This window comes from Adlercreutzia shanghongiae (assembly GCF_035830635.1).
In the GTDB taxonomy this organism is placed as follows: domain Bacteria; phylum Actinomycetota; class Coriobacteriia; order Coriobacteriales; family Eggerthellaceae; genus Adlercreutzia; species Adlercreutzia shanghongiae.
This window is the reverse complement of record NZ_JAYMFI010000001.1, coordinates 115,344-229,998: the sequence shown is the minus strand read 5'-3', so window position 1 is coordinate 229,998 and position 114,655 is coordinate 115,344. Positions and strand designations below refer to the sequence as shown.

The 114,655-nt window shown below is 63.4% G+C and carries 100 protein-coding genes and 2 tRNA genes (2 of these 102 only partly in view); 76 read left to right on the top strand and 26 right to left on the bottom strand.

The features are described 5' to 3' along the window. The 11 genes from nadE to VJ923_RS01000 form a co-directional block, all read left to right on the top strand. A protein-coding gene (nadE, locus tag VJ923_RS01050) for an NAD(+) synthase (RefSeq protein ID WP_326437618.1) crosses the window boundary here: on the top strand, positions 1-529 show its 3' portion. 290 nt of this gene lie to the left of the window's left edge; the window shows 529 of its 819 coding nt (coding positions 291-819); its start codon lies off the left edge, out of view; the stop codon is at positions 527-529. A 55-nt stretch (positions 530-584) separates the two neighbouring features. Then, positions 585-1,889, top strand: a complete 1,305-nt coding sequence (locus VJ923_RS01045) for a sensor histidine kinase (RefSeq protein ID WP_326437616.1) — start codon at positions 585-587, stop codon at positions 1,887-1,889. 30 nt (positions 1,890-1,919) lie between these two features. Then, positions 1,920-2,624, top strand: coding sequence for a response regulator transcription factor (locus VJ923_RS01040; protein WP_326437614.1), 705 nt, complete (start codon positions 1,920-1,922; stop codon positions 2,622-2,624). A 241-nt stretch (positions 2,625-2,865) separates the two neighbouring features. After that, positions 2,866-3,153 carry a co-chaperone GroES gene (locus VJ923_RS01035; protein WP_326437612.1) on the top strand — a complete coding sequence of 96 codons (288 nt, stop codon included), beginning with the start codon at positions 2,866-2,868 and terminating at the stop codon, positions 3,151-3,153. Positions 3,154-3,346: 193 nt separating this feature from the next. Beyond that, complete coding sequence (groL, locus tag VJ923_RS01030; RefSeq protein ID WP_326437610.1) at positions 3,347-4,978, top strand: chaperonin GroEL; 1,632 nt, start codon at positions 3,347-3,349, stop codon at positions 4,976-4,978. A 375-nt stretch (positions 4,979-5,353) separates the two neighbouring features. After that, positions 5,354-5,932 (top strand): xanthine phosphoribosyltransferase, encoded by a 579-nt coding sequence (locus tag VJ923_RS01025; RefSeq protein WP_326437608.1) that lies wholly within the window; start codon positions 5,354-5,356, stop codon positions 5,930-5,932. Next, the gene (locus VJ923_RS01020; protein ID WP_326437606.1) at positions 5,929-7,329 is read left to right on the top strand and encodes a uracil-xanthine permease family protein; all 1,401 of its coding nucleotides are present in this window, start codon (positions 5,929-5,931) and stop codon (positions 7,327-7,329) included. The genes VJ923_RS01025 and VJ923_RS01020 overlap by 4 nt, the downstream gene beginning before the upstream one ends. Positions 7,330-7,358: 29 nt before the next feature. Next, positions 7,359-8,309, top strand: coding sequence for a putative manganese transporter (locus VJ923_RS01015; protein ID WP_326437604.1), 951 nt, complete (start codon positions 7,359-7,361; stop codon positions 8,307-8,309). A 457-nt stretch (positions 8,310-8,766) separates the two neighbouring features. After that, positions 8,767-9,369 carry an HD family phosphohydrolase gene (locus VJ923_RS01010; RefSeq protein WP_326437602.1) on the top strand — a complete coding sequence of 201 codons (603 nt, stop codon included), beginning with the start codon at positions 8,767-8,769 and terminating at the stop codon, positions 9,367-9,369. A gap of 331 nt (positions 9,370-9,700) precedes the next feature. After that, on the top strand, positions 9,701-10,132 hold the full coding sequence (locus VJ923_RS01005) for a universal stress protein (RefSeq protein ID WP_326437600.1): 432 nt from the start codon (positions 9,701-9,703) through the stop codon (positions 10,130-10,132). Next, positions 10,132-11,565, top strand: a complete 1,434-nt coding sequence (locus VJ923_RS01000) for an MFS transporter (protein WP_326437598.1) — start codon at positions 10,132-10,134, stop codon at positions 11,563-11,565. Before VJ923_RS01005 ends, VJ923_RS01000 begins: the two co-directional genes overlap by 1 nt. A 170-nt stretch (positions 11,566-11,735) precedes the next feature. Here VJ923_RS01000 and VJ923_RS00995 read toward each other — a convergent pair. Next, positions 11,736-11,809, bottom strand: a tRNA-Gln gene (locus VJ923_RS00995). Positions 11,810-11,900: 91 nt separating this feature from the next. Further along, positions 11,901-11,976: transfer RNA gene (locus VJ923_RS00990), tRNA-Lys, on the bottom strand. Positions 11,977-12,223: 247 nt separating this feature from the next. Here VJ923_RS00990 and VJ923_RS00985 point away from each other — a divergent pair. Beyond that, complete coding sequence (locus VJ923_RS00985) at positions 12,224-13,519, top strand: hypothetical protein (protein ID WP_326437596.1); 1,296 nt, start codon at positions 12,224-12,226, stop codon at positions 13,517-13,519. Between the two features lie 120 nt (positions 13,520-13,639). Here the strand turns inward: VJ923_RS00985 and VJ923_RS00980 are convergent, their stop codons facing one another. Continuing rightward, the gene (locus VJ923_RS00980; protein ID WP_326437594.1) at positions 13,640-15,220 is read right to left on the bottom strand and encodes an FAD-dependent oxidoreductase; all 1,581 of its coding nucleotides are present in this window, start codon (positions 15,218-15,220) and stop codon (positions 13,640-13,642) included. Positions 15,221-15,436: 216 nt separating this feature from the next. On the opposite strand from VJ923_RS00980, the gene VJ923_RS00975 reads away from it, so the two are divergent. From VJ923_RS00975 to VJ923_RS00930, 10 genes are all read left to right on the top strand, one after another. Continuing rightward, a complete protein-coding gene (locus VJ923_RS00975; RefSeq protein ID WP_326437592.1) occupies positions 15,437-16,879 on the top strand; it encodes a helix-turn-helix transcriptional regulator in 1,443 nt (480 codons plus the stop codon). Positions 16,880-17,187: 308 nt separating this feature from the next. After that, on the top strand, positions 17,188-17,406 hold the full coding sequence (gene infA / locus VJ923_RS00970; RefSeq protein ID WP_016309306.1) for a translation initiation factor IF-1: 219 nt from the start codon (positions 17,188-17,190) through the stop codon (positions 17,404-17,406). 134 nt (positions 17,407-17,540) lie between these two features. Continuing rightward, complete coding sequence (gene rpmJ / locus VJ923_RS00965; RefSeq protein ID WP_016309305.1) at positions 17,541-17,654, top strand: 50S ribosomal protein L36; 114 nt, start codon at positions 17,541-17,543, stop codon at positions 17,652-17,654. A gap of 22 nt (positions 17,655-17,676) precedes the next feature. Then, positions 17,677-18,045 (top strand): 30S ribosomal protein S13, encoded by a 369-nt coding sequence (rpsM, locus tag VJ923_RS00960; protein WP_326437591.1) that lies wholly within the window; start codon positions 17,677-17,679, stop codon positions 18,043-18,045. Between the two features lie 15 nt (positions 18,046-18,060). Next, complete coding sequence (rpsK, locus tag VJ923_RS00955) at positions 18,061-18,456, top strand: 30S ribosomal protein S11 (protein ID WP_016309303.1); 396 nt, start codon at positions 18,061-18,063, stop codon at positions 18,454-18,456. A gap of 18 nt (positions 18,457-18,474) precedes the next feature. Continuing rightward, on the top strand, positions 18,475-19,071 hold the full coding sequence (rpsD, locus tag VJ923_RS00950; RefSeq protein ID WP_326437588.1) for a 30S ribosomal protein S4: 597 nt from the start codon (positions 18,475-18,477) through the stop codon (positions 19,069-19,071). A 29-nt stretch (positions 19,072-19,100) separates the two neighbouring features. Continuing rightward, entirely contained in the window at positions 19,101-20,051 is a 951-nt protein-coding gene (locus VJ923_RS00945) for a DNA-directed RNA polymerase subunit alpha (RefSeq protein WP_326437586.1), read from the top strand. A 13-nt stretch (positions 20,052-20,064) separates the two neighbouring features. Next, positions 20,065-20,724, top strand: coding sequence for a 50S ribosomal protein L17 (rplQ, locus tag VJ923_RS12300; RefSeq protein ID WP_326437584.1), 660 nt, complete (start codon positions 20,065-20,067; stop codon positions 20,722-20,724). Positions 20,725-21,156: 432 nt separating this feature from the next. After that, positions 21,157-21,369, top strand: coding sequence for a BAG1 BAG family molecular chaperone regulator 1 (locus VJ923_RS00935; RefSeq protein ID WP_326437582.1), 213 nt, complete (start codon positions 21,157-21,159; stop codon positions 21,367-21,369). 262 nt (positions 21,370-21,631) lie between these two features. After that, positions 21,632-22,363 (top strand): energy-coupling factor transporter transmembrane component T family protein, encoded by a 732-nt coding sequence (locus VJ923_RS00930; protein ID WP_326437580.1) that lies wholly within the window; start codon positions 21,632-21,634, stop codon positions 22,361-22,363. Here VJ923_RS00930 and VJ923_RS00925 read toward each other — a convergent pair. Together VJ923_RS00925 and VJ923_RS00920 are read right to left on the bottom strand one after the other, a co-directional pair. After that, entirely contained in the window at positions 22,301-23,248 is a 948-nt protein-coding gene (locus VJ923_RS00925; RefSeq protein WP_326437578.1) for a DMT family transporter, read from the bottom strand. The two genes, VJ923_RS00930 and VJ923_RS00925, sit on opposite strands and share 63 nt — an antisense overlap. Before the next feature lie 107 nt (positions 23,249-23,355). Beyond that, positions 23,356-24,885, bottom strand: a complete 1,530-nt coding sequence (locus VJ923_RS00920) for a helix-turn-helix transcriptional regulator (RefSeq protein ID WP_326437576.1) — start codon at positions 24,883-24,885, stop codon at positions 23,356-23,358. 277 nt (positions 24,886-25,162) lie between these two features. Between VJ923_RS00920 and VJ923_RS00915 the strand changes: the two genes are divergently transcribed. Together VJ923_RS00915 and eno are read left to right on the top strand one after the other, a co-directional pair. Continuing rightward, on the top strand, positions 25,163-26,857 hold the full coding sequence (locus VJ923_RS00915; protein ID WP_326437574.1) for an FAD-dependent oxidoreductase: 1,695 nt from the start codon (positions 25,163-25,165) through the stop codon (positions 26,855-26,857). A gap of 150 nt (positions 26,858-27,007) precedes the next feature. Continuing rightward, a complete protein-coding gene (eno, locus tag VJ923_RS00910; RefSeq protein WP_326437572.1) occupies positions 27,008-28,300 on the top strand; it encodes a phosphopyruvate hydratase in 1,293 nt (430 codons plus the stop codon). A 113-nt stretch (positions 28,301-28,413) separates the two neighbouring features. Here the strand turns inward: eno and VJ923_RS00905 are convergent, their stop codons facing one another. After that, a complete protein-coding gene (locus tag VJ923_RS00905; protein WP_326437570.1) occupies positions 28,414-29,124 on the bottom strand; it encodes a FadR/GntR family transcriptional regulator in 711 nt (236 codons plus the stop codon). A gap of 222 nt (positions 29,125-29,346) precedes the next feature. On the opposite strand from VJ923_RS00905, the gene VJ923_RS00900 reads away from it, so the two are divergent. Continuing rightward, positions 29,347-30,441 (top strand): DUF5692 family protein, encoded by a 1,095-nt coding sequence (locus tag VJ923_RS00900; RefSeq protein ID WP_326437568.1) that lies wholly within the window; start codon positions 29,347-29,349, stop codon positions 30,439-30,441. A 95-nt stretch (positions 30,442-30,536) separates the two neighbouring features. Here VJ923_RS00900 and VJ923_RS00895 read toward each other — a convergent pair whose 3' ends face one another. Then, positions 30,537-31,658, bottom strand: coding sequence for a putative NPN-dependent ornithine cyclodeaminase (locus VJ923_RS00895; RefSeq protein WP_326437566.1), 1,122 nt, complete (start codon positions 31,656-31,658; stop codon positions 30,537-30,539). Between the two features lie 151 nt (positions 31,659-31,809). Between VJ923_RS00895 and VJ923_RS00890 the strand changes: the two genes are divergently transcribed. The 4 genes from VJ923_RS00890 to VJ923_RS00875 all read left to right on the top strand — a co-directional run bounded on the left by VJ923_RS00890 (position 31,810) and on the right by VJ923_RS00875 (position 35,782). After that, positions 31,810-33,066, top strand: coding sequence for a molybdopterin molybdotransferase MoeA (locus tag VJ923_RS00890; RefSeq protein ID WP_326437564.1), 1,257 nt, complete (start codon positions 31,810-31,812; stop codon positions 33,064-33,066). Between the two features lie 8 nt (positions 33,067-33,074). Continuing rightward, a complete protein-coding gene (locus VJ923_RS00885) occupies positions 33,075-33,608 on the top strand; it encodes a MogA/MoaB family molybdenum cofactor biosynthesis protein (RefSeq protein WP_326437562.1) in 534 nt (177 codons plus the stop codon). Positions 33,609-33,707: 99 nt separating this feature from the next. Next, a complete protein-coding gene (gene alr / locus VJ923_RS00880) occupies positions 33,708-35,132 on the top strand; it encodes an alanine racemase (protein ID WP_326437560.1) in 1,425 nt (474 codons plus the stop codon). Between the two features lie 53 nt (positions 35,133-35,185). Next, complete coding sequence (locus tag VJ923_RS00875) at positions 35,186-35,782, top strand: uracil-DNA glycosylase (RefSeq protein WP_326437558.1); 597 nt, start codon at positions 35,186-35,188, stop codon at positions 35,780-35,782. Positions 35,783-35,818: 36 nt separating this feature from the next. On the opposite strand, the gene VJ923_RS00870 is transcribed toward VJ923_RS00875, so the two are convergent. Further along, positions 35,819-36,742 (bottom strand): magnesium transporter CorA family protein, encoded by a 924-nt coding sequence (locus VJ923_RS00870; RefSeq protein WP_326437556.1) that lies wholly within the window; start codon positions 36,740-36,742, stop codon positions 35,819-35,821. 108 nt (positions 36,743-36,850) lie between these two features. Here VJ923_RS00870 and VJ923_RS00865 point away from each other — a divergent pair, with 108 nt between their 5' ends. After that, positions 36,851-38,386, top strand: coding sequence for a bifunctional folylpolyglutamate synthase/dihydrofolate synthase (locus VJ923_RS00865; RefSeq protein WP_326437554.1), 1,536 nt, complete (start codon positions 36,851-36,853; stop codon positions 38,384-38,386). Between the two features lie 165 nt (positions 38,387-38,551). On the opposite strand, the gene VJ923_RS00860 is transcribed toward VJ923_RS00865, so the two are convergent. Both VJ923_RS00860 and nhaA read right to left on the bottom strand, forming a co-directional pair. Continuing rightward, positions 38,552-39,205 (bottom strand): hypothetical protein, encoded by a 654-nt coding sequence (locus VJ923_RS00860; RefSeq protein WP_326437552.1) that lies wholly within the window; start codon positions 39,203-39,205, stop codon positions 38,552-38,554. A 548-nt stretch (positions 39,206-39,753) separates the two neighbouring features. After that, on the bottom strand, positions 39,754-41,361 hold the full coding sequence (nhaA, locus tag VJ923_RS00855; protein ID WP_326437550.1) for a Na+/H+ antiporter NhaA: 1,608 nt from the start codon (positions 41,359-41,361) through the stop codon (positions 39,754-39,756). 242 nt (positions 41,362-41,603) lie between these two features. Here nhaA and hpf point away from each other — a divergent pair, with 242 nt between their 5' ends. The 4 genes from hpf (at position 41,604) to VJ923_RS00835 (ending at position 46,081) form a co-directional block, all read left to right on the top strand. Continuing rightward, positions 41,604-42,188 (top strand): ribosome hibernation-promoting factor, HPF/YfiA family, encoded by a 585-nt coding sequence (gene hpf, locus VJ923_RS00850; protein WP_326437548.1) that lies wholly within the window; start codon positions 41,604-41,606, stop codon positions 42,186-42,188. Positions 42,189-42,191: 3 nt separating this feature from the next. Further along, the gene (locus VJ923_RS00845) at positions 42,192-42,410 is read left to right on the top strand and encodes an acyl carrier protein (RefSeq protein WP_326437546.1); all 219 of its coding nucleotides are present in this window, start codon (positions 42,192-42,194) and stop codon (positions 42,408-42,410) included. Positions 42,411-43,004: 594 nt separating this feature from the next. Next, positions 43,005-43,355: a metal-sensing transcriptional repressor gene (locus VJ923_RS00840; RefSeq protein ID WP_326437544.1), complete on the top strand. Its 351-nt coding sequence runs from the start codon at positions 43,005-43,007 to the stop codon at positions 43,353-43,355. Positions 43,356-43,369: 14 nt separating this feature from the next. Then, on the top strand, positions 43,370-46,081 hold the full coding sequence (locus tag VJ923_RS00835) for a heavy metal translocating P-type ATPase (protein ID WP_326437542.1): 2,712 nt from the start codon (positions 43,370-43,372) through the stop codon (positions 46,079-46,081). 53 nt (positions 46,082-46,134) lie between these two features. Here the strand turns inward: VJ923_RS00835 and VJ923_RS00830 are convergent, their stop codons facing one another. After that, entirely contained in the window at positions 46,135-46,653 is a 519-nt protein-coding gene (locus tag VJ923_RS00830) for a DUF6125 family protein (protein WP_326437540.1), read from the bottom strand. A gap of 143 nt (positions 46,654-46,796) precedes the next feature. Between VJ923_RS00830 and glmU the strand changes: the two genes are divergently transcribed. The 6 genes from glmU to VJ923_RS00800 all read left to right on the top strand — a co-directional run bounded on the left by glmU (position 46,797) and on the right by VJ923_RS00800 (position 54,032). After that, positions 46,797-48,173 (top strand): bifunctional UDP-N-acetylglucosamine diphosphorylase/glucosamine-1-phosphate N-acetyltransferase GlmU, encoded by a 1,377-nt coding sequence (glmU, locus tag VJ923_RS00825; protein ID WP_326437538.1) that lies wholly within the window; start codon positions 46,797-46,799, stop codon positions 48,171-48,173. A gap of 91 nt (positions 48,174-48,264) precedes the next feature. Next, a complete protein-coding gene (locus tag VJ923_RS00820) occupies positions 48,265-49,230 on the top strand; it encodes a ribose-phosphate diphosphokinase (RefSeq protein WP_326437535.1) in 966 nt (321 codons plus the stop codon). 173 nt (positions 49,231-49,403) lie between these two features. After that, positions 49,404-49,961 carry an aminoacyl-tRNA hydrolase gene (gene pth / locus VJ923_RS00815; RefSeq protein ID WP_326437533.1) on the top strand — a complete coding sequence of 186 codons (558 nt, stop codon included), beginning with the start codon at positions 49,404-49,406 and terminating at the stop codon, positions 49,959-49,961. A gap of 139 nt (positions 49,962-50,100) precedes the next feature. Next, positions 50,101-51,492, top strand: a complete 1,392-nt coding sequence (locus VJ923_RS00810; protein ID WP_326437531.1) for an MFS transporter — start codon at positions 50,101-50,103, stop codon at positions 51,490-51,492. Positions 51,493-51,537: 45 nt separating this feature from the next. Further along, the gene (locus VJ923_RS00805; protein WP_326437529.1) at positions 51,538-53,415 is read left to right on the top strand and encodes an ABC-F family ATP-binding cassette domain-containing protein; all 1,878 of its coding nucleotides are present in this window, start codon (positions 51,538-51,540) and stop codon (positions 53,413-53,415) included. After that, positions 53,415-54,032, top strand: coding sequence for a YigZ family protein (locus VJ923_RS00800; RefSeq protein ID WP_326437527.1), 618 nt, complete (start codon positions 53,415-53,417; stop codon positions 54,030-54,032). The genes VJ923_RS00805 and VJ923_RS00800 overlap by 1 nt, the downstream gene beginning before the upstream one ends. A 74-nt stretch (positions 54,033-54,106) precedes the next feature. On the opposite strand, the gene VJ923_RS00795 is transcribed toward VJ923_RS00800, so the two are convergent. Next, positions 54,107-54,235: a hypothetical protein gene (locus VJ923_RS00795; RefSeq protein ID WP_326437525.1), complete on the bottom strand. Its 129-nt coding sequence runs from the start codon at positions 54,233-54,235 to the stop codon at positions 54,107-54,109. A gap of 114 nt (positions 54,236-54,349) precedes the next feature. Between VJ923_RS00795 and VJ923_RS00790 the strand changes: the two genes are divergently transcribed. The 14 genes from VJ923_RS00790 (at position 54,350) to VJ923_RS00725 (ending at position 72,239) form a co-directional block, all read left to right on the top strand. Continuing rightward, positions 54,350-54,775 carry a 6-pyruvoyl trahydropterin synthase family protein gene (locus tag VJ923_RS00790; protein WP_326437523.1) on the top strand — a complete coding sequence of 142 codons (426 nt, stop codon included), beginning with the start codon at positions 54,350-54,352 and terminating at the stop codon, positions 54,773-54,775. Between the two features lie 3 nt (positions 54,776-54,778). After that, positions 54,779-55,903, top strand: a complete 1,125-nt coding sequence (locus VJ923_RS00785) for a PDDEXK nuclease domain-containing protein (protein ID WP_326437521.1) — start codon at positions 54,779-54,781, stop codon at positions 55,901-55,903. Beyond that, complete coding sequence (locus VJ923_RS00780; protein WP_326437519.1) at positions 55,903-56,688, top strand: radical SAM protein; 786 nt, start codon at positions 55,903-55,905, stop codon at positions 56,686-56,688. The genes VJ923_RS00785 and VJ923_RS00780 overlap by 1 nt, the downstream gene beginning before the upstream one ends. 98 nt (positions 56,689-56,786) lie before the next feature. Further along, positions 56,787-57,485 (top strand): 7-cyano-7-deazaguanine synthase QueC, encoded by a 699-nt coding sequence (gene queC, locus VJ923_RS00775; protein ID WP_326437517.1) that lies wholly within the window; start codon positions 56,787-56,789, stop codon positions 57,483-57,485. A gap of 107 nt (positions 57,486-57,592) precedes the next feature. Next, positions 57,593-58,243 carry a preQ(1) synthase gene (gene queF / locus VJ923_RS00770; protein ID WP_455423870.1) on the top strand — a complete coding sequence of 217 codons (651 nt, stop codon included), beginning with the start codon at positions 57,593-57,595 and terminating at the stop codon, positions 58,241-58,243. Between the two features lie 136 nt (positions 58,244-58,379). After that, positions 58,380-59,375, top strand: a complete 996-nt coding sequence (locus VJ923_RS00765) for a 1-phosphofructokinase family hexose kinase (RefSeq protein ID WP_326437515.1) — start codon at positions 58,380-58,382, stop codon at positions 59,373-59,375. Continuing rightward, positions 59,372-61,393: a PTS fructose transporter subunit IIABC gene (locus VJ923_RS00760; protein ID WP_326437513.1), complete on the top strand. Its 2,022-nt coding sequence runs from the start codon at positions 59,372-59,374 to the stop codon at positions 61,391-61,393. Before VJ923_RS00765 ends, VJ923_RS00760 begins: the two co-directional genes overlap by 4 nt. Positions 61,394-61,501: 108 nt before the next feature. Next, positions 61,502-61,765: an HPr family phosphocarrier protein gene (locus tag VJ923_RS00755; RefSeq protein ID WP_326437511.1), complete on the top strand. Its 264-nt coding sequence runs from the start codon at positions 61,502-61,504 to the stop codon at positions 61,763-61,765. A 3-nt stretch (positions 61,766-61,768) separates the two neighbouring features. Beyond that, entirely contained in the window at positions 61,769-63,478 is a 1,710-nt protein-coding gene (ptsP, locus tag VJ923_RS00750) for a phosphoenolpyruvate--protein phosphotransferase (RefSeq protein ID WP_326437509.1), read from the top strand. Between the two features lie 441 nt (positions 63,479-63,919). After that, positions 63,920-67,267: a single-stranded-DNA-specific exonuclease RecJ gene (gene recJ, locus VJ923_RS00745; RefSeq protein ID WP_326437507.1), complete on the top strand. Its 3,348-nt coding sequence runs from the start codon at positions 63,920-63,922 to the stop codon at positions 67,265-67,267. Positions 67,268-67,364: 97 nt separating this feature from the next. Then, positions 67,365-69,704 carry a RelA/SpoT family protein gene (locus VJ923_RS00740; RefSeq protein WP_394355962.1) on the top strand — a complete coding sequence of 780 codons (2,340 nt, stop codon included), beginning with the start codon at positions 67,365-67,367 and terminating at the stop codon, positions 69,702-69,704. A 2-nt stretch (positions 69,705-69,706) separates the two neighbouring features. Continuing rightward, positions 69,707-70,381, top strand: a complete 675-nt coding sequence (locus VJ923_RS00735; RefSeq protein WP_326437503.1) for an MBL fold metallo-hydrolase — start codon at positions 69,707-69,709, stop codon at positions 70,379-70,381. 154 nt (positions 70,382-70,535) lie between these two features. Next, the gene (locus VJ923_RS00730) at positions 70,536-71,591 is read left to right on the top strand and encodes an inorganic phosphate transporter (protein WP_326437501.1); all 1,056 of its coding nucleotides are present in this window, start codon (positions 70,536-70,538) and stop codon (positions 71,589-71,591) included. An 18-nt stretch (positions 71,592-71,609) separates the two neighbouring features. Next, positions 71,610-72,239, top strand: coding sequence for a DUF47 domain-containing protein (locus VJ923_RS00725; RefSeq protein WP_326437499.1), 630 nt, complete (start codon positions 71,610-71,612; stop codon positions 72,237-72,239). 15 nt (positions 72,240-72,254) lie between these two features. Here the strand turns inward: VJ923_RS00725 and VJ923_RS00720 are convergent, their stop codons facing one another. Then, on the bottom strand, positions 72,255-73,397 hold the full coding sequence (locus VJ923_RS00720; protein WP_326437497.1) for a trimeric intracellular cation channel family protein: 1,143 nt from the start codon (positions 73,395-73,397) through the stop codon (positions 72,255-72,257). A 3-nt stretch (positions 73,398-73,400) separates the two neighbouring features. Beyond that, positions 73,401-74,390 (bottom strand): zinc dependent phospholipase C family protein, encoded by a 990-nt coding sequence (locus VJ923_RS00715; RefSeq protein WP_326437495.1) that lies wholly within the window; start codon positions 74,388-74,390, stop codon positions 73,401-73,403. Positions 74,391-74,678: 288 nt separating this feature from the next. On the opposite strand from VJ923_RS00715, the gene VJ923_RS00710 reads away from it, so the two are divergent. Together VJ923_RS00710 and VJ923_RS00705 are read left to right on the top strand one after the other, a co-directional pair. Then, positions 74,679-75,956, top strand: a complete 1,278-nt coding sequence (locus VJ923_RS00710; RefSeq protein WP_326437493.1) for an aspartate kinase — start codon at positions 74,679-74,681, stop codon at positions 75,954-75,956. Between the two features lie 198 nt (positions 75,957-76,154). Continuing rightward, a complete protein-coding gene (locus VJ923_RS00705; RefSeq protein ID WP_326437491.1) occupies positions 76,155-77,204 on the top strand; it encodes an aspartate-semialdehyde dehydrogenase in 1,050 nt (349 codons plus the stop codon). 125 nt (positions 77,205-77,329) lie between these two features. Here the strand turns inward: VJ923_RS00705 and VJ923_RS00700 are convergent, their stop codons facing one another. From VJ923_RS00700 to VJ923_RS00685, 4 genes are all read right to left on the bottom strand, one after another. Continuing rightward, a complete protein-coding gene (locus tag VJ923_RS00700) occupies positions 77,330-78,772 on the bottom strand; it encodes a glutamate decarboxylase (RefSeq protein ID WP_326437488.1) in 1,443 nt (480 codons plus the stop codon). A 194-nt stretch (positions 78,773-78,966) separates the two neighbouring features. After that, positions 78,967-80,532 (bottom strand): amino acid permease, encoded by a 1,566-nt coding sequence (locus tag VJ923_RS00695; protein WP_326437486.1) that lies wholly within the window; start codon positions 80,530-80,532, stop codon positions 78,967-78,969. A 199-nt stretch (positions 80,533-80,731) separates the two neighbouring features. Further along, positions 80,732-81,475 (bottom strand): TlyA family RNA methyltransferase, encoded by a 744-nt coding sequence (locus VJ923_RS00690; RefSeq protein ID WP_326437484.1) that lies wholly within the window; start codon positions 81,473-81,475, stop codon positions 80,732-80,734. Positions 81,476-81,482: 7 nt separating this feature from the next. After that, entirely contained in the window at positions 81,483-82,262 is a 780-nt protein-coding gene (locus VJ923_RS00685; protein WP_326437483.1) for a TatD family hydrolase, read from the bottom strand. 175 nt (positions 82,263-82,437) lie between these two features. On the opposite strand from VJ923_RS00685, the gene VJ923_RS00680 reads away from it, so the two are divergent. The 3 genes from VJ923_RS00680 to VJ923_RS00670 all read left to right on the top strand — a co-directional run bounded on the left by VJ923_RS00680 (position 82,438) and on the right by VJ923_RS00670 (position 84,653). Further along, positions 82,438-82,752, top strand: a complete 315-nt coding sequence (locus VJ923_RS00680) for a hypothetical protein (protein ID WP_326437481.1) — start codon at positions 82,438-82,440, stop codon at positions 82,750-82,752. Between the two features lie 843 nt (positions 82,753-83,595). Then, complete coding sequence (locus VJ923_RS00675) at positions 83,596-84,294, top strand: hypothetical protein (protein WP_326437479.1); 699 nt, start codon at positions 83,596-83,598, stop codon at positions 84,292-84,294. Next, a complete protein-coding gene (locus VJ923_RS00670; RefSeq protein ID WP_326437477.1) occupies positions 84,294-84,653 on the top strand; it encodes a YccF domain-containing protein in 360 nt (119 codons plus the stop codon). Before VJ923_RS00675 ends, VJ923_RS00670 begins: the two co-directional genes overlap by 1 nt. A gap of 47 nt (positions 84,654-84,700) precedes the next feature. On the opposite strand, the gene VJ923_RS00665 is transcribed toward VJ923_RS00670, so the two are convergent. Beyond that, positions 84,701-85,063 (bottom strand): hypothetical protein, encoded by a 363-nt coding sequence (locus VJ923_RS00665; protein WP_326437475.1) that lies wholly within the window; start codon positions 85,061-85,063, stop codon positions 84,701-84,703. A 352-nt stretch (positions 85,064-85,415) separates the two neighbouring features. Here VJ923_RS00665 and VJ923_RS00660 point away from each other — a divergent pair, with 352 nt between their 5' ends. Beyond that, positions 85,416-86,375 (top strand): transporter substrate-binding domain-containing protein, encoded by a 960-nt coding sequence (locus tag VJ923_RS00660; protein ID WP_326437473.1) that lies wholly within the window; start codon positions 85,416-85,418, stop codon positions 86,373-86,375. A 320-nt stretch (positions 86,376-86,695) separates the two neighbouring features. After that, positions 86,696-89,104 (top strand): ATP-dependent helicase, encoded by a 2,409-nt coding sequence (locus tag VJ923_RS00655; protein ID WP_326437471.1) that lies wholly within the window; start codon positions 86,696-86,698, stop codon positions 89,102-89,104. A 50-nt stretch (positions 89,105-89,154) separates the two neighbouring features. Here the strand turns inward: VJ923_RS00655 and sdaAA are convergent, their stop codons facing one another. Further along, complete coding sequence (sdaAA, locus tag VJ923_RS00650; protein ID WP_326437469.1) at positions 89,155-90,762, bottom strand: L-serine ammonia-lyase, iron-sulfur-dependent, subunit alpha; 1,608 nt, start codon at positions 90,760-90,762, stop codon at positions 89,155-89,157. Between the two features lie 181 nt (positions 90,763-90,943). Between sdaAA and VJ923_RS00645 the strand changes: the two genes are divergently transcribed. Further along, positions 90,944-91,912 (top strand): manganese-dependent inorganic pyrophosphatase, encoded by a 969-nt coding sequence (locus VJ923_RS00645; RefSeq protein ID WP_326437467.1) that lies wholly within the window; start codon positions 90,944-90,946, stop codon positions 91,910-91,912. Positions 91,913-92,120: 208 nt separating this feature from the next. After that, complete coding sequence (locus tag VJ923_RS00640; protein WP_326437465.1) at positions 92,121-93,341, top strand: M20/M25/M40 family metallo-hydrolase; 1,221 nt, start codon at positions 92,121-92,123, stop codon at positions 93,339-93,341. 195 nt (positions 93,342-93,536) lie between these two features. On the opposite strand, the gene VJ923_RS00635 is transcribed toward VJ923_RS00640, so the two are convergent. The 4 genes from VJ923_RS00635 to VJ923_RS00620 all read right to left on the bottom strand — a co-directional run bounded on the left by VJ923_RS00635 (position 93,537) and on the right by VJ923_RS00620 (position 97,935). Then, complete coding sequence (locus VJ923_RS00635) at positions 93,537-94,253, bottom strand: helix-turn-helix domain-containing protein (RefSeq protein WP_326437463.1); 717 nt, start codon at positions 94,251-94,253, stop codon at positions 93,537-93,539. A gap of 17 nt (positions 94,254-94,270) precedes the next feature. After that, entirely contained in the window at positions 94,271-95,413 is a 1,143-nt protein-coding gene (locus tag VJ923_RS00630; protein WP_326437461.1) for a U32 family peptidase, read from the bottom strand. Positions 95,414-95,497: 84 nt separating this feature from the next. Further along, complete coding sequence (locus VJ923_RS00625) at positions 95,498-97,162, bottom strand: FAD-dependent oxidoreductase (RefSeq protein WP_326437459.1); 1,665 nt, start codon at positions 97,160-97,162, stop codon at positions 95,498-95,500. 140 nt (positions 97,163-97,302) lie between these two features. Further along, positions 97,303-97,935 (bottom strand): hypothetical protein, encoded by a 633-nt coding sequence (locus VJ923_RS00620; RefSeq protein WP_326437457.1) that lies wholly within the window; start codon positions 97,933-97,935, stop codon positions 97,303-97,305. A gap of 272 nt (positions 97,936-98,207) precedes the next feature. Here VJ923_RS00620 and VJ923_RS00615 point away from each other — a divergent pair, with 272 nt between their 5' ends. The 9 genes from VJ923_RS00615 to VJ923_RS00575 all read left to right on the top strand — a co-directional run bounded on the left by VJ923_RS00615 (position 98,208) and on the right by VJ923_RS00575 (position 106,434). After that, positions 98,208-99,704, top strand: coding sequence for a helix-turn-helix transcriptional regulator (locus VJ923_RS00615; protein WP_326437455.1), 1,497 nt, complete (start codon positions 98,208-98,210; stop codon positions 99,702-99,704). Positions 99,705-100,026: 322 nt separating this feature from the next. After that, positions 100,027-100,398: a 30S ribosomal protein S12 gene (rpsL, locus tag VJ923_RS00610; protein WP_022740353.1), complete on the top strand. Its 372-nt coding sequence runs from the start codon at positions 100,027-100,029 to the stop codon at positions 100,396-100,398. A gap of 107 nt (positions 100,399-100,505) precedes the next feature. Continuing rightward, positions 100,506-100,976 (top strand): 30S ribosomal protein S7, encoded by a 471-nt coding sequence (gene rpsG, locus VJ923_RS00605; RefSeq protein WP_022740352.1) that lies wholly within the window; start codon positions 100,506-100,508, stop codon positions 100,974-100,976. 15 nt (positions 100,977-100,991) lie between these two features. Continuing rightward, entirely contained in the window at positions 100,992-103,109 is a 2,118-nt protein-coding gene (gene fusA, locus VJ923_RS00600; RefSeq protein WP_326437452.1) for an elongation factor G, read from the top strand. Between the two features lie 36 nt (positions 103,110-103,145). Then, positions 103,146-103,454, top strand: a complete 309-nt coding sequence (rpsJ, locus tag VJ923_RS00595) for a 30S ribosomal protein S10 (protein WP_016309237.1) — start codon at positions 103,146-103,148, stop codon at positions 103,452-103,454. A gap of 13 nt (positions 103,455-103,467) precedes the next feature. Next, positions 103,468-104,088 carry a 50S ribosomal protein L3 gene (gene rplC / locus VJ923_RS00590; RefSeq protein WP_326437450.1) on the top strand — a complete coding sequence of 207 codons (621 nt, stop codon included), beginning with the start codon at positions 103,468-103,470 and terminating at the stop codon, positions 104,086-104,088. A gap of 34 nt (positions 104,089-104,122) precedes the next feature. After that, positions 104,123-104,749 carry a 50S ribosomal protein L4 gene (gene rplD, locus VJ923_RS00585; protein ID WP_326437448.1) on the top strand — a complete coding sequence of 209 codons (627 nt, stop codon included), beginning with the start codon at positions 104,123-104,125 and terminating at the stop codon, positions 104,747-104,749. After that, complete coding sequence (gene rplW, locus VJ923_RS00580) at positions 104,749-105,036, top strand: 50S ribosomal protein L23 (RefSeq protein ID WP_326437446.1); 288 nt, start codon at positions 104,749-104,751, stop codon at positions 105,034-105,036. The genes rplD and rplW overlap by 1 nt, the downstream gene beginning before the upstream one ends. 168 nt (positions 105,037-105,204) lie before the next feature. Further along, complete coding sequence (locus VJ923_RS00575) at positions 105,205-106,434, top strand: ATP-binding protein (RefSeq protein WP_326437444.1); 1,230 nt, start codon at positions 105,205-105,207, stop codon at positions 106,432-106,434. A 120-nt stretch (positions 106,435-106,554) separates the two neighbouring features. Here VJ923_RS00575 and VJ923_RS00570 read toward each other — a convergent pair whose 3' ends face one another. Next, the gene (locus tag VJ923_RS00570; protein ID WP_326437442.1) at positions 106,555-107,043 is read right to left on the bottom strand and encodes a hypothetical protein; all 489 of its coding nucleotides are present in this window, start codon (positions 107,041-107,043) and stop codon (positions 106,555-106,557) included. Positions 107,044-107,063: 20 nt separating this feature from the next. Further along, positions 107,064-108,647 (bottom strand): molybdopterin-dependent oxidoreductase, encoded by a 1,584-nt coding sequence (locus VJ923_RS00565; protein ID WP_326437440.1) that lies wholly within the window; start codon positions 108,645-108,647, stop codon positions 107,064-107,066. A 316-nt stretch (positions 108,648-108,963) separates the two neighbouring features. On the opposite strand from VJ923_RS00565, the gene VJ923_RS00560 reads away from it, so the two are divergent. The 4 genes from VJ923_RS00560 to VJ923_RS00545 all read left to right on the top strand — a co-directional run. Then, positions 108,964-110,562: a helix-turn-helix transcriptional regulator gene (locus tag VJ923_RS00560; RefSeq protein WP_326437438.1), complete on the top strand. Its 1,599-nt coding sequence runs from the start codon at positions 108,964-108,966 to the stop codon at positions 110,560-110,562. A 14-nt stretch (positions 110,563-110,576) separates the two neighbouring features. Next, positions 110,577-111,191, top strand: a complete 615-nt coding sequence (locus VJ923_RS00555) for a molybdopterin-dependent oxidoreductase (protein ID WP_326437436.1) — start codon at positions 110,577-110,579, stop codon at positions 111,189-111,191. A 127-nt stretch (positions 111,192-111,318) separates the two neighbouring features. Continuing rightward, on the top strand, positions 111,319-112,020 hold the full coding sequence (locus VJ923_RS00550) for an ABC transporter ATP-binding protein (RefSeq protein ID WP_326437434.1): 702 nt from the start codon (positions 111,319-111,321) through the stop codon (positions 112,018-112,020). Continuing rightward, positions 112,014-114,655: the 5' portion of an FtsX-like permease family protein gene (locus VJ923_RS00545; RefSeq protein ID WP_326437432.1), read on the top strand. It continues 640 nt past the right edge of the window; 2,642 of the gene's 3,282 nt are visible here — the first part of the coding sequence; the start codon lies at positions 112,014-112,016; the stop codon falls past the right edge of the window. Before VJ923_RS00550 ends, VJ923_RS00545 begins: the two co-directional genes overlap by 7 nt.

The following is a 114,655-nucleotide window of genomic DNA, read 5'->3' as shown; positions in this document are numbered from 1 at the left end:
TGCCGTGCCCTGCGGAGGGGCGTTGTCGGGTCTTGCCGCCGAGAACACCCAGGCCCGCTGCCGCATGGTGTGCCTCATGGCGCTGTCGAACGCCCATGGCTGGCTCATGCTGAACACGGGGAACAAGTCCGAGGGCTGCATGGGCTATTCCACACTCTACGGCGATACGGCCGGGGCCTTCGCGCCTTTGGGAGGCATTTACAAGACCGACGTGTTCGCCTTGGCCCGTTGGCGCAACCGCCAAGCCGAGGAGCAGGGCGGCGCCGGCCCCATTCCCGAGAACGTGTTCGTGAAGCCGCCGAGCGCCGAGCTCGCGCCCGGTCAGGAGGACGAGAAGTCCCTCGGCGTTGATTACGCCACGCTCGACCGCATTCTGGTGGCCTTTGTGGAAAGAGGGGAAAGCGCCGAGGCCATCGCGGCTTCGGGAATCGACCGCGAGCTGGCCGACTACGTTATCGCTCGCACGGGCGCCAACGCCTTCAAGCGCGCCCTCGAGCCGCCCTATCCGGACGCGCCGTTCTACGGATAACAACCTCGCAACTACAGCGGGTGGTGTATGGCGGAGCGGACGGGAGTCGTTTACCATGAGCATCATGGATACGCTCTTTCGACAGACAGCTAGACTCTCGGCCACCGATTGGCTCATCGACGCCGTCATTGCGGCGGGCGCCTTTGGCTTTTGCTGCCTGCAGCTGACCTTGGCCGTGAACCTGATCATCCCCGACGAGTTCATGCGCCGGCTCATGGGCATCGAGGCCGTGGTGCCCTCGGTGCTCTCGCTTCTCGTCATCGCCGCCACCACGCTGCCCTTGGTTCTGCGCCGCAAGTTTCCCTGGGCGGTATTTGCGTGGTGCATGGTCAGCTGGGGCCTTCTTCAGTCGGAAATGAATGGCATCGCGCTTTCGGTGGCGGGTCCGCTGATCGCCCTGTTCACCCTGGCCTCGGTCCGCTCGCGCGGCGAGGCGGTGGTGGGCTGTGTCGTCGCCTGCCTTGTGTTCATGTTCGCCCCCGCCCCTCCGGAGCAGTCGCGCATTCTCACCCAGCTCACGCTGTTCCAGAATATGGCCTTGGTGCTGGCCGCGGCCTTTGCGGGCTACGCGCTGCACGAGCACCAAGAGCGCACGCGCGCCATCGAGGAGCGCGCTGTGGCCGCCGAGCGCAGCCGCGAGAGCGAGGCGCGGCGTCGAGTGGAAGCCGAGCGCGTGTCCATCGCTCGCGAGGTGCACGACATCACGGCGCACTCGCTCTCCGCGGTGAGCATTCAGGCCGCCGCCGCCGAGCGCCTGGTCGACCGCGACCCCGAAGCGGCTAAAGAGGCCATCGCCGAAGTGCGGCGCACGTCGAAGGCGGCCCTGGAGGAGATTCGCGCCATGATAGGCGTGCTGCGCACCGGCGAGGGGCCGGCGGAAACCGCACCCACCCAGGGCACCGACCGCATGGCCGACCTTCTGGCCTATCTGGAAGGGGCCGGCATCGAGGCGTCTCTCGACGAGGCGTCCTACAATCGCGCCGTCGTGCCGGCGTTCATCGACGTGGCCCTCTACGGCATCGCCCGGGAGGCGGCCACGAACATCGTGCGCCACGCCGACGCGCGCCACGCGGCCTTCGCGCTTTCTGCCACCGAAGAGGGTGGCGCCACCCTGGTGGTGGACGATGACGGCAAGGGCTTCGTTCCCGCCGGCGCGCCAGCGAGCACGAAGCCCTTGCCGCCCTCGTCCACCACCAGGGTGGCGCCCCCCTGGTGGTGGACGATGCCGGCAAGGGCTTCGTGCCCACCGGCGCGCCGGCGGGCCACCACGGGCTGCTCGGCATGCGCGAGCGCGCCCGTCTTCTGCACGGCACCTTCTCCGCTGCGAAAAGCCCGCTCGGTGGTTTCCGCATCTGCGTGAGCATCCCCCTGAACCAGAAAGAGGAGCCCCATGACTGAGGCTGAACCCATCCGCGTGCTCGTTGTCGACGACCAAGACCTCGTCCGGGGCGGCTTCAAGGCGATTCTCGGTACCTACGAGGGCGTCGAAATCGTCGGGGAGGCGCGCAACGGCGCCGAGGCGGTGCAAGAGGCCCAGCGCCTCAAGCCCGATGTGGTGCTCATGGACATTCGCATGCCCGAAATGAGCGGCATCGAGGCCACCCGTGCCATCACGGGCAACCCGCTGCTCGCGAAGACGCGCGTGCTCGTGCTCACCACCTTCGACATCGACGAATATGTCTATGACGCCCTGGGCGCTGGTGCGAGCGGATTTCTTCTGAAGGACGCCGATCCCGACGAGATTGTCGCCGCCATCCGCGTGGTGGCCGCGGGCGACGCGCTCATCCAGCCCTCGGTGATGCGCCGGCTCGTGGAGACCTTCGTGGCCGCCCGCCCGCGCGGCGGCTGGGGAAGTGCCGAGGTGGCAGATGCGCGTCGCGCGGCCCTTGCGAATCTCACCGATCGCGAGCGGGAGATTCTGATGCTCGTGGCCCGCGGCCTTTCCAACGATGGGATTGCCGAGGAGCTGTTCATCTCGCCGGCCACGGTGAAGACGCACCTGGCGCGCATCATGGCAAAGACCGATGCCCACGACCGCGCCCAGTTGGTGGTGTTCGCCTACGAGACGGGGCTCGTGAGCCCCGCAGGCAAATAGCTGCGCAACTGCACAATTTCAAAGTAGGAAAGTAATCCCTGATAAAGCCCATAATCGCAGGAAACTTCAGCGAGAAATACTCAAGTTTTTCCCGTGCGCCCCTTGTATTCCGTCCCGTTGCTGTTATGATGTCTTCCTGTTTAGCACTCGTTGTGAAAGAGTGCTAGCACTTACCCTCAACGAGTGGTTAAATTGGAAGCTGTGCATAGGCACAAGACAACCATTGAAAGGACGGCAAGCTATGAATTTGAAGCCTCTGGGCGACCGCGTCATCCTGAAGCAGGACGAGGCCGAGGTCACCACCGCGTCCGGCCTGTTTTTGGCCTCCGACGCCAAGGAAAAGCCCCAGACCGGCACCATCGTCGCCGTAGGCGAGGGCCGACTCGACAAGGACGGCAAGCTGCTCCCCATGCCCGTGAAAGTGGGCGACAAGGTCATCTACAGCAAGTTCGGCGGCACCGAGATCGCCCTGGATGGCGAGAACGTGCTCATCCTGCGCGCCGACGACATCTATGCGGTTGTTGAATAAGTAATTATTCGACAACCCGACGGCTTTCCGTGGCGGCCGCCTAGCCCTTCAGAACCTGCGGTCTTTCGCACACAGCGCGAAGGCTGCTTAGCTCAAGACCGCAGAACCTTCAGGGCAATGCGACTCACCACGAAAAGCCTGCTGTTTCCAGTGTTGTTTTTGAAAATAAGTATTCTGAAAGGAACGCGAACTTATGGCTAAGGAAATCAAGTTCGATACCGATGCTCGCTCCGGCCTGGCCGCGGGCGTGTCCAAGCTGGCTGACGCTGTGAAGGTGACGCTCGGCCCCAAGGGCCGCTACGTCGCCCTGGAGAAGTCCTACGGCGCCCCGCTCATCACCAACGACGGCGTGACCGTTGCCAAGGAAGTTGAGCTGGAGAACCCCGTTGAGAACATGGGCGCCCAGCTGGTGCGCGAGGTTGCCGTGAAGACCAACGACGTGGCCGGCGACGGTACCACTACCGCTACGCTTCTCGCCGACGTCATCGTCTCCGAAGGCCTGAAGAACGTCACCGCCGGCGCTGACGCTCTCGGCATCCGCCGCGGCATCGAGAAGGCCACCGACGCTATCGTCGAGTCCATCAAGGCTTCCGCCACCCCCGTGTCCACCAAGGAGCAGATCGCTAACGTCGGTCGCATCTCCGCGGGCGACATCGCCATTGGCGACAAGATCGCCGAGGCCATGGACGCTGTGGGCAAGGACGGCGCCATCTCCGTCGAGGAGTCCCAGACCTTCGGCATCGAGATGGACCTCGTCGAGGGCATGCAGTACGAGCGCGGCTACATCTCCCCCTACATGGCTACCGATATGGAGAAGATGGAAGCGGTGCTGAAGGACCCCTACGTGCTGCTCACCGACATGAAGATCAACTCCATCCAGGACATGGTTCCGCTGCTGGAGGAGATCATGCGCGCCCAGCGCCCGCTGTTCATCGTCGCTGAGGATGTCGAGGGCGAGGCGCTCTCCACCATCCTGCTGAACCGCCTGCGCGGCACCCTGAACGTGGTCGCCATCAAGGCCCCCGGCTTCGGCGACCGCCGCAAGCGCATTCTGGAGGACATCGCCGTGGTCACCGGCGCCCAGGTCATCGACAAGGACTTCGGCATGACCATGGCCGACGCCACCATGGAGATGCTCGGCACCGCTAAGACCGTCAAGGTCACCAAGGACACCGCCCTTATCGTGGATGGCGCTGGCAAGAAGGAAGACATCGAGAACCGCATCCAGATCATCCGCGCCGAGCTCGAGCGCGTCGACTCCGACTTCGACCGCGAGAAGGCCCAGGAGCGCTTGGCGAAGCTCTCCGGCGGCGTGGCCGTGCTGAAGGTCGGTGCTGCCACCGAGTCCGAGCTGAAGGAGAAGAAGTCCCGCATCGAGGACGCCCTGCAGGCGACCCGCGCGGCTGTGGAAGAGGGCATCGTCGCCGGCGGCGGCGTGGCTCTCGTGGACGCCATCGGCGCCCTGGATTCCGTCGAGGCTGCCGACAAGGACGAAGAGGTGGGCATCGACATCATTCGCAAGGCCATCGAGGCCCCGATGCGCGCCATCGCCCAGAACGCCGGCTTCGAGGGTTCCGTGGTGGTCGAGAAGGTGAAGAGCCTACCCGCGGGCGAGGGTCTGAACTGCGCCAACGGCGAGTACGGCAACATGATCGAGATGGGCGTGAACGACCCGGTGAAGGTTACCCGCACCGCTCTGCAGTCCGCTGCTTCCGTGGCCGCTCTCATCCTCATCACCGAGGCCACCATCAACGAGATCCCCAAGGAGGGTCCGGACCTGTCCGCCCTGGCCGGCGCCATGGGTGGCGGCGGCGGAATGTACTAGGCCCCAGGCAGGCGAATCTTGCGCACGGCCTAGCCGCACATCCAGCTAACTCGCAGAAGGGCGTTCCGCAGGGGGCGCCCTTCCTGTTGTGCGTGTGTCTGGCCCGATTCATGGAAATTGTGCTTTTTTGGAACGCATAATTTGGAAAATGTGCTTTTTTGTTTTTAGAAAACCCCTAGTTCGACCTGGTATAACGTAAGAAACACCAGGTCAAATCCCTGTTCGAAAAAGCACATTTTCCAAATTCTCGAGCTGTCGATTTGCCATCAGCCCTCTTTTCGTGGGCGTTTTCGGCGGCCATTCCCAAGGAGCCTGCAATCTCTTAAGATAAGTCGATACGCGAAAAGGACCCTTACGCCCCCAAGGAGGTTCGTTGTGAAGCTGTTGGAAGAACGCATTCGGCGCGATGGCGTGGTGAAGCCCGGCGGGGTGCTGAAGGTGGACGCGTTCTTGAACCACCAGATGGATATCGAGCTGTTCGCCGCCATGGCCGAGGAATGGAAGCGGCTGTTCGCGGACAGGCCCATCAACAAGATTCTCACCATCGAGGCCTCGGGCATCGGCATTGCCGCGGTGGTGGCGCACCATTTTGGCGTGCCCGTGGTGTTCGCGAAGAAGACCCAGTCCATTAATTTGGACGGCACTATGTACTCCACGCGCATCCAGTCGTTCACCCACAACCGCATCTACGACGTGATCGTGTCCACGCGCTTCCTTAGCCCCGATGACCACGTGCTCATCATTGACGACTTTCTCGCCAACGGCTGTGCCCTGCGCGGTCTGCTCGAGATTTGCGAGGCAGCGGGAGCTGCGGTGGAGGGCATCGGCATCGCCATCGAGAAGGGCTTCCAGCCCGGTGGCGACGAGCTGCGCGAGGCCGGTTACGACCTGCAGTCGCTCGCCATCGTGGAGGCCATGGATCCCGAAACCGGCGCTATCGAGTTTCGCTCATGAGCGAGAAGAAGCCTGTGGAAAGCGAGGGCGGCGTCGCCTTCGTGGATAAGAAAGTGAAGGCGCTGGCGACCCTGGACGGCGACATCGGCTGGCTTGCCGCCTTTCCCTATGGCCTGCAGCACGTGCTCGCCATGTTCGTGGCGAATCTTGCGCCTATCGCCATTATCGCCGCGGCGGCGGGGCTTCCCGAGGAGATGCGGGCGGTGCTCATCCAAAACGCCATGTTCATCGCCGGCATCGGCACCTTCGTGCAGCTGTTCCCGCTGTGGCGCGTGGGCAGCGGGCTGCCCATCGTCATGGGCATCAGCTTCACCTTCGTCTCGGTGGCCTGCACCGTGGCGGCCACCCAGGGCTACGGGGCGCTTATGGGGGCGGTCATTGTCGGCGGCCTCATCGAGGGTGTGCTCGGCCTCATCGCCCGCTATTGGCGGCGCATCATCACGCCTATTGTGGCGGCAGTGGTGGTAACGTCCATCGGGTTTTCGCTGCTCGGTGTGGGCGCGGCCTCCTTCGGCGGCGGCACCGGTGCCGAGGATTTCGGTAGCGCGACGAATCTTGTTTTGGGCACGGTATCGCTCGTCGCCTGCCTGGCGTTTCAGGGCCTCGCCAAGGGCGCAACCAAGCAGCTCTCCGTCCTCTTCGGCCTGATTGTGGGCTATTTGGTGGCCATTCCCCTCGGCAAGGTGGACTTTTCCGCCTTCGTGGGCGCACCGCTGGTCTCGCTGCCGGGCGTGATGCCCGTGACGCCGGAATTCAACCTGAGCGCCATTATCACCGTGACCCTCATCTTCCTCGTTTCCGCCACGGAAACGGTAGGGGATTGCTCGGCCCTTACTGCGGCGGCTCTGAAGCGGCATCCCACGGACAAAGAGCTTTCCGGCGCGGTGACCGCCGATGGCGTGGTGAGCTCGCTGGCCGGCGTGTTCGGCTGCTCGCCGGTAACCTCGTTCTCGCAGAACGTGGGCCTTATCGCCATGACGGGCGTAGTGAACCGCCGCGCCATCGCTACGGGCGCCTTCGTGCTCGTGCTGGCTGGGTTCGTGCCCATCGTCAGCCTCGTGTTCGCCTCGCTGCCCGAGGCGGTGCTTGGCGGCTGCACCATCATGATGTTCGGCAATATCATCCTGAGCGGCTTCCAGATGATTGCCGGCGCGGGCTTTTCCCAGCGCAATATCACCATCGCCGCGCTCTCGCTGGCGGTGGGCATCGGTTTCACCCAAATGAGCGACATTTTCGCCATCTTCCCCGAACTCGTGCAGAGCGTGTTTGCCGACAACTGCGTGGCCATGGTGTTCGTGGTGGCCATTTTGGCGAGCCTGCTTTTGCCCAAGGACCAAAAGGTCACGGGCCCGCTCGTCGTGGATGAGAGCAACGATTCGGTGGAAGCCGCTGATTAAGCGCTATTATCAGTGGCATGGAAGACGTCATGCACATAGCCGAGCACGTGTTGGAGCACTCCGTCTCCGATACGCTCTACCTCATTCCGTTTCTGTTCATTACCTACCTGGCCATGGAATGGCTCGAGCACAAGACCGGCGGCAAGACCCAGGAGGCCATCCGGCATGCCGGCGCGGGCGGGCCCATCGTGGGCGCGTTTCTGGGTGTGGTACCCCAGTGCGGCTTCTCGGCCGCTGCGGCCACGCTGTACGCCGGCCGCGTCATCACCCTGGGCACGCTCTTCGCCGTGTTCCTCTCCACCTCCGACGAGATGCTGCCGATCTTTCTGGCCGAGGCCGTGCCGGGCAACACCATCCTGTCCATCATGGGCGCGAAGGTGGTCATCGGCATGGTCATGGGCTTCATCGTGGACGCCTCGCTGCGCCTCGCTCGCCGCGACAAGGAGCGTCTGCGCATCCACGAGCTGTGCGAGCAGGACCAGTGCGGCTGCAACCACGACTGTCATGCCTGCGAGCAAGCTCCCGAGCGCGCCTACGAGCACCATGACGATGTGGAGCACACCCACAGCCACGGCCATGGGTGGAAGGGCATTCTGAAGAGCGCCACGAAGCACACCGTGCAGGTGACGCTGTTCATCTTCCTCATCACCATCGCGCTGAACGTGGTGCTGGAAACGGTGGGGGAGGACGCGCTCGCGCAGTTTCTCGGTGAGAACCCGAGCTTCTCCGTCTTAGCCACGGCACTCGTGGGGCTTATCCCGAACTGTGCGGCCAGCGTGGTCATCGCCCAGCTGTACGTGGAGGGGGTGCTCGGTGCCGGGGCCATGCTCGCGGGCCTGCTCGTGAGCGCCGGCGTGGGCCTGCTCGTGCTCGTGCGCGCCAACCGCCACTGGAAGCAGAACGTCGCCATCATCGCCGTGCTGTATGCTACGGGCGTGTTCTGGGGTCTTGTCTGCAACGGGCTTGGCGTGGTGTTCTAGGTTCGTCGGTCTCTTGCGCGGATATCGCGCCCGTTAGACGTCCGCCGGCGCAAAAGGCGGTCTGGAGTCGCGCTTTTTGGTCCGTCGGCGCTTTATCGTTTTCTCCGTACTGCCTGGCCGAGAGAGCTGTTTTTCTCTGCCATTTGCAAAAAAGACGGAATTGTTAGACATTTCGGCGGCGAGGATGCGGGCCGCCTTTCCTGCGTCGTTGTTTTGGCTGTGCAAAACACCAGTTCAAGTCAGTGCATTTTGAAGGCATCGAATTTCAGGGAAAGCCCATGTCCGCGCTGTTTCGCGGCTAATGTCTAACAATCCCGCTTTTTTCGCAAATCTTGAAGCAAAAGTTTGTTCGAGGGCCCAACGGAATTGCTTTTGTTTTGGAGCATGCCCCTAGCGTGCCGCGGGAAATTACCGCTATAGTGGTTTCAAGCGAAAAAAGAGATGAGAGGAGATGTTCATGGCAGCGCTTTCCGCCGGCATGACGCGCGATGCAGCCTACGAGCTGCTCGCCGCCCACAACAAGGACCCCTTCCACCTGGAGCACGGCGAGACGGCGGAGCAGACCATGCGCTACTTCGCCCGCGAGTACGATCCCGAGAACGAGGAGTTCTGGGGCATCGTGGGCCTTCTGCACGATCTAGATTGGGAAGAGCACGACGACGAGCCGGAGCTGCACACCATCTATGCCGCGCCGCTCATCGAGGAAGCCGGCGGCACGCCCGAGCTCATCCGCGCCATCCAGTCGCACACCTCCGACTTCAACCCCGAACTGCCCAAGCCCGAGCTGCAGATGGAGAAGATCCTCTTCGCCACTGAAGAGCTCACGGGACTCATCGGCGCGGCCATCGTCATGCGCCCGAGCAAGAGCGTCATGGACTTCAATGTAAAGTCGCTCAAGAAGAAGTACAAGGACAAGCGCTTCGCCGCCGGCGTGAGCCGCGAGGTCATCGCCTCGGGCGCCGAGATGCTCGGCTGGGAGCTGGACGAGCTCTTTGCCCGCACCATCGAGGCCATGCAGTCCTTCGCTCCCGACCGCGACACCTTCCAGCCGGAGGCGTAAGGGAGCGTAGCGAAGAAGGTTGCTGACTTTCACCTGTTGCCTCCAATAATGAGGAACAGGTGGTCGTCGCGGCAACGCCGGGCCGCCTAACAATACTTGCGTAATTGTGTTGAGGAGCCGCTTTCGCTGTAAGGCGGGGGCGGCTTTGCTCTTTCTGTCGCCGAGCGAGCTCTGGCGCCAGATCGATGGCCGCTATTGCAACGAGGCAGCAAAGGTGCGGAACGCTTTCCTACAGCCTGGCGAAAAATGGGCGACGTTCGTACATTGAGGTCTACAATGGAGGCGAACCTGATAGAAAGTCCGATAGGCTCCCCGACAGAAAGGTCGTTCCATGTGGTGCCATAAAGCCCTCGTCGCCTACGATGGATCTGCGCCGTCGCACAAGGCTTTGGAAGTGATGCGCGAGATCGCCCAGCAGAACCCGGCCCTGGAAATCGTGCTTGTGCACGTCATGCGCCTGTTCTCCACGGGAGCTGCGGCGGCCGGCGTCGACACGGTGATGGTGGAGGATGCCATGGCCGTGCGTCGGGAGCTCGAGGCCATTGCCGCGGAGTTGCCCAACCCCTGCGAGGTGAAGGTGCTCAAGGGCACGAGTCCGGCTGACCTTATCGTGAACTGCGCCAAGGAAGATGGCTGCGATCTCATTATCATGGGCAGCCGCGGCCAAGGCGGCGTGAAGGGCTTTCTGGGCTCGGTGAGCTATGCCGTGACCAAAGAGTCGCCCATGACCGTGCTCATTGCGAAAGAGGGCGAAGCTCGCTAATGGCTTCCTCAACCGCTGCCGCGCGCCCTGGAGTCGCCGCCGCGCCGACCCCCCTTTGGACGAAGAGCTTCATCGCCGGCACCTTGCTCAACTTCTTCATTGCCGCCAACTACTTCATGCTCATGGTGGTCATGACCGCCTACGCGCTTTCCGTCTACCAGGCTCCGCCGGCTGTGGCCGCTTTTTGCGCGAGCGCCTTCATCGTGGGCACGCTGTTCTCGCGCTTCGCCTCGGCTCCGCTCATGGAGCGCTTCGGGCGCCTGCCTGTGCTTGTCGTGGGCGCCGTGCTCGAGGTGGGGCTCACGGCATTGTACCTGTTGAATGAGCCGCTCATGGCGCTCATCGCCGTGCGTTTCGTTCACGGGTTCGCCTATGGCATGTGCTCCACCACCATTGCGACCGTGGTGACGAGTCTCATCCCCGCCGAGCGCAAAGGGGAGGGCATCGGGTACTTCATGCTGTCGGTCACCCTTGGCAGTGCCATCGGCCCCTTCGCTGGCATCTTCATCTCGAACAACTTCGGTTACGACGCGCTGTTTGCTTTGGCGAGCATCCTTGTGGCCTTGGCCGTGCCCTGTGCGCTGTTGCTGCGTCCCGCCGGAAAGACCCGGGTCAAAGGCGATGAGCGCAAAGCCCTTGCCGAGCAAGCCGCTGCGTCCGATGCTGCCGCGGGCGCGCTAGCGGAAGGGTCGGCCGAGGGCATGCGCGAAGAGGCGGAGGCCGAGGCCCTCGAGGAGGCGGCCCAGAGCGCTCCGGTCGCGGAATGCCCTGCGTGCGCCGGCGCCGACGCAAAGTGCCCGAGCTGCTCGCGCGTCCCCTCGACCCATTTGGAGGAGATGATCACCGGCAAGGTGGAGCATTCGCCGCTGGCTCGGTTCGTCGAGGCCGGCGTGCTCCCCATCTCCGTCGTCTGCGGGCTGCTCTTCTTCGGCTATTCGAGCCTGCTCACCTTCCTCACGCCCTATGCTAACAATCTTGGTCTGGGCCGGGCGGCCAGCGTGTTTTTCGTGGCCTATGCCTTGGCCATGTTCGCGACCCGTCCCTTTACCGGCCGCGCTTTCGATCGCAAAGGGCCTCATCCGGTGATGCTTCCGGCCTTCGTCTCTTTCGCGTTGGGCATGGTGCTCGTGGCCTTCATGGTCAACGATTGGATGCTGTTGGGCGCCGCCTGCCTGCTCGGCTTCGGCGTGGGAACGGTGCAGTCCTGCGGGCTCGCCATGGCCGTGCGCGTGACGAGCGACGCGCGCCTGTCGGTGGCCAACGCCACCTTCTACATGCTGCTGGACATTGGCGTAGGCATCGGCCCCATCCTGCTGGGACTCATCGTGCCGCTCATCGGCTACTCGGCCCTCTATCTTTGCATGGCCGCCGTCGGGGTGATGGCGCTTCTGCTGTTTCTTGTCGTCGCCCGCACCGAGAAGGGCGTTCGTTAGCTGGTCGTCTGCGCAAAAGGGCAAACGCGCTCGCGTATCGCGCTTGGCTGTGAAGCTCTGTCGTGCTGTTTCTTGGGGGGCGATCCAGAGAGCACGCTTTTTGAAACATAACCCCGGATCCATTTTAATTGAAAAAGAAAACCCGCCTAAGGGCGGGCCTGTGAGCGAAGTGGCTGGGGTACTAGGATTCGAACCTAGGTAGCTGGTACCAAAAACCAGAGTCCTGCCGTTGGACGATACCCCAGTGCAAATAAGACGCGAGAATCAAGCATTTCTCTTTCGGGAACCTGGGGGAAGAGCGCTTCCGCATTCCCGGCGAGGAGCAGCGCTTGAAGTGGTGGGCCCTGCGGGGATCGAACCCGCGACCTTGGGATTAAAAGTCCCCTGCTCTACCGACTGAGCTAAAGGCCCGCCTGTTCACGCAATCGCTTAGTTTAGCTGGCCTTGCCCGTTCGGTCAATGCTGCGTTCCGCTTGCGGCCTCTGCGTCCAGAAAAAGTGCTTTATGCGTCTGCGCTTTCGCTCCGGTTTGCCTCTGTTTTGCAGATTGGTTGCGAAGCGAGGTTGTTTCGAGCGCGTCGTTGGGCAACTGCTAAACTTAAGTGTGAACATCAGGTTTGGCGGGTGCGGCCCCGCCTTTGCGCACAAGGAGGGCACCCATGCTGCATGCCCACGACGAATCGGTCCGCTCCCGTCTTTTGGAAGGCGGTTTCGGCCTGGAAAAAGAGAGCCTGCGCATCGACGGCGGCGGCTTTCTCGCCCATACGCCCGCCGATTTCGCCGACGACGTGCACATCGTGCGCGACTTCTCCGAGAACCAGGTGGAAGTGAACACGCCGGTTCTGCGCACGCCGTCTGAGGCGGTGCAATCGCTGGAGCATTACAACGCCCTCGTGCAGCGCGCCATTGCCGCCCTGCCCGAGCGCGAGCTGCTCTGGCCCTTCTCGAACCCGCCTTACATTCTCGGTGAGAAGGACATCCCCATCGCCCAGTACTTCGGCGACGATGCGGGCAAGACCGAGTACCGCGAGTACCTCTCCGACCGCTACGGGCGCTACAAGATGGCGTTTTCGGGCATCCACATCAACTACTCCTTCGGGGAGGAGCTGCTGCGCGCCGACTATGCGCTCGCCTGCGCGGAGGACCCCGGCGCTTTCGACAGCTTCGAGGCCTACCGCGACCAGTTCTACGTGCGCTTGGCCGAAAACTGTGTTGCCTACAGCTGGATTCTCACCGCGGTTATGGCGGCCAGTCCGGTATGCGATTCCTCCTTCGTGGAGAAGGGTCGCATCGGCGGCGACTTGTTCCAGGGTTTGGCCACGGTGCGCTGCTCGGAGCTCGGCTACTGGAACTTCTTCGCGCCCATCCTGGACTACACCGATCCTGCCGCCTACGCCGAGTCCATCCAGCGCTACATTGACAACGGCATGATCCGCTACCCCTCCGAGCTGTACTACCCCATTCGCCTGAAGAACTTCGGCCCCTACAGCCTGGAGGGCCTGAAGGAGGGCATCAGCCACATTGAGCTGCGCATGGTGGACTTAAACCCCCTTGTGCGCGCCGGCATCGACGAGCGCGATGTGCTGTTCAGCCAGCTGTTCTTGGTGTGGGCCGCCTCGCTTGATCCGGCGAGCCTCACCGTGAAAGATCAGGTGCAGGCCGTGCAGAACTTCAAGAACGCCGCTCACTACGACCTGAAGACCGTGAAGATTGTCATGCCCGACGGCACCGCGCACTCTGTGGTGAAGTCCGCTAAGAAGATTATCGACCAGATGGAGGCGTTCTTCGACGACTTCGGCAGCTCGGTCCACGAGTGCCTTGCCTTCCAAAAGCAGAAGTTCGAAGATCCGCACACGCGCTACGCGTGGAAGATCCGCGAGGAATACGGCCAGGGCTTCGTCGCTCGCGGCCTCCAGCTCGCCCGCCAGCGCCAGCAGGAGTATCTGCAGGGATAGGGAAGAGTGAGCACGGTCTCGACCGTTGAAGAGCAAAACAAAAAGAGCGCGGGGGAGGGACCGCGCTCTTTTTGTAAAGTTGGGCCGCTAAAGAAGGGTTAGCGGGCTACGAGAAGTTTCCTAGGCGCTGCAGGCATCGATGGCCGCGCGGCCGGCGCAACGACCGGAGTTGATGTTGTTCGCCATGCAGGAGGCGGGCATCATAACCGTGTAGGTGTCGCCGTACAGATTGCATCCGTCGGTGCCCACGGCCCACAGGCCGGCAATGGGCTCGTCGTCGGCGTCGCACACTTCGAAGCTGCGGTTCGTCTTGATGCCGCCGATGGTTGAGAAGTAGAACAGCCCGTGCTCGAAGGCCCAGAAAGGACCGCTCTCCATGGCAACAAGAGCTTCAGGCTCTTTGCCGAAGTCGGTGTCGCGACCGGCCTGGCACAGCTCGTTGTAATGGGCGAGCTCGGAGGCAAGCTTGTCGCCCTCGACGCCGATTTGAGCGGCAAGCTCCTCGATGGTGTCGGCCTTGAAGACCCCGGCTCCCTCTTCGGAAAGAGCTGCGGCCGCGGCAGTGGAGAGGTTGTCCACGATGGGCGGCACATTGGCGTCGATGGCGGCCAGGATGGCGTCGTTGGCGATGGTAAACGAGGACTTCTGCTTCAGGATGCAGTTGCAGGCGAAGGCGTCATTGTGCACGATGGCGTTCTCGTTGGTGAAACGCTCTCCGTTCTGATTCACGTACATGACCGGACCGCCGTTGCGGATGGCGAGCGCTCCCAGGGCGGACTCGAAGTCGCAGCCGCGCGTGCCCGGTTCGCGCATCACGCAGCGGCGGTTGCGCTCATCGACGCCGCCGACGGCTACGGCCATGTCGAGACCGTCTCCCTCGTGGCACGGGAAGCCCTTGCGTGCGACGCGATCGGGGTTGATGCCCATCTCGCGCAGCTTGTCATCGTTGTCGGCGTAGCCGCCAGTGGCTAAGATGACGCCGCCCTTGGCGTTGATTTGCACGTAGGATCCGTCCTTGGCCTCGGCGACGATGCCGCACACGCGGCCGTTGTCCGTGACAAGCTCGCGTCCGCGGGTGCTGTAGAGAATCTCTACGCCTTGGGCCTCGGCCTTGGCGGTCATTGGCTCGATGTAGCCTGCGGCCGCACCGCCGGCATACCAGTGGAAGGCATCCAGCTTGCCCTGGCCACGGTAGTTGTCCACGCCGTCGAAGAGGACTCCGTTGGAGGCAAGCCAGTCCACGTTGTCGGCCGAAGCCTCCACGAGGTCCTTCCAAGCCAGCGCGTCAATCAGGTAGTTGAAGAAGTTGAACTCCTCGGCGATGACGTCCTCGAAGGTAAAGTTGATACCGAGTTCCTTTTGCAACGATGACCCGCAGGCGAAAATGCCCTCGGTTCCGTGGCCGTTGCCGCCGGTGTTCGTATTGGCCTCAATGAGAACAACATGGTGCCCTTCCTCCGAGGCGGAGACGGCGGCCGCCAAGCCGGACATGCCGCCGCCCACGACGACGATGTCGCAGTCTTTGGTCTCGGCGATGTCGTAGGCGGGCGCATTCGAGCTCTCGCTTGCTGCTCCGGTCTCAGCGAGATCGTTCTGAGCGCCGGTTTGCTGGGGTGCGCAGCCTGCCAGACCGCTTACGGCGGCGATACCGCCGAAGACGCCAGCGGCTTTGAAGAAGTTGCGTCGGGTGAAGTCAGTCATTGCAGTCCCTCCTATGGGTCTATTCCTCTGCTGAGGCTTCGGTGCGGCCTCGTGGGGACAACTTTAGGGCGCAGCGCCCGACCGGACATCGGGCGAACTGCTTTGAACGGGGTGTTTGCCCTCAAGCAAACTGCTTGAATTTAGCTCGAGCGCTCTGTGGGACGCACAATAGCCGCCTTTCGTGATAGAGTTTCACCAACAGATGGGAGGTTGCGCATGGTCGGTACCGTGGCTCGGTACGCGAGCGGTTTGCTGTGGGCGTGGGGCTACTTGGTCCATTTTGCCGCCCCGGGTTTTTTCGCCGAGTCTCACCTTGCCGGCGTCGGGTTTGTCGAAAACGTTTATCTGGCGTCGGCTTTGGTCGGTTATGCTCTCGCCGCCCTTGTGTCCGAAACGAAGGGAAGAGGTGCCTACCGTGCTTGTTCGTGGTTCGGGTGTGCAGCGATGGTCGCAGGGTCGGCCGTTCTCGTTCTCCAGGGGCTATGCGGCATTGGGGGCGTCCTTTTGCTGCAGAGCGGTAGCGTCCTGGCGGGGTTGGGGCTCGCGCTGAGCGCGACGATATGGGGCGCCTATTTGGCGAGTGTGGATGTAGACGCCCTTGAGAGAGTTGCGCTGAGCTGGTGTGTTTCCTTTGCGATGGTAGTGCTTGTGGTCTCTCTGGCTTCCCTGTTCAGCGATGTCGTTAAATTTGTGGTTTATGCTCTTGTTATCGTCTTGCCCGTGCTGTCCCAAGGCGGCCTGTTCTCTCTGCTGCGCGCTAATTCGCTGGATATGGCCTCTGTCGACGAAACCGGGGAAGGGGCGCGAGCCGATCGACGCTCGCTTGTCGAAGAGGGCGCCTCCCTGGCCAACCTCTTCTTCGCATTTCTCTCGTTGTCGTTTGTCTGGTCGGCAATCTCTTCGCTGGAGCGCATATCCTTTTCCGGTGCCATGGCCCTGTTCGCTGTGGCCGCATTGGTTCTTTGGGGCGTACTGGGGATTGCTCTGAGAAACACGCGGCGCTTCGGTCTTTCGACGCTGTATCGCTGGGCGCTTCCTTTCACCGTGATTAGTTTGGCGTGCGCATCGCTTGGGGCTGGCGTGGCCGTTTCGGTTGCCTTTGCCATGGTGTTTGTCGTGAACCTCGGGTTCGAAGTGACCACGAAGCTCTACTTCATCTATTTCGGTCGCAAATGGAAAGGACATGAGGCGCTGGCCTTCGCCTTCGGCATGGCGGCTATCAACGTGTCGGGGCTGGCCGGGTCGTTGCTCTGGGAGCATTTGCACCAACTTGTCGAAGCCGTGGGATTTCCCGTTGCAGTCCTTTTCGCCCTTATTCCCTTCGTCGTGGCGGTAAGCATGGCCCTCGGTTCTGCGCGTCCATCGCTTGCAGGCAATGCCCCTTCGGTTGCCGAGGAGGAGGGAAAAGAGCACGCTCCCGAGCCCGAACGAGACCCTGTTGCACCTTTTTGCGCGAGTCTTAGCGAAACCTACGGGCTTACGCCTCGCGAGGCGGAGGTCATTGCGCTTCTCGCTCAAGGCCACAGCCGTTCATATGTCCGCGAGACGCTTTACATATCCAAGGGAACCGTCGACACCCATGCGTTTCATGCCTATGCGAAAATGGGTATCAAGACAAAAGACGATCTCATCAAGCTCGTGCATAGTTTCGAGGGCTAGCTTTCGGATTGGGGCCGTCAGAATCGCCCCAGCAATCAGACGGCTTGCGCGCGACGATGGGGATGTGCTATCATTCCCACTTGCCGACAAGGCGGCGGCGCTTCTAGCAGCGCAAATACCTGGCGGCTCCGGCATGGTTTCCCGAGAGCTGCGCGGCTCGACCGCAGGCCTGACAAGCAGGTCACTTTTAAAGCCAAATCCGCTTTTTGGTTTTTTACGCCCTTGTGCAAATTTTTCCCCAAAACGCCTTGCATCTTTGGTACTATTTTGCGTTGCTGCTTTATCAGTCCGTTTTGGAGGAGCAACTTTTGGCTAAGGAAGACGTAATCGAACTCGAGGGCACGGTGCTCGAAGCCCTGCCCAACGCGATGTTCAAGGTGGAACTCGAGAATGGCCACACCATCCTCGCCCACATCTCCGGCAAGATGCGCATGCATTACATCAAGATCCTGCCCGGCGACCGCGTAACCGTGGAGCTGTCGGTATACGACTTGAACCGCGGGCGCATCACCTACCGCTTCAAGTAGATCCCCGACGGGCCTGAATAGGGCCGCGCCTTGCGCGAAGACCCGGATCCTTCGCGAAAGGTTCAGCTGAGAAAACAATCGCCAGCGGCTGGGCGTGCACGTATAGAACGATCCGCATACCGAAAGGAAACGACATGAAGGTACGTCCCTCGGTCAAGAAGATGTGCGACAAGTGCAAGATCATCCGACGCCATGGCAAGATCCTCGTGATTTGCGAGAATCCGCGCCATAAGCAGCGTCAGGGCTAGGAAGAAAGGACTCGATAAGAACATGGCACGTCTCGTTGGTGTCGATCTTCCCCGCAATAAGCGCATTGAGATCGCCTTGACCTACATTTACGGCATTGGCCTCACTACGGCCAAGCAGATCATCGCTGAGACCGGCGTTGATCCCGACGTTCGCGTGAAGGACCTCTCCGAAGAGGATCTCGCGAAGCTCCGCGACTACATTCAGCAGAACCTCAAGGTCGAAGGCGACCTGCATCGCGAGGTTTCTCAGAACGTGAAGCGCCTGATGGAGATCGGCTGCTATCGCGGTCTGCGTCATCGTCGCGGCCTGCCCGTTCGCGGCCAGCGCACGCACACGAATGCCCGTACCCGTAAGGGTCCGCGCAAGCAAATCGGCGGCAAGAAGAAGTAGTGAGGTAAGCAAACCGTGGCTAAGAAGCAAGTACGTACGCGCATCAAGCGCTCTGAGCGTAAGAACATTGCCGTGGGCGCCGCTCACATCAAGTCTACGTTCAACAACACCATTGTCTCCATCACCGATCCCCAGGGCAACGTGATCTCCTGGCAGTCCGCGGGCACCGTGGGCTTCAAGGGCTCCCGCAAGTCCACGCCGTTCGCCGCGCAGATGGCCGCCGAGGCCGCCGCGAAGACGGCTATGGAGCACGGCCTGAAGAAGGTTGCCGTCTACGTGAAGGGCCCGGGCTCCGGTCGCGAGACCGCCATCCGCTCCCTCCAGGCTGCCGGCCTCGAAGTGGCCAGCATCCAGGACTGCACCCCCATTCCGCACAATGGCTGCCGCCCCAAGAAGCGTCGCCGCGTGTAACTGAAAGGATCGTACATTATGGCAATCAACAGAACTCCGGTTCTTAAGCGCTGCCGTCAGCTGGGCATCGATCCTGTGGTGCTCGGTTACTCCAGCAAGAAGGAATCCATCCGCCAGCCGAAGCGTCGTCGCAAGGAGAGCGAGTACGCTATGCAGCTGCGCGAGAAGCAGAAGGCCAAGTTCATCTACGGTGTGCTCGAGAAGCAGTTCCGTGGGTACTTCAAGCGCGCCAAGTCCATGGAGGGTCAGACCGGTGAGAACCTGATGACCATCCTGGAGACCCGTCTCGACAACGTGGTCTTCCGCCTGGGCTTCGCCCGTACCCGCAAGGAAGCCCGTCAGATGGTGACCCACGGCCACATCTGCGTGAACGGCCGCCGCGTGGACATTCCGTCCTTCCGCGTGCGCGCCGGCGAGCTCGTCTCTGTGGCCCCCAAGGCCAAGGAGCTTCTCGTGGTGAAGAGCGCTCTGGTTTCCAACGAGCGCGTTCAGGTCCCGGCCTGGCTCGAGATCGATATCGAGAAGCTGCAGGGCAGCGTGCTGTCCCTCCCGACCCGCGACCAGATCGACCTGGACATCAACGAGCAGCTCATCGTCGAACTTTACTCGAAATAATCGCCGCTCTTTAAGGAGGCTATCCATACATGACAGAGTTCATGAGGCCTACCGTTACTACGGAGGAAGTCAACGACACTGTTGCCCGCTACATCGTCGAGCCGCTCGAGCGCGGCTACGGCAACACGCTCGGCAACTCCATGCGTCGCGTGCTGCTCTCCTCTCTGGACGGGGCTAAGGCCACCGCTATCCAGATTGAGGGCGTGCAGCACGAGTTCACCACCGCGGAAGGCGTCATCGAGGACATTACCGACATCGTGCTGAACGTGAAGGGCCTGGTGTTCTCCCAGGTCTCCGACGAGGCCGACGAGGCGACCGCCCATGTGTTCGCCGAGGGCCCCTGCACGGTGACCGGTGCCGACCTCGAGGTTCCGGGCCAGTTCAACCTGGTGAATCCGGAGCACGTTATCGCCACGGTGGCCGACGGCGGCCAGCTGGACATGACCATCCGCATCGGCGTCGGTCGCGGATACGTGTCCGCCGAGCGCAACAAGCGCACCGAGGACCCCATCGGCATCATCCATGTCGACTCGCTGTTCTCCCCCGTGCGCCGCTGCACGATGAACGTCACGGACACCCGCGTGGGCCAGCGCACCGACTACGACAAGCTGGTTCTGGAAGTTGAGACCGACGGCTCCATCGACCCCACCGAGGCGGTGTGCCGCGCGGCCAACATCATCAACCAGTACATGGGCGCGTTTTTGGCCCTGGCTTCCACGGGCGAGGAGGAAGAGGGCGAGGCTCCCTCCATCTTCGCGCCGGAGGGTCAGGAGTCCAACGCCGAGCTGGACAAGCAGATTGAGGATCTGGACCTTTCCGTCCGCTCCTACAACTGCCTGAAGCGCGCGGGCATCCACTCCGTGCGCCAGCTCGTCGAGTTCTCCGAGAACGACCTGCTGAACATTCGGAACTTTGGTGCGAAGTCCATCGAGGAAGTGAAGGACAAGCTCATTTCCATGGACCTCAATTTGAAGCTTTAGGAGACACAGAGATATGAGACACAACAAGAAGGGTCGCAAGCTCGGCACCGACTATAGCCACACTAAGGCTATGAAGCGCAGCTTGGTTTCCGCCCTGTTCCTGAACGACCGCATCAAGACGGTCGAGTCCCGTGCCAAGGAGATCCGTCCCGACGTGGACAAGGTGATCACCTGGGCCAAGCGCGGCGATCTGCATTCCCGCCGTCTGGCCATCGCCTACCTGAACGACAAGGAGCTCGTGCGCGAGATCTTCGAGAAGGTCGCCCAGGGCATGTTCCAGGACCGTCCCGGCGGCTACACCCGCATCATGAAGCTCGGGCCCCGCAAGGGCGACAACGCCCCCATGGTCATCATGGAGCTCGTGACCGAGCCCTGCGTGCCCAAGGCCGAGCGCCAGGCCGCTGCCGCTAAGAAGGCCTCTCCGAAGAAGGCTGCCCCCAAGAAGGTGACCAAGAAGGAGGAGGCCGAGGAGAAGTCCGAGGAGCTCGCCGAGAACCTTGGCTTCGAGGACGACGGCAAGATCGAGCAGATCGAGGCCGCAGACGCTGCCGAGAAGGCCGAGGATGTCGAGGAGGCTCGCGAGGAGGCCGAGAAGGCTGAGGAGAAGGCCGCCGAGGAGGCCGAGACCGTCGATGCCGAGAAGATCGAAGAGGAGAAGGCCGACGTCAAGTAGACGCCTTTCCCGATCGTTCGGATGCGCCCGACTGCGGCCAGCCGCATGAGCTGCAAACGGGATCATCGTTCTATACGAAAGCGACCATCTTCGGGTGGTCGCTTTTCTTTTGCGCAGCAAGGGGGTTCAATTGCTTGGGAAATGACGGGTAGCGTAGTCAGAGGGGGCGTTTCGCGCGGAATACTCTAAGTTTTCCCAGGTCAGTTTCTTCAAAGCCCTCCTGTCGCACGTCTTAAGCTACGCTACCCGTCATTTTCCAAGCAAAAAGCTTAGTGTCGGTAAGGCAACGCTCGTCCAACCTCTGAATTACTATCGACGTGCTCAGGTTTGCGCACGCGGCGCGGCTCATAGAATAGGCAGTGCAAGGGCACGGATACACGCTCTTACGAGACCAGTTCACGACGATTGTTGCGAAGCGAAAGGAGCCGTATCATGGCTGACAAGGATACGCTGATGAAGGAGTTCGTCGATAGCGAGGCCGCCAAGACCGAGGATGCCGTCAAGGATCTCGAGCGCATCGAGCAGGAAGTGGTGGCCGAGGCTACCATGTCCGCCGAGTTCGACGACGCGCTCGGTGACGAGCAGGCCGCGGCCGAGGCCGCCGAGACTGCGTTTGAGTTCGAAGAGGCCGAGACGAAGCTGTAAGGGCTTTCGCGAAGGGCAAACCCGTCATCGTCGAGGGCAATTCGCTAACTCGTTGACTCTCGGCGATGCTTTTCCAACAAGCTTGGGCGCCGCCTTAACCGGAGCCCGCGGGATGGCTTGGTGGACTCAAAGAGGGCACTTCTCTTGCAGGGCAGTGCCCTCCTTTGCGTTATTGCACAAAACAGGGCATGGCGTCTTGCCGCTGGCGTGCGTTTGGCAAGCGCGCCTCCCGCAGAAGGTAGGCGTGGGCCATAATGGACCCATGGTCGAGAATCGCCAAAGATACTCCCTTGCCGAGGGCATCCGCGCCGTCGATGGTCGCGTGAAAATCGCGCTGCTGGTAGCTTATTCGGTTGCGCTGCTGCTTGCGTCGTCATTTTGGGGGCTCGGCGTCGCAGCGGCAGTTCTTGTCGTGGTAATGCTCGCAGGCAAGCTGAGCGTTGGGCGCATCGCGCGCGATGCCTCTTTCGTCTATGTGATCTGCGCCTTTCTCCTGGTGTATCACGGCTCGACCCAAGGGTGGAGCTCGGGTGCGATGGTGGTGGCGCGCATCGTCCTGCTCGTATGGGCGAGTCTTGCGCTCATGGTGCTCTCGACGCCCACGGAGCTTACCGATGCGCTGAGAAAGGTGCTCGCGCCGTTGGGGCGGTGGGGGCTTCCTGTGCGCGATTTCACCACGGCCCTCTCCATTGCCCTGCGCTTCATTCCGCTGCTAGCCGAAGAGCTCGCGGCCGTACGTGCCGCCCAGGCGTCGCGCGGTGCCGCCTTCGAGGGCTCAGGAGTGTCGGTACGCCTGCGCGCCTACGGCGGAATGATGACCCCGGTGCTCGTGGGGCTTTTCCGCCGCGCTGACCGTCTGGCCCAGGCCATGGACGCCCGCTGCTTTGGGGCGACTGATGCGCCGACCTCATTGGCCGAGCGGGGTCTAACCTTACGCGACGGGGGCGTATTCCTCGTCGGCGTCATAGTCTGCTGCGCCTTCGCGCTGCTCTGACGTCTTGCGCGCGGGGGCGAGTTCGCTCAAGAGGATAGCGGCGAAAATGAGGGCGAAGCCGACGAGCATGCGTCCCGTGACCACCTCGCCGTACAAAAGCACGCTGGCCAGCACGCCGAAGACCGATTCCAGAGAGAGCAGAAGCGCGCCCTGGGCCGGTGCCACATGGGCGAGCCCCATGTTTTGAAAGAGGTAGCACAGCCCCGAGGCGAACACCACCAGGTAGAACAAGTTGAAGGCGAACTCAGGCGTGAGAGCGGAAAGGTTCGGCATTGGCTCGATGAGGCCGCCGACGAGCATGCCCAAAAGACCTCCGAAGAGGAATTGGTAAACCGTGAGCGCCAGCACGTTGAACTTCTTGGAGTAATGGGAAATGGCGATGATCTGTGCTGCAAAGAACACAGCGCACAGAAGCGTCATGACATCTCCGAACTCCATGGTAAGGGCGCTGGCGGTGAGGGACACCAGCCCGATGCCCGCGATGCAGAGAAATGCCGCCCCGATGTTGGCAACAGTCGGTCGCTTGCCCGCTGCCGCCCACAGCATAAAGGGCACGATGACGCAGTAGGTGGCCGTGAGAAAGGCGTTCTTGCCGGGCGTGGTGTCGGCCAGTCCGATGGTCTGCACCCAAAAGGCCAGAAACGTCACGGCCGCCAGCACGAGTCCCGCCTTCAAGCACGGCCCGTTCCACGTGCCCTTGAGCGAGCGGTGAAACACAACGGCCATGAGCAGGCCCGTAAGGAAGAAGCGCACGCCGATAAGCTGCGCGGGCGGCAGCACATCCACGGCATCCTTCATCACCACGAAGGCGATGCCCCAGATAACGGTGGCCGCCAGCAGCATGAGCTTGTAGACGAAGCCCGGTATGTTCCTCTTCTCAGTCACAGCCCGCCATTATAGGAAGATTTTCCCGCAGCTGCAAACCCCGCCCTGGCTCAAACGGCTCGGTGCTATCCTCGCTTTATGGAGGGGGTGGCCCTCGGCGCCGCAGGTTATTGTGCCGCCAATTCGTCGACCAAATCGATGAGCTCCTGCTGGGAATGCACGTCGAGCTTCGCGTAGATGTGCCGCACGTGGCTCTTTACGGTGTTGTGGGACACGGTGAGCCTCTTCTGAATGACGGGGCTTGTGCGGCCGCGGGCTAAAAGGGCAAGCACGTCGCTCTCGCGGCTGGTGAGGCCGAAGCGCTCGGCCACCGCCGTGCACCCCCGCTCGATGCGGGCGTCGTCGCTGGGGCTGTCGGGCTCGGGCGAGAGGGAAGGCTCCTCCTCACCAAGGCCGTGCTCGAGGCTTGGGGCGACTGCCGCGCTACTCGGATCGAAGGCCTCTGTCTCCGTGCTGCCTGCCGGAGCGTAGGCGGGCACGACGGTACTCACCGATGCGTCGAAGCTGCGATGGCGCAGGGCAACGAAGTTGTAGGCAACGAAGATGAAAGTGACGAGCAGAGTGGCAAGAGTCGTGGCCTCGGCGCCCTCGGCAGCGAGCTGATCCAAAACGAGCGGGCCGGCAGCGCCGATGACGATGCCGATCCAACTGGCGGCGAAGGCGAAGGCGGCGGCAGTGAGCGAGCCCAAGGGGTTGCGCGCGCCGATGGCGGCAATGAGCAGATAGATGAGCACGGCGAAGACGTCCGAGCCGCTGCGCAATAAGACGGCCGGCCCCATGGCAGCGAGGTTGATCCCGTCGGCGGGCAGGGTGCGCAAGGGGATGAGCAGAAGCCCGGCGAAGACGAGCAGGGCCGCCAGCATATGCAGGTTGTCGAGGCTGTCGGCCCGCGGTCGCTGCGCAAGAGCCAGTGCCAGCACGACGGCCACGGGAAGGAAGGAGACGGCCTCCCATGCCGGCGCGAGGCTGCCGCCGGTTTGGGCCATTTCGAAGCCGCAGGCAGCGTTGAAGATGATGAGCGTCACATACACGAAGCTAGAGAAGGGAAGAAACGAACTGGGGTTGGTGGCGTCGAGAACAGTGGGAGGCTCCTGGGCGCGCAAGGCGGCGAAGATGTCTCGAACCACAGGCGCGATGAGCCTGTAGGCCGCAGCGATGGCGCCGCAGTACAGCAGGGCGGCGATGAAGAGGGGGACGGGCGCACCCATCAGAGTGAGCAGCAGGCGGATGCCGTAGTTGGCAACGTAGGCGCTGCCCACAGCGATAAGGGCCTCGCGGCGCGAGAGCCGCGTGAGCGCCACGCCCAGCACAACCGAGAACCACACCATGCCGATGCCGCCGAAGGGGCTGCCGGCGACGACGAGGGGGACGTTTTCCGCGTAGATGCCTCCACACAGAAGGGCCATGCTCAGCAGCAGGAGGGCGAGCAGTCCAAGGGAGGCGATGCGCTCGCGAATGAGGGATGGTCTGACGAAGGCCGCGACGGCTACGGCGATGGCGAAGACGGCACCGCAGACTGTCGAGATGTCTCGGGCCCAGGGGCTTGCAAGTGCCACTTCGGGAAAGATGGCGGTATTGAGCATGGTGGAGGCGAGCAGTATGAGGGTCAGGGCGCCGCAGGTTCGCAGCATGGGCATGGGGCCTCCTTGGGACGGCCGACGGCACGCATCCGCTATTCGCCTGCGTGCCCGATGGAATCGTGCGGCATCCAGTATACCAATGAAGACGGGGCGAGACGTCGCCCCGAGAGGGTGAAGCTCGGGTGGTGAGATGGAAGAAAGGCCAGTTCATTCACTGAATTGAAAATCGGGTTCTCGGGGTGTCGCGCAAAGAGCCGAGAGTGCCCACAATACTGAGCCATCACAGGCCGCGCCGAACGGAGGGCGCGAGACCGCAGACCCAAGGAGGGACACTATGACTGAGAACACTACCAACGGCATCTCCCGTCGAGGCTTCCTCGGCCTGGGCGCGCTTGTGGCCGCGGGCGCCACCGCCGCTCTTTCCGGTTGCGCACCGAAGGGCTCGGGCGAGGCCATGGCCACCACAGGCGCCGAGGCTCCGGCAGCCGCCGACTGGCTCGGCGCCGCTCCGGAAATCGCCGACATCGCCCGCACCGAGGACACCGACTTTCTTATCGTGGGCGCCGGCACCGCCGGCATGACCGCGGCCCTTACCGCCCAGGAGGCCGGGCTCGATTTCATCATCTGCGAGAAGAACGGCACGGTGCAGGAGACCCGCGAGTACGTGGGTGCTGTGGACAGCGCCTACCAGAAGCAAATGGGCGTGGAGGTGGACAAGCCGAAGCTCTTGAACGAGTTGACGCGCTATGCCTCGGGCAAGTGCAACCAGGAGGTTATTCGCGTGTGGCTCGACGAGTCCGGCGAGTGCCTGGACTGGATGGATTCGAAGATGCAGGCCGCCGAGAAGCAGTGCGTGGTCGATCTTGTCAACGAGCATCCCACTGGCGGCACCGACTACTACCTGCCCACGCTGCAGCACGTGTGGCTGACCCCCTACACCCCGCCCATGCGCAACGACGTGTTCGCCTCGCTCATCGAGGAAGCGGGAAACCCCGTGCGCTTCGGCTGGGAGCTCGTGCGCCTCGTGGAGGCCGACGGTGTCGTGACCGGGGCCATCTTCAATACCGAAGAGGGCTATGTGCAGGTGAACGCGAAGGACACGCTCATCGCCACGGGCGGCTACCCGGCCAATCCCGTCATGATGTCCGCGCTCTCACCGGCCGCCCTTGCCTGCTGCACGGCCTCCAGCTTCGCCCCCAACGACACCGGTGACGGCATCAAGGCCGCCATCTGGGCCGGCGCGGTCAAGGAGCTCGAGGCCTCGCCCATGATCTTCGATCGCGGTGCGGTGGCTCCGGGCGTGGACTGCGGCTACACTTCCGAGGGGGAGGGCGCCATGCTTCCCGGCGGCATCTTCCAGGAGAACATCGGCAGCCAGCCCTTCATGAAGGTGAACCGCCACGGCAAGCGCTTTGTGAACGAGTCGATGCCCTACGACTTTATGTGCAATGCGGCCGCTCAGCAGCCCGGCGGCGTGTGGTGCCAGGTGTTCGACGCCAATGCGCCCGAGGATATCCTGCGCTTCGACACCATCGGATGCTCCGCCTTCGCCAAGCAGATGATGGCCGTCGGCATGCCCATCGACGAGTTCTGCGCTGTGGCCCTGGATGCCGGCTGCATGGTGAAGGCCGATACCATCGAGGGGCTGGCCGACGCCATGGGCTTTGCGGGTGCCGACAAGGAGGCCTTCCTCGAGCAGGTGGAGCGCTACAACGCCCAGTTCGATGCCCAGATCGATGACGACTTCGGCAAGGAGGCATTCCGTCTGTCCGCCCTGCGTACCGCGCCCTTCTACGGCTGCTGGTTCGGCGGCTCGCTGCTCACCACGCTGGACGGCATTCGCATCAACAAGCACTGCCAGGCGCTCAACGAGGCCGGCGAGGTTGTCGAGGGGCTTTACGTGGCCGGCGATGCCTCGGGCAGCTTCTTCTCCGGCAACTACCCCGAGTACATCGTGGGCGTGGCGAGCGGTCGCTCGTCCACCCAGGGCCGCCACGTGGCCCGCTACCTGGCCGGCGAGATCGCCTAAGGGCCTTTAGCTCACCCTCCCTCATGGGGCCGTGCCGCGCAGGCGCGGCCCTTTTGCGCTCCTGCGCGGAATGCGACGGCGTTGGTCGCTGCGTCGTGCTATGATGGTGAACGCTGATTGCATCATAACCAACCTTCAAGGAGGCATTTCATGAGCGTCATCATCGATGTGTACGGGCGCGAGATCTTAGATTCCCGCGGCAATCCCACCGTCGAAGTGGAAGTCGTGCTGGAGGATGGGTCCTTCGGCCGCGCGGCGGTTCCCTCGGGCGCTTCCACCGGCGCTTTTGAGGCCGTGGAACTGCGCGACTGCGATAAGAGCCGCTACCTGGGCAAGGGCACGTTGGATGCCGTGGCCCACGTGAACGGCGAGATCGCCGATGCGCTCATCGGCCTTGAGGCCGAGGACCAGCGCATGGTGGACGCCGCCATGATCGAGGCCGATGGCACCGACAACAAGGGCGCGTTCGGCGCCAACGCCATCCTGGGCGCCTCTTTGGCCGTGTCCAAGGCTGCTGCCGAGGCTGCGGGCCTTCCGCTGTACAAGTACGTGGGCGGCGTGAACGCGCATCTGCTGCCTACTCCCATGATGAACATCCTGAACGGCGGCGTGCATGCCGACAACAACGTGGACTTCCAGGAGTTCATGATTATGCCCGTGGGCGCCAAAACCTTCGCCGAGGCCCTGCGCTGGTGTGCGGAGATCTACCACACCCTGAAGAAGGTGCTCCACGACGCCGGTCTCGGCGGCGGCGTGGGCGACGAGGGCGGCTTTGCTCCCAACCTCAAGACCAACGAGGAGCCGCTGGCCTACATCGTTGAGGCCTGCGAGAAGGCCGGCTACAAACCCGGCACCGACATCCTCTTCGCTATGGATCCGGCGTCCACCGAGTTCTACAACGCCGAGACCGGCAAGTACGTGCTGGCCGGCGAGGGCCGCGAGCTCACGAGCGTCGAGATGGTGGACTACTGGGAGGCGCTCGTGAACAAGTACCCCATCGTTTCCATCGAGGACGGCATGGCCGAGGAGGATTGGGACGGCTGGAAGAAGCTGACCGACCGCATCGGCGACCGCGTCCAGCTGGTGGGCGACGATTTGTTCGTCACCAATTCCAAGCGTCTGGCCAAGGGCATCGAGCTGGGCTGCGCCAACGCCATCCTCATCAAGGTGAACCAGATCGGCTCGCTCACTGAGACGCTCGAGGCCATTGAGATGGCCAAGCAGGCCGGCTATGCCTGCGTCATGAGCCACCGCTCCGGCGAAACCGAGGACGTGACTATCGCCGATTTGTCCGTGGCCGTGAACACCGGCCAGATCAAGACCGGCGCCCCGGCCCGCAGCGACCGCGTGGCCAAGTACAACCAGCTCATCCGCATCGAGGAGCAGCTGGAGGACCAAGCCGTCTACGCAGGCCTGAAGGCGTTCTACAACATCAAGCGCTAAAACATCCTAAGCCAAAGCGCAAGCAAGGGCCGCTTCTTCGGAAGCGGCCCTTTTTGTATGATGCTCAACGTGAAGCCAAGCGTGCTTTGCGGCTAATGCGCGGCGGTAAGGCTCTAGTGCGTGCCGTAGAGCGGGCGGTTGCCGTCGATGGTTTCGAGGAGGCAGGTTTTCGTCCAAGCTACGGCGCCTTCGATGTCGCCTGCCTCGATGTACTCGAAGCGCTTCAAGCAGTGGTCTTTAAGCAGCTCGATACCGTAGCGCTTTCCGTATTCCGTCCACAACGAGACGATGGGACGCTTGAAGGAGTGGCTGAGCAAGGGGAGGATGGTGTTCCCGCTAAGGCAGTCGAGCTCGTGGCCGAATTCGAAGCGGCCCTCGGCGGTTTCCGCTGGCGTCTGGCAGGCCATGAGGCGGTCAAGACATTCGCGAAGCGTCGCTAAGCCCTCTTCGGTCATGACGGGAATTGCCTCGTGGAGGCAGAGAATCTCGAGGGCAAGCCTCAGCTCCAGAAGGGAGTGGATCTCGCGGCGCGGGAGCTGGCCTCCGTTGAAGTTCATGATTGAGATAAGGGTGCTGATGGAACCGGTGCGGCGGTAGTCGGCGACGAAGACGCCCTTGCGCGGGCGAATCTCAATGAATCCCTTGGATGCGAGCTCGGCGATGCCGGTGTTGATTACTGTGCGGCTCACGCCCATTTGCTCGGCCAGGTCGCGCTCTGGTGGCAGCTTCTGCCCAACGGCCAGCTCGCCCGAGAGAATCATTCCCTCAAGCTGAGAGACGAAAAGATCCTTGAGACTGGGTGATTTGATAGGCTCGAATTGCATAGTTCTCCTTTGCTGCTGTATGTCTGGTAATTGGTAATACCACAAACCAGAATTCCAAACAAGATAAATGACCATTTCAGTAAAGAAAATTCTCCCAGGATATTTACAGTAGTTTGGTAGTGTGGTATGTTCTGCATGTGGTCATACCACAAAAGGAAGAAGGCAGGGAAGCCGAGGAGAAACGGGAACGGCCCCTGCAGGCTCAACGAGGAAAGGAGAAGTATGCTGTTTCAGGTATACGGGGAGAACGCGATTTTCCAGTGGGGAGGTCTGATTGCTGTTCTGCTGGTCCTCATGCTGCTCAACTGGTGGTCCATTAAGAGCAAGCGCGGTGCTCTCGTCATGATCGTTGTGATTCCTGTCATTGTGACCATCTACTGCCTGGCTGTGGCCATCGGCGCGGGCAGCGGCGCGGAGTGGGCCCTGCAGAATCAGACGCATCTGTATATGAACGGCTGGTTCCACTACGCGAAGCTGTACGCTGCTTTGCTGTCCTGCATCAGCTTCATGCTCATTCGCTTCCAGTGGGGTATCGGTAAGAAGAAGTGGTTCATCTACACGGTTCCGGGCATTCTCATTCTGAACATCCTCATCGCCGTGGTGAGCGACTTCGAGCATGCCTTCGCCGCGTGGTACACCTGGGACCTCTCGAGCGAGGGTGTGTGGCTGTATGGCGGTTGGCATAACGTGATGAACGCCATTGCCGGCATTCTCTGCATCGCTGGTCTGACTGCTGTCATGCACATCTACGTGAGCAAGCCTTTGGGCGAGAGCGGCGGACGCGACGTTATCTGGGCCGATATGACCTGGATTTGGATTATTCCCTATGACCTGTGGAACTTCGCCTACACCTACAACAATCTTCCTACGCACTCCTGGTACTGCGGCGTGGCCCTGCTGCTGGCCCCTACGATTCTCGCCTTCGTGTGGAATCGTGGCTCCTGGCTTATCAACCGCGGTCACACGCTGACGTTCTGGTGCATGTTCGCCCAGGTGTTTCCGCTGTTTATGGAAAACGCGCCGTTTAGCGTACTGCCCACCATGTACGCTGATGGCATCATGACTAACGGCGCCGTGAACGTCATGCCCATGACTGTCGTCTCGGCCCTGGCCCTTATCGGCAACGCGGCGCTTGTCGTGGCTGCTGTTTATCGGTCCATCAAGCTGAAAAAGGGCTGGTGGGGTCATGAGATGTTCACCAACACCAAGGACTACCGCGAGGCCATGGAGCGAGCCGAGTTCCATGTTGGTTACCTCAATGGCCAGCCGGTGACGGCTGCGGAGATCGCGGAGGCGACGGAGGAGGGCCGTTCCTAGCCTTTGTCGATGACGCAGAAAAGGCGCGACAGCTCTGGTGGCTGCCGCGCCTTCTTTTTTGGTTGATGCTGCGAAGTTTCCCTCTGCTTGGAACGTTACCCTAAAACTCCCAGGCCCTTGCCTACATGGGCGATGAAGTCTTGGACGTTGGTGACGATGCCGCGGCTGGCGAGGCTTCCGCGATCTACCAGCTTGTTCACGGTGAACTCGGCGATATCCACGCAGTAGAAGTACACGGGGCGCACGGTGCCGTCCTCCAGCACGCGGTAGCTCGGGGTCATGTTGCCCGTGGCGATGGTGTGCAGCATGGTGGCCAGGCAGATGACCGTGGTGGCCTTGCGAATGTGGCTGCGCATGACGTCTTGGGCCGCATAGGCGTTGCCGAACACGCCGGGCAGGGGCCCGTCGTCGCGAATGGAACCGGCGAGCACGTAGGGTACGTGGTTCTTCTCGAGGGCGTGCATGATGCCGTCGTGCACGTGCTCCTCTTCGATGAACTTGTCGATGCTGCCCCAGTAGCGCACGCGATTGATGGTGTCCAGGTGGTGGTAGTGGCCGTTAGGGCGGTTCTCCTGGGTGTCGATGTCCTGGCCGAGCGCCGTGTGGAAGTAGGCGCCTTCCAAATCGTGGGTGGCTAAGGCGTTGCCGGCGAAGACCGCATCCACGTAGCCGGCGTCGATGATCTTCGCGAAGGCATCGCGGGAGTATCCGTTGAACGAGAAGGCTGGCCCCAGCACCCAAACAACGTAGCCGTGCTCGCGCTCATGCTCGAGCAGCTCGTAGAGCTCGTCGTAGTCGCGGGAGAACGCGGTCTCGCGAGAGCGGCCCAGGCGGAAGGCGAAGTTGTCGTGACCGCCGGGGTGAGGGGCGCCGGGTTCGGGCAGATCCAGCTCGCGGAAGCCCTCGGTGTAGACGAGGATGCCCTCTTCGCCGTGCTCTGTGCGTCCGCAGGCGATGAGATCGCCCTTCTTGATGTGGCGAAACTCGCGCACGAAAATCTCGCCGTCTTCCACCACGGCCACGCAATCCATACGGGAATCGCGAGCGAGCACCCACTGGCCGTTAAGCTTCAGGTATTCCGGATAGATGGACATGGCGTGGTAGCCCTCGGGCGCCACGAAATCCTTCGGTGCCGGCTCAAGGCGCGTATCCGGCGCCTCCCTCAAGTGCGCGGCATCGAAATCGGGCGGCGTGTAGGGGGTCACGGCGAAGCTCATGGGTGCCTTCTTTCCTTGGAAGATGATAGGGTCATTGTAGCGCGGAGGCGAACCCCGCTGTTCGGGCTTTTAAAGTATTCTTAGATGGCTATAATTAACAGAAGAAAATTTCGAACCAGGTGCGCAAGAGCCTGAAGGGGAAGGAACGTCTGTGAAAGAAATGATTCCGTTGGAGGAGGCCCGCGCGCTGGTGTGCGGGGCGGTGGGAAAGCTGCCCGTGGAAACGGTGCCGCTGCTCGAGGCCGTGGGGCGCGTCGTTGCCGCCGACCAGGTGAGCGATATCGACGTGTCGCCGTTCGCTCATTCGGCCATGGACGGGTTCGCCCTGTGCGCCGCCGAGCTTGCAGAGGTTACGGAAGAGGCTCCGGCCACGCTGCGCGTCATTGCCGAAATTGGTGCGGGAGACGTGTTCGAGGGCTCCATCGGCACAGGCGAGTGCGTGCGCATCATGACCGGCGCCTGCCTTCCCGATGATGCCGACGCGGTGGTGAAGTACGAGATTGTGGGTGTGGTGGAAGGCGACGGCAAGCCCGGCTCCATCGTGTCCTTCGCCGCCCCGGCCAAGGTGGGCGCCAATGTTCGTCCCGCTGGCGAAGAGGCGCGTGCCGGCGAGGTGGTCGTCGAGTCCGGCGATGTGCTCACGGCGGCCGGGGTGGGCTTTCTGGCCGGCTGCGGCGTGCTGGAGGTGCCGGTACACCGCCGCCCGCGCGTGGCCATCATCGCCACGGGCAGCGAGCTCGTGCCGCCGACCGAGGTGCCAGGTCCCGGCAAGATCCGCAACTCCAACAGCTACGCCATGGCCGCGGCCGCCCGCGAGGCCGGTGCCGAGGCCCACATGCTGCCCATCGTGAAGGACACCTTCGAGGCCTTGCGCGACGCCGTGGCCGAGGCGGCCCGCGCCTACGACTTCGTGATTACCACGGGAGGCGCCGCCAACGGCGACTTCGACTTCATCAAGCCGGTGGTGGCCGAGCTGGGCGAGCTCATGATGACCACGGTGAACATGCGCCCCGGCAAGGCCCAGACCTTCGGCATCGTGGAGGGCGTGCCCGTGTTCGGGCTGCCCGGCAACCCGGCGGCGGCCTATGTGGGCTTCCAGATGCTCATCCGCCCGGCGCTGCGCACCATGCAGGGGTACCGCTTCATGGACCACCCCGTGGTGAAAGCGCGCCTGACTGCCGACGAGAAGAACAAGGATCCGCGACGCATCTTCCTGCGCGCGAACCTTACCCGCGCGTCTGACGGAGCCTACGAGGTGACGCCGGCCAAGAACCAGAGCTCGGGCCTGTTCGGCCCCATTCAGAAGACCAACTGCATGGCCATCATGCCCGACGGCACCGAGCCTCAGCCGGCCGGCAGCGTCGTCGACTGCATTCTGCTGGACGTACCCGAAGAAGTTGCCCTGTAGGAGGAGCTATGACCATCAAGTTCGCCATCATCACCTGTTCCGACACGCGCACCCTGGAAACCGACGAGGCCGGCCAGAAGCTCGAGCAGCTCATCGCCGAGCAGGGCTGGGAGTGCCTTCGCCGCGTTGTGGAGAAAGACGAGCGCCCGTTCATCGCCGGGGCGCTCATCGATGCCTGCGACCATACCGACGCGGACATCGTGCTCACCTGCGGCGGCTCGGGCCTCTCGCTGCGCGACGTGACCCCCGAGGCCACCCGCGATGTGGCCGATCGCGAGGTGCCCGGCATTGCCGAGGCCATGCGCGCCCACAGCGTTGCCATCACGCCGTTTGCCATGCTCTCGCGCGCCATCTGCGCCCAGCGCGGACATACGCTTATCATCAATCTGCCCGGCTCCACCAAGGCGGCCACCGAGAACTGGGAGGGCATCGTGGCCGCCCTTCCGCACGCTGTGAAGATGATGGCCGGCGAGGGCCATGACACGCAGAAGGACCTCGCCCAGAAGCTCGCTGCGGCCGCAGCGCGGGGCGAGCTCGGATAACGCGCATTCCCGCAGCGGGTCTGCGGTATACTCTCACGGAACGTGTTTGCTGTTGCGGCCGCGCTCGATGGGGCGCGGCCGCTTTAATGAGGGAGCGTTATGGCTGATCTTCCCAACGGGTTCACGGGCTTCTCGCGCCGCGACCCGAACTTCGTGTCCGCAGGCGATGCTCTGCGCGGCTCCCGTTATGACGAGACGTCCTTCGTGGCCCGCAAGCAGGAGCGCTCGCTGGCCGAGGCCTGGTCGCCGACATCCGGCGCCGGTGCGGCGGCAGCTCCAGCGGTCACGCAGCTTTCCTCGGCTGCCAGCGAGGTGCTGCGTTTCGCCGAGAGCGGCACGCCGGCCGGCGAGGCTTTGCGCTTCGACCCCGACAAGCTCGCGCACATTCCCGAAGCGGACCGCCGCTGGTCCTGGGTGGAAATCGACCTGAACGCCATTCGCCACAACGCCTCGGCGGTGAAGCGCCGCCTGAATCCGGGCACGCGCCTTATGGCCGTGGTGAAGGCCGATGGCTACGGGCACGGCGCCGTGCAGTGCGCGAAGACGGCGCTGAACTCGGGGGCCGAGTATCTCGGCGTGGCCACGGTGGACGAGGCCATCGCCTTGCGCGAGGCCTACGTGAACGCGCCCATCCTGGTGCTGGGCGAGCCGCCGGCGTCGGCCATTCCGCTGTTGTTGGCCTACAAGATCATGCCCTCTATCTACACGCCCGAGTTCGCTATCCGCTACGGCGAGGCCGCCGATGCCTTCGGGCTGTCGGCTCCCTTCCATCTGAAGGTGAACACGGGTATGAACCGCATCGGCGTGCGCTACGACGAAGTGGTGGAATTCGCGCGGCAGATATCGTTCCACCGTGCGCTGGATTTGGTGGGCACGTTCACTCACTTCGCCACGGCCGACTGCCCCGGCACCATCGATTTCGAGCGCCAGGTCAAGCGCTTCTACGAGGCGGTGAACGCTCTGCGCGCCGCCGGCATCAATCCCGGCATCGTCCATGCGGCGAACTCGGCGGCGGCCATCCGCTACCCGGAGGTGCAGCTGGATATGGTGCGCCTCGGCATTTCGCTGTACGGCTTCTACCCGTGCCCCGAGGCTTACCCGATGATCGAGTTGAAGCCCGCCATGAGCGTGAAGGCCCGCATCACCGATGTGAAGACGCTGCCGGTGGGGGAGGGCGTAAGCTATGGCTTGCACTACCGCAGCCCCGGCGCCGTGAAGATCTGCACCCTTCCCATCGGCTACGCCGACGGGTTTCGCCGTGGCCTGTCGGGCCGCACCGACGTGCTGCTTGCCGGACGCCGCTTCCACCAGGTGGGCAACATCTGCATGGACCAGTGCATGTTCGAAGTGAACCTGCGCCAGCGCAACGATTTAGATCCCCAGATTGGCGACGAGGTCGTCGTTGTGGGCGAGCAGGGCGAGGCGGCCGTCACCATTGACCAGATGGCCGAAACGCTCGGCACCATCCAGCACGAGGTGGCCATCGGTTTCGGCTGCTCCCGGATGCCTCGAATTTATATATAAATCCGGACCCTCGCTGACTTCCTTGGGCGAACCTGTGAGAGAGGATTTGATTAATGGATATGACGAGCTCCCAGACGAACACCGCTCATCAGCGCCCCCATATTTCCCTGGAAGAGCTGCAAACCGAAGTGGCCGCTTGCCGCCGCTGCCCGTTGTGCGATGGCCGCACCCAAACGGTCTTCGGCGTCGGCAGCCCTGAAGCTCGGGTGCTCATCGTGGGCGAGGCCCCCGGCAAGAACGAGGACCTGCAGGGCGAGCCCTTCGTGGGCGCGGCGGGCAAGTACCTCAACGAGCTGTTGGCCATCGCGGGCCTCACGCGCGATGACGTGTACATCGCCAACGTGTTGAAGTGTCGCCCGCCTTCCAATCGCGATCCGCGTCCCGAGGAGATTCAGGCCTGCACGCCGTTTCTGCGCGAGCAGACGCGCACCATCAGCCCCGAGTTCATCGTCACGCTGGGCAACTTTTCCACGAAGTTCATCCTGAAGACCGACGTGGGCATCACGCGTTTGCACGGCACGCTGCAGACAGCCGGGCGCTTCAAGGTGTTCCCCATCTTTCACCCGGCGGCGGCCCTGTACGATGGCAGCAAGCGCGTGGCACTGGAGAACGATTTCGCCACCCTAGGCGAACTGCTGAAGCCCGAGTAGGGCAAGAGGCGGGCGCGCTTCCACGTGGCGCGCTGGCTAGAGCCACTTCTTCTTCTTGAAGAAGATGACCATCACCACGATCATGATGGCCGCCAGCCCGATAATCGTGAAGGCCATGTAGGGCCAATCGAGGCCGGGCAAAACGGCGAGGTTCATGCCGAACCAGCCGGTGACGAGCGTCAGCGGTGCGAACATGACCGTAACGATGGTGAGAATCTGCATGGTGGAGTTCTGCTTGAGGTCGATCTGGGTCTGGTGCAGCTCGTAAAGCTGCAGGCTGTACTCGCGCAGCATGCTGGCGCGGTCGGCCAGATGGTTGGCGTGGCTGACGATGTGCCCGAAGGTGCGGGCTTCTTCGCGGGACATGACCTTGTTTTCGTTGTCGGCGATGAGGTCGGCCATGACGCCGATCTGCTGATAGTAAGAGCCCATGCGCATGGCGGCGCGCCGGTAGCTCATGATGGTCTGCGACGAGATGTCCGCCTGGCGGGTGATCATGGCATCTTCGAGGGCTTCCATGGCATCCTCCATGGCCGAGAACCACGTGAAATCATCGGCGATGAGCGTCTTCATGAAAGCGTAGAGCGCATGCGAGGTGGTGGGCTTGGTGAGGATGCCCGTGGCCGCCACCTTGTTCAGGGTGTTTTGGGCGATGGTGCCGTCGTCGATGAAGATGAGGTGGTCGGCCTCCAGGTAAAAAGATAGGGTCTCGGGGTCGCCTGTGGGGTCGGCTTTGTCGGGCACCGAGAACGAGCCGATGACGAAGGCGGGATACAGCTCCACGAAGTTGGCCTCGGAAAGCTCCAGGGCCGCCAGCTCGGTGCGGGCTTCCTGGGAGATGCTGTCCAGTTGACTAAACTCGTCGGAGGTGAGAATCTGCACCAAGGGGGGCTTGCAGGCATCCGGAGCGCAGGGCACGTTCAGCGGGTTCGGTCGATTGAGATCGTAAATAACGGCCACGGCTCCTCCTCTCGCTGGCGCGACGATACCGCTAGTATAGAATGACGTGATTGATAAGCTTTCCGTTGGCTTCGTTTGTAAGAAAACGGTAGGCAGTGAAGGAGCATTGTGGAACGCGAGAACAACCTCTCTGGCGATATCGGTCCCGACGCAAGCGATGCGTTCGACCCGGTGGCGTGGATCAACACGCCGCGCTGGCAGGCCTCGCGCCTGGGGCTGGAGCGCGTGCGGGACTTGCTTGATCGTATGGGACGGCCGCAGGACGCGCTGCGGTTCATCCACGTCGCGGGCACCAACGGAAAAGGTTCCACCTGCGCCTATTTGGCAAGCATCCTGCAGACGGCGGGGTATAAGGTCGGCCTGTTCACGAGCCCGTTCATTGAGCGCTTCGAAGAGCGCATTCGCATGAACGGTGCCAACATTACGGATGAGGAGCTGTTGCGGGCAGTGGCGGCGGTGCGCCCTGCGGCCGAGGCAGTGGAGGCCGCATGCGGCGACCACCCGACCGAGTTCGAACTCATGGCCGCCGTGGCCTTCGAGCATTTTCGTGCCTGCGGGTGCGATATCGTCGTTTTGGAGGTGGGCCTGGGCGGGCGGCTGGATGCCACCAACGTCATCGACGCGCCCGAGGTGAGCGTGATTTGCCGCATCGGACTCGACCACACCGACCTTCTGGGCGACACCTTGGCTGCCGTGGCAGGGGAGAAAGCCGGCATCGTAAAGCACGGGGCGCCGGTGGTGAGCTGGCCTCAGGAGCCCGAGGCCATGGCGGTCATCGAGCGTATTGCCCGCGAGCGGGAATGTGTGCTGACAGCGCCCGATTTCTCCGAGCTTTCCGTTGCTCCTCTGGCCGGGGTGGCCCTGCGTCGCTTCAGCTGGAAGAGACGTGATTTTGAGACGCGGCTTTTGGCCAGCTACCAACCTTATAACGCTGCTGTGGCGCTGACGGCCATCGAAGTGCTGCGTGAGTGCGGGTGGAGCATCTCTGAAGACGCCGCCTTTGCCGGCATTGCGCAGGCGGCGTGGCCCGCACGCTTCGAGGTGGCGGGGACAGATCCGCTTACTATCATCGACGGCGGCCACAACCCCCAGGGCGCCGAGGCTTTGGCCGATTCCCTGGATGACCTGCTCGGCGACGCCGGGCGCAACACGGTGGATTTCGTCATGGGCGTGCTGGCCGACAAGGACTACCCGGCCATGATTCGCGCCGTCGCCCCCTGGGCGCGCAGCTTCCGCACCTACACGCCACCGACTCCCCGCGCGTTGGCTGCCGAGGACCTGGCTTCCTGTATCCGCGAGGTGCTTGCAGAATGGGGCGAATCGGCGGAGGTCGTTCCGTGCCCATCGGCTGCCGACGCCCTCGCATCCGCTCGCCAGGCCGCCACAGCATCCGATCGCGAGACCGCTGCCCCGTCGTCTGCTCCGGCGTTTGCCCACGAGACTGGCGCCCCTTCGTTTGCTCCGGCGTTTGCCCACGAGACTGGCGCCCCCGCGCTTTTTCGCGAAGCCGCACTTGAAATTGCCCGTGAGAGCGCTCCCTCTGGAACCGTCGTCGCGTTCGGCACCCTCTACGCCATCGCCGATCTGAAAAAGGCGCTTATTTGCAGGACGATGGCGCCCGAATGGCAAAAAAGTGCGATTTGAGGCGCATGGAGGCGCGATTCGTCCTGAAGATTGCGATTTCGGAGGGCTATTTGGCGCAATCTGCGACCAAAAGGGCAGTTGAGTGTGCTGAAGATGCTGGCGATGCGCCTCAAATCGAATAAAATTGCCACTCGAAGCCTTGTTCTCTGCAAGCGGAACTGCATCTCAGGCCCATCCCTCAAGAATGTCGCGCAGGTCGGCCTTGAGCCTTTCGTAATCTTTGACCGCAGGCCTCGTTCTGACGTGGAGCTTTTTCGCAAGGGTCTTGGCGATTCTGTCCATATCGACCACTGATTTCATTTCGTCGTTGGTGATAGTGATGATGTCGAAATTGAGGCTGGCTAATTCGTTGCGACGTCGAGAGTCGCGGGCGATCCGAGCGCTTCCCGTATGCCACTGGTCGCTATCGTACTCGATGCCGGTTTTGATGGCGGTCCATCCGAGATCAATGCGCACATGGCTTTTTCCGAGGGCGGTGCGCGCTTGCGTAGGAAGGTCGATTCTCTTATTGAGCGTGGGATGCGGTAGTCCGTACCCGCCCATTCTGCAGGGAAGCGTTAGCTTCATGGCCGTGGTAGCTTCGCGTGCGGATGCGGCATCGTCGAGCACGTGGCGAAGTGCCTGGCGGGCCCGCTTGATTCCGTGCATGCCTTCGCATCGATTGAGGTATCTCGCGAGCTTGGAAGTCGAGGAAAGAGAGGTGCGCTGATCTGGCCCGCTTAGATAGTAGGTGCCACAAAGTGCGTAACCGAAAGCGATGAGGTGAACGGGCGGCAGCGTCTTGGCGGCGCGCAAGAAAAGATATTCCGGTGACGCCACGAGCAAATTGTTCGATATCTTAAGAAATGACCCCGCTGGAAGGCGGCCCACGTGGCGGTGGCAGCGAATAGAGCGAGCTGTTCGGCTGCCCTGCGCTTGGGAAGTGAGGATGTGGAAGGGAGGACGCGAAAAGCTGCCGCAAAGGGATTCTGCATCTGAAGCTGACGGCGTCTGGTCAGGCGCAGAGAAAGCGCGCGTTCGCTGAGCGCCACGGATGAGGTGAGGCGCGTGACGGTAGAAGTCTCTGGCGGTGGCGTCTATGGCAAGCAGTTTCATAGGTGAAGAGTATGCTGAATGAAAGTGCAGGTCAAGAGGGAAATTTTACACTGAGATTGAATTGCGAATACGGGGAGATTGCGGGGAGAGCAGCGAGAGTCGTGCGGGAGAATCAGAGGCTGTTTTACTCGCCGAAGCGTGGATTTGCATAACGCACTCTAGGCTTTTGCGAGATGATGGGCGTCACGCTTTCTTGCTTGAGAACCTGCACGACGCATAGAAAAGGGCGCTCCGCAGAGCGCCCTTGGTAACATGCCTCAAGGTGATGTCGGTTACGGCCTCATGCCGGTGACGTCGTCGGCTTCGGCCGCTTCGGCGGAATCGCGGGCTTGCTTCTCGTGGATGACGAACTCCGCCACGCCGCCTTCGGAAATGAGCACATCGCGCACGTCGTCCACCAAATCATCGTCGCCCAAGCCGAGCACGACGTCGTCGGCGATGTCGGCGGCCTCCTCGCCGGCGGTGGGACGCACCATCTCGTCAAGAGAGGCGGACACATAAGCGATGCCCTGGCGCTCGGCGGCCTTCGCCTGCATGAACAGGAAGAGGAAGCCGATAACGCCCGCCAGAAGCGAGGCGGACAAAATGCCGATCTTCGCGTCCGCGATGAGCACTGCCTCGGGGAAGGCGAGGTTCGCCACGAAGATGGCCATGGTAAATCCCACGCCGCCCAGAATGCCCGCGCCGAGCATATGGATCCAGTTCACGTTTTCCGGCAGGCTGGCAATCTTGAATTTCACCGTAAGGAAACTGAACAGCATAATGCCGATGGGCTTGCCCAGAAGCAGTCCGAAGAACACGCCGAAGAATACCGGGCTCGTCACCATGGCGAGCACATCGCCGCCCAGGAAGCTCACGTCGGCGTTGGTGAGCGCGAACAGCGGCAGCACCGCAAAGTACACCCAGGGGTACAGCATGTGCTCGAGGCGCGTCGCGGGCGGCACCACCTGACGGGCAACCTGGGACAAGCGCGAGACCGTGGTCATGTAGTCCTTCTGCAGGGTGACCGGCTCGGTGGCGATATAGGCGTCGTTGGCCTCGCGCACGCGATCGCCCGACCACTGCATGAATCGCGAAAGGTCGACGCGCGAGCCTGTGGGAATGGTGAAGGCGAGCAGCACGCCGGCGATGGTGGAGTGCACGCCGGACATGAACACCGCGAACCACAGCAGGCAACCGACGAGCAGATAGGGCGCCAGCGCGTACACGTGGGCGCGGTTCAGCAGGATGAGCACCACGAGAATGACCGCGGCGACGCCCAGCCACGCAAGCGAGGGGCTCTGGCCGTAGAAGATGGCGATGACGAGGATGGCGATGATGTCGTCGGCCACGGCCAACGTGGAGAGGAACACGCGCACGCCGTTGGGCACCCGGTTGCCGAGCAGGGCCATGATGCCCAAGGCGAAGGCGATGTCGGTGGCCGTCGGCACGCCCCAGCCGTGAGACGTCTCGGGATTGGAGACGTTGAAGATGCAGTAGATGACGATGGGCGCGAGCACGCCGCCGCAGGCCGCGATGATGGGCAGGGCCGCCTGGCGGATGTTCGTCAGCTCACCGACGGTCATCTCGTATTTGATTTCCAAGCCGACCAAAAGGAAGAACACGGCCATGAAGATGTCGTTGATGATGTGGGCGAAGGACATCTCGCCGATCAAGCTGCCCACGCCGATGATGACGTGGGTGTGCCAGAACTCCTCGAAAGACTCGAAAGCCGGGGAGTTCGCGATGATGAGCGCCACCACCGCTGCCGCCAGCATGATGGCCGCCGCCTTGGTGGACGAGCTCGTAAACTGGATGACTTTCAGCCAGCGACGCTGGTGTCCCTGCACCTCGTCGATGAAAATGTGATGCGGGTCGGGATTCTTCTCCGTCGGTTCCACAGAATTCCTCGATTCTCTGATTCTCTGCGCGCCGAAGCGCGGCTCTGCTCAATGGCTCGTATGAAAACCGTTTTTATGCAACACCAAATTACCCCCTGAATATTAGCAGAATTGCGTTATCCTTGTTTCTCACGTTGCCGAGCGGACACTCGCCGCATCCCTCCTGTCGCAGGATGGGGCCATGCGAGGTCGCCGCTCGTCAATATGGTTTTGCAAGCAACGAGCTAAAAGAGGTGGATATCATGACGATCACCGTGTCCGGACGCAAAATGCCCGTCACCGACGCCCTTCGTCAGTACGCTGAGGAAAAGGTCGGCAACGCGATTAAGGCTGTGGACGCAGACACCGTCTCCACGGAAATTGTTCTGTATACCGAGAAGAACCCGGCCAATCCGCTGCCGGCCATCTGCGAGGTCACCGTTCGCGTGAAGGGGCATATCGTTCGCGTTGAGGAGAGCGAAGAGGACATGTATGCCGCTATCGACGTGGCCGCCGCCAAGGTTGCCCGCCAGCTGCGCAAGTACAAGACTCGCGTCCTCGATAAGCGCGTCCGCGCCACCGAGCGCATCGTCGACTACGCTCACGAGGATGCCCATGCCGAGACTGAGCTCGACCTCGATCGTCTCATGGACGAGCTGGCCGAGGACGAGATCGTCCGCACCAAGGAGATCGAGTTCACGCCGATGACCGAGGAAGAGGCGCTCGTGGAAATCGATTTGCTCGGCCACGACTTTTTCGCGTACACTGATCGTGACACCAACAAGGTGCATGTCCTGTATCGCCGCGACGACGGCGGTTACGGCCTGCTCAAGCAAAAGGAGGACTAGTCCATGGCCACCATCGACACCATCGCCACCGTTCTCGAGAGCAATCTCGACATCGATCCCGCTACCGTCACCCCCGAGGCTACCTTTGAGTCCCTGGGCATCGACTCGCTGGATATGGTGGAGCTCATCTGCGATTTGGAGGAGGCCTGCGAGGTTGACTTCGGCGAGCCCGAGGGCCTGACCACCGTCGGCGACCTGGTTGCTTACATCGATTCGCTGTAAGCCACGGCGACATACTTGAGCGCAACGCGCCCGCAGCTCCGGCTGCGGGCGTTTTTTATTTGGGCGGGCACTGGGAGGTTTGGGCTTGGGCGGTCGCATTGGCTTTGGGACGGGCGCTCTGCTCCTTTTCGAAGCGGCGGTGGCAGAAAATGTCGATTGGAGGCGCAGCGTGCGATGCGACCGGCTTATACCGGGGGTGTTCGGGCCGCAATTCGACGAGAACGGGCTTCGATATCTCGGCAATCGTCACTGACGATTAAGAAAAGCCCCTCTGGTTGCGCCCCGAAACGTCATTTTCTGCCATTGCGGACTACTTTTTATGCCAAAGGCCTGATGCTTGACAAAAAATACCCCCTGGGGGTATAAAGAACGAAACGCGCGTACAAGAAAGCGTGATTGGTCGAAGCGCCCTCGGAAATGCGGGCGAAGCAGCTCTGGAAACGCAGTTGAAATGCCCTCGGAAATGCGGGCGAAGCAGCTCTGGAAATGCGGGCGAAACGGCCATTGAAATGCGGTTGAAATGCCTTCGGAAATGCGGGCGAAACGCCTCGGGACATGAAGGCGGAAGCGCAAGCGGGTGAAACGGAGATGGACATGGAAACGGAAATAGAGCGCGCGGCCATCGCGAGGGCCTCTAAGAACGTGGTGGCTGCCGGATGCGCTTGCCGGCATAAGCACACGCCGCGTTCTGAGGAGCTGCAGGCTGATGTGGCGCGGCGGCTCAATCGGGCCATCGGGCAGCTGAACGGCGTGAAGGCCATGATCGAGGACAACCGCTACTGCGGCGATGTGCTCACTCAACTGGCCGCCGCCGAATCGGCCGTGCGCCGCGTCTCCGAAATGCTTCTGCAGGAGCACATGCGCACCTGCGTCGTGGAGGAGATTCGCGACGGCAACGATGACGTGGTCGATGAAGTGATGACGCTTATGCATCGCTTTCTGTAAAGATGGGAGCATCTATGGAAACCCAGCGTCTGGCCGTGGCGGTCATGCACTGCGAGAAGTGCGTGGCGAATGTGACGCGGCATTACGAAGACTTGTCGGGCGTGGCCTCGGTGGCCGTCGATTTGGAGGGTCAGCAAGTCGATGTGACCTTCGATCCGGCTCAAGTGGTCCTCGATGACCTTCTGCATGCTTTGGGCGACACCAACTTCAAGGTGGCCGTCATGCCGAATGAGGGTGAGCACCCCTTCGCCGCTGAGATTGCCGCTGATGCGGCGGAGAAAGCCAAGAAGGACGCAGAAAAGGCCCAGGTATGCGATGGCGGGATGAAGGAAGCGTCCTCTGATGCATCGCCCGACGAGGCTCTAGCTTCGGACAGCACTTCAGCGCCCAAGGCCGATTCCGCAGCCGATGAGCCCCGCAGCGCCTCCATCCGCTTGGCCATCGAGGGCATGCACTGCGCGAACTGCGCCGCCTCTATTGAGAGCCACTACCGCAAGACCCCCGGCGTCATCGATGTGGCGGTGAATTTGGCCAACAACACGGGCAGGGTGGTCTTCGACCCGGCGCAAGCCAGCGTAGATGACATGCTCGCTGTCTTCGACAATTTGGCCTTCACGGCCGAAATCATCCCGGACGATGCGCCTTTGGTGGACGAGAAGCGCCGCGCCCGCGAGGCTGCCCGGGCCGCACGCGACCGCAAGGTATTCGGCATCGCGGCGGCGCTCACCGTGGTCATCGTGGCTATCGGCATGATTCCCGGCTGGCATATGGGGGTGGGCGGTGCCCTCGCGGGGCTGTTCGCGGCTGAGCCGACCCACGTGCAGGCCATGTTCGCGGCGAACATTCTGTTACTGGCGCTCACCGTGCCCGTGCAGTTCGGCTGCGGCGCCCGCTTCTATAAGGGTGCGTGGGGTTCGCTCAAGGGCGGCTCGGCGAACATGGACGTGCTCGTGGCGCTCGGCACGTCCATCGCGTTTCTCTTCTCGCTGTGGATTACCTTCCTGCCTGTGATCACGAGCGACTGGACGAGCCACGAAGCGCTGGCCATCAACGACGGCATGCCCTATTTCGAGACCTGCGCCATGCTCATCACCTTCGTGCTTTTAGGCAAGATGCTGGAAAGCCGTGCGAAGGGGGCTACGAACCAGGCTATCGAGTCGCTCATGAACCTCACGCCGCCCACGGCGCGCGTGGTGCGCGGCGGGAAAGAGCGTGAGGTGCCTCTTGCTCAAGTGGTGGCCGGCGACACGGTGCTTGTGCGGCCCGGCGAAAAGATGCCCGTTGATGGTGTGGTGGTGGAAGGTTCCACGGAAGTGGACGAGTCCATGCTCACGGGCGAGATGATGCCTGTGGTGAAAGTGGCGGGCGACGCCGTGACGGGCGGCACCCAGAACACCACCGGTTCGGTGACCGTGCGCGCCCTGCGCGTGGGCGCCGACTCCACGCTCGCCCGCATTGTGCGGGCCGTGGAAGATGCCCAGGGCACGAAGGCCCCCATCCAGCGCATCGCCGACCGCATCGCGGCGGTGTTCGTGCCGGCCATCCTCATCATTGCACTCCTCGTGTTCTGCGTGTGGTTCTTCGCGGTGCCCGCCGGCTCCGACGGTCGTCTCGTGCAGGCGCTCATGCCGGCCATCGCGGTCATCTGCGTGGCGTGCCCCTGCGCCCTCGGCCTGGCCACGCCTACCGCGCTCACCGTCGGCATGGGGAAGGGCGCGCAGCTGGGCGTGCTCATCAAGGACGGCACCGTGCTGGAAACCATGGGTAGCCTTACGGCGGCGGTGTTCGACAAGACGGGCACGCTCACGGTGGGCGAGCCGGTGGTGACGGCCTGCGATGTGCCCGATGAGGCCCTGCGCCTGGCCGCCGCCCTGGAGGAGAGGAGCGAGCACCCCCTGGCCCGTGCCGTGGTGCGCTATGCCGAGGGGCGCGGCCTGCCGCCGCTGCCTGCCGCCGAGACCTTCGAGGCGGTCGTCGGCGAGGGCGTGCACGGCGTGGTGGAAGGCCGCGAGGTGTTCGTCGGCGTGGGGAAAGCCGCGGATGGGGCTGCGGGAGCCGCGGGGTCGCTCGTGGCGGTGGATGGCGTGCCCGCCGGCCGCATCCAGTTCCGCGACGAGCCGAAACCCGATGCCGCGGCCACGGTGCGCACGCTGGCCGACGACTTTGCCGTGGCGTCCTACATGGTCACCGGCGACGCGGCGCCTGCGGCCCGGTTCATCGCCGAGGAGGTGGGCATCGCCGATGACCATGTGTTTGCCGGCGTGAAGCCGCTCGAGAAGGCCGACTGCGTGCGGGCTGTGCGCAGCGCGGCAGATGTGGCTGAGCTGGCCCCCGCGGCGGAGGGCGCCGAAGACGAGGGGTCGCGCGGCTCCGCGGCGGGCAGGCGGCCCGTTGTGGCCTTCGTGGGCGACGGCATCAACGACGCCCCGGCGCTCGCTGCCGCCGACATCGGCGTGGCGCTCGCCTCGGGCACCGACGTGGCCCTGGATGCCGGAAGCGTGGTGCTCATGCGCAATCGTCTGTCAGACCTTGTCGTGGCTTTGCGTCTGTCGAAGGCTACCATGCGCAAGATCAAGCAGAACCTGTTTTGGGCGCTCATCTACAACTGCATCATGATCCCGCTCGCCGCCGTGGGCATCTTGGCCCCGGCCCTCGCCGGTGCCGCCATGGCCCTTTCCAGTGTCAGCGTCGTCAGCAACTCCCTTTTGCTGAAGCGCTTCAAGTAAGCGAACTGGGACACCTTACCCGGTAAGGTGTCCCAGTTTCATGGGCGGGGCGGCTATTCGGCCAGGGTGAACATCCATGCGCAGTTGCAGGTGCCGTCGGTGATGTCGGGGAAGCAGCTTACGCACTCGCAGCGGATGCGGTCGTCCAGCGTTGCGGCGAAGCCGGCGTATTCCAGCTCGCCCACGCTCTTGCAGGGGTGGAATTCCATGCCCTTGCGCGCCCGTGCTGTCTGCACGCGGCAGTCGGTGATGCGGAAGACGAGCGCGTTCCCGCCGTCCTCCCAGCGAATCTCCCATTCGTTCGCGAGCGACGTGCAGCGGAGGGGAAGCGCCCGTGCCAGGCCCGCGAGCCCGCAGCGCTCGGGCAGCTCCAGCAGCTGAGCTAGCCGTCGTGCCTCGCTCGGCACGAAGCGTCGCCACGCCTCGCGGTCGTGCTCCATGGCGGCATCCATGCCACGTGCGTGTTCCAGCGACTGGAACCAGGTGCCGTCGAGGGCGATAACGTCCTTCGCAGTCATCACGACGAGCCGCTCGAGCTCTTCGCGGCTGAGATCTTCCAAACCCTGGGCCATGACTTCCCTCCCATGCTGTGCGGCCGTCTGCGTGTTCAAAGCGGGATGCCCCGCCCTTTCCCGATTATACGGCCCTTGCGCTATACTAGACCAATTGGAATTCGGCGCCTCGGGGCGCGCAAGTGGCTATAGAAGGGCGTTTCATGGAAACTGCTGCGATTATCCTGGCTGCGGGGGCCGGCACCCGCATGAAGTCGAAGAAGCCGAAGGTGGTTCACGAGGTGCTCGGCCGCCCGCTCGTGCGGTGGGTGGTGGAGGCCGCGAAGGCCGCCGGCGCCGACAAGGTGGTCACCGTGGTGGGGCACATGCGCGACCAGGTCATCCCCCTGGTGGAGGGCGACACCGAGGTGGCCGTCCAGACCGAGCAGCGCGGCACGGCCGATGCGGTGCTCGCCGCCAAGGACGCGCTGGCCGGCTTCGACGGCGCGGTGGTGGTGCTCTCCGGCGACTCGCCGCTCATCGAGCCCGAGACCATCCGCCAGATGGCCGCCCTGCGCGAGGAGCACAACGCCGCGGTCATCGTGCTCACCATGGAGCTTGAGAACCCCTTCGGCTACGGCCGCATCGTGCGCGACGGCGCCGGGGAGGTGGCCCGCATCGTGGAGCAGAAGGACGCGAGCCCCGAGGAGGCCGCCATCACCGAGTGCAACTCCGGCGTCTACTGCTTCGACGCCAAGGCGCTCTTCGAGGCTTTGGAGCAGGTGGGCTCCGACAACGCCCAGGGCGAGTTCTACCTCACCGACGTGCTCGCCATCAGCCGTGCGGCGGGCCGTCCCGTGCTGGCCTACAAGACGGCCGATCCCGAGCAGTGCCTCGGCGTGAACTCGCGCCGCCAGCTGGCCGACGCCACGGCCGTCATGCAGCGCCGCATCAACGACGCGCACATGGCCGCCGGCGTCACCATGTGGGATCCGGCCACCACCTTCATCGGCCCCGAGGTGGAAATCGAGCCCGACGTGGAGCTTCTGCCCGCTGTCATGCTCATGGGCGCCACCTCCATCGGCGAGGACAGCGTCATCGGCCCCAACACGCGCCTGACCGACACGCAGGTCGGCTGCGGCTGCACCGTGGACGAGACCGTGGCCGTGCAGGCGCGCATCGACGACGGCGCCACCTGCGGCCCGCGCGCCTACCTGCGCCCGGCGGCCCATCTGTGCGAGGGCGCCAAGGCCGGCACCCACGTGGAGATCAAGAAGTCCACAGTGGGCAAGGGCTCGAAGGTGCCGCACCTCTCCTACATCGGCGACACCACCATCGGCGAGGGCGTGAACATCGGCGCCGGCTCCATCACCTGCAACTACGATGGCGCGAACAAGCACGCCACCGTCATCGAGGACGGCGCCTTCATCGGATCCGACACCATGATGGTGGCCCCCGTGACCATCGGCGCGGGCGCGCTCGTCGGCGCCGGCTCCACCATCACCAAGGACGTGGCGGCCGGCGCGCTCGCCCTCGGCCGCGCCAAGCAGTCCGAGATCGCCGGCTGGGTGGCGGCCCATCCCGTCGAGAAGAAGAAATAGCGCAGAGCGGCCTGTCGCCATCCGCGCCGGCTGCGCCGCGTACTACAATAGCCCCATCAATCGGAACTTGTCGCAGAAGGGACGAACATCCATGACCGAGATGACCAAGCGCATGGCCGTGTTCTCCGGCTCGGTGAATCCGGAGCTGGCCGAGGAGATTGCGAAGAACCTCAACGTGAACCTCGGCAACATCAAGCACGAGAAGTTCGCCAACGGCGAGATCTACGCCCGCTATCAGGAGTCCATCCGCGGCGCGGATGTGTTCCTCATCCAGTCGGTATGCGCCAGCGAGGGCTTCGACGTGAACGACGCGCTCATGGAGCTGCTCATCATGGCCGACGCCGCCAAGCGCGCGTCCGCCCGCTCCATCTCGGCGGTGGTGGCCCATTACGGCTACGCCCGCCAGGACCGCAAGGCCGCTCCGCGTGAGCCCATCACGGCCAAGCTCGTGGCCGATCTGCTCACCGTCTCGGGCGTCGACAACGTCATCACGGTGGACTTGCACCAGGACGCCATCCAGGGCTTCTTCGACATCCCGGTGAACCACATGACCGCCATGCCCATCTTTGTGGACTACTTCCGCAACAAGGGGCTCGACCCCGAGCGCTTGTGCGTGGTGTCGCCCGATGTGGGCCGCGCGAAGGCCGCGAAGAAGTTCTCCACGGCGCTCGACTGCGATCTGGCCATCATGCACAAGGACCGTCCCAAGCACAACCAGGCCGAGATCACCGCGCTCATCGGCGACGTGACCGACAAGATCTGCATCCTGAACGACGACATGATCGACACCGCCGGCTCGCTCGTGGCCGCCGCCCAGACGCTGAAGGCGAAGGGCGCCGCCGAGGTGTACGCTTGCGCCACCCACGGCCTGTTCTCCGGGCCGGCCTATGAGCGCCTGGAGAATTCGCCCATCGAGGAAGTGGTGGTCACCAACGCCGTGCCGGTGCCGCTGGCGCGCCAGACGGGCAAGATCAAGGTGCTGTCCATCGCTCCCTTGTTCGCGCAGACCATCGACGTGGTGTACAACAACGGCTCTATCGGGAAGCTGTTCGAGTAGCCCTTTTCAGGCTGTCCGGCCCGAGCTTCGGGGCAAGGGCGCCGTGCTCAGACGGTCCTCGCTCGGCGGAAATGCCCACTGGGCATTTCCGTTCGCTGCGGAACTCCGCGCGGACCCTCGCCCCGAATCTCGGGCCTTCTCTCCCATACAAGTTTGATGAAAAGAGCGGGAACGTGTATTTAATCGCGGGCCTGGGGAATCCGGGCGCAGAATATGAGCATACGCGGCACAACGCCGGGTTCGACACGGTGGATGCGCTGGCCGAGGAGCTGGGCTGCCGCTACTGGAAGACCGAGGGCGGGGCGCTCACGGCTAGGGGCACGTGGCGTGGGGAAGAAGTGGTGCTCGCCAAGCCCCAGAGCTACATGAACACCTCGGGCGGTCCGGTGAAGACGCTCATGAAGACCTACGGGGTGGATCCTGATCACCTTATCGTCATCCACGACGAGCTGGACATCGACCCGGGTACCATCCGCGTGAAGTTCGGCGGAGGGCATGCCGGCCACAACGGGCTGCGCTCCATCTGCGACAAGCTGGGCACCCGCGATTGGTATCGCGTGCGCATCGGCATCGGGCGGCCGCCGGGGCGCAAGCCGGTGGTGGACTGGGTGCTCTCGCAACCGCGCAAGGACGACGCCGAGGCCTTCGAGCACGCCGTGGCCGAGGGGGCGAGCGCGGTGACGTACCTCATAGACAACGGCCTGGAGAAAACCCAGCAGCGTTTCAACTGAGGCGAGGCGCGACAATAACGCTATAATGGGGAAGGGCGCCGCGTGCGCCCTTCCGTTCGTTTTGTAGCCACGTGCCGTCCTGAGGCGCCCGAGCGAAATCTCGAACGCCGTCAGACTCGAGGAAGGTACGGAGGTTTCCATGCATCTTACTGAAAAGGGCCATACCTACGCCCTGTTCGCCATCGTCGTCATCACCTGCGCCTTAGGCTCGCTCACCCAGACGGTGATGAACTCCATGCTCGCGCAAGTGTGCGCCGATTTCGCCATCGACGCGGCAGTGGGCCAGTGGGTCACCACCGTGTACATGCTCGTCATGGGCATCACGGTGCCGGTGGTCACCTATCTCTCGAAGCGCTTCTCGCTCAAGCGGCTGGTGTTTCTGGCCCTCGGCTTCTACCTGGCCGGCTCGGCCGTGGGCTTCTTCTCGCTGAGCTTTCCCATGCTGATTGCGGCCCGCGTGTTGCAGGCCATTGCCACGGGTGTCACGCTGCCGCTCGTGCAGACGGTGGCCATGACGCGCTTCCCGCGCGAGCGCACGGGCACGGCCATGGGCATCGGCGGCATCGCCATGGGGTTTGCACCCAATATCGGTCCGCTCATCGGCGGCGCGCTGGCCGGCACGTGGGGCTGGCGCAGCTTCTACCTCATCTTGGTGGGGCTGCTCGTGTTGCTCGGAGTGGCCACGGCCGCCCTGGTGAAGAGCCGCGGCGACCATGAGTCGCGCGCCGTGTTCGACATGCCCTCCTTCGTGCAGTCCACCTTGGGCTTCGGGGGCTTTCTGCTCGGCGTGTCGAATGCGGCCACCATGCCCTTCGCATCGCCCCAGGTGTGGGTGCCCGTGCTGCTCGGTGCGGCGTTCATCGTGGTGTTCATCCGGCGCCAGCGCGTGATTGCCAATCCTCTCATCTGCCTCGATATCTTCCAATCGCGCCACTACCGGGCCGGCTTTGTGGCGCAGAACTGCCTGTTCGCCTCGTTTATGGGCATCACGCTCATTCTGCCGCTGTTCATCCAGGGCCCCTGCAACATGACGCCTCTGGATGCCGGCATCGCCTTCATTCCGGCAACGGCGGTGGCGCTGTTCGTGAACCCGCTGGCCGGCGTGTTGGTGGACAAGGTGGGCGCCCGGGCCGTGTGCATTGCCTCGGCAGTCTTCCTCACCGTGGGCGCTGCTTCGTTCATGTTCGTGGGCCCGGGTACGCCGCTGTGGGTGCTCACACTGCTGCAAGGAGTGCGCGCCGTGGGCGTGAGCGGCCTGGTGGGCCCGTTGAACTCCTACGGCCTGGCCGGCCTTCCGCACGTCATCGTCATGGACGGCAGCGCGTTTTTCGCCACGGTGCGCCAGGCCTGCGCGTCGTTCGGCACCGCGCTCATGATGATGATCATCACGGTGGCGGGCCTCGCCTTTGCCGGAGCCGATCCGGCCGATGCCGGCGCCACCGCCGCCGCGCTGCCCTACCAGCTGGCCTTCGGGCTCTCGACGCTCTTCTCGGTCGTGGTGCTCGTCACGGCGGTCTGGAAAATTCGCTAGCGTATAATCTGCTTCCAGAGCAAAAGCAAGTGAAAGGCGGCCCTTGTGGCATTTCTCCTCGGTTGCGAGAAGGTGCGGGTGGAATTCCCCACTAAGACGGTGTTCGACGACCTGTCCCTCGGTGTGGACGAGGGTGCCCGCATCGGCATCGTGGGCAAGAACGGCGACGGCAAATCAACGCTTCTGCGGGTGCTTGCCGGCGAGGTGGAGGTGGACGACGGGCGCGTCATCCGCACGCGTGGCGTGACGGTGGGCGTGCTCGGCCAGACCGACGATTTGCGCGACGAGGATACGGTGGAGCGCGCCGTGGTGGGCGACATGCCCGAGTACGAGTGGGCCGGAAGCCCGCGCATCCGCTCCATCATCGCGGGGCTTCTGGGCGATGTGGATTGGGAGGGTCCGGTGGGCACGCTCTCGGGCGGTCAGCGCCGACGGGTCGATCTGGCACGCCTGCTCATCGGCGATTGGGACGTGCTCATGCTGGACGAGCCCACCAACCACCTGGACGTGAAGGCCATCGCGTGGCTCGCCGACCACCTGAAGACGCGCTGGCGTCCCGGTGCGGGCGCCCTGCTCGTGGTGACCCACGACCGCTGGTTCCTCGACGAGGTGTGCGAGGCCATGTGGGAGGTGCACGGCCAGCGGGTCTGGCCCTTCGAGGGCGGGTTCTCGGCTTATATCATGCAGCGCGTAGAACGCGACCGCCTGGCCGCGCTCGCCGAGCAGAAGCGCCAGAACGCCCTGCGCCGCGAGCTGGCATGGCTCTCCCGCGGCGCCCGCGCCCGGGCCACCAAGCCCAAGTTCCACGTGGCCGCAGCCCAGGCGCTCATCGCCGACATGCCGCCCCTGCGCGACGAGCTGGAGCTCAAGCGCATGGCCATGGCGCGCCTCGGCAAGACCGTGGTGGAGCTGCAGGACGCCTCGCTCTCCTTCGGCGACCGCGTCATCTTGGACAACGTGGACTGGATCATCGGCCCGGGCGACCGCTACGGCATCGTGGGCGCCAACGGCATCGGCAAGACGACGCTGCTGCGCATCATCCAGGGGCTTCAGCCGCTCGATCGCGGCCGGGTGAAGATCGGCCAGACCGTGCGCTTCGCGGTGCTCTCGCAGCATCTGGACGAGCTGACGAAGCTGGGTGACGACCGTGTGCGCCAGGTTATCGGCCGCTACTCGCGCCGCACCATGCTCGACGGCAAGGAGATGACGCCCGGGCAGCTGCTGGAACGACTCGGTTTCACCAAGGACGACCAGAACGAGCCGGTGTGCGATCTGTCCGGCGGCCAGAAGCGCCGGCTCGCGCTCATGCTCATTTTGCTGGACGAGCCCAACGTGCTCATCTTGGACGAGCCCGGTAACGACCTGGACACCGACATGCTGGCCGCTGTGGAAAGCCTGTTGGATGGCTGGCCCGGCACGCTATTGCTTGTCACCCACGACCGCTACCTCATGGAGCGCGTGACCGACCACCAGTTCGCCCTTGTGAACGGCAAGGTGCGCCACCTGCCCGGGGGCGTTGACGAGTACCTGAAGCTCGCCGAGGAGGCCGAGCGCGCCGCCGAGGCCGCCCGTGGCGCTGCGAAGAGCACCAGGGGTGCGAAGGGCGCCGCCTCCGGCGTCGCGGCGAGCGTCACCTCCGATGTCATCCTGAGCGAGCGCAGCGAGTCGAAGGATCCCCCGGCCGTCGCCCCCGCCCTCTCCGGCGGCGAGCAGCGCGCCCTGCGCAAGCTTATGGCCTCCAACGAGAAGAAGATCGCCACCTTGAAGGGGAAGATCGAGGCCAAGCAGCTGGAAATGGCCGAGGCCGACCAGTCCGACTACCTGGTGCTCACCGCCATGCAGGAGGAGATCGCCGACTTCCAGGATCAGATAGAGGCGCTGGAGCTGGAATGGCTCGACGCTGCCGAGAAGTTGGGGGAGTAGTGGCGGCGTACCGAACCATAGCCGCCCCCGCCGAGGCGGAGATCGTCGAGAAGAAGAGCCGCTTCATCGGGCGTATCGCGCCGGTGGCCACCGAGGAGGAGGCCCTCGCCTTCATCGCCGAGGTGAAGGCCGCCCACCGCATGGCGCGGCACAACGTGTACGCCTACGTGCTGCGCGGCGGCCGCATCCGCTACACCGACGACGGGGAGCCGGCCAAGACTGCGGGTATGCCCACGCTCCAGGCCATCCAGCATGCGGGCCTGGATGATGTGGCCGTGGTGGTGACGCGCTACTTCGGCGGTATTCTGCTGGGCACGGGCGGTCTCGTGCGCGCCTACGCGCAAGCGACGAAGGCGGCCATCGAGGCGGCGGACGTTGTCACGGTATCGGTCTGCGTCGATGTGATCTTGGAAGCGCCCTACGCCCTCTACGAGCAGGTCTGCCGCATCGCCGAGGCCTGCGAGGCCAAGCTGAAGGAGAGCGACTTCGCCGAGAACGTCCTGCTCACCTTCCGCATGCTCGACGGCACCCAGGCCCCCTTTCTGGAAAAGCTCACCGAGCTTTTCCGCGGCCAAAGTGAAATCATCGTGACCGACCCCTTCGACGCCGCGTTCTAGCGGGCTTAGGTGTGCTATAATTCCCCTTGCCTAAAGAAGGGCGCCCCGAACGGAACGCCCTTCGACGAGGGTGCCTAATCCTCGTCTCTTTTGTTGGAGTTCCCGCCGTTATTCGGCGGGTTCTCTTTTTGTAGCGTCAAAACAGCTACAATAAATGTGGCAACTCCAACAAAGACTTGGATTAAGGCCAGCATTTCGCTCATCTGCATCACCCCCTTTCCTAGCTAGCATGGTTGCGGGGTGAATGCAGTGGGCTTGATGCTCCCTGCAGTTGGCATTATAGCATACAAATGTTCGTAGATTGGTGAGAAATCGATATGTACGGATTGAAGACCGAGAGCTCGTTTGACGCCTCTCATTTTCTGACCGATTACCACGGGAAGTGCGAGAACCTGCACGGGCACCGCTGGCGCGTGGTGGCCTATCTGGAGGTTGAGCGCCTGCAGACCGAGGGCACCTGCAAGGACATGGTGGTGGACTTCGGCGACTTCAAGGCTGCCCTGCGCGCGCTGACCGATAAGCTCGACCACCACTTCATCATTGAGGAGGGCTCCCTTGCCCCCGATACCCTGGCGTGCTTGGAACGCGAGGGCTTCGCGCTGTTCATCGTGCCCTTCCGCACCACGGCCGAGAACTTGGCAAAGTGGTTCTTCGACGCCTTGGCCCAGCAGGGGCTGCCCGTGTCGCAGGTGGACGTGTACGAGACCCCGAACAACTGCGCCTACTACCGGGAGCAGCGCTAAGCCATGGTGTCCGAGGAGGAGAACGACGGCCTGCTGGACGCCGAGCGCCACCAGGCTCCAAGCGCACAATCTTACGAGCAGTGGCTTTCCGAGCTTTCGCAGCGCTATCGAAGCAGTCAGATTAAAGCTGCGGTTGCGGTAAATCGCGAGATGCTTTCGTTCTATTGGTCTCTCGGCCGCGATATCGTCTCGTTGCACGCAGAGAGCGTCTGGGGGTCGGGATTCTATGCGACGCTCAGTCGCGACCTGAGAAGCGAGATTCCCAATACCAAGGGTTTTTCCGAGGGCAACCTTCGCTATATGAAGAGATTCTACGAGCTTTTCGCCGACGACGAGAAGGGCTCTTTAGCGAGGGCCGCTTCGTCTCGATCGGACTCGGTAATTCCTCCTCAAGTTGGGGAAGAATTGTTCTCGGTGCCGTGGGGCCATATCAAGCTTCTGGTTGATCGCTGCAAGGGCGACCGCAAGAAGGCAGTTTTCTATGTTCGGGAAACTATTGCCAATGGCTGGTCGCGCGCGCTTCTTTTGAATCATCTCGACAGCGGGCTCTATGAGCGACAGGGGAAGGCCATAAGCAATTTCGAAAGGACGCTCCCTGCCCCTCAAAGTCGTTGCGCCCAGGAGATTACTCGAGATCCCTATCAGTTCGATTTCCTGGCTATTCAAAAGGATTACGATGAAAGGGAGCTGAAGGACGCGCTTGTCGACAACATATCGGCCTTCCTGCTTGAGCTCGGCGCAGGATTTGCCTTCATGGGGCGTGAATACCGCTTAAAGGTGGGAAATACCGAGCAGTGGATAGACCTGCTTTTCTATAACGCCAAAGTTCATTGCTACGTGGTAGTAGAAGTGAAGATAACCGAATTTGAGCCAGCGTTTATCGGGCAGTTGGGCACCTATGTGACAGCCGTGAACCACGGGTTAAGGGAGGAAGGCGATGGGCCGACGGTGGGATTGCTCATTTGCAAGACGAAAGACGACGTTCTTGCGCAATATGCGGTAGAAAGCTCAGCACAGCCGGTGGGCGTGTCCGATTACCATCTCTCACCTCTGTTGAAAGACGATGTGCGGAATACGCTGCCTACGATCGAGGAAATTGAGACAAATTTGAGAAGAGGGATCCGATAATGGTGCCCGAGGAAGAGAACGACGGCCTGCTGGACGCCGAGCGCCATCAGGCCCGCCACACCATCGCGGCCCGGGCGCAGCTGTTCCCCGTGGCGGAGAAGTTCGTGTCCGTGAATGGGGAGGGGCTCGCTGCCGGCCGTCCTGCCGCCTTCATCCGCTTCGCAGGCTGCAACATGTGGTGCACCTACTGTGATACCCGCTGGGCGAACCATCCCCTTGTGGAAGTGGAGGGGTGGAGCGTGCCGCAGCTGGTGGCCTGGGTGGCTGAGACGGGCGTGTCGTGTGTGACGCTCACCGGCGGCGAGCCGCTTCTGCAACCCTACCTGCCCGATCTGGTGCAGGCGCTGCTCGCCGTGGACGACCCGCGCCCTGTGCGCGTGGAGATCGAGACGAACGGCTCGCGCGACCTGGCGCCCATGGCGCATCTGCGCGAGGCGTGCGCCGAGGCGGGGCTTTCCGGCAGCCTGCACTTCACGGTGGATTGGAAGACGCCCACGGCCGGCGAGGCCGTGTCGGCCGCCATGATGCGCGAGAACTACGATCTCTTGGACGGCCGCGATGCCGTGAAGTTCGTCGTGGGTGACGAGGACGACCTGGCCTTCATGGAGCGGTGCGCGAACGAGGCCGGTCTGTGGGACCGCTGCCAGGTGCTCGTGAGCCCGGTGTGGGGCACCATCGAGCCAGCGGAGATCGCCGCCTACCTCATCGAGCATCGGCTTGACCGAGCTCGCTTGCAGCTGCAGCTGCATAAGGTTATCTGGCCCAACGAAACCCGCGGGGTTTAGGGGCGCGTCATTCTGAGCGGAGCGCCCGAGGGGCACTATGTGTCATCCCGAGCGGAGCGCCGAAGGCGCGGTGTCGAAGGATTTGGAAGGAACGAACGATGACGAACGACAGAGCCCTGGTGCTGTGCTCGGGCGGCGTGGATTCCACCACGCTTCTGGCCCGGGCCGTGCGCGACTACGGCGCGGCGAATGTGTTCGCGCTGTCCATCAGCTACGGGCAGCGTCACGCCCGCGAGATCGAGGCCGCTCGAGCTGTGGCGGCTCACTACGGCGTGCAGCAGCGCTTCTTGGATCTGGCCGCCATCTTCGCCGACAGCGATTGCTCGCTTTTGGCTCATTCCGATGCGGCTGTTCCCGAGTCTACCTACGCCGAGCAGCAGGCCGCGGGCGACGGCGGCCCAGTGAGCACCTACGTGCCCTTCCGCAACGGCTTGTTTCTATCGTCGGCAGCCTCTATGGCGCTCTCGCTTGGATGCTCGGCGGTCTATTACGGGGCCCATCACGACGACGTGGTCGGCAACGCCTACCCTGATTGCTCGCTGGAGTTTGTTGAGGCCATGAACCGCGCCATTGTGGAAGGTACTGGCGGCGAGCTTCGCCTGGAAGCTCCGTTTGTCACCTGGTCCAAGGCCGACATCGTGCGCGAGGGCCTCGAACTGGGCGTCCCCTATGAGCTGACCTGGTCGTGCTACGAGGGGGGCGAGATCCCCTGCGGCCGCTGCGCCACCTGTCTCGATCGCGCCGTCGCCTTTGCCGCCAACGGCACAGAAGACCCCGCTATAAGCAAGAAGAGCTGAGCGTAAAGGAATGCGGGGCGCTGCTCGCTGAGCGAGGACTGTTTGAGCGACTGGGCAGTGCCCCGTAGCCCGCTTCCGATGAACTACAACGAGAAAAGGATTCGGAGATGAAACCAATGGATATGGCTGAAGCGCTGTTCGGTAACGATGGAGGCACCTCGGATGCGCCTGAGGGTTCGGTGGACACCTCGGCCATGGCCGCCATCGCGGCGCACCTGGCTCGCGAGGACGCGGGAGCCATGCCGGCTTCGGTGCAAGCCGGGCGCGACGAGGACGAGACCCGCGAGGGCGGCGTGACCCTGCTCGGCAACCAGCGCACGAACTACCCGACCGACTACGACCCCTTGGTGCTGGAGACCTTCGAGAACAAGCACCCGGGCAACGACTACTTCGTGAAGTTCAACTGCCCCGAGTTCACGAGTCTGTGCCCCATCACGGGCCAGCCGGACTTCGCCACCGTCTATATTTCCTATGTGCCCGACGTGCGCATGGTGGAAAGCAAGAGCCTCAAGCTGTACCTGTTCAGCTTCCGCAACCACGGCGACTTCCACGAGGACTGCATGAACATCATCATGAAGGACCTCGTCGCGCTCATGGACCCGAAGTACATCGAGGTGTGGGGCAAGTTCACCCCGCGCGGCGGCATCTCCATCGACCCGTACTGCAACTACGGCCGTCCCGGCACTCGCTGGGAGGAGGTGGCCTGGACGCGCCTGTCCCAGCACGACCTGTACCCCGAGAAAGTGGACAACCGCTAGGGGCCGCAAGGATATTGCCGCAGCGGTCGCAAGCGCCCTTGACGCGATGTAAAAAAGATTATCTTCCCACGCAGCGAACGGGAAAGCACGGTGCTATACTGCGCACTGGCATACCGGCAGCGACACGGGAGATCTCATGTTCTTCACCGTCACGTGCAACCCCGCCCTCGATTGGATGATGCGCCTGCCCTCGTTTCAGGAAGGGGCGACGAACCGCTCGGTCTTCGACGAGCTGTCCTACGGCGGGAAGGGAGTGAACGTTTCCACGATGCTCCATCGTCTGGGGCTTGAGACGCGCGCCTCGGGCTTTATCGCCGGCACGACGGGGTCCGCCTTGGTGGAAGGCGTGGAAGCGGCCGGGGTACCCTGCGATTTTGTGCGTCTGCTCCAGGGCCAGACCCGCATCAACGTGAAAATGAAGCGCGGAGAAATCCAGGGCGCTTTGGAAGAGACCGAGATCAACGGCCGCGGCCCTAAGGTGGGGTGCGCGGCCGTTGATCAATTGCGGGAGCGCGTCGCGGCGCTGGGGGAGGGCGACTGGCTCGTGCTCTCCGGCTCGCTCGCGCCGGGCTGCGAGAGTGGCCTGTACGCCGAGCTGGCCCGGGTGGCCGCCGAGCGCGGCGCGCGCTGCGTGGTGGATACCACGGGCGCGGCCCTCATGGCGGCCCTGGAGGCGCGGCCCTTCCTCGTGAAGCCCAACAACCACGAGCTGGCCGAGCTGGCCGGCTGCGACGCCCGCGACGAGGCGGCCGTCATCGGGGCGGCCCGCGATCTGGCGGCCCGTGGTGCGCGCTACGTGCTCGTCAGCTGCGGCGGCGACGGGGCCCTCCTCGTAGACGCCGACGGCCTGGTGGCCCGGGGCAGCGCGCCATCTGGTGTGCTCGTCAACTCCGTGGGCGCGGGCGACTCCATGGTGGCGGGCTTTCTGGCAGGCCTTGCCGGCGCGGTCCTTCCGGGGTGCGAGGCGTGCTGCCCCGGCGAAGGCGACCTCTCCTACGCCCTGCGCCTCGGCCTGGCGACCGGGTCGGCCACGGCGTTCTCTTCTTCTCTGGCAACGGCGGAGCAGGTTGCCGACCTGCTATCCGCGACTTCTGTCGAACAGGCAACGGAAAGGAGTGCGGTTCATCTATGAGAATTGTCGATTTGCTCCAAGCGGAGGCGATTGCCATCGGCGGCCACCCCGCCGACAAGGCCGCTGCCATCGCGCAGTTGGTCGATTTGCACGATACCGCGGGCAATCTCAACGACAAGGAGGCCTACAAGGCGGCCATCATCGCCCGCGAGCAGCAAGGCACCACGGCCGTGGGCGAGGGCATCGCCATTCCCCACGCGAAGACCGACGCCACGAAGCGCGCGGCCCTGGCGGCCATGACGGCCCCCGAGGGCGTGGACTACGGCGCCTTCGACGGCCCTTCAAGCCTGCTGTTCATGATCGCTGCACCCGATGACGGCGGCGACACCCACCTGGAGGTGCTCTCGCGCCTCATGACCATCCTCATGGACATCGAGTTCCGCCAGAAGCTCATGGAAGCCGCAACTCCCGAGGAGTTCCTGCGCATCATCGACGCGAAGGAGCGCGAGCGCTTTGCCGATGAGGTAAAGGCCGAGGCCGCCGCCGATATGGAGGGCTCGGTGGAGGACACCGAGCTGCTCATCGACGAGGTGAAGGCCGAGCGCGCCGAGAAGAAGGCCGAGAAGGAAGCCGCCGCGGCCGCGGCCGAGGGCTACCGCATCCTGGCCGTGACGGCCTGTCCCACGGGCATCGCCCACACCTACATGGCCGCCGAGGCCCTCACCAAGGCCGGCGAGGCCCGCGGCATTCCGCTCAAGGCCGAGACCAACGGCTCGGGCGGCACGAAGAACCGGCTCACCAAGGCCGAGATCGCCGCGGCCGACGGCATTATCGTGGCGGCCGACAAGGAAGTGGAGATGGCCCGCTTCGATGGCAAGCTCGTGGTCATCGTGAAGGCGGCCGACGGCATCAACCGTCCCGACGAGCTCATCGACAAGATCGTGAGCGGCGAGGCCGGCGTCTACCACGCCGAGAAGGGCGCCCGCGGGGCCGCCGAGGACGTCGCCGGCGAGTCTGCGGGCCGCAAGATCTACAAGCACCTCATGGAGGGCGTGTCCCACATGCTGCCCTTCGTGGTGTCCGGCGGCCTGTTTATCGCGCTCGCCTTCCTCATCGACGGCATCGCCGGAGTGCCCCAGGACGGTGACTTCGGCACGGGCACGCCGGTGTCCGCCTGGTTCAAGACCATCGGCGGCTTCGCCTTCAGCTTCATGGTTCCCATTCTGGCGGCCTACATCGCCCAGTCCATCGCCGACCGCCCGGGCCTGGTGGTGGGCTTCGTCGGCGGCTTTATGGCCACGCTGGGAAGTACCTTCGGGCTGCCGGGCGGTGACATTCCTTCGGGATTCCTCGGCGGCCTGCTCGCCGGCTTCGCGGGCGGCTATGCCATGCTCGGCATCGAGAAGCTGTGCGAGAAGATGCCCGACTCGCTGGCCGGCATCAAGCAGATTCTCATCTATCCTCTGGCGGGCCTGGGTGCCATCGCCGTCATCATGTGCGCCGTCGGCCCGTTCATGGGCATGATCAACACCGGTATGTCCAATGCGCTCACGTGGCTGTCCGACAACAACTTCGGCATCCTGCTCGGCATGATTCTGGCCGGCATGATGGCCATCGACATGGGCGGCCCCTTCAACAAGGCCGCCTACGTGTTCGGCACCGGCATGCTGGCGCTCGGCACCGACGCCAGCTTCCAGATCATGGCCTCGGTGATGATCGGCGGTATGGTGCCGCCGATTGCCATCGCGCTCTCCACCACCTTCTTCAAGAACCGCTGGACGGCCGACGAGCGGAAGAACGGCCCGGTCAACTACATCATGGGCCTGTCCTTCATCACCGAGGGCGCCATTCCCTACGCGGCTTCCGACCCGCTGCGCGTCATCCCGTCCTGCGTGGTGGGCTCGGCGGTGGCCGGCGGCCTGTCGTGGTTGTTCGGGTGCACGCTGATGGCCCCGCACGGCGGCATCTTCGTGGTGCCGGTCATCGGGGGCGCGCTCATGTACCTCGTGGCCCTGGCCGCAGGCTCGGTGGTGGGCATGCTCATGCTGGCGCTGCTCAAGAAGAAGCGCGAGGACTAGCGCGAGCAAGCGCGGACAAGCGCGGATTACGGGAAAACGGCGCGGGCGGTTGCCGGTGCGCGGCCGCCCGCGCGAAACGGAAGAGACTAAGCAGATAGGAGCACAGATATGGTTTCCCAGACGATCACCCTCACCAACGGCAGCGGCCTGCACATGCGCCCGGCCGGCGTGCTGGCCCAGGCCATGGCGCCCTTTGCGGCGAATGTCACCATTGTGGCCGACGGCAAGGAAGTGAACGCGAAGAGCCTCATGGCCATCGTGGCCTCGGGCATTAAGTGCGGCACCGAGATCGAGGTGCGCTGCGAGGGCGACGACGAGCAGGCCGCCCTCGACGCGGCCATCGGGCTCATCGAGTCGGGCCTGGGGGAGTAGGCCGTGGCCGCCCTCGAGGGGGTTGCGGCCGCGCCCGGCCTCGGCATCGGGTCGGTGATGATCATCACCGACCCCTCGCTGGACTACACTCCCCGCACGGTGGAAGACGCTCCGGCGGAAAAGGAGCGGCTGCGCCGCGCCATCGACGCCTTCAGCGAGCTGACGCGCGAGAAGGCCGCTGTCGTGCGCGAGCGCGTGGGCGACGCCGAGGCGGCGATTCTGGAGGGCCACATCCTCATAATCGCCGACCCCTACATGGTCGCCGAGATGGAGGGGCTCATCGATGCCGGCCAATGCGCCGAGGCGGCCCTCGACCAGATCTGCGAGATGTTCGCCACGATGTTCGAGGCCGCTGACGACGATTTGACCCGTCAGCGGGCGGCCGATGTGCGCGACATCAAGAGCGGGGTGCTCTGCCAGCTGCTCGGCGTGCGCGAGGTGGACGTGTCCTGCGTGCCCCAGGGCACGGTGCTCGTCACCCACGATCTGGTGCCCTCCATGACGGCGGGCCTCGATCGGGAGAACGTGGTGGGCATTGTCACCGAAACCGGCGGCATGACGAGCCATTCGGCCATCCTGGCCCGCGCCCTGGAGATTCCTGCCGTGCTGGCGGTGCCCGGGGCCGTGGACTTACTGGCCGAGGGTGCCACGGTGGTAGTGGACGGCACCGAGGGCGTGGTGCTCGCCGATCCCGACGAGGGGGCCCTCAGCCAGGCCCGCGCCCGTCGCGAGCAGTACCTGCGCAAGAAGGAGGCGCTCCAGCGCTTCGTGGGCAAGAAGACCGTCACAGCCGACGGATGCCAGGTGGAGCTGTTCGGCAACATCGGTTCGCTCGAGGATGCCCGTGCCGTTGTGGCCAACGACGGGGAGGGCGTGGGTCTGTTCCGCACCGAGTTTCTGTTCATGGACGGCGGCGCGATGCCCACCGAGGAGGAGCAGTTCCGCGCCTACCAGCAGGCGGCTCTCATCATGAAGGGGCGGCCGGTCATCATTCGCACGCTGGACATCGGCGGCGACAAGGATATTCCCTATCTGGGCCTCGAAAAGGAGGAGAACCCGTTTCTGGGCTTCCGCGCCATTCGCTACTGCCTGGCCCGCGAGGACGTCTTCCGCACCCAGCTGCGGGCGCTTCTGCGGGCGAGCGCCTACGGCGATGTGCGCATCATGGTTCCGCTCGTCACCGGCGTGGAGGAGCTGCGCCAGGTGCGCGCGCTCATCCGCCGCTACGCCGAGGAGTTCGACCGCGAGGGCGTGGCCTGCAACAAGGACGTGCCCGTGGGCGTGATGATCGAGACTCCCGCCGCGGCGCTTACCGCCGATATCCTGGCCCGCGAGGCGGACTTCTTCAGCATCGGCACCAACGATCTGACGGGCTACACCATGGCGGTCGATCGCGGCAACGACCGGGTGCGCTACCTGTACTCGACGTTCCACCCGGCGGTGCTGCGCTCCATCCGCTCGGTCATCGCCGCCGGCCTCGCGGCGGGCATCCCGGTGGGTATGTGCGGCGAGGCGGCGGCCGACCCGCTGCTTGTGCCCCTGTGGATCAGCTTCGGGCTCACCGAGTATAGCGTCTCGCCGGCGAGCATCCTTGCCACGCGCGCCACCATTGCGAAGTGGTCCGCCTCTGATACCGATAAGCTGGCGGGCAAGGTCATGGCCGCTTCGACGCCAAGCGAAGCTTACGACCTGTTGAAGGCCGTTGCGCGCTAGGTCCTTCGCTTTGAAACAGAGCCAATGAAGGCGGCTGCTCTCTTGGGCGGCCGCCTTCACACTTCCATCTTCGCGCTCCCGCCTCCGCCTTCGCACTTCGCCCCTGCGCTCTGCCTTCGTACCATGCCTTCGAACTCAGCCTTCGAACCCCGCCTGCATTAACCTATACAAAAGTATGGGCATCTTCTCGATAAAGCGGAGATGAGGCCAGTTTTGTATGGATTGGCTGGAGAAAACTGCACTTTTGCATAGTTTGCAAAGGGGCGGTCGGCGCTGGGCTGCGGGCTGGGGCAGAGCGGCTTGGCAGCGGAAGGTGCGTGGAAGGCTCGAGCGGTTTGTGGATTGTAACGATGTGGCGCGGCGCGGTGACAGCGCGGGGGCTTTGTGCGAAAATACCTCTCAAGACACAAGGATAAACGCACGTTAGGTAGCCAGCACACTATGACCGCCCAATTCAGCATTCGGGAGGCCGACCCGTTAATCGTCGCGCGCTTGCAGCACGATCTCGGCCTGCCGCACTTCATTGCGACGACGCTCGTGGGCCGCGGCATCACCACGGTGCGCGCGGCCAAACGCTTCCTCTCGCCATCGCTCGACCGCGATTGGCTGAATCCCTACGACATCCCCGGCCTGTCCGAGGTGGCCGACGGCCTCATCGCCGCCATCGAGGCGAAGAAGCGCATCGTGGTGTTCGGCGACTTCGATTTGGACGGCATCTCGGCCACCACGGTGCTCACCCGCGGCTTGCGGGCACTCGGTGCCTGCGCCTTCCCGTTCATCCCGCGTCGCTTCGAGGAGGGCTACGGCATCACCGCCGCGGCCTTCGAGCGCGCCCGGGGGTTGGAGCCCGATGTGATTGTCACGGTGGACTGCGGCATCGCCTGCAAAGATGAGGTGGCCGAGATTCTGAAGACGGGCGTGGAGGTGTACATCACCGACCATCACGAGGCCGCCGATTTGGTGCCCCAGGGCGTACCGGTGGCCGACCCGAAGATGGGGGAGGGCTGCCCCAGCTCCATTCTCGCCGGCGTGGGCGTGGCCTTGAAGCTCGTGCAGGTGCTCGGCAGTCGTCTGGGATTTCCGCACCTGTGGCGCAGCTACACCGACTTCGCCACCTTGGGCACGGTGGCCGACCTCATGCCCATGCGCGACGAGAACCGGGCGCTTGTGGCCGACGGCCTGGCCCGCATGAACGAGAGCCCGCGCCCGTGCATCGCGGCGCTTCTGGCCACCACCGGCCAGGCGGGCAAGCCGCTTTCGGCCACGAACCTCTCGTTTTCGCTCGTCCCGCGGCTGAATGCGGCCGGTCGCATGGGCGACGCCGATTTGGCCCTCGACCTGCTCATGTGCGACAACTACGCCGACTGCTGCACCATGGCCGAGCGCCTGGAAGAGGTGAACGACCAGCGCCGCTCCATCGAGGCCGAGCTCTCCGACATCGCCCGCGCCCAGGCCGCCGACGTCTACCGCGGCCAGCGCGCGCTCGTGGTGGCCGGCGAGGGCTGGCACGAGGGCGTGAAGGGCATCGTGGCCTCACGGCTCGTGAACGCCTACGGCGTGCCATCGCTTTTGTTCACGGTGGACGGCGATGAGGCCCGTGGCTCGGGCCGGTCGGTGGGCAACGTGAACCTGTTCGAGGCGGTGGAATCGCTCTCGCACCTCACCACGCGCTTCGGCGGGCATGGGGCGGCTGTGGGCGTGACCATTCCCACGAAGAACCTGAAGAAATTCGCCGAGGGGCTCGATGCCTACATGCAGAAGCTGCCCGAGGCGGCCTTCCATCCCATGACCAGCGTGGATGCGGCGGTCGACCTTTCTGAGCTGACCCTTGACACCGTGGCCTTGGTGGACAGGCTCGCCCCCTTCGGCCAGGAGAACCCCCAGCCGGTGTATCTGGCCCGCAACGTGACGCTCGTGAACACGCGGGCCGTCGGCCAGACCAAAGACCACTTCGCCTGCACCCTCACCAACGGCCGCACCTCGGTGGCCGGCATCATGTTCCACTGCGCCGCCATCGACGCGCTGCTCGTGAACGACGCGGTGGTGGACGCCGCCTTCACCGTGCAAATCGATGAATGGCGCGGACGCCGTTCGGTGAAGGCCATGCTGGAAACGGTGGTCCCGGCGCGCACCTGCTGCGCTCTGGAGGCCTGCCTCGATCCGGACGCGCTGTCGTTTTTCTCGGACTTGTTCGCGGAGGCGGAAGCCGATACGGCCCCCGACCTGGCGGCGGCCGACGAGGTTCCCGAGTCGCCTCTGCCCGACTTGAGCTCCCGCCGCGCCCAATGGGAAGAGGTGGCCCGGCGCGATGCCGACGGCCTTGAGGCGGCCATCGTCTCGGCCATCATCGGCGACCGTCCGCTGCATCCGGCCCAGCGCGATATCCTCGACCGCTTGCGAGCGGGGCAATCCACCTTCGCCGTCATGGCCACGGGTCGCGGCAAATCGCTGTGCTTCCAAACTTATGCCACCTTCCGGGCGCTTACCGACCACGCGGCGAGCCTGTTCGTCTACCCGCTGCGGGCGCTCATCGCCGATCAGGTGTTTCATCTGCGCACGAGCCTCGAGCGCTTCGGCATCTTAAGCGCCGTCATCACCGGCGAGTCCACGCCCGAGGAGCGCGCCGCCGTGTACGCCGGGCTGGCCGAGGGCACGCTCGATATCGTGCTCACCACGCCGGAGTACCTCATGTTCCACACCGAGGAGCTGGCCTCATCGGGCCGCATCGGCTTTGTGGTGGTGGACGAGGCCCATCACATCGGCCAGGCCAAGGCCGGCAAGCGCTTGGCCTACACGCAGCTCGATCGGGCGCTGCGCCGCTTGGGCGACCCGGTGGTGCTCGCGGTGACGGCCACGGCCAACGATGCGGTAGCCGACGACATCGACGCGGTGCTGCCCGTGCGCGACTCGGTCATCGATGAGACGGCCCGCGAGAACCTCTACCTTGACGACCAGCGCAACATCGCCCATCGCGACGATTACCTGGCCACGCTGGTGGCCACGGGCGAGAAGACGGTCGTCTACGTGAATTCCCGCGAGCATTCCGTGGCCCTCGCGCGCCAGCTGCGCCGTCGCGTGCCCCAGCTCGCCTGCATGATCGGCTTCTACAACGCGGGGCTCTCGCGCGATGAGCGCAAGCGCATCGAGGAGCTGTTCCGCAACGACGATCTGAAAGTGCTCGTGGCGACGTCGGCCTTCGGGGAAGGGGTGGACATCCCCAACATCCGCCATGTGGTGCTCTATCATTTGCCCTTCAGCGACGTGGAGTTCAACCAGATGAGCGGCCGTGCCGGGCGCGATGGGAAGCCGGCCTGGGTGCACCTGCTCTACGGGCGGGGCGATGCCTCCATCAACGAGCGCATTCTGGCCGAGGCTACGCCCGACCACGACGTCATGGCCCAGGTCTATCGCAAGCTGCGCTCCCTGCAGCGCAGCTGCCCCAACGATTACTTCTGCGTGGCTGATGCCGATTTGGCCGAGCAGGCCTCCGATGCCTTCCGCGCGGTGAGCCCCACCTCGGCCGCCTGCGGCTTGGCGGTGTTTCGCGAGCTCGGGCTCATCGACACGCGCACCGTCTACGAGGCGGGCCGTCCCCGGCTGTGGGTGCGGGTGCGCGAAGGGGCGTCGAAGGTGGAGCTGACCGATTCGGTGCGCTACCGCGAGGGCATTGACGAGCGCCAGCTCTTCGGCGGGTTCTGCCGCTGGGCCTTGGGCACCGACGGCCAGACGCTTACCGTGCGCCTGAGCCATCCCATCGTGCCGAGAAACCGCCCGCCCCAAGGGCGCTAGCGAGAACTGTTCCGCGGCCGCATGGGCCGCGTCAAGGAGAAGGGAGGCGCCGGTGAGCGCCGAGAACAACGATGCTGTCCGCCGCGGCAGCGACGAGGTGAGCGCGGGCAAGGCCACCAAGCAGGCCGTGGACGCGCTCTTGGGCACGCCGCATCCCACGGCCGATGCCGCCGCGGCCAAGCCCGCTACCCCCGAGGAGCGCTTCGCCGAGCTGGCGCGCCTGACCGCGGCCTATATGGACGAGCAGGAAGAGGCCATGCTGCGCCGCGCTTTCGATTTCGCGAGCGCCGCCCATGCGGGCCAGTGCCGCAAGTCCGGCGAGCCGTTTATCATCCATCCCATCGAAGTGGGCATTATCCTGGCCGATCTGCGCATGGACGCCGAGACCATCACGGCGGCCTTGCTTCACGACACCGTGGAGGACACCAAGGTCACGGCCGAGGAGGTGGAGCAGACCTTCAATGCCCAGGTGCGCGTGCTGGTGGAGGGCGTCACCAAGATCACCCGCATCGAGGTGGAGTCGCTCACCGACGAGCAGGCGGCCACGATTCGCAAGATGTTCGTGGCCATGTCCAAAGACATTCGCGTCATCGTCATCAAGCTGGCCGACCGCCTGCACAACATGCGCACGCTGGCGGCCCTGCGCGAGGACCGGCGCATCTTCAAGTCCCGCGAGACGCTGGAGATCTACGCGCCCATTGCCCATCGCCTCGGCATCAACTCCATCAAGTGGGAGCTTGAGGATCTGTCGTTCTTCTATCTGGAGCCCAACAAGTACAAGCAGGTCTCGCGCATGGTCACCGAGTCCCGCGCCGAGCGCGAGAAGTACCTGGCCGACGTCATCGCCGTGCTCCACGACGAGATGGGCAAGGTGGGCATCACCGCGCAGATCATGGGGCGCCCCAAGCACCTGTATTCCATCTACCAGAAGATGACGAAGAAGGGCAAGGGCTTCTCGGAGATCTACGACCTCATCGCCGTGCGCATCATCACCTCGTCGGTGAAGGACTGCTACTCGGCGCTGGGCGCGGTGCACACCATCTGGCATCCCATGCCCGGCCGGTTCAAAGACTACATCGCCATGCCGAAGTTCAACATGTACCAGTCTCTGCACACGACGGTCATGGGCCCGGCGGGGCGCCCTTTGGAAGTGCAGATTCGCACTGAGGAAATGCACCGCAACTCCGAATACGGCGTGGCGGCCCACTGGCGCTACAAGGAGACGGGCGCCTCGCGTCCCGGCTCGGCGGACAACTTGGACGCCCAGCTCGCGTGGCTGCGCCAGATGGTGGATTGGCAGGACGAGACCGAGGACTCCCGCGAGTTTCTGAAGTCGCTGAAGATGGACCTCGACGATACCGAGGTGTTCGTGTTCACGCCCCAAGGCGAGGTTATGAGCCTGCGCGCCGGCTCCACGCCGGTGGATTTCGCCTATGCCATCCACACCGAAGTGGGCAACCACTGCGTGGGCGCCAAGGTGAACGGCTCCATTGTGCCGCTCTCCTACCAGCTGCAGGTGGGCGACCGCGTGGAGATTCTTACCCAGAAGAGCGCCAGCCCCTCCCGCGACTGGCTCAACATCGTGAAGACGCCCTCGGCACGCAGCAAGATTCGCTCCTACTTCTCGAAGATCACCCGCTCCGACGATATGCAGCTGGGCCGCGACATGCTCGTGCGCGAGATGCGCAAGCACGGGCTCGGCCTTTCCAGCGCCCAATCGATGCGGGCGCTGAAGCTGGTGGCCGACGCCCTTGGCTTCAAAGACCCCGACGAGATGTACGTGCACATCGGCACGGGCAAGGAGAAGGCCCAGCACGTCACGAACCGCCTGCTCAAGATCTTGGTGGACAAGGGCAACGAAGAGGCCGAGAAGCCCACGGTGGGCACCTCCGCCTCGTCCACGGGCATCATGGCTCCCATGCTCACCTCGGTGAAGCGCCCGAAGAAGCACGAGACCCATTCGTCCCAGGGCATTGTGGTGAAGGGCGTCGACGATGTGCTCGTGCGCCTGTCCCGTTGCTGCAACCCCGTGCCCGGCGACGACATCTTGGGCTTCGTGACCCGCGGCCGCGGCGTGTCGGTGCACCGTGCCGACTGTCCCAACGCCATCGACTTGAAGCGCCACCCCGAGCGCATCATCGACGTGGAATGGGAGGGCACGCCCTCGGCGGCCACCTACCAGGTGGAGATTTACGTGGAGGCCCTCGATCGCTTGAATCTGCTGCTCGATGTCACGCGCGTTATCTCGGAGATGGGCGCCAACGTGCTCTCGTGCAACACCACCACCCATCGCGACGGCATGGTGGAGATGCGCTTTTTGTTCCAGCTGTCCGACCTGTCGGTTATCGAGCGGATGACAAAACGTCTCTCAGAGGTCGATGGCGTCTTCGATGCCCGTAGAATGATGCCCGGACAGGGAGCCGGGAAGAAGGGATAGCCATGGCATCTGATCTCTATAACGTAAGCGGCCTATGCGTCGATGTGAGGTATCTGGTCATGGGCGCGCTTGCGAACAACGTGTATATCGTGTCCGATGGCGAGGGCACGTTCGTGGTCGATCCGACCTGCTCGGTCGATAGGATCATTGCGGCGCTTGAGGGCGAGGCGCTCGATGCCATTGTGCTCACGCATTCCCATTTCGACCATACCGGCGCCGCTGCCGAGTTGCGCGAGGCCACGGGAGCCCCGGTTATCGCCTCGGCCAAGGATGCTCCCCTGATTGAGGATCCCTCCGACAAGGACTTCGCCGCCCGCGGCGTGCCCTGCAAGGTGGACCGCACGGTCTCTCACGGCGATGTCGTGGAGGTAGGCTCCATGAAATGGAAGGTCATCGAGACCCCGGGGCACACGCCCGGCTCCATCTGCCTGTTCGACATCCCCCCGTTCGGGAACCACCCCGAGGGGCTGCCGGTGCTCATCTCCGGCGACACCCTGTTCGCCGGCACCGTCGGCCGCACCGATTTCGAGGGCGGCTCTCTGGCCGATATGCGCGCCTCTCTCAAAAAGCTCGCCGCGCTGCCCGACGACACCGCGGTGCTTCCCGGCCACAACAGCCTCACCACCATCGGTGCCGAGCGCCGTCGCGTTTTCGCGCTGTACGGCGATCCGGAGTAAGGAGCTGCGGGCGCAGGCGCGCTCCTCGGCGGCGCGGGGGCGCTCGCGTTCTCGGCTTCTCGAAAAACATGGCGGTCTGTCTCGCAGACGCATCGTCATAGGGTAGACTTGATGCAATGCGCTTTTGCGCACGGCCCTTGTTGGAAGGAACCTCGTGACCATCGAGTGGACATTTTTCCTCTCCGAGCTTATGCAGAACCCCATTCTGCTGGTGGTGACGCTGCTCAATGTCGGCGTGATCGTGGTCAACGGCGCGACTGACGCGCCCAATGCCATTGCCACGGCGGTATCCACTCGGGCCATGAAGCCCCGCCACGCCATCATCATGGCGGCGGCATTCAACTTCCTCGGCCTGCTTCTGGTGTCGCTCGTGTCCACGGCCGTGGCCCACACCATTTTCTCCATGGTTGATTTCGGCGGGAACTCCCATCAGGCGCTCACCGCTCTCATGGCGGCCATGGTGGCCATCATCGTGTGGGGCGCGGCGGCCTGGTGGTTCGGCATTCCCACGTCGCAATCCCATTCGCTCATTGCGGGTCTTACCGGCGCGGCCATCGCCGTGCAGGGCGGGCTTGGCGCCATCAACGGCGCGGAGTGGATGAAGGTCATCTACGGCATCCTGCTCTCGACGCTGCTCGGCTTCGGGCTGGGCTGGCTGAACTACCGGATCATCGGCAAGCTGTGCGCGGGCGTCGACCGCCTGAAGGCGAACAAGTTCTTCAAGTGGGCGCAGATCTGCTCCGGCGCCGGCGTGGCCTTCATGCACGGGGCCCAGGACGGCCAGAAATTCATGTCCATCTTCATGCTGGCCATCATGATGACCGCCGGCATGGGCATGAACCTGTCGGATGTGGCCATGCCTCTGTGGCTCATGATCTTCTGCGCTTTCAACATGGGCCTCGGCACGGCGGTGGGCGGCGAGCGCATCATCAAGTCGGTCGGCATGGACATGGTGAAGCTCGAGTCGTTCCAGGGCTTTGCCGCCAGCCTCTCGACGTTTTTCAGTCTGATGCTCGCTACCTTCGGCGGTCTGCCGGTGTCCACCACCCATACCAACACCACGGCCATCATGGGCGTGGGGGCGGCGAAAAATCCCAAGAGCGTGAAGTGGTCCATCGCCATCGACATGGTGAAGACCTGGGTGCTCACGTTCCCGGGCTGCGGTATCCTCGGCTTCGTATGCGCGAAGCTGTTCCTCATGATTTTGTAACGCGAGAAGGGAAGACCAGTGGCTAAGAAGCACAAGTACGATTATTTTGACGCCTACGAGGAGCTGTCCGATCTGGCGGTGCAGGAGGCAAGCGTCCTTTTGCGCGCCATGGAGAATTTCACTGACGCCGCATCGCTGCGCGCGGTGCTCGATGAGGCTCACGAGCTCGAGCATGCGGGCGACATGATCAACCACGACATCTACAAGCACGTGGGCAGCGACTTCATGCCGCCGTTCGACCGCGAGGACATCGTGGCTTTGGCCGGTGCCTTGGACAACATCCTCGACGAGATCGAAGACGTGCTGCAGTACTTCTACATGTTCGACGTGCACCAGATTCCCGACGACGCGCTGCGCTTCGCGAAGCTCATTCGCAAGTCCTGCAAGGCCGTGGACGCCGCCATGGAGGACTTCCGCAACTTCAAGAAGTCGAAGAACTTCAAGCAGCTCATCATCCAGGTGTCCGACAACGAGGAAGAGGCCGACGGGCTGTACGTGGAGGTAATCCGCAACCTGCACGTGAACCATGCCGAGGAGCCCATGCACGTGCTGAAGTGGTCGCGCCTGTACGCCTTCATGGAGAGCTGCTGCGACGCCTGCGAGCATACTGCCGACCTCATGAGCACCATTTTGCTGAAGAACATGTAAGCGCGGACCGGGCGCCTACTTCTGCTTGGGGCGCTTATGGTCGCGGGGGTTGTGCTGGGGCTTCTTCGGATCGGGCGTTTGGGGCTCGAAGGGGTCGAAGGCGGGCGCGCACGCCTTGGCCGCATCGCCGGCCGCCGTCTCGCGCGGCCCCTCTTCGGCGGCCGACTGCTCGCCGGTGCGGCGAGGCTCTTGCTCCAGGCCGATGATGCGGTAGAGCTCGTCGCGGTCGACGAAGAGGCGGTCGGAGGGGTCCGGCGTCGCCTCGGCTACATGCTCGTCCTCCTCGGCGAGGGGGACTTCCAGCTGGTCCATGAGGACGGTGGGCTGGAAATGCTCCGAGCCGTCGTCCATCCACCGCCCGCTCATGCGGTCGTAGAGGCGCTTGCCCTTGCGCTTGAAGCGCTCGAGCTTCGTGGATCCCTGGCGCTCGCGGGCGGTTTTGCCCATGGGCACATGGACCTTGCGGGCGATGAAGCGCACGGGGCGCGCGACGCTTTCCACCACGGTGTCGGAGTAGTCGCGGGGCGGCTTGGTGCGCCAGCCCATGATGAGCGACAGGTAGCGCAGGCCCATGATGAGGCCGGCGCACAGAGCCCCGGCTGCGTCGGGCAGGATGCCGTTGACCTTCATGGGGCAATACACGATGCAGCCGATAAGGGCCGCGCTTCCGTAGATGGGCCCCGCCTGGAAGGCCACGGGCTGGCGGTTCATGAGCACGTCGCGGGAGATGCCCCCGCCAATAGCGGTGATGGTTCCAAGCACCACCGAAGGGATAATGCCCAATCCCGCCGAGAGGCTCTTAGAGGCGCCGATGATGGCCCACAGGGCCACCGAGATGTTGTCCAGCAAGTCGACGATGGGATCCAGGTAGGTGGCGAGCTTGCCGAAGTAGAACACCACGACGCCGGCAAGGGCGCAGGAAAACAGAAACCAGGGGCTTTGAAAGGCGTACAGCCCGAATTCACCGTAGCCCTGCAGAAGAATATCGCGGATGATGCCACCTCCCATACCGGTGATGCACGCGATGGCCACGGTGCCGAAGATATCGTAGCGAGCGCGCACGGCGGACATGCCGCCGGACAGGCCGCCGGTAACGGTAGCGGCGAGCTCGAACCAGAAGGGAAGGGCGAAGGCTGTCTCAAGAACGGGGCCGGTCATGGTCTATCCTCGCTCGGCCGCAGGGGCGCTCTCGGCGTCTTCCACGCTTACGACGAGGGCGACCACAGGCTCTCCGTAGAAGTTCATGTCGACGGTGAGGCGGTGGGCTGCATCCAGGTCGAAGTCGTCGGCATCGAGGACGGCGAGGGCCTCGAGGGCGGCCACGCGCGCTTGGTCGTACAGATCCCAGAAGCTCGCATGGCTTTCGGCATCGGTGGCGGGATGGCGCCAAGGGGCGCGCTCGGCGTTGGCGAAGGCCGAGTAGGTGCGCTCGCTGGCGCGATGGCTCATGGCGTCGGTCATGGCATGGGGGCGCACAAGGCGCTCAGCTGCGGAAAGCACCGCGCGCTTGGCGCCGGTTGGGGAGTAGAGGGCCTGCTGGGCAAGGCGGTTCGCGCGCACGGCGCTCTTGAACAGGGAGGGGGGCACGTCAAGGTCGAAGGCCTCCCGGGCCGCCGCGGCGTACAGGCGCCCCACGGCGTCGAGCATGCCGTCGCGCCCTTTGAGGATGGCCGTCGCCGGGCGATAGGTGGCCACGGTCTCGCCGCGCTTGGCGGTAAGCACCAGCTCGTCGAGCTCGGTTTCCACCACGGCGTGCACCTCGGACGCGTCCTCGGCGCCGAGCCCTTCCACGCCGGCATCGCACAGGGCGTGAACCTGACTGAGGATGAGCGGGTGAACGGCGCGGTCGAGCAGATAGTGGCACACATAGCCCATCACGTAGGCGCGGCCCATGGAACGTTCGCGGGCCGGCAGCTTTCGAACGGCGCCCTTGAGGGCGACGAGAAACTCCGCCGGCCGCGTGCGGTGCAGCGTGCTCGCCAGCTTCCCCACGCGGCGGTAGCGCGGGTCGGGCGCGATGAAGAACAGCGGGTCGGGCCCTTGGTTGCCCAAGAGGAAGGCTTCGGCCTCGTCGCGGGAGCCGCCGACGGACGTGAAGGTGTCGCCGTAGATGTCCTTAGCGAACAAATCGTGGGTGATGATGGCCGGCACGGTTCCTCCCTTCCTGCAATTCTTCCAAAAACGCGAAGCGACCATAATAGGCATTGGGCTCATCATAAACAATGGGCCGGGCGTAAGCGGCTTTGGCGGGGTGTCCGTCGGAAAACCGACACACGCAAGCCGCCTGATTGCCGCCCTGTCGCCTGCCTCCTGCGGGCGCTTCTGCCACAGAAACGACTTTGTGGGCCTCGGGCTTTCTCGCGGGGCGGTCAATTTTGCTATAGTGTTGCCCATTGCATTCAAGGAACTTTTCTCTCGAAGCGAAGGGGAACAAGCGCAATGGCTCTGATCGTCGCGAAATTCGGAGGCACCTCGGTGGCCTCTCCCGAGCGCATCAAGAACGTCGCCAAGCGCCTGGTGGGCATGCGCCAGCGTGGAGACGAGGTGGTAGCAGTGGTTTCGGCCATGGGCAAGACCACCGACGAGCTCATGGGGCTTGCCTCCGCGGTGACCGCCGCGCCCCCGGCCCGCGAGCTGGACCGATTGCTCTCCACCGGCGAGCAGGTGTCCATGACCCTTTTGGCCATGGCCATCGAGGCTCTGGGCTACAAGTCCATCAGCTTCACGGGCCGCCAGGCGGGCATCGAGACCAACGGCACTCACAACAAGGCGCGTATCGTCAAGGTGCACAACGAGCGCATCTTAGACGCGCTGGACGACGGCGCCATTCCCGTGGTCGCCGGCTTTCAGGGCATCGACGCCAACGGGGATATCACCACGCTCGGCCGCGGCGGATCGGACACCACGGCGGTGGCCATCGCCTGGGGCATCAACGCCGATGTCTGCGAGATCTACTCCGATGTCGACGGCGTCTACACCACCGACCCGCGCATCGCTCCGCGGGCCAAGAAGCTCGATTCCATCTGTTACGACGACATGCTGGAGCTTTCCAGCGCCGGCTCGGGGGTGCTGCAGAGCCGCGCGGTGGAGTTCGCCCGCAAGTGGAAAGTGGTCATTCATTCTCGCTCCGCGTTCTCGGAGGCCGAGGGAACCTACGTCAAGGAGGAGTACGTTATGGAAGAAGCCGTCATCACCGGCATCGCCAGTGACACGTCGGAGGTGAAGGTGACCATTCGCCAGGTGCCCGATGCGCCGAGCGTGGCCGCCCGCGTGTTCGGCGCTTTGGCCGCCGCCAACGTGAATTTGGACATGATCATCCAGAACGTCTCCGAGGCCGGTTACACCGATATCTCCTTCACCACGCCGGGAGCCGATTTGCCGCGCGCGGTGGAGACCATGGAGCGCATCGTGCCGGAGATCGGCGCCCGCGAGTATATCGTCGATGAGGACATCGCCAAGGTGTCGCTCGTGGGCACGGGCATGAAGTCCTCTCCGGGCGTGGCCTCGCGCACCTTCCAAACTTTGGGCGACAACAACATCAACATCATGGCTATCTCCACGTCCCCCATCCGCTTGTCCATGATCGTGGACGCGGCCCAGGCCACCCAGGCCGTGCAGTGTTTGCACACGGCCTTCGGTTTGGATTCCGACGACGTGTTCGTGGAGACCCAGCTCTCGGCCGAGGAAATTGCGGCCAAAATGAAGAAGGGGCGCTAGCCTTTCGCGTTCGTCCGCGCCGCGGCGGCCGGGAGGGGTATGCCGAGTACCCGCTCCGCTGTTCGCCTTCGGCTCAGGCGCTTCGCTCCTTCATGCATGTATGGGCGCCCTTCGGGCGCGAAAAGAAAGTGTTCAGAGAACTCGGCATACCCCTCCCGGCCGCCGCGGCGCTGCCGGGACGACGCGAAAGGACTTTTGATGGCTTGGACGAAGGAAATGCCGGCTCATCCGGTGGTGGCCGTGGCGGGAGCGACGGGCGCGGTGGGACAGGAGTTTCTGCGCGTGCTGCACGATGTCGATTTCCCTGCCAGTGAGGTGCGCGCGCTGGCGAGTGCCCGCTCTGCCGGCAAGACGGTGGCTTTCGAGGGTTGCGGGCAGGTACCCGCAGGTGAGCTTGTGGTGCGGGAGATGACACCCGAGTCCTTCGAGGGTGTCGATATCGCCCTGTTCTCGGCCGGCGCGGGCGTGTCCAAGCAGATGCGCGAGGCCGTCACTGCCGCTGGCGCGGTGATGATCGACAACTCCAGTGCCTTCCGCATGGACGAGGACGTGCCGCTGGTGGTGCCCGAGGTGAACCCGCAGGATGTGGCGTGGCACTCCGGCGTCATCGCGAACCCGAACTGCTCCACCATTCAGATGGTGGTGGCCTTAAAGCCGCTTTACGACCTGTCGCCCATCAAGCGCGTGGTGGTGTCCACCTACCAGGCCGCCTCTGGTGCCGGCGCGCCGGCCATGGCCGAGCTCTTCGATCAGACGCGCGATTACCTGAACGGCACGCCCGATGACGAGCTGACCATTGAGGCCTTCGCCCATCGCATCGCCTTCAACACCATTCCGCACATCGACGTCTTTTTGGACGACGGCTCTACCAAAGAAGAGTGGAAGATGGTCGTTGAGACCAAGAAGATCATGGGCGACGAGAACATCGAGGTGGCCGCTACCTGCGTGCGCGTGCCGGTGCTGCGTTGCCACGGCGAGTCCATCAACGTCGAGTTCGCCGACGAGGTGACGGTCGAGGCGGCCCGCGCGGCTCTTGCGGCCGCCCCCGGCGTCCAGATGATGGACGAGCCCGAGAACAAGGTGTACCCCATGCCCGGCCTGCTCGCCGGCACCGACGGCACCTTCATCGGACGCTTGCGCAAGGACCCGACCGTCGAGCACGGCCTGGCCTTCTGGGATGTGGCCGACCAGATTCGCAAGGGCGCGGCCTTGAACGCCGTCCAGATCGCCCAGCTGCTGTTGCCGTAGGAGCCCCCGCTTGGCCGCAGGCGGCTTTTCGCGAGCAAAACATCGGGCGAGCCCCGCGAGCCGGTATTCCGGCTGCGGGGCTCGCCCGTTTCAGTTGCGCTTGCCTTGCGCTCGCTTAGATGCGCTTAGCGTCCGCTATGATCGAAGGACTTCTTCCCGATGTTGGTATCCTGAGCACCGATGACGGTGGCGTTGTCGAGGTTCTTGATCTCGGCGGCCATGTCCTTCAGGAACTTGTCGGCCATGGTCATGGACAGGTCGGCGCGAGTCACGATACGCTGGCAGATGACGTCCTCCATGTTCGCCGGCAGCGGGTAGGCCGGAATCTGCCAACCGTGCATGCGCAGACGGTCGTCCAAGTCGTAGAGCGTCCACTTCTTGCCGGCGGCCGGGTCCAGGCTCCAGCAGAGGATCGGAATCTCGGTGGCCTCTTCGTACATGATGAAGATGCCCATCTTCTTGATGCCTTCTACCAGATGATGCGCCACGTCCATGGTGCGCTGCTGGATTTCCTTGTAGCCCTCGAAGCCGTTGCGCGTGAACACGTAGTACTGGCCGATGATCTGGGAGGCGGAGCGGCTGAAGTTGATGGCCATGGTGGCCTCTTGGCCGCCCAGGTAGCTCACCCAGAAAATCAGGTCCTCGGGCAGGGCCTCCTTGGAGCGCCACTCGATCCAGCCGATGCCCGGATACACCAGGCCGTACTTATGGCCGGAGGTGGAAATGGACCACACGTTGGGCAGGCGGAAGTCCCACTCGAGGTCGGGCTCGATGAAGGGGGCCACAAATCCGCCGGAGGCAGCGTCCACGTGGATGCGCACGGGCATGTTGGTGGTCTTGTTGTACTCGGTCAGGGCGGCGTCGATGCCCTTCACGTCGTCGTAGCGACCGGTGTAGGTGATGCCCAAGATGCAGACCACGGCGATGGTGTGGTCGTCGACGTACTTCATGCACTCCTCAGGCGTCATGTACAGATGGTCGGCGTCCATGGGCACCTCGCGCATCTCGATGTCCCAGTAGCGGCAGAACTTCTCCCAGCAGACCTGATAGCCGCTGGTAATTACGAGGTTGGGGCGATGCGACGAGTAGATGTCGATGCCGGCCTCTTTCGCCAGGGCCTTCCAGCGGAACAGGGCGGCCAGGCCGCCGAGCATGCAGGCCTCGGAGGAGCCCACAGTGGAGGTGCCCATGGGCTGCTCGTTCTGGTCGGCGTGCCACAGATCCTGGATGATGCGCACGCAGCGGTTCTCCAGATCGGCTGTCATCGGGTACTCGTCCTTGTCGATGGCGTTCTTGTCGAGGGTCTCCGTCATAAGTTCGGTGGCCTCGGGCTCCATGTAGGTTTGGACGAAGGTGCACAGGTTCTGATGGGCGTTGCCCTCGGTGCCGATGTACTCGCGAATGATCTCGCTGGCGATGCGGGGCTCGATGGGCTCGCGGTTGAGCTTGGTCGTGGGCATCTCGGCGTCGGAGGCATAGGAGCCGAAAATCGGGCTCAAATACCCGGTCTGGGAATCCATTTCGCCGAGCTCCTCGGTGGAAACGAGCTTTACGTCTTTGTCGGTCATGGCAGTCTCCTTTGCTGCGTGCGGTACCGGGTTTTCGACGGGGCACCAGGGAATAGGGTAGTCGGGGCGGATAGATGTTATGCGCAGCGGACGCATTGCTGAAACGCGCTCGCGAATCGCAGAGGGGGCGGCGTCGCGCGGGACGCCGGGGGTGGGGCGCAAGGTATGGGCCTGCGCCCCAAAGAGATTGGCGTCTAGCCTGCCGGATGCGGGGCCTTGGGGCCGCTGGTCGGCGTCTTGGCGGACATCTGCTTCTGGGCGGTGTGCGTGGTGCCATCCCAGTGGTGGCGCAGCCCGTAGATGACGAACGGGATAGCCACCGACACGGCCCAGCAGATGAGCAGGGTGACCACGTAGACCACGTTGGCCTCAGCCGTCAGCTCGCTGGAGGGGAAGAACGAAACCACCAGGGCGAACAGGGACAGCACCAAGCCGCACGCGGCGACGATGCACTTGCCCACCTTGCCGCCGAACACGTTGAACACGCGGGGCTTGTCGGCGCCCTTCAGCACCAGCTTGAAATAGCCGAGGAAGAACAGCACGTAGCCGACCAGGTAGATGACCACGGTCAGGCCCACGGCGGTCAGATAGGCCACCGACGAGCTGGAGCCGCCCGACAGGGCCATGGAGCCGCACAGCACGGCATCCCAGATGGTAACGATAATGCCCTGGATGACGACGGTTTTCACGCTGACGCCGTTCTTGTTGGTCTTGGCGAACGACTTCGGGAGAATGCCCTCGTCAGCGGTGGCCAGAAGGGCGCGGGAGGGGCCGACGATCCACGAGGAGATTTCGGCGAGCACGCCGGCGGCCAGAAGGAAGGCCACCACATACACGAGCCAGCCCATGTGGAAGTGGGCGTCGAAGATGGCGGCGAACGAGGCGATGACGCCATCGCTCATGTTGCCCTCGAGCTGCTCGAGCGGGATGGTCATGGCCACGGCCATGCCGCCGAGGGTGTCGAGCAGAATCGTGAGCACGCACAGCACGATCATGACGAGCGGGTAGATCTTGCCGGGGTTCTTAAGCTCGTTGACATGGGAGGCCGAGGCCTCGACGCCGGCGAAGGCCAGGATGAACGAGGCGAAGATGACCAGCGTGCCGGTTTGGGTGAAATCGGGCACGATGGCATCGGCGTTCAGGGCGAGCTGCGAGACGCCGCCGGTAACGAGGTAGGCGACCAGGCCGATCATCAGCACCACGGCAGGTACGAGCACGCCGCCGAAAAAGCCGATCTTAGCGATGCGGGCCGTCAGCTTCGTGCCGCCGAGCTGGGTCAGAGTGAGCGCCCATACAATAATGGCTACGCCGACGAACATGACGAGCGGATTATTGTAGAGGGCGTCCCATCCCACCATGTAGGATATGGCAGCCAGCACGAAGAAGGCCATGGTGACAAATCCCACGGTAATTTGGAACCACTGGTAGAATAGGGCCGCAAACCCCCAGCGCTTGCCCAGGGTGTTGCCGACCCAGGCGAAGATTCCGCCGTTTTCCCAACCCTTGACCGTGGCCATCTCGGCCGCGCACAGGGCAACGGGCAAAAACCAGAAAACGCCGCCCAGGATCAGGAAGAAGATCAGGTGCATGCCCGAGGAGGCGAAGTTCGGATAGGCGTAAACGGTCATCACCATGGATGCGGTGATGGCGAAAAAGCCGAAGAAGCCGAGCGTACGCACGGACGATGCCGTTTTGGAGGCGCTCGACGGGCTGCCGGACGATGGCGAGCTTGGGGTGAGCGTCGATTGGGATGTGCTCATAGTCACTCCTCTCCGCAATATTGCGCCTGACGTTCCAGGCGCGCTGACTGTCGGCACAGTTGCCGACAAAGAGAGGGTACGCCCGGCGAGACGCTAGGTTCGCAGGGTGGCTCGAGACGTTTTTATCGGGGGAGCGATACGTTGCCGCGCCGTTGGAATTGCCAGGTCAAAGCTATGGCGGCGGTCGGAGCGCTGGTGCTTAGCCGCCCATGACGGCGCGCACGAGGTACTCCACGTTGCCTTCGGGACCGGTGATGGGCGATTCTGTCACGCCCGCAACCTTGAAGCCCGCGGCGGTGAGGGCGGCCTTCACCTCTTCCACGGTGCGAAGCCGCACGGCTGCATCGCGCACGACGCCGTGGTCGGTCTCGTCGTGGGCCGATTCGAACTGAGGCTTCACCAGGCCGATGAAAATAGTGCCCGGACGGCTGAAGCGGGGGAAGAGGGGGGCGAGCGCCGCCAGGCCGATGAAGGACACGTCGATGACGATGAGGTCGAAGGGGGCGCCGAGGGCCGCCGGGTCGGCGCTTTTGATATTGGTGCGCTCGAAGACGGCCACGCGCCCATCCTGCCGCAGCTTCCAAGCGAGCTGGCCGTAGTTCACATCGAGCGCCGCTACGCGGGCGGCGCCGGCTTGCAGCAGGCAGTCGGTGAAGCCGCCGGTAGATGAGCCGATGTCCAGGCAGTTCATGCCCGCGACGTTCTGTCCGAAGACATCCAGGGCCCCTTGCAGTTTGTGACCTCCACGCGAGACGAACTGCTTGCGCCCGCGCAGGAAGATTTCGGCGTCGGGGGGCACTTGAGCGGCGGCGCTCGTTACGTACACATCGTTTACCCGCACCTCGCGGGCCATGACGGCGCGCAGCACGGCATCGCGCGTGGGGAAATCGCCCCGCTCGATCAGCAGGTCGTCCAGGCGCATTTTCTTCGGCTTCTTTTCCATAGGGCCATTATAGCTCGAGAAGGCGGCGGCTCGTTTCCGCAAGACGCTCGGCGACCTCGGCGGTCGGCAGCTCTTTGAGCTGGGAGAGGCCCGCAAGCGCATTGCCCAGCTCGGCCCGCCATAGGCCGGCGGGCAGCGGGTCGCCGGCACGGGAGGGCATGTCGGTTTCCAGCAGCAGGCGGTCGAGCGGAATCTGTCGCGCGTATGCGCGTCCGCGTCGCGAGGCGAGCATACGCGGTCCTACGGAGAAAAAGCCGCCGGCCCGCACGGTGCGAGCCATATCGCCGGAGGTGCCCGAGAACCAATGGAACACAACCTGGTGGCGCGCAAAGGCGTCGGCTTCTTCAAGCAGGTCGAGAACGACGGATGCGGCGTTGACCGCATGGAGGGAGAGGAGCTTTTCGCCAGCGCCTTTGTTGCAGGCCCGCAGGATGCGCTCAAGCGCCTGCGTCTGCCGCATGCGGCTTTCGGCCGCATCGCGGGCTCCGGAGAAGTCGAGGCCGATTTCGCCGATGTAGCTTGTCGTGGGCGCTTGGGCGCAGAAACTCTCCAGCTCCTGCGCGCTTATGCGGCCGTCGGCGATCCACCAGGGGTGCGCCCCCAGGCCAAGCTGCACGTTTTCGCAAGGTGTCAGCAGGGGAGAGAGCCGCTCGTATTCCGCCGGTTCAACGGTGCACGAAAGCGCGCCGATGCCCGCGCGCTGGCCCGCCTCGGCCGCCGCCGCCGGATTGGGCGTGAATCCTAGATGGCAATGCATGTCGAAAAGCTCTTCCATAGGGCCCAGCATACCAGAAGCCCCTCTCGCCCGGACGCTTCTTCGCGGGCGCAATGTGGACGCTCTGTGGCGAACGGGTAACGCATGCCCCTGCCGCCGCCGCAAGGTTTGACCCTGCGGCCCATCGTCTTACAATCGAAAACCGCAAACGCACGAGCCCTATTTCGAAGGAAGCGATCGAGTTTTTATGGCAGAGTTGCTCGAAGCGATCATGCTCATCTGTTTCGGCCTGTCCTGGCCCCTTAACGCGTACAAGAACTACAAGGCGGCCACGGCCGTCGGCACCAGCTGGCAGTTCATCGCCCTAATCACCGCGGGTTATTTCGCTGGCATTGCCGCTAAGTTCGTGTCGGGGAACTTGAACTGGGTGCTCGTCGTCTACTTCATCAACGTCGTTTGCATTGCTGCCAACTGGCTCGTCTACTTCCGCAATCTCCGCCTTGACGCCCAGCGCGCCCGCACGGTAGTCGCAGAGGAGGAAGCCCTCATTGTCGTGGCATAGCGCGCCCACCCACCCCGAAGATCGGGGTTGCCTGCGTTCTTCTCGTCGTGACGTCGCGCGCGCCTAGTCGTTGAGGGCGGCTTCGGGGTCTTCGTTGGCGCCGAGGTCCTCGGTAAAAAGCATCTCTCGTGTTCTTGAAAACTCCCTCCGAAGCAGATAGTCCGGCGAGTCATGGTGCGATTACGCGCGAAGAGCGGAAGCAACGTTTAGCGAGCAGCTAATGCGGAGACCCGTACGACTTTTTAGAATAGGATGGATTCGAGGAGCGCTTGCGCTTTCTGACGACGTCCCCGCTCTTTCCTGCTGGTTTGGGTATCCCGGTCGAGATTGATTGGAGCATGTCGTGTTGATTAAATGTCCCGAGTGCGGCGCTGATGTGAGCGATAGGGCTTGCGCTTGTATAAAATGCGGATGCCCACTTGGAAGCGCCGCCGACGAGAGCAGCGGGACGGTGATTGTCTACGGGCTCTCGCAAATGAATCTCATAGGCGGCTCTCTAAAGATATACGTTAATGGTGTTTATACGGGCACGGTTAAAAAACATGGAGTGCTTGAGTTTTCAATCGGAGAGGATTCTACTATCACCGCAAAATGCGGCATTAATCCTAGCGAAGGGTCTATCGAGGCCAGAGTTGGGAGAACGACCAAAATTAAGTACGATTACAATCGTATAACTGGTTGTTTGGTCCCCCAGATTGTCGATGAGGTTGTCAATCGTCCGGCATTTTAAACCTAGGGATCGTCTTCTGGGAAAGTTATGAAGTTCGAGAGAGTTGCGAGTAAACGAAGAAAAACGTATATCGTCGTTTGGTAAGAAACTCGTGGCGTGAATGGGGGATCAGCATGGACGGGAAGGATGTTGCAGAGGCGGCAGCGGCTGTAGCGGCAATGATGGGGAAGATTCAAAATCCGAAAGTCAAAGCTGCTGCAAAAGCGGTGCAGAAGGCTGCACCCGCGGTTGCGATGGCTGCGCAGGTTGCTCCTGCGGCCGCCAAGGCTGCGGCGCCGGTCGTAAAGAGGGCTGGTCACGCTGCGGCTGGAGCAGCTGGTGCCGCTAAGGGTAAAGTTGTTGAAGCTGTTGGAGATGGCAAAGATAAGCTGAAGGAAAAAACTCGAGCAGCCTCCGAGAGAAAGCAGCAGCGGGCGGCGCAACTCGAGGCTCGAAAGGAATTACTCTCATGTGCGCCGGTGGTTATTGATGCCGAGGCGCTGAGAGTCAATTCGGGAGATCGCAGAGATGTAAGTGCAGGTCAGTTCGTTAGTTTCCCCGGTTGTTACGCTGCGATAACCTACGGGAAGAAGTTCAGCGAAAAACATGCTGCTGAATATCGCGAGGCTCGTGTGTTCTATTCCGATGACATGGGGCGTTCGATCATTGATGACATAGAAGGACGGGGAGACGTCGATATCTACGCAGATGCGAAGTATGATCAGAGTGTTAGATTTTACTTATTCCCTTGTGACGAGGGGAATTCTGCCAAGCTTTTGGAGTCTTTGTCGCAAGTGCTGGTCGAAGGCGACAACGTAGAAGCGTGCGCATAATGTCCACTATCGCGAACATAATTTGGATTATCTTTGGCGGCCTGCTTACGGCTATTGCGTGGTGTCTGGTGGGAATTATTTTCTACATCACCATCATCGGCATTCCCCTGGGGCGGCAGTGCTTCAAGATGGCGTCGCTCACGCTGGCACCCTTCGGGAAGACCATCGTGTACGGCGGCGGAGCGCCGTCGCTTATTGCCAATATCTTTTGGCTTATTCTGGCGGGTCTTCCGATGGCGTTTTCTTACGTCGTGCTGAGCGTTGTCTACTGCATTTCGGTTATTGGGGTTCCCGTTGGGCTCCAATGCTTCAAAATGGCCAAGCTTTCACTGCTGCCTTTTGGGGCGAAGGTTGTCTAAAGCAAGTGGGCGGATAATCCGCCCACTTTTGTTCGAACGATGCGCGCTTAGTCGTTGAGGGCGGCTTCGGGGTCTTCGTTGGCGCCGAGGTCCTCGGGGACGGTTTGCTCCTCGAATTCGGTCTGGGCGGCGCGCTCGGCCTGGGTGGGGTTCATCCAGTCGCCGGCGGCGGCGAAGGCGACGCAGAGGAGGACGACCGCCGCGACGGCGACGATGGCCCAAATAAGGCCGGGATGCTTGCGGGTGCTTCCCTTGGGGCCGCCCCGGTCGACTTCGAACTCCTGCATGGCGGGAAACTGCGGGTCGCTCGCGGAGGATTCAAGGACGTCGGGCTGCTCGGCGGCCAAAGGGTCGCGCTCGGCGAAAGTCTTGCGTTGTTTTTCGTGCTCGTTATGCTTGTGCTCGCTCATGGGTCGTCCTCTCTCTCAAAGCCGTGCACGGTGGAGGCAATCCGGGCCACCGCGCCCGTCCGTTTGCTGTGCCGCCCGCATCGCACGGCGGGTTTCTCCGCTCGGCCGAACCGGCGGGCTTGCTCCATTGATGCAAGAGAGATGGTAGTGCCCGCAAGGCTTCATGGGCTCGTTGCCCGCCAGCAGAGGGCAATTGTTGGGCAAACTGCTTCGTTTTCGTTGAAATTAGCCCTGCGGGGATGATGCCGCTGGGCGCTGGGGGATGATGCGCTCGCTTGGCGACTGGTTATGGTAGAGCCGAAGAGGTCCCGCGCTTACGCGGGAGAAGCATTGCCCCGAAAGAGAGGAACCCATGACTGAAATGCCCCTCGCCGCTCGCGACCGCCGCGCAACGGCCGCCTCGGCGGCCCGCGCGCTCGCCGGCGCGCTCGTCGCCCTGACTTTTGCCCTGGCCTTCGCCGTGCTCGCTTCGTCGTTGACGGGCTGCGCCTCCGAGGAGCCGCCCGCGGGCAAAGAGAAGGCGGCCGCATCCAGCGAGGCCTCCGCGGATGTCATCGTCGTCGCCTCGGCGCTCAACAGCGAGCCCTACGAGCAGGCCACGAGCACCAATCAGATCGGCTTCACGGTTGAGCTGCTCCGACTCATCGGCGAGCGGGCCGGTCTCGAGGTGCAGTTCAGCAAGGCCGTCAACCATAAGGACGCCGATCAGAACATCACCGCCGGCTTGCCCGAGGATGTGGCGGCCAAGGTGACGGAAGGCGAGGCCAACCTTGGTGCGTCGTCTATCACCGCCGAAGAGGCGCTTGCGGGCGTGGTCTTCACCGACCCCTACCTGCATGCCGACTATGCCGTCCTCACGAAGATGGACACCGGCTATGACGACCTGGCCAGCATCCAAGGCGAAGGCGTTATCGTGGCCGTGCAGAACGACCCGGCCATTGCCGTATGGGTGAGCGACAACCTGCCCGCCGCCGAAGTCGTCACGTTCGATGCCGGCGTAGACGCGCTCATGGAGCTGAATTCCGAACGTGCCCAGGCGGCCATCGTGGACGAGCCGCGCTTTCGCCGCTACACCAAAGTGAAGGAGCCGCATTTGCAGGCCGTGGAGACCATCGCCTCCGACAAGGACTACGCTTTCATTGTCGCCGAGGGCAATGGCGAGCTGCTCGGCAAGGTGAACGACGCCTTGGCGGCCCTTAAAGCCGACGGCTCCTACGATGAGCTGTACGAAAGCTGGTTCGGAGATGCGCCCGAGGGCGGCACGGCCACCCGTTCTGCCGCCGAGTCGGTGCAGGATTCCACCGGCGCCTAGCGTCGGCCCCCGCCGCATTCCATACAAAAGTGCGACTAACTCCTTCCAAGCCATGCAAAAGTGCCCCGAAGTCCCTTTTGCCCGGAGTAAACCATACAAAAGTGCGGGCATCTCCCTTTTCTGGCTGCAACGGGGCGGGGCGCATTGAACGCAGGGGGCGCGCTGGCTTGGGGCGCTCGTCGAGAAGGGCGTGAAACCTTCGTGGCTGTCCTGTCGCAGTTGCGCGCGGGGCGCTAGAATGGAAAGCCGCTCGTTTCGGGCGGCTTTCTTGCATGTTCGGGGTGAAGCGCCCCTTTTAAGCGAAGACGAAGGACGAAGACGTGCCCATCGACATTGATACTTTGAACGATCCGCAGCGCGAGGCCGTGCAGTGCACCGAGGGCCCGCTGCTTGTGCTCGCAGGCGCCGGCTCCGGCAAGACGCGCGTGCTCACCTACCGCATCGCCAACATTCTGGAGCAGAACCTGGCGGCGCCGTGGGAGATTCTCGCCATCACGTTCACCAACAAGGCGGCCACCGAGATGCGCGAGCGTTTGGGCCAGCTCGTGGGCACGCGGGCCCGGGGCATGTGGGTGTCCACGTTCCATTCCATGTGCGTGCGCATCCTGCGCGCCGATGCCGAGCGGCTGGGCTTCACAAAGAACTTCACCATCTATGACACCGATGATTTGAAGCGGCTGTACAAGGACATCATGGCCGAGCTCGATGTTGACCCGAAGCGCTTCCCGGTAAACGCCCTCATGAACCGCATTTCCCAAGCGAAGAACGATCTGATTGTGCCGGGGAATTTTGAGGCCCACGATCCGGTGGGGAAGGTGGCCCAGCAAGTCTACGAGCGTCTGCAGGCGCGCCTGCGCGCGGCCAACGCCTTCGATTTCGACGACCTTTTGCTGTACGCCTACCTTCTGCTGAAGAATCGCGAGGACGTGCGCGAGGCTTATCAGGACCGCTTCCGCTACCTCATGGTGGACGAGTATCAGGACACCAACCGCGCCCAGTACGCCATTACCCAGCTGCTCGCGGCCAAGCACCGCAACATCATGGTCGTGGGCGACGACGACCAGTCCATCTACTCGTGGCGCGGCGCCGATCTGCGCAACATCTTGGAATTCGAGAGCGATTACCCCGAGGCGCGGGTCGTGAAGCTGGAGCAGAACTACCGCAGTGTGGGCAATATCCTCGCTGCGGCCAACGCGGTTATCGCGAACAACCAGCATCGCAAGGAGAAGCGGCTGTTCACGGCCATGGGTGATGGCGAGAAAATCGCGGTGTACATGGCTACCGACGAGCGCGACGAGGGCCGCTGGATTGCCGGCGAGATTGACCGGCGCCGCTCCGAGGGCGTCTCCTACAACAACATGGCCGTGTTCTACCGCACCAACGCCCAGTCGCGCATGTTGGAAGATATGCTGCTGCGGGCGGGGGTGCCCTACCGCATCGTCGGCGGCACGCGCTTCTTCGACCGCGCCGAGATTCGCGATGTCATGGCCTATCTCACGCTGGTGGTGAATCCGGCTGACGACATCGCCGCCAAGCGCGTCATCAACGTGCCGAAGCGCGGCATCGGCAAGACCACCATCGAGCGCATCGACCAGTACGGCCGCGAAATGGGCATGCCCTTTCTCACGGCGGCGGAGCTGGCCATCATCGACCCGGAGATTCGCGCTTCCACGCGCAAGTCGGTGGGCGAATTCGTGCAGGTCATCAAAGACGGCGCCACCTACGGTGGCGATTTGCGCAAAGTCGTGGAGATGATTATCGACAAGGCCGGGCTTATCCGCGCGCTGCAGGACGAGGGCACCGACGAGGCCCGCGGTCGTGTCGAAAACATCCAGGAGTTTCTGGGCGTTGTGGACGAGTTCGTGCAGACCCACGATGCAGAAGAATCCGACTTTGCCGCGCCGACGGTGGGCGAGGACGAGACGGCCGAGCCTGTGCGTGTGCTGCGCGGCGATTCTTTGGCCGACTTCATCGAATGGGTGCGCCTGCGCACCGATCTGGACACGGTGACCGAGGACGGCCAGGCCGTTACCCTCATGACCGTGCATTCCTCCAAGGGTCTGGAATTCGATTGCGTGTGGGTGGCCGGCATGGAGGAGACGCTGTTCCCGCACATGAACTCGGTGGGCGATGCGGCCGCGGTGGAGGAAGAGCGCCGTTTGGCCTACGTGGCCATCACCCGCGCCCGCAAGCGCCTCACGCTCACCTGCGCCCAGCAGCGCCAGATCTTCGGCCAGACCCACGCGAACCCGGTGTCGCGATTCATCGGGGAGATCCCGAGCGAGCTGCGCCAGACGAGCGGCCTGGGGTCGGCGGGCTTTTCCGGCACGGGCTGGGAGAAGCGCGGAAGTCGCCGGGGTATCGCCGGCTCGGGCACCGAGGCGGGGGAGGGCCGCGTGTTCGGCCGCTCCAGCGCGTCAGGGGCGCAGGGGCGCTCCTTCGCCGAGTACCGTGCGGCCACCGGCAGCGGCCGGGCGGCCACGAACGCGCCTGCCGCCTCGCGGGAGAGCGGCGGCTCGGGCCGCATCGGCGCGGGGGTGAACCCGAATGCGGGCAAGAAGGCCGCCGCGCGCGCCACTTTCGCCGCCGGCGACGCCGTGGACCACAAGACCTTCGGCCGCGGCACCGTGGTGAAGGTGGATGGCGACACCTTGCATGTGAAGTTCGCCAAGACCGGCCAGACCAAGAAGCTCTTGAAGGACTACGCCCCCATCGTGAAGATCGGCTAGCTTGGCTTAAGCGCCATCGTTTACCAGGAGTCGGTTCGTTGAAATACGGCCTAGCACCCCGCGCAGAAGCTGCAGGCCGAAGGTGCCGCGGCGATGCCGCCGCGGGCGGTTTCTCGCAGCTCCATGGGCATGTCGCGGCCCACCTTGTCCATGACGGCGACGTTCTCGTCGAAGGGCACGAGGTTGCTCACGCCGGCCAGGGCGATCTGGGCGCAGATGAGGGCCGTCGGCGCCGCCGTGGCGTCGCGCTTCTGACAGGGAAGTTCTACCAGGCCGCCTACCGGGTCACATACAAGGCCGAGCAGGCATTGAATCACGTTCGAGGCTGCATCGAGGGCCTGGGTCGGCGTGCCGCCGGCGATGGTAACGGCGCCGGCGGCCGCCATGGCCGCAGCGCTTCCCACCTCGGCCTGGCAGCCGCCCTCGGCGCCGGACACGCTGGCGTTGCGGGCGATGATGTAGCCCACGGCCGCCGCCGCCAGAATGCCCTCGCGCAGCTCTTCATGAGAATAGCCGCGCTCATCGCGCAGGGCGAGCATGACGCCGGGCAGCACGCCGGAAGAGCCGGCCGTGGGCGTCGCCACGATGATGCCCATCTTTGCGTTGGTCTCCAGCGTCGCTAGAGCGTAAATGCAGGCTTTGGCTGTTAGCGGATCCATGAGCGCCCGCTCGCCCTTGGCCGCCATAGCCGCCGTCACTTTCGCCGCCTCGCCGCCGATAAGTCCGCCGATGGACCGTTCCGGATGCTCGATGGGCGTTGTGGCCGCCGCGTCCATGACGGAGAGCACGCGGTCTAAGTAGGCGTCAACGTCGGCTGCCACGCCCACGCTGGCGCACAGTGCCTCTTCGCGGGCGCGGAAGGCCTCGGCGATGGTGCAGCCCTCCCGCTCGCACAGGGCCAGGAGCTCGGCCCCGGATGCGTAGTTCCAGCGGGCGAACGCGTCCTCGGCGTCGTCGGGCACGGGTACGGATGCGCCATCGGTGACTGACATGGCGGGAATAACCCGGGCGCCCAAGATGGCCGGATGGTCGAGCAGCTGCCCGCGCACCTTGGGGTTCACGTCGTCGTCGGTTTCCATAACGGTGAAGGCGTCGCCGCGCTTTTTGGTGCGGTGCAAATTCACGGTAGCGATGTTGATGTCGTGGTCGGCCAGTACTGAGGAGATGTGCGCCAGCACGCCGCGCACATCGTGCTGGTGCACCACCACGCTCGTGTGCTCGCCGGAGATATCCACGTCGATGCCGTTGATGCGCCGGATGACCGCCGCGCCGCCGCCGATGGAAACGCCGCGCATCTCCACGGAGTGCCCGTCGTCGCTTTTGCAGACGACGTCGACGGTGTTGGGGTGATCTACTTCGGTCGCGGTGTCCCACACGGTTTCCACGGCCACGCCCTGAGCTTCAGCCAGCTCGAAAGAGCGGGCGACGTTCGGGTCGTCGGCCTCCAGGCCGATAATGCCGGCCACAAGCGCCTTGTCGGTGCCGTGTCCGCTGCCCGTGGCGGCAAAAGACCCGTAAAGTGTGAAGGTAACCGCATGGGGCGTGCCGCCGAAGAGCTTGCGCGCCATGGAGGCGATGCGCAGGGCGCCGGCCGTATGCGAGCTGGACGGGCCCACCATGATAGGCCCGATGATGTCCCGAAGTCCGTAGGTCTTCATGCGCGCTCCTTCTCTCGCCGCTTGCCGGCATCTTGGCGGCCGGCCATCGGGGAGTCTTGAGCTTCCGCACGGCAGGCTTAAGACTCCATTTTATCGAAGAAGCCTATCATAGCCCATCGCCTTCCTTGCACGGGCGCGGTATACTGCCTCAAAACCGTAAGTTGGTGAGAAAGGGGAATTCATGTCTTCCAAGATTCTCGTCGTGGGCCACCGCAACCCCGACAACGACTCCATTGCCGCTGCCGTGGGCTATGCGCATCTGAAGAACGCGTTGGCCGCCCGCGATGGCGAATCCGATGCCGTCGAGTACGTGCCCGCCCGCTTGGGTCCGCTGCCCGTGGAGAGCGCTTGGATTTTGGAGCAGAACGACATCGCCGAGCCCGTGCTCATTGAGAACGTGAACCCCGTCGAGCGCGACGGCGAAGAGGTCAAGCAGCAGGTCATCCTCGTCGATCACAACGAGATCGGCCAGGCGGCCCCCGGCATCGAGAACGCCGACGTCGTCGAGATCATCGACCACCACCGCATTGCCGACGTGACCACGGCCAACCCCATTCTCTTCTTGAACCTCCCCATCGGCTCCACGGCCACCATCGTCACCCTGCAGTTCCGCCAGACCGGTATCGAGCTGCCCGACTCCATCGCTCGCGTGCTGCTGTCGGCCATCCTCACCGATACGGTCATCATGAAGAGCCCCACCTGCACTCAGGTAGACGTCGACCAGGTGAACTTTCTCGCCAACAAGCTCGGCATCGACGCGGTGGAATACGGCATGGACATCTTCCGCACCCGCGGCGGCGAGGACAAGATGCCCATCAACAAGCTCGTGGAGGCCGACTCTAAGGAATTCAAGGTAAGCGACGATGTCACCGTGCTCATCGCCCAGCGCGAGACGGTCGACCTGCCTATGGTCATGGCCCGCGAGGCCGAAATTCGCGAGCACATGAAGAAGCTCGTGGAAGAGGGCGGCTACGAGTTCGCCCTGCTGCTCGTCACCGACATCCTGGCCGAGGGCTCGCAGTTCATCGTCGAGGGCGACGCCTCCCGCGTGAACCGCGTCTTTGATATCGAGTGCTGCGAGGGCGGCAACTGGATGCCGGGCGTGCTGTCCCGCAAAAAGCAGGTGGCGGCGCCGATTCTGGCAAGCTAAACTTGGTTGTCCGCGGGAGGGGCGACGGGGCTATCGTCGCTCCTCCCGCTTCGCTATTCAGCCTTCGGCTTCAGGCGCTTCGCTCCTTCATGTATTTAACGGGCGACCTTCGGTCGCTTTTTCTTTATAGTGTTCAGAGAGGATCGCCGACAGCCCCGTCGCCCCTCCCGCTGCTTTACCAACTTGCTTTACTGAAAGAAGGAACCCTATGAACCCCGATCGCGTGCTGGACTCGTTTTTGGAGATGGTGGTTGTCGAGAGCCCCTCTTGGCATGAGGCGCCGATGGCGGCTTATTGCGCGGGTAAGCTGGCGGAGATGGGGTTCTCGGTGACCTTCGACGCCTCGGCGGCGGAAACCGGGTCGGATACGGGCAACCTTATCGCGCATCTGCCGGGCACGGTGCCGGGGCGCGTGGCATTTTCAGCGCACTTGGACACGGTGAAGCCCTGCGCGGGTATCGAGCCTGTTATCGAGCGGCGCCATATTTGCGACGACGTCACGTGCCGCATGGCCGAGGTGGTCTGCTCGGCGGGGGATACGATTCTGTCTGCCGATGACAAGGCGGGCATCGCGGCTATCTTCGAGGGAGTTCGCGCCACGCTGGAGGATGGCGCCGCGCGGCCAGATATCACGGTACTGCTTACCACCTGCGAGGAGCAGAGCCTACTGGGCTCGTCTGCCCTAGCCGAGGATGCCCTGGTGTGGCCGGATGACGTGCCGGCGGCATCGCGGGGCACGGAATACGAGGCGCTGCTGAATGCGGCGGGCGCTGGGGGCGCACTGCCGCTGTTCGTGCTGGATGCCGACGGTGCGCCGGGCTCGCTCATCATGGGCGCGCCCTACCATTGGACGCTGCGGGCTCGCATTCACGGGCGCGCAGCCCATGCGGGCGTCGAGCCGGAGTGCGGCGTCTCGGCCATCCAGATTGCCTCGGCTGCGGTGGCCGCCATGCCCCTTGGGCGCATCGACGAATGCACGACGGCCAACGTGGGGCGCATCGAGGGCGGCGTGGCCGTGAACATCGTGCCGGCCGCCGTGACCCTGGAGGGGGAGTGCCGCTCGCTCTATGAGGATCGCGTGCTGGCCCAGCGCGACGCTATGACGCGCGCTTTGGAAGAGACCGCCTCGCAGCTCGGCGGTACGGCGGAGGTGGCCTGGGAGCTCGATTACCCAGCGGTTGTGCACGAGCCCGGCGACGCTCTTGTCGCTCACTTGGAAGCGGCCGCTGCTGCCTGCGGCCTTGCGACCCGCCACGCCATCTCCGGCGGCGGCGCTGACGCCAACGTGCTCGGCACCAAAGGCGCCGATGCCATTACCCTCGGCATCGGCATGGCCAATTTCCACTCTGTGGACGAGTACATCCTCGTGGAGGACCTTCAGAATATGGCCCGCTATGTTGAGGCCATCATTGCTGAGTACGCTGCGTAAGCGCAAGGGCGCTCGGGGACTCCCAGTGCACGCGGGGCTCCGACGGGTGCGGAGCCCCGCGAAGTGCTCGGGAAGAAGCTGCCCAAATCGCGCATAATTGTCCAACTTTCTGACCAGGTGAAACATGCAGTAATGCCGGGTCACGGGCTTGCGGAAAACTGGACAAAAAAGGCCGATATGGACAGCGTCTGTCTCCTAGGCGACGACCTCGGGGGTGCGCAGTGAAACGCGCTTGCCGCGCTCCTGGGTAAGATCGGCGAAGGCGGTGCGGGAGAACTCGAACTCATTCTCATGGTTGCGCAGGAAGTTGCGCATGCGCAGGTAGTCGCGCACCTCCACGGCGTCCTCGCTCTCGTCTTCCATGACCTCCTGGGCAAAAGCGCGGGCGCGCTCGATGGCATCAGCGTCATCGGCCTCAAGCTCGGCCATATACTGCGTGCGCTCGCCGGCAGGGGCGTAGAACAAGAAGAGGTTCGCGAACTTCCCCTGCGGTCCTTCGGTGGCTCCCTGGGCGGCTTTGCGCTCCACGGCGGCGCGATCGACGAGAATCTTGCCGTTTTCGCGACGTCCAGGCAACACGCCGGAGGCCACCATGGCATTCACGCGGAAGCGGCTCACGCCGAGCATCTCGCCGGCCTCGGTAGAAGAGATGAGGTCGCTGCCCTCCCCGGCCATCTTCTCCACCTTAAGCCCCGCCGCCGAAATCGGGGGCGCCAGCTCCAGACGGCGCTTCGCCTCGTCCAGGGTGTCAAGCGTCTTGGGCGCGAGGTGGGGGTAGTGGATCTCGAAGCCGTTGGCGGTCTTCTCGATGTAGCCGCCCGGGACGGGGCGATCGTTGATGGCCAGATCCCAGCGCAAGGGCTCGCCCTCGGCGTTACAGCGCTCGGTCCAGGTTCTGATTTGCGTAGACATAGGGTTCCTCCTTGCCGTTACAGGGATTGAAAGGGGTTCTCGAGAGGGGTTTTCGAATAGGAGCGGCAGACGGGATAGGTGCCTCCGAACTGCGCCTCAATGGCGGCGATCATTTGCGTCTGGCCCATGTCCTCCAGCATCTCGCGCGTGATCCAACCGTATCCGAGCAGATCGTCGGCCAGATCCGCGCAGTAGGTGCAGCGCTGGCATTGGCGGTTGCAGGTGGAGGTGCGCTTGAAGAAGTTCGTCTTGTCCAGCGCCTTGTTGTCGATATGGGCGCGAAATTCGATGCCATAGTAGCCGATGGAGCTGCAGAGCAGGTCGAAGAGGTTGCCGTCATAGGACTCGCCCAGGTAGGCCTTCGCGCAGCGAAGCACCTTGCTCGGCATCATGTCGCGGCCGACGATCTTGAAGAAGCGCGTGATGCCCTCGTAGCGCCGCAGGTCCTCGGGCCTGATCCAGTTCGACTTGAAAATCTGCCCGGCGTCTCGCCCGATGATGTCGCCGCAGGCGAAGGAGAAAGAGGTTCCCTCGTCGCGCTCCTCTTGGGATTTGTGCGAGATCAGGTTCATGTGGAACTTGCGGAAGGGGCACTTGTTCAGACAGCCCTCGTTCACCATGAGCTTGAGCTCTACGCCGAGCTTCTCGTGAATCTGCCGCAAGAGCTTCAGATCGCGATTGATGCTCGTGTCCACCGTCATGGTATTGGCCCCCGCCAGCGCGAAGGCCTCGGCGCGGGAGAAGCAGTCGATGTCGGCGAGAACCGAGGCGCTGATCTCCAGGTCGGGGCACGCCTTGCGCGCCTGCTCGATGAGGAAGGGGTTGGCCAGCGTGACTGCCTCCACGCCATGCTGCTCGTGCATGTCGCGAATGAAGCCGATTTGACGATCGAGGGTCTCCTTCTCGTACCAGTCCCCGCCGTCGCAGGTGGAGTTCATCGTGATGTCGACGCGGATGCCCGCCTCGCGAATGGCTCTGACCACTTCGACGAACTCGTCCAAGGTCGTCACGTTTCCGACGCGTCCCGAGCCGGTGATGGCTTGGGGAGCGTTCAGGTAGATCTCGCGGATGGTGTTGCCGCCCCGCCCCTGAAGGGCGATAAGGCGCTTGAGCGTGTCGGCGTCCCCGTTGTAGGGAACGGAAAACTCGAGCTGAGTCACAGGGCCCCTCCTCCCTCTCTCGTTAAGAAAAGGGCCCGCCCTCACGAGCGGGCCCGCTTGTGCTTGCTTGCGCTGGGCTGAAACTTAGGCCTCGGCCGTAGCGTCCCAGGACTCAAGGCCAGCGGCGTTGCGGCCGGCGATGCGACCGACGCACCAGTTCTCGGAGCCGTTGCCGCCGGTGATGGCGTAGGTGTGGCCGTTCATGTTGCCGAACGAGCCGGCGGAGTACAGGCGCGGAATGGGGTTGCCGCTCGGGTCGACGATGTTGGCGTTCTCGTTGCGGCGAGCGCCGCCGATGGTGTTGCAGATGCCCGGATACAGCGGGATGGCGTAGAACGGGCCGGTCTCCACCTTGGCCAGCTGCTCGCGGCCGAAGTCCTCGTCGACGCCCTTGTCGCACAGCTCGTTCCAGCGGGCGACCGAGGCCTTCAGCTTCTCGGCGTCCATCTTGTCGTCCCACTTGCTGGCGGCGATGTTGGCAGCCAGCTCGTCCAGGGTGGCGCCGGTGGTGATCCAGCCGCGCTCAAGCTCCCACTTGTTGTCGGCGGACCAGCCGGCCCAGCCGCCGAGCTCCGGATCGAGTCCCTCGGTCATATACCCGATGCCCATGCCGCCGTTCTCGGTAGCCGCGCCGCCGACCATGCCGCCCCAGGAGCCGCCGTCGAAGGAGGTCTGGTCGAAGATGTACCAAGAGGGGATGCGGTCGAAGTCGCAGATCTCCTCATCGAAGTTGGCGTAGGGCTTCCAGCCGCCGTGGGGGCTGAAGATTTCCTCATTGCCCCAGCGCTCGCCGAGACGGCTCACCTTGATGTAGTTGGGGGTGGGGCTGCCCACGGACACGCCGCCGGGAACGATCTCCGGATCGTCGAACCAAGCGTCGTCGCCGCCGCAGACCTGCTGCATGTGCCACAGATCGGCGCCCACCTTCTGGGCCATGGTAATGCCGTCGCCGGTGTTGTACTTCCAGCCGTAGAAGCCACGCATCGGGTAGCACTTCAAGTACTTGGCCTGCAGCTCCTCGTTGAACTCGAAGCCGCCGGTGCACAGGATGACGCCCTTGGAGGCCTTCACGGCCTTGGGGGTCTCGTCGGTGCCCATGAGGGTGTAGCAGCCGATAATCTCCTTGGTGATGGGGTTCTGGATGAGCTCCTCGTCATGGCAGTCGAACAGCACCTCGATGCCGCGGTCGGCGCGATGCTGGTCCATGGCCTCGAAGAAGCCAGCGCCGTAGCCGTCACCGGAGCCGACGTACATCTCCTCGTAGCCGGTGAAGATATTGTACTCGGCACGGGGGCTGTCGCCCAGGGTGTACTCGAGGCCGTATTCGTCGGCGTAGTCGGGGTTCTGCACGGCCTCCTCGCCCCAAGCTTGGCAGACCTCCATGGGGGTCTGGCCGTGGAAGGCCTCGAAGGCGAACTGGGCGGCAGCGTCCGCGTCGTGGGGCGCAGTCCACTGGCCCATGTTGATGGACGAGGATCCGCCACCGCGGAACGGCGACTTCTCCAGGTAGAGAACCTGAGCGCCCTCGTCAAAGGCGGTGATGCCGGCCCACAGGCCCGCGCCGCCGTAACCGATCACCAAAACGTCGGTCTCGTAGTCCCAGGCCTCGGGCATCCACTCGGGGGTGCTGCCGGTCTCAGAGAGCGCGGCGTCGTTGCCGGCACATCCGGCCAGGGCGGCGGTGCCGGCGACACCGGCGGCAGCCAGGGCGGAGCCCTTCAGAAAAGAACGGCGAGATACTTCCTCCATGTTTTCCTCCTTAATAAGGCTTGCTATGTCATCCGCGCCAATGCGGACGATGCTGAGTTTGGAATGGCCGCACCCGGGCCCCGCTGAGGGAGGGGTTGACGGGGCCGGGCGGAACCGGAATCAATGAAATGACGTGTTTTCTACTCGTGGCAGGTGTTGCACTCGTAGACGTCCATGTGGTGGCAGCCCTTGCAGGCCTTCTTAGCCGTGTCATCGATGGCGTCGTCGGAATGCATGCTGTGGCAGCTGCCGCAGTCGACGGTCGTGTGGTCCTCGTTCTCGGGCAGGGCGTGGGGGTTCACCACGGTGCCGTTGGTGTCGGTGAGGATGGCGCAGGCCTCGGTCTTGGCGGCCAGGTCCTCCTGGCTGCCGTGGCAGGCGCTGTTGAAGCAGGCTGTGTCATCGATGGCGGTCTTCTTCAGGCGCTTGGGTGTCTTGTCTCCGAACTGCACGCCGTCATGGGCCGTCGTGAGGCCGTCGATGTCGCTGTGGCAGGTAGTGCACTCCTGCGTCGCATGGTTGGCCGCGGGCATGGTCGCGTCGTTGAGCGAGTCGCCCTCGGTGCTGTGGCAGGTGGCGCAGTCCGCGTCTGCCGAGAACGTGAAGTCCCCCGTCATTACGGCGCCCTCATTGGCTTCTGTCTGCGAGTCCGTGCCCGTTTCGCTGAGATCTGCCGTTTTCGGGGCGCAGCCGACCGTCCCCAGGGACATGAGCGCGATGGCGCCCGCGACGGCGGAGGCAAGGGCGATCTTGCGCAGGGATGCGTGAGCCATGTTCCTCTCCTTCCAAGTGGCTCCGGCGGCTCTCTCGTCGTCCCGCCGGATTGAATCCGATGGGCGGCATTGTGCGCCCCCGATACCGAAATGCCATCATCCAAAGCCGATGCTTCGCGGGGCGCAACAGATTATTTTGGTGGAGCCCTGTCATCTGAAAGGGATGAAAGCCCAGATGGGATGCGGGATGACGGAGGCGGGATTGTGGTCGGCTATCGGCCATGCCCTTGCTATACTGCCCTTGACCGCACATGGATACGGGAGGGTCGGTGATGGTAGGAATGACGAAGGATGACAGCGTGCTGCCGTCTCAGGGGCTGGGAGGCGCTTCTGCAAAGGGCGTGCTTTTGGTAGTTATCGGGTGCGTCGGTGCCCAAACGTGGCTTCCCGTTGTCGGCGTGATCGCCGATATGTATCGCGGCGGCGCTCTGGCGCTGTCGGGGCTGAATCCCCTTCTCTTCTCTTATCTTGTCGCTTTAGGGGCGACGGCGTGCGGGGCGTCCTTCGCCCGCTGGAGAGGGGAGTGGGCCCGGGGCGTTTACGGGGCGCTTGCGGGAACACTGGCGGCCATCGTTGGCGCGGCGCTTCTGCTTGTTCCCGAGCAGGACGGCTCGGTGGCAGTCGCGGTTTTGCGCATCGTGTCCGGCGCGCTGCTCGGCCTGGGCAGCGGCTTGCTCTCCATGGTATGGAGCGAGCGCTTCGGGCAGCTGGAGCCTCCCGCGCGCTCCCAGGCGTCCTTTCTCATTGTGATTGCTGCCTGTCTGCTGGCGGCCTTCGCTCAGTCCATGGGCATCCATTGGTCTCTGCTTGTGGCGGTCATCGTGCTCTCGGTTGCCTCCAGCGCGCTGTTCATGGCGTCGGCGTCTCGCGGTGCGAGTCTTGCAGGGGCTCTTTTGCCGGCGACGCGGCTGAGAGGGGCCTTTGCCCGCATTGCCGTGTCCTACGGACTGTTCGGTCTCGTCTTCGCCATGATGATCACTCAGTTTCTCATTGCGCGTCACGGCCACGCGCTGCCGTGGACATGGCTTTTGAGCCTTGGCGGCATCGTTGTCGCGCTCGTGGCCGTGCTTGTGGCGAAAGCGGTGCTGAAGCAGGGGTTCAGCTGGCTGCTCATTCTGCGTTTCGCGGCCATTCCGATACTCGTGGCCTTCTATCCCTTCGATGCCGGAAGCGAGTTTTCGCTGCGCTTTGCCATGGGGGCCTCGGCGGTGGCCCTGTGGATATACCTATCTTTAATGGCGGGAGTCGCGGCCGAGGCGGCCGGGCAAATTCACGCGCCTTTTGCTCTTGTGTGGGGCGTGGCCTTAGGTGCACTTGCCTTGGGCGCGGCTTCGGGGTCGAGCCTGGCGCTTATGATGGAGAGCCTCGATATCCAGGGCCATGTGAGCGTGACGGCCATCGCCGCCATGGTGCTCGCCGTTATCGCGTCTGACGTAGTGCTTACGCGCGGAAGTCTGGCCCGGGCCTACAAAAGGGCCGTAACGGCTGCAGGCGGCAAAGAGACCGAGCCCTCCGATGATGACACGCCATTCGACGAGCGAGTCGCCGCTGTGGCCGAGGCCCACGCGCTGACCGAGCGAGAAGCAGAGGTGCTGGGAATTCTGGCCCGCGGGCACGGGCTGGGACGCGTCCAGGAGGCGCTGTTCATCGCCGAGGGCACGGCCATCACCCACCGTCGGCACATTTACCAGAAGCTCGGCGTTCATTCCAAGGCCGAGCTCATCGATCTTGTGAGCACCTTCGGCGATGAGGGGATAGATGAAGACTAGGGTTGCGCGGTCGCTCGGTGAAGTGCGAGCGGGATTGTCCAAATCGCGCAAAATTGGCCAACTTTCTGACCAGGCAAAACATATGATAATGCCAGGTCACAGGCTTGCGGAAAACTGGGCAAAAAGAGGCGAGATGGACTAAATCTCACCCCGTCGCAAAGCATTTGTGAACAAATTGTGCCGCTCGCCGGAGGGTATGGATACGCCCGGGTGCGTGGCGTTTGACACACAGCGGGAACCCTCGTAACATACCCCGTCGCGCCTCTTAGAGGCGCTTGTTTTGTGCAGTGCAAGTCCGTGGAAAAAGGAAAGGAAAAGAGTCTTGCCTACAATTAACCAGCTGGTCCGCAAGGGCCGCAAGAAGACGGTCGACAAGTCGAAGACCCCGGCGCTCAAGGGCAACCCGCAGAAGCGCGGCGTGTGCACCCGCGTGTACACCACGACCCCCAAGAAGCCGAACTCGGCTCTTCGCAAGGTCTGCCGTGTGCGTCTCGTCAACGGTATGGAGGTTACGGCCTACATCCCCGGCGAGGGCCACAACCTCCAGGAGCACTCCATGGTGCTCATCCGCGGCGGCCGTGTAAAGGACCTTCCCGGTGTCCGTTACAAGGTCATCCGCGCGGCGCTCGACTGCGCTGCGGTTGACAACCGCAAGCAGGCCCGCAGCCGCTACGGCGCCAAGCGCCCGAAATAACGTTCGTTAAGACGCGCGGGCCGGAAACGTCGGGGTAGGAAGCCCCACCGACCTAATGGACGCCGAGAAAACGTCCCGAAGCGCGCAGAAGCAAAAGGAGTAACTACATGCCGCGTCGTGCAGCAGCAGTCCGCCGCGAAACGCAGCCGGACGCAAAGTTCAACAATCGTCTCGTCACGCAGCTGATCAACAAGGTCCTGCTTGACGGCAAGAAGTCCATCGCCGAGAACATCGTCTACGGCGCCTTCGACCTGGTCCAGGAAAAGACCGGCGAAGATCCGCTGACCGTGTTCAAGAAGGCCATGGACAACGTCCGCCCCACCCTCGAGTGCAAGCCGAAGCGCGTGGGCGGCGCCACTTACCAGGTGCCGATGGAGGTCAACTCCCGTCGCGCCACCACCCTGGCGATCCGCTGGATCGTCGACTTCTCCCGCAAGCGCAAGGAGCACACCATGCGCGAGCGTCTCGCCAACGAGATCATCGACGCCTCCAACAACACCGGCGCCGCTGTGAAGAAGCGCGAGGATATGTACAAGATGGCCGAGGCTAACCGTGCGTTCTCGCACTATCGCTTCTAAGGCTGGTGAAGATATATGGCTAAAATCGATCTGAGGGATACGCGCAACATCGGCATCATGGCCCACATCGATGCAGGCAAGACCACCACGACCGAGCGCATCCTCTACTACACGGGCAAAACTCATAAGATCGGCGAGGTACACGACGGCGCTGCCACCATGGACTGGATGGTCCAGGAGCAGGAGCGCGGCGTGACCATCACCGCTGCAGCCACCACCTGCTTTTGGAAGTACCCCGGCGGCGCGTCCGACGGCAAGGAGTACCGCTTCCAGATCATCGACACCCCCGGCCACGTGGACTTCACGGCCGAGGTGGAGCGCTCCCTGCGCGTTCTGGACGGCACGGTCGCTGTGTTCGACGCCGTCGCCGGCGTGCAGCCGCAGTCCGAGACGGTGTGGCGCCAGGCCGAGCGCTACGGCGTTCCCCGCATCGCCTTCATCAACAAGTACGACCGCGTGGGCGCCGACTTCTTCCACGCCATCCAGACCATGCGCGACCGCCTGGATGCCAACGCCGTCGCCGCTCAGGTTCCCATGGGCGCCGAGGACAACTTCTGGGGCATCGTCGACCTGGTGACCATGACCGCGTGGGACTTCAAGGCCGACGACAAGGGCATGACCTATCCCGAGCCCATGGCCGAGATTCCGGCCGAGTTCGCCGAGGACGCCGCTCTCTATCGCCAGGAGCTGCTCGAGGCCGCCGCTGACTGCGACGACGACCTCATGGAGAAGGTCCTCATGGAGGAGGAAGTCTCCGTCGAGGAGCTGAAGGCCGCCATCCGCAAGGGCGTTATCGCCTGCAAGATCAATCCCGTGTTCGTGGGCTCCGCCTACAAGAACAAGGGCGTGCAGGAGCTGCTCGACGCCGTGGTCGACTACATGCCGTCCCCGGTTGACATTCCCGCCATCAAGGGCACCAATCCCGAGACCGGCGAGGAAGAGGAGCGCCCGGCCGATCCGAAGGCCCCGTTCTCCTCTCTGGCCTTCAAGATCATGACCGACCCCTACGTGGGCAAGCTCACCTACCTGCGCGTGTACTCCGGCCAGCTGGATGCCGGCAGCTACGTGCTGAACGCCACGAAGGACAAGAAGGAGCGCATCGGCCGTCTTCTGCAGATGCACTCCAACCAGCGCGTCGACATCGACGCCGTGGCCGCTGGCGACATCGTCGCCGTCGTGGGCCTGAAGGACACCTCCACCGGTGACACCCTGTGCGCCGAGAACGCTCCGGTCATCCTGGAGTCCATGGAGTTCGCCGACCCGGTTATCGACATCGCCGTCGAGCCGAAGACCAAGGCCGAGCAGGACAAGATGGGCGTGGCACTCGCCAAGCTCGCCGAGGAGGACCCGACCTTCCGCGTGTCCACCAACCACGAGACCGGCCAGACCATCATCGCCGGCATGGGCGAGCTGCACCTCGAGATCATCATCGACCGCCTGCTGCGCGAGTTCAAGGTCGAGGCTAACGTGGGCAAGCCCCAGGTTGCCTACCGCGAGCGTCCGGGCCATGAGGTCATGAACGCCGAGGGCAAGTTCGTCCGCCAGTCCGGTGGTCGCGGCCAGTACGGCCATGCGGTCATCAACATGTACCCCCAGGAGCCGGGCAAGGGCTACGAGTTCGTCAACAAGATCGTCGGCGGCGTGGTTCCCAAGGAGTACATCCCGTCCATCGACAAGGGCATCCAGGAGGCGCTGAACTCCGGTGTTCTGGCCGGCTATCCGGTCGAGGACGTGAAGGTCGAGCTCATCGACGGCTCCTACCACGACGTTGACTCTTCCGAGGCTGCCTTCAAGGTGGCCGGCTCCATGGCCATCAAGGACGCCCTGCGCAAGTCCAACCCGGTCATCCTCGAGCCGGTCATGGCCGTCGAGGTCGAGACTCCCGAGGAGTACACGGGCTTTGTCATGGGCGACATCCCGTCCCGCCGCGGCCTCATCCAGGGCCAGGAGCAGCGCGGTTCTGCCGTCGTCATCGAGGCGAAGGTCCCGCTGGGCAACATGTTCGGCTACGCGACCGACCTGCGTTCCGGTACTCAGGGCCGTGCCGTGTACACCATGCAGTTCGACTCCTACGAGCCGGTGCCCAAGTCCGTGCAGGACGAGATTATCAGCAAGGCCGGCGGCAACGCCTAGGGCGTCCGCGGTAACTTCTATTTGGAGGTAAAGTAAGTGGCAAGTCAGAAGATTCGCATCCGCCTCAAGGGATACGATCATGAGATCGTGGATCAGTCCACGCGCCTCATCGTCGATACCGCCCAGAAGACGGGTGCCAAGGTTTCCGGTCCTATTCCGCTGCCGACTGAGCGCAACCTGTATTGCGTCATCCGCGGTCCCCATGTGAATAAGGACTCCCGCGAGCAGTTCGAGATGCGCACCCACAAGCGCCTCATCGACATCCTGGAGCCGACCCCCAACACGGTTGACTCCCTGATGCGTCTCGACCTTCCCGCTGGCGTTGACATCGAGATCAAGCTGTAAGGAGGTTTGGGACATGATTAACGCTATCTACGGCAAGAAGATCGGCATGACCCAGATCTTCGACGACCAGGACCGCATCGTCCCGGTCACCGTCATCCAGGCCGAGCCGAACACCGTGTGCCAGGTGAAGACCGTGGACACCGACGGCTACGAGGCTGTGCAGATGGGCTTCGGCTACATCAAGCCCCGCCGCGTGAACAAGCCCATGCAGGGTCACTTCGATAAGCAGGGCGCCGAGCCGAAGCGCTACCTGCGCGAGGTTCGCGTGGAGAACGCCGGCGAGTACAAGGTGGGCGACGAGCAGACCGTCGCGGCCTTCGCCGAGGTGAAGAAAGTGGACGTCACCGGTACGTCCAAGGGCAAGGGCTTTGCCGGCGTCATGAAGCGCTACGGCTTCCGTGGCGGCCCGGGCGGCCACGGCGCGCACTTCCATCGCGCCCCCGGTTCCGTGGGCCAGTGCGCTACGCCGTCCCGCGTGTTCAAGGGCCTGCGCCTTCCCGGCCACATGGGCTGCGACACCGTTACCGTGAAGAACCTCGAGGTTGTTCGCGTTGACGAGGAGCAGAACCTCATCCTGGTCAAGGGTGCGGTGCCCGGCGGCAAGAACGGCATCGTGCGCGTTCGCATGGCTTAATTGGAACGATCGGTAACAAGGAGTTACAGCAACTATGGCAACTATTGAGATTAAGGACGTGAAAGGCGCTGCCGCCGGCACGGTCGATTTGAACGACGCCGTGTTCGGTATTGAGCCGAACGTGCCTGTGATGCATCGCACCGTGAAGGCGCAGCAGGCATCCTGGCGTCAGGGCACCGCCAACACGCGCACCCGCGGCATGGTCCGCGGCGGCGGCAAGAAGCCGTGGCGTCAGAAGGGCACCGGTCGTGCCCGCCAGGGTACCATCCGCGCTCCCCAGTGGGCTGGCGGCGGTACCGTGTTCGGTCCCCACACCCGCAGCTACGACCAGAAGGTCAACAAGAAGGAAATCAAGCTGGCCATGCGCTCGGCTCTCTCCGGCAAGCTGGCCGACGGCGAGCTCATCGTCGTGAAGGACATGGACTTCGAGAAGCCCTGCACCAAGGACGCCGTGGCGCTCATCAAGGCCCTCGGCCTTGAGGGCAAGCGCATCTGCGTCGTCATCGGCAACGAGGACGTCGAGGCTTTCCTGTCCTTCCGCAACATCCCCGAGGTGAACATCCTGCCGGTGGGCGATATCAACACCTACGAGCTGGTCGACAACAAGGCCCTCGTCATCGCCGAGCCGTGCCTGGCCCGCATTGAGGAGGTGCTTGCATAATGGAGAAAGATCCCCGCGACGTCATCATCCGCCCCGTCATCACGGAGCACAGCTACGACGCTATGGAGAACAACGTCTACACCTTCGAGGTGGCCAAGGACGCCAACAAGGTTGAGATTCGCCAGGCCGTCGAGGCTATCTTCAAGGTGAAGGTGGTCAAGGTGAACACCCTGAACGTGAAGTCGAAGCCGAAGCGCGTCCGCTACCAGGAGGGTCGCACCCGCACCTGGAAGAAGGCCATGGTTACCCTGGCCGAGGGCGAGACCATTGAGGTATTCAGCGCCTAGCGCAAGCTGACGCAGGTTGGCGCAAAGCCCCGTCTCATTTGAGGCGGGGCTTTTTTGTGCGGGATCGACGGGAACATCGCCGTACTCGAAGAAGCGAATCGCGAAAGAGCAAAAGATATTGGTTTCGGGTAAAATACGTTTGAAGCGTATTTTACCCGAAGGAGAACTATGGAATATATACCACGTGCCCTAGAGACGCTCGTCGATGTTACAGCGAAAGAGTATTCCGTTCTGCTCGTGACCGGCCCTCGGCAGGTCGGGAAGTCGACGCTTCTTGAGCATGTGATCGAGCAAACGGGCCGCTCTGTTAATTCGGTCACGCTGGACGACATGACCGAGCGAGCACTCGCGAGCTCTGATCCAGCAATGTTTCTGCAAATTCACGAGCCCCCGGTGTTGATTGATGAGGTGCAGTATGCGCCCGAGCTGTTTTCCCAAATCAAAATGCTGGTAGATCAAGGAGCGCCCGCTGGTTCGTTTTGGCTGACCGGATCCCAGCAGTTTCGCCTTATGGAGCTCGCGGGCGAGTCGCTAGCCGGCCGCGTGGCCATCCTCCCCCTCTCCTCATTGACCCAAGGGGAAACCGAGCGGTGCCCTGCCGCTCCCTTCTCGCTGGATTTAAGCTACTGGAAGTATCGCCAACGGCAGGTGTCTTCCAAGGGCGTGCTCGAGTTGTTCGAAGCCATGCGCCAGGGCGCTATGCCCGCCGTCGATGCGGGGCGCTACAGCAACCTCGATATTTTCTACGGCAGCTACCTGCAGACCTACATCGAGCGTGACGTGCGTCGATTGCTGGGAAATATCGACGCGCTGCAATTCGTTGATTTCATGCGAGCGGTGGCCGCACGGTGCTCGCAGATGCTCAATGTGGCATCCATCGCCGGAGATGTCGGCATTCGCCCCGACAAGGCCAAGGCGTGGCTAGCGGTGCTGGAAAAGTCGGGAATCATCTTCTATCTGCATCCCTATTCCAACAATCAACTCAAGCGAACGGTGAAGGCTCCGAAACTGTACTGCCACGACTGCGGACTGGTGGCTTACCTTACGAAGTGGATGAGCGCGGCGACTATGGAGGCCGGTGCCATGGCCGGCGCCTTCTTCGAGAACTATGTGATATCCGAGATTTGGAAGAGCTTTCTGAACGCCGGAATGGACGCGCCGCTTTACTATTATCGAGATCATGATGGGAGGGAGATCGATCTGGTGGTAGAGGCAGACGGGGTTCTTCATCCGGTGGAGATAAAGAAGACGGCGTCCCCCAACCGGTCGATGGTACGCAATTTCATCGCACTGGATCGCGCAACTCTGCCGCGCGGCAGGGGGGCTGTTGTTTGCGCCTCGGAGAAGTTTACCGCCCTCGATAGCGAAACCCTCGTCATTCCCGCCTGTTTGCTGTAGCTTGAGCGCATTGTCTTTAGGCGGATGCTGAGTCGGCGGCGATTTGGTGACAGAGCAAAGAGAAGGCCCAGAAGCGAAGGGACTTCCGGGCCTTCTTGGGGGAGGGTGTTGGGTTCGAACCTAGGCGCAGGCCATCTGGACGATGGTTGCCAGCGAGACGCCTTCAACCTCTGCGTTGGCGATGGCGCCGCCGCCGGCCACATTGGTGGCGCAGGAGCAGGCCATCACGTAAGAAGTAGCTTCGTCGTCTTCGGCCATATCGCCAACGGTGGCTTCAAAGGAGGCGGTCGGTCCGGAGACGGTGATAGCCGCCGCTTTCACCGTCTCGCAGCTATAGGTCGGAAGCGAGGCGCAAAGAGTAGCCGCCGCTTTGCTGAAAACGCTGCCGATTTCCGCGTTGGAGGTGACGGCATCCTGGCTGTAGCCGAAGGTGCCCTCGACAACACGCACAGCATCGGCTGAAGCGGCAGGCGTTGCGCTCTCGGCCATTGTAGCGGTAGGGGCCGCATCGGCAACGGCCGGAGCGGCTACGGCCACACCGGTGCCGCCGGATACCAGGGCCACAGCGCTCATGACGCCGCCGAGCGTTCTGATAGTCTGAGATTTCATTGCAATCAAACCGTCCCTTCTTATTCCTCGACGTTTACGAACAGAGTGACAGGCTTTTTGATCTGGGTACCGTCAACGTCGGTGGCTTGCAGCTTCACCTGATATTTACCAGCTTTGGTCGGCGTCCAGTCCAGGGAGTAGGTAACCCACTGGAACGGATCGAAGTCGGTGATCTGGTCGGCGATCTTCGCGTCGGTCCAGGTCTTGCCCATATCGAAGCTGAAGTTCACGCTGGCTAGGTCGCCCACGACGCGGTTCCAGCTGTACACGGCGCCGGTCAGGGTGATCGGCTCGCCCACTTTCGCGGTCACGCCGTCCTCCTGGAACCACATGCCGTTGATGGGGTAGCTCGGAGAAGGCTCGTCGGATTCGGCCATCATCGGGCCCTCGAAGAAGCTCTCGGCCTGCTTGAAGTCGACGGACTTGATGTGCTTGACCTGACGGGCACCGGGGTTGCCCAGCGTGATGAGCGTCATGGGAGCGCCATCGTCTTTGGAGAGGTCCTCGCCGTAGTACTTCAGCACGATGTAGGCGTTCTCGGTGTAGGTGCTGGCTTCCAGGTCCATGGGCGGGAAGGCCATCCAGCCGTCCCAGGACTCGGCGTTGACGGCGTTCACGCCATCGGCCAGGCCACCGCACTGCTCGATGAGGTATTTCATGGAGACGCCGGACATCGGGATGTTGGACACGAGCGATCCGCCGCGGCCGTTCGTGGCGCAGGCCAGCGCGCCGGCGAACTCGGTCTGGGGCATGGCCTCAAGCTCGGCCTTGGTGAAGCTGCGGGGGTTCTTCACGCCGTTGATGGTGACGGTGTTGTTCTCGTCGCACACGGCATCGAAGCTGAAGGGCTCGCCGTTCTTCTCCGTTACTTCCTCGCCCCAGTTGTTTACGATGAAGACGTCCTCGTGGTCGGTGATGGCCTGGTCGAGCTTGACGGTGACTGTCGGCTCGCTGTCCTGGGTCATGCCGTTGATGAAGCCGCCGAAGAAGCCGCGGGAATCAACCCAGTTCTGTTCCATCTCGTTGCCGTCGATGTTCGGGTAGCCGCCCAGCGCCGGATCGTCATAAAAGTCGTCCCACAGAATCAACTGGTAATCGCCCTGATTGCCGGCAGAGTTCATGGCATGGCAGCTCCAGCAGTTGCCGTTGGCTTCCTGGAAGACCTTGCTGCCGTAGTGGCTCGCATGAATCATGTCGCCCAGATACGGGCCGGTGAGTGCAGTGTGTCCGCGATGACACGGCTCGCAGTCCTGATAAGTGAGGGCCTTATCGTAGCCCACGTGGGTCAGAATGTGGTTGTAGCCATCCTTCTTGTTCATGACATCCCACAGATCCTCATGGCATGCGTTACAGCCGCGGTTGCCCGCGTTCAGCATGTCAGTGGTGCTGTAGGTGTCGTTGAAGTTCCCGGACGCCTTGTCCGTGAAATCGGGGTACATAAGCTCGATGGCCGCCTCGTCGCCCGCCTCGTCGCCGGTGGCTGCCATGGTCGTGGTGGCCTGAGGCGCACAGCCCCACAGCGCTAGTGCGATGGCGGCGATGGTCGCTGCCATGGCCACGGCCATGAGCAGGCGGGACGTGCCTTTGCTTTCCTGTGTTTTCATCCTCTTCTCCTTCCTTCTCCTTTTTTGAGGACTTCTCGTGCTGCGTCTCGGGCGGCAGACGGGCGAGATGCTGCTTCCCGATGCGCATCGCCTACTCTAGGGAGATGAAGCGAGCGAGAAATCAGCAACGTTTGTTGAGGTTGGGAACTCATCTCAACAACTATTGTTGATTTCGAAGAAATACCTGGTGATATGATTACGTCGGATGAATGGAGCTTGTGGGGCACCGCAGGGAAGAATTTTGCTCGCACAGGCGCGGGGCTGCTCTTGGGCGGATGCGCGAGAGCACATGAGCGATAGGGGGCGGGGCTTAATCGTGGAAGAGGGAAGTGGTAAGACGGTGCGCGGGCGGAGGATATTGAGCGGAGCCCCCGACGGCTACTGGTGGGCGGTTGCATCGCTCGTGGCGCTGATATCGGCGACTATGCTCATGCACGAATCGGCCAGCTGGGTGCTCGATCTCGCCTCTTTGTGGGGAGCGCCGGTCAATATCCGCGCCTATTCCTGCGATGCGCACTCGCTCGGTCTCGTGTTCGGCTATGCCATCACCCAAGTCTGTGGCTCCCGCTTCGCTCGCCTTGTGCGTGAGGGTCTGTTCTGGACGCTGTTCTTCATCGCGATGCTCGTCGATGTGCTCGCCTTCTACTGGTGCCTGTTCGCGCCCAGCGCCGTCTTTGTCGTCGTTGCGGTGCAGTTCGTCGGCGCCGCAGCTGGTGCATGGTTTTTTGTGGCGATAAGCCAAATTGCCTGGGCTGCCGATACGCGGCTGTTCGTGACAACCGTGGTGGCCGTCGTCGGCCTCACTACACTCATTGTGCAGGGGCTTTTCAGTATGCTAGAGGCTACAGCGCCACTGCTTGTTTCCGAGTTGCTGCATCTGGGCCTTGTGATTGTGGCCGCCTTGTGCCTCGTGCGGGCCATGGCGCCGCGTTCGTGCTTCATGAGCGCTTACGGCGAAGTCGTTTTTGCTCCTATCCAGTCTCGAGGCAATCCGAAGGCTGCTGGTTCGATGCCCCCTGACGATGGCGAAGCACCGTCAGGGGGCGGCGCGTTGACGGTGGCCTTGCGTCGGCGCCTTCCATTGTGTACCCGCCTGTTCGTTATCGTTGGCGCCTACGGTGCGGTGTTCGGGTTTCTTCATGTCATCCCCTTGGCTCTGCCCCTGGGCGTGGTTTCCAGGGTGTCTTCGTTCATCGCAGGCGCTCTTATCGCCTTGGCGCTTTTCGCCCTTACGCTCCGGGGCGGAAAAGGCGTAGATGTCTCGCTCATTTGGAACCGGTTCTACCGCTTCGTCTTCCCCGTGGTTTGCGTCGCCGCGCTCCTGGGCCCGCTTACCAACGACACGGAATTTCTGCCGGCGCTCGTCATGCAGGCTTGCGCCCTCTACTACTTCGACGCTCTGCTTGCCATGGCCTGCTCCGTTATCGCCCGCGCCATTGACGCGGCTCCCTCCCAAGTATTTGCCAGGGCCTTTCTCATACGCTCGATTGGCTTTCTTTTCGGAAACCTCATCGGTAGCACGGTTTACGAGCACGTGGTGCTGGACACGGCGGCATTCAGTATTATCGGCACAGCTGTATTCGTGCTGTTGGTAGCAGTTACCTTCAATATGAACTCGGAACGCTATGCCAAAACGGTATGGGGCCTTCTGCCCCGCGAGGATCCCCGTGGCCGCTACGAGCGAGCCCGGGAGGAGCGATGCGATGCGCTGGCGGCGCAATGCGGGCTCACCGATCGGGAAGCGGAGGTGCTGCGCTTGCTTGCCCAGAACAAGCGCCCTCGTGAGATCAGCGACCTGTTGGTGGTCTCGGTGGCCACGGTGCGCTCGCATGTTCATGCGATTTACACGAAGACGGGGGTGCATTCGTCCGGCGAGCTGGTCAAGCTTGTAGAATGCCCCCAGGACAAAAGCTAGGGAAGGGGACTGGTGTGGAAGAGGAGCGCAGGGAGACGGCCGAGAACGCAACCGTGACCGGTGAGCCGGAGAAATGCAACACGGTCACGTTTGTGGGCGCTGACGGCATGGAGCAGAGTTTTCCGCTCGACTTTTTGCTCGAGCGCGGCGCCATCGTGGCCAACAAGGTGAACGGCGAGGACATTTTGGGCGTCATGGGCGCGGTGAACCAGCTGTGGGTGCCGGGGCTGCCGGCCAAGTACTTCGTGCGCGACATCCGCGAGATTCGCTTCACCAACGAAGAGGTGCCGCCGGTCATCGGGCCATTCGTCGACGACGGTCACGACTACACCAACCGTCCCAACGTGGCGGCCAAGGCCGAGTACGTGGGTCGCGTGGGCGAGCCCATGGAGTTTTCTGGATGGGCCCACGACTTCGACAAGCGCATCATCGCGGTGGAGTTCTCGCTCGACAACGGCGGGCACTGGACCCGCTACGATTTGGGCGACACCACGCCCGAGCGCTGGGTGTCCTGGACCTTCGCGTGGACGCCGGATGAGCCTGGCGCCTACCAGATGAAGGTGCGCTCGGTGAACGAGGACGGCGATGCCTCCCCGGTGGCCGCCGTGCACACCTTCGAAGTGCTCTAGCCCAAGGGCGGCAAACGTAGAAGTTTTCGGAAGGCGCCTCGTCGGGCGCCTTTTTCGCGCCGTGTCGTGTATCGTAAGCGATGAGAGAAAAGCGCTCCTGCAGGGGCGCGCGCAGTTGGGAGGATTCATGGCCTTCGTTGAGTTTGCCGACGTGAGCAAGATCTATCAGATGGGCGAGGTGGAAGTGGCCGCCGTCCGCGATATGAGCTTTGAAATCGAGCAGGGCGAGTTCGTGGTCATCGTGGGTCCGTCGGGCGCCGGCAAGACGACGCTTCTGAACATGCTCGGCGGCATGGACTCGGCCACCTCGGGCACCATCATGCTCGACGGCGCCCCCGTGAGCTCCTTCAACCGCAAGCAACTCACGCAGTATCGCCGCCACGACATCGGCTTTGTCTTCCAGTTCTACAACCTGGTGCAAAATCTCACGGCGCGCGAGAACGTGGAGCTGGCAAGCCAGATCTGCCGCGATCCGCTCGATGCCGACGCGGTGCTGGCGGCGGTGGGCCTGTCCGAGCGCAAGGCGAACTTCCCCGGTCAGCTTTCCGGCGGCGAGCAGCAGCGCGTGGCCATCGCCCGCGCCCTGGCGAAGAACCCCAAGCTGCTTTTGTGCGACGAGCCCACCGGCGCGCTCGACTACGAGACGGGCAAGGCCATCCTGAAGCTTCTGCAGGATACCTGCCGTGATACAGGCCGCACCGTCGTGGTCGTCACCCACAACTCCGCTTTCACGGCCATCGCCGACCGCGTCATCCACGTGCGCGAGGGGTCGGTGGCCTCGGTTGAGCTGAACGAGCATCCGCTGTCGGCCGAGGTTCTGGAGTGGTAGCGTTGAGGGCCTTCGACAAGGACATAGCGCGCTCTATCCGCCACACGCTCGGCCGCTTCATCGCCATTGCCGCCATTGTGGCTTTGGGCACGGGTTTCTACGCTGGATTGCGCATGACGGCGCCCGACATGAAGCTCGCGGCCGATGAGTACTACGACGGCACGAGCCTCATGGACATCCGCGTGGTCTCCACCCTCGGGCTTACGGACGAGGATATCGAGGCCTTGCGGGAGGTGCCGGGCGTCTCCGGCGTGCAGGCGGCCTATTCCGCCGACGTGCTCGCCACCATGGACGGCGAGCAGTACGTCATGCGCGCCCATTCGCTCTCGCCGAGCGCTGCGGCCAGCACGCAGACCGACGCCGCCACCATCGCATCGTCGGACGCCAGCTACCTGAACCGTTTGGAATTGGTCGAAGGGCGCTGGCCCGAGGCGGCCAACGAGTGCCTCATCTTCAACGACCGCGTCATGGGCGAGCCGTCCGCTCTGGGCGACACCATTGCGGTCGACCTCTCGGCGGGCAATGCGGAAGACGCCCTCGCCGTCGCGGAGTTTACCGTGGTCGGGCGCGTGCACTCGCCGCTCTACGTGAGCTCCACGGCTATGGGCACCTCCACCATCGGCTCGGGCACCATCGAGCAGTTCATGTACGTGCTGCCCGAGGCCTTCGATGCCGACATGCCCTATGTGGAGGCCTTCGTGGCGGTGGAAGGCGCGGCGGACCTTCCCGCCGAAAGCGACGCCTACGACGCCCGCGTGGCCCAGGTGGTCGCCGCCATCGAGGGCATCGCCCCCGAGCGCGAGCAGGCGCGCGTGGCCGGACTCCAGGCTGAGGCCCAGGTCGATTTGGACGAGGCCCGCGCCGAATACGAGAAAGAGGAGGCCCGCATCAAGGCCGAGCTCGCCGACGCGCGCGCCGAGCTCGATGCGGCCAAAGAGGAAATCGACGAGGGCCAGCGCAAGCTGGATTCGGCGGCCTCAACGCTCACGTCCAACGAGAAGAAGATTTCCGATGGCGAGAAGGAGTACGTCCAGGGCAGCGAGGCCTTGCAGAAGCGCAAGGCCGATGCTGAGGCGCAGTTCGCCGAGGCCGAGAAGCAGATTCAGGCCAACGAGGCGAATCTCGCCGAGGCCCAGGCGGCGCTGCCCAGGCTGCAGGAGGCTCTCGACCAGGCCAACGCCGCTCTGCAGATGCCCGACCTTCCCGCTGAGGAGCGCGTCCAGATCGAGGCCACCAAAACCGAGCTTGAGAAGAACATCGCCGACATCGCCGCTGCGGAAACGGCGCTGGAGGAGGCCAAGGCCCAAGTATCCCAAGAGCGCGTTGCGGCCGATGCCCAGATAGCCGCCGCTCAGCGACAGCTCGAACAGGGCAAGACCGCTGCCGAAGAGGGCAAAAAGCAGCTGGAGGAGGGCAAGGCCGAATACGAGAAGGCCAAAGCCGAGCTGGAAGAGGGCCGCGCCGAATACGAGCAGGGCGTGGCCGACTTTGACGAGGCCGCTGCCAAGGCCAACGAAGAGCTCGATAAGGCCGAGCAAGAGCTCGCCGATGCCCAAAGGGAGATTGACGACATCGAGCCGCCTGACTGGCTCGTCATGGACCGCACAAAGAACTTCGGCGTGGTGAGCTTTGCCGCCGATGCCGACCGCATCGATGCCATCGCGTCGTTTTTCCCCTTCATCTTCTTCCTGGTAGCGGCGCTCGTGGCCCTTACCACCATGACCCGCATGGTGGAAGAAGAGCGCATGCTCATCGGCACCTTCAAGGCGCTCGGCTACGCGCGGGCACGCATCACCTCGAAGTACCTCACCTACGCCGCCCTGGCCGCGGGCCTCGGCAGCGTTGTCGGCATCGCGGCGCTCTCCCAGGTGCTGCCCTGGGTCATCATGGAGGCCTACTCCATCGTCTACTATGTGCCCCGCGCCGCCATGCCCATCGACTGGCCCATCGCCCTAGCCGCCGCTGGCCTCGGCATCGGCATCACCCTTGTCGCCACCTGGGCCGCCGCCGCGGCGACCCTGCGCGAGACGCCCGCGGCCCTCATGCAGCCGCCGGCGCCCAAGGCGGGCAGGCGCATCCTGTTGGAACGCGTGGGGCCCGTGTGGCGCCGCCTCTCCTTCTCGTGGAAGGTGACGTTCCGCAACATCTTCCGCTACAAGCGCCGCCTGATCATGACGGTCATCGGCATCGCCGGCTGCACGGCGCTCCTGCTCACAGGATTGGGGCTGCAGAACTCCATCAACGACATCATCGACGTGCAGTACGGCGAGCTGGTAGATTACAACGTGGTCATCTCGGAGAAGGATGACGCCGTCGAGAGCGAGCGCGAGGCGGCGGCCGACATCATGGCTGACACGGCGCGCCTGCCCTTGGCGGTGCGCGCCACCGAAGCGTCCATGATCGCCCAGAGCGCCGATGGCATCGAGGCCATGACCACGATCGTGGCCCCCTCCGATGTCGCGGCCTTCGGCGATTTGTGGCACTTCCGCACACGCGAAGACCACGAGGCGGTCGCGCTGTCCGATGCCGGGGCGGTCATTACCGAGAAGCTGGCCGCCAAGCTGGGACTTTCTGCGGGCGATGCCATCGTGTTCGCCGAGCAGGACGACTTGGGCAATGCCACGGCCACCACGTA

What these genes read in the sequence shown, in the direction of transcription:
- VJ923_RS01045 (WP_326437616.1), top strand. Translation starts at nt 585, where the DNA reads ATGAGCATCATGGATACGCTCTTTCGACAGACAGCTAGACTCTCGGCC.
- VJ923_RS01040 (WP_326437614.1), top strand. Translation starts at nt 1,920, where the DNA reads ATGACTGAGGCTGAACCCATCCGCGTGCTCGTTGTCGACGACCAAGAC.
- VJ923_RS01035 (WP_326437612.1), top strand. Translation starts at nt 2,866, where the DNA reads ATGAATTTGAAGCCTCTGGGCGACCGCGTCATCCTGAAGCAGGACGAG.
- groL (WP_326437610.1), top strand. Translation starts at nt 3,347, where the DNA reads ATGGCTAAGGAAATCAAGTTCGATACCGATGCTCGCTCCGGCCTGGCC.
- VJ923_RS01020 (WP_326437606.1), top strand. Translation starts at nt 5,929, where the DNA reads ATGAGCGAGAAGAAGCCTGTGGAAAGCGAGGGCGGCGTCGCCTTCGTG.
- VJ923_RS01015 (WP_326437604.1), top strand. Translation starts at nt 7,359, where the DNA reads ATGCACATAGCCGAGCACGTGTTGGAGCACTCCGTCTCCGATACGCTC.
- VJ923_RS01010 (WP_326437602.1), top strand. Translation starts at nt 8,767, where the DNA reads ATGGCAGCGCTTTCCGCCGGCATGACGCGCGATGCAGCCTACGAGCTG.
- VJ923_RS01005 (WP_326437600.1), top strand. Translation starts at nt 9,701, where the DNA reads ATGTGGTGCCATAAAGCCCTCGTCGCCTACGATGGATCTGCGCCGTCG.
- VJ923_RS01000 (WP_326437598.1), top strand. Translation starts at nt 10,132, where the DNA reads ATGGCTTCCTCAACCGCTGCCGCGCGCCCTGGAGTCGCCGCCGCGCCG.
- VJ923_RS00985 (WP_326437596.1), top strand. Translation starts at nt 12,224, where the DNA reads ATGCTGCATGCCCACGACGAATCGGTCCGCTCCCGTCTTTTGGAAGGC.
- VJ923_RS00980 (WP_326437594.1), bottom strand. Translation starts at nt 15,220, where the DNA reads ATGACTGACTTCACCCGACGCAACTTCTTCAAAGCCGCTGGCGTCTTC.
- VJ923_RS00975 (WP_326437592.1), top strand. Translation starts at nt 15,437, where the DNA reads ATGGTCGGTACCGTGGCTCGGTACGCGAGCGGTTTGCTGTGGGCGTGG.
- rpmJ (WP_016309305.1), top strand. Translation starts at nt 17,541, where the DNA reads ATGAAGGTACGTCCCTCGGTCAAGAAGATGTGCGACAAGTGCAAGATC.
- rpsM (WP_326437591.1), top strand. Translation starts at nt 17,677, where the DNA reads ATGGCACGTCTCGTTGGTGTCGATCTTCCCCGCAATAAGCGCATTGAG.
- rpsD (WP_326437588.1), top strand. Translation starts at nt 18,475, where the DNA reads ATGGCAATCAACAGAACTCCGGTTCTTAAGCGCTGCCGTCAGCTGGGC.
- VJ923_RS00945 (WP_326437586.1), top strand. Translation starts at nt 19,101, where the DNA reads ATGACAGAGTTCATGAGGCCTACCGTTACTACGGAGGAAGTCAACGAC.
- rplQ (WP_326437584.1), top strand. Translation starts at nt 20,065, where the DNA reads ATGAGACACAACAAGAAGGGTCGCAAGCTCGGCACCGACTATAGCCAC.
- VJ923_RS00935 (WP_326437582.1), top strand. Translation starts at nt 21,157, where the DNA reads ATGGCTGACAAGGATACGCTGATGAAGGAGTTCGTCGATAGCGAGGCC.
- VJ923_RS00930 (WP_326437580.1), top strand. Translation starts at nt 21,632, where the DNA reads ATGGTCGAGAATCGCCAAAGATACTCCCTTGCCGAGGGCATCCGCGCC.
- VJ923_RS00920 (WP_326437576.1), bottom strand. Translation starts at nt 24,885, where the DNA reads ATGCCCATGCTGCGAACCTGCGGCGCCCTGACCCTCATACTGCTCGCC.
- VJ923_RS00915 (WP_326437574.1), top strand. Translation starts at nt 25,163, where the DNA reads ATGACTGAGAACACTACCAACGGCATCTCCCGTCGAGGCTTCCTCGGC.
- eno (WP_326437572.1), top strand. Translation starts at nt 27,008, where the DNA reads ATGAGCGTCATCATCGATGTGTACGGGCGCGAGATCTTAGATTCCCGC.
- VJ923_RS00905 (WP_326437570.1), bottom strand. Translation starts at nt 29,124, where the DNA reads ATGCAATTCGAGCCTATCAAATCACCCAGTCTCAAGGATCTTTTCGTC.
- VJ923_RS00900 (WP_326437568.1), top strand. Translation starts at nt 29,347, where the DNA reads ATGCTGTTTCAGGTATACGGGGAGAACGCGATTTTCCAGTGGGGAGGT.
- VJ923_RS00895 (WP_326437566.1), bottom strand. Translation starts at nt 31,658, where the DNA reads ATGAGCTTCGCCGTGACCCCCTACACGCCGCCCGATTTCGATGCCGCG.
- VJ923_RS00885 (WP_326437562.1), top strand. Translation starts at nt 33,075, where the DNA reads ATGACCATCAAGTTCGCCATCATCACCTGTTCCGACACGCGCACCCTG.
- alr (WP_326437560.1), top strand. Translation starts at nt 33,708, where the DNA reads ATGGCTGATCTTCCCAACGGGTTCACGGGCTTCTCGCGCCGCGACCCG.
- VJ923_RS00875 (WP_326437558.1), top strand. Translation starts at nt 35,186, where the DNA reads ATGGATATGACGAGCTCCCAGACGAACACCGCTCATCAGCGCCCCCAT.
- hpf (WP_326437548.1), top strand. Translation starts at nt 41,604, where the DNA reads ATGACGATCACCGTGTCCGGACGCAAAATGCCCGTCACCGACGCCCTT.
- VJ923_RS00845 (WP_326437546.1), top strand. Translation starts at nt 42,192, where the DNA reads ATGGCCACCATCGACACCATCGCCACCGTTCTCGAGAGCAATCTCGAC.
- VJ923_RS00840 (WP_326437544.1), top strand. Translation starts at nt 43,005, where the DNA reads ATGGAAACGGAAATAGAGCGCGCGGCCATCGCGAGGGCCTCTAAGAAC.
- VJ923_RS00835 (WP_326437542.1), top strand. Translation starts at nt 43,370, where the DNA reads ATGGAAACCCAGCGTCTGGCCGTGGCGGTCATGCACTGCGAGAAGTGC.
- VJ923_RS00830 (WP_326437540.1), bottom strand. Translation starts at nt 46,653, where the DNA reads ATGGCCCAGGGTTTGGAAGATCTCAGCCGCGAAGAGCTCGAGCGGCTC.
- glmU (WP_326437538.1), top strand. Translation starts at nt 46,797, where the DNA reads ATGGAAACTGCTGCGATTATCCTGGCTGCGGGGGCCGGCACCCGCATG.
- VJ923_RS00820 (WP_326437535.1), top strand. Translation starts at nt 48,265, where the DNA reads ATGACCGAGATGACCAAGCGCATGGCCGTGTTCTCCGGCTCGGTGAAT.
- VJ923_RS00810 (WP_326437531.1), top strand. Translation starts at nt 50,101, where the DNA reads ATGCATCTTACTGAAAAGGGCCATACCTACGCCCTGTTCGCCATCGTC.
- VJ923_RS00795 (WP_326437525.1), bottom strand. Translation starts at nt 54,235, where the DNA reads ATGAGCGAAATGCTGGCCTTAATCCAAGTCTTTGTTGGAGTTGCCACA.
- VJ923_RS00790 (WP_326437523.1), top strand. Translation starts at nt 54,350, where the DNA reads ATGTACGGATTGAAGACCGAGAGCTCGTTTGACGCCTCTCATTTTCTG.
- VJ923_RS00785 (WP_326437521.1), top strand. Translation starts at nt 54,779, where the DNA reads ATGGTGTCCGAGGAGGAGAACGACGGCCTGCTGGACGCCGAGCGCCAC.
- VJ923_RS00780 (WP_326437519.1), top strand. Translation starts at nt 55,903, where the DNA reads ATGGTGCCCGAGGAAGAGAACGACGGCCTGCTGGACGCCGAGCGCCAT.
- queC (WP_326437517.1), top strand. Translation starts at nt 56,787, where the DNA reads ATGACGAACGACAGAGCCCTGGTGCTGTGCTCGGGCGGCGTGGATTCC.
- queF (WP_455423870.1), top strand. Translation starts at nt 57,593, where the DNA reads ATGAAACCAATGGATATGGCTGAAGCGCTGTTCGGTAACGATGGAGGC.
- VJ923_RS00765 (WP_326437515.1), top strand. Translation starts at nt 58,380, where the DNA reads ATGTTCTTCACCGTCACGTGCAACCCCGCCCTCGATTGGATGATGCGC.
- VJ923_RS00760 (WP_326437513.1), top strand. Translation starts at nt 59,372, where the DNA reads ATGAGAATTGTCGATTTGCTCCAAGCGGAGGCGATTGCCATCGGCGGC.
- VJ923_RS00755 (WP_326437511.1), top strand. Translation starts at nt 61,502, where the DNA reads ATGGTTTCCCAGACGATCACCCTCACCAACGGCAGCGGCCTGCACATG.
- recJ (WP_326437507.1), top strand. Translation starts at nt 63,920, where the DNA reads ATGACCGCCCAATTCAGCATTCGGGAGGCCGACCCGTTAATCGTCGCG.
- VJ923_RS00735 (WP_326437503.1), top strand. Translation starts at nt 69,707, where the DNA reads ATGGCATCTGATCTCTATAACGTAAGCGGCCTATGCGTCGATGTGAGG.
- VJ923_RS00720 (WP_326437497.1), bottom strand. Translation starts at nt 73,397, where the DNA reads ATGACCGGCCCCGTTCTTGAGACAGCCTTCGCCCTTCCCTTCTGGTTC.
- VJ923_RS00710 (WP_326437493.1), top strand. Translation starts at nt 74,679, where the DNA reads ATGGCTCTGATCGTCGCGAAATTCGGAGGCACCTCGGTGGCCTCTCCC.
- VJ923_RS00705 (WP_326437491.1), top strand. Translation starts at nt 76,155, where the DNA reads ATGGCTTGGACGAAGGAAATGCCGGCTCATCCGGTGGTGGCCGTGGCG.
- VJ923_RS00700 (WP_326437488.1), bottom strand. Translation starts at nt 78,772, where the DNA reads ATGACCGACAAAGACGTAAAGCTCGTTTCCACCGAGGAGCTCGGCGAA.
- VJ923_RS00695 (WP_326437486.1), bottom strand. Translation starts at nt 80,532, where the DNA reads ATGAGCACATCCCAATCGACGCTCACCCCAAGCTCGCCATCGTCCGGC.
- VJ923_RS00690 (WP_326437484.1), bottom strand. Translation starts at nt 81,475, where the DNA reads ATGGAAAAGAAGCCGAAGAAAATGCGCCTGGACGACCTGCTGATCGAG.
- VJ923_RS00685 (WP_326437483.1), bottom strand. Translation starts at nt 82,262, where the DNA reads ATGCTGGGCCCTATGGAAGAGCTTTTCGACATGCATTGCCATCTAGGA.
- VJ923_RS00680 (WP_326437481.1), top strand. Translation starts at nt 82,438, where the DNA reads ATGGCAGAGTTGCTCGAAGCGATCATGCTCATCTGTTTCGGCCTGTCC.
- VJ923_RS00675 (WP_326437479.1), top strand. Translation starts at nt 83,596, where the DNA reads ATGGACGGGAAGGATGTTGCAGAGGCGGCAGCGGCTGTAGCGGCAATG.
- VJ923_RS00670 (WP_326437477.1), top strand. Translation starts at nt 84,294, where the DNA reads ATGTCCACTATCGCGAACATAATTTGGATTATCTTTGGCGGCCTGCTT.
- VJ923_RS00665 (WP_326437475.1), bottom strand. Translation starts at nt 85,063, where the DNA reads ATGAGCGAGCACAAGCATAACGAGCACGAAAAACAACGCAAGACTTTC.
- VJ923_RS00660 (WP_326437473.1), top strand. Translation starts at nt 85,416, where the DNA reads ATGACTGAAATGCCCCTCGCCGCTCGCGACCGCCGCGCAACGGCCGCC.
- sdaAA (WP_326437469.1), bottom strand. Translation starts at nt 90,762, where the DNA reads ATGAAGACCTACGGACTTCGGGACATCATCGGGCCTATCATGGTGGGC.
- VJ923_RS00645 (WP_326437467.1), top strand. Translation starts at nt 90,944, where the DNA reads ATGTCTTCCAAGATTCTCGTCGTGGGCCACCGCAACCCCGACAACGAC.
- VJ923_RS00640 (WP_326437465.1), top strand. Translation starts at nt 92,121, where the DNA reads ATGAACCCCGATCGCGTGCTGGACTCGTTTTTGGAGATGGTGGTTGTC.
- VJ923_RS00635 (WP_326437463.1), bottom strand. Translation starts at nt 94,253, where the DNA reads ATGTCTACGCAAATCAGAACCTGGACCGAGCGCTGTAACGCCGAGGGC.
- VJ923_RS00625 (WP_326437459.1), bottom strand. Translation starts at nt 97,162, where the DNA reads ATGGAGGAAGTATCTCGCCGTTCTTTTCTGAAGGGCTCCGCCCTGGCT.
- VJ923_RS00620 (WP_326437457.1), bottom strand. Translation starts at nt 97,935, where the DNA reads ATGGCTCACGCATCCCTGCGCAAGATCGCCCTTGCCTCCGCCGTCGCG.
- VJ923_RS00615 (WP_326437455.1), top strand. Translation starts at nt 98,208, where the DNA reads ATGGTAGGAATGACGAAGGATGACAGCGTGCTGCCGTCTCAGGGGCTG.
- rpsG (WP_022740352.1), top strand. Translation starts at nt 100,506, where the DNA reads ATGCCGCGTCGTGCAGCAGCAGTCCGCCGCGAAACGCAGCCGGACGCA.
- fusA (WP_326437452.1), top strand. Translation starts at nt 100,992, where the DNA reads ATGGCTAAAATCGATCTGAGGGATACGCGCAACATCGGCATCATGGCC.
- rplC (WP_326437450.1), top strand. Translation starts at nt 103,468, where the DNA reads ATGATTAACGCTATCTACGGCAAGAAGATCGGCATGACCCAGATCTTC.
- rplD (WP_326437448.1), top strand. Translation starts at nt 104,123, where the DNA reads ATGGCAACTATTGAGATTAAGGACGTGAAAGGCGCTGCCGCCGGCACG.
- rplW (WP_326437446.1), top strand. Translation starts at nt 104,749, where the DNA reads ATGGAGAAAGATCCCCGCGACGTCATCATCCGCCCCGTCATCACGGAG.
- VJ923_RS00575 (WP_326437444.1), top strand. Translation starts at nt 105,205, where the DNA reads ATGGAATATATACCACGTGCCCTAGAGACGCTCGTCGATGTTACAGCG.
- VJ923_RS00570 (WP_326437442.1), bottom strand. Translation starts at nt 107,043, where the DNA reads ATGAAATCTCAGACTATCAGAACGCTCGGCGGCGTCATGAGCGCTGTG.
- VJ923_RS00565 (WP_326437440.1), bottom strand. Translation starts at nt 108,647, where the DNA reads ATGAAAACACAGGAAAGCAAAGGCACGTCCCGCCTGCTCATGGCCGTG.
- VJ923_RS00550 (WP_326437434.1), top strand. Translation starts at nt 111,319, where the DNA reads ATGGCCTTCGTTGAGTTTGCCGACGTGAGCAAGATCTATCAGATGGGC.